General features: G+C 32.0%; 137 protein-coding genes, 3 tRNA genes, 1 other RNA gene and 3 pseudogenes (2 of these 144 running past the window's edge). 82 read left to right on the forward strand and 62 right to left on the reverse strand.

The window, feature by feature from the left end; all coding sequences use genetic code 11:
• The 8 genes and pseudogenes from DFR85_RS24630 to lysS all read left to right on the forward strand — a co-directional run.
• Window positions 1-962 carry the 3' portion of a hypothetical protein gene (locus DFR85_RS24630; protein WP_110270557.1) on the forward strand. It extends 451 nt beyond the left edge of the window, so 962 of the gene's 1,413 nt are visible here — the last part of the coding sequence; its start codon lies off the left edge, out of view; the stop codon is at window positions 960-962.
• Between the two features lie 233 nt (window positions 963-1,195).
• A tRNA-Trp gene (locus DFR85_RS24635) sits at window positions 1,196-1,328 on the forward strand.
• Between the two features lie 354 nt (window positions 1,329-1,682).
• A complete protein-coding gene (locus DFR85_RS24640) occupies window positions 1,683-1,922 on the forward strand; it encodes a hypothetical protein (RefSeq protein WP_110270558.1) in 240 nt (79 codons plus the stop codon).
• A 98-nt stretch (window positions 1,923-2,020) separates the two neighbouring features.
• On the forward strand, window positions 2,021-2,518 hold the full coding sequence (locus tag DFR85_RS24645; RefSeq protein ID WP_162582739.1) for a hypothetical protein: 498 nt from the start codon (window positions 2,021-2,023) through the stop codon (window positions 2,516-2,518).
• 57 nt (window positions 2,519-2,575) lie between these two features.
• Window positions 2,576-2,797: pseudogene (locus DFR85_RS32260) on the forward strand (hypothetical protein); the annotation flags it as partial.
• 35 nt (window positions 2,798-2,832) lie between these two features.
• Window positions 2,833-3,165, forward strand: coding sequence for a type II toxin-antitoxin system RelE family toxin (locus tag DFR85_RS24650; protein ID WP_210433958.1), 333 nt, complete (start codon window positions 2,833-2,835; stop codon window positions 3,163-3,165).
• A gap of 721 nt (window positions 3,166-3,886) precedes the next feature.
• Window positions 3,887-4,285, forward strand: coding sequence for a hypothetical protein (locus DFR85_RS24655; protein ID WP_110270561.1), 399 nt, complete (start codon window positions 3,887-3,889; stop codon window positions 4,283-4,285).
• A gap of 22 nt (window positions 4,286-4,307) precedes the next feature.
• Complete coding sequence (gene lysS / locus DFR85_RS24660; protein WP_110270562.1) at window positions 4,308-5,792, forward strand: lysine--tRNA ligase; 1,485 nt, start codon at window positions 4,308-4,310, stop codon at window positions 5,790-5,792.
• Here lysS and DFR85_RS24665 read toward each other — a convergent pair.
• Window positions 5,776-6,855 (reverse strand): site-2 protease family protein, encoded by a 1,080-nt coding sequence (locus DFR85_RS24665; protein ID WP_210433909.1) that lies wholly within the window; start codon window positions 6,853-6,855, stop codon window positions 5,776-5,778. The genes lysS and DFR85_RS24665 overlap by 17 nt on opposite strands.
• A 36-nt stretch (window positions 6,856-6,891) precedes the next feature.
• Between DFR85_RS24665 and DFR85_RS24670 the strand changes: the two genes are divergently transcribed.
• Genes DFR85_RS24670 through DFR85_RS24680 form a run of 3 tightly spaced genes read left to right on the forward strand, consistent with a single transcriptional unit; the run spans window position 6,892 to window position 9,080 of the window.
• A complete protein-coding gene (locus DFR85_RS24670) occupies window positions 6,892-7,548 on the forward strand; it encodes a nucleotidyltransferase domain-containing protein (protein WP_110270563.1) in 657 nt (218 codons plus the stop codon).
• Window positions 7,541-8,068, forward strand: a complete 528-nt coding sequence (locus tag DFR85_RS24675) for a DUF1122 family protein (protein ID WP_110270564.1) — start codon at window positions 7,541-7,543, stop codon at window positions 8,066-8,068. Before DFR85_RS24670 ends, DFR85_RS24675 begins: the two co-directional genes overlap by 8 nt.
• Window positions 8,049-9,080, forward strand: coding sequence for a radical SAM protein (locus DFR85_RS24680; protein WP_110270565.1), 1,032 nt, complete (start codon window positions 8,049-8,051; stop codon window positions 9,078-9,080). Before DFR85_RS24675 ends, DFR85_RS24680 begins: the two co-directional genes overlap by 20 nt.
• Here DFR85_RS24680 and DFR85_RS24685 read toward each other — a convergent pair.
• Window positions 9,039-10,070, reverse strand: a complete 1,032-nt coding sequence (locus DFR85_RS24685; RefSeq protein ID WP_110270566.1) for an mRNA surveillance protein pelota — start codon at window positions 10,068-10,070, stop codon at window positions 9,039-9,041. The genes DFR85_RS24680 and DFR85_RS24685 overlap by 42 nt on opposite strands.
• Before the next feature lie 24 nt (window positions 10,071-10,094).
• Between DFR85_RS24685 and rimI the strand changes: the two genes are divergently transcribed.
• Both rimI and DFR85_RS24695 read left to right on the forward strand, forming a co-directional pair.
• Entirely contained in the window at window positions 10,095-10,547 is a 453-nt protein-coding gene (rimI, locus tag DFR85_RS24690; protein WP_110270567.1) for a ribosomal protein S18-alanine N-acetyltransferase, read from the forward strand.
• 30 nt (window positions 10,548-10,577) lie between these two features.
• Window positions 10,578-12,920, forward strand: a complete 2,343-nt coding sequence (locus DFR85_RS24695; protein WP_110270568.1) for a DNA-directed DNA polymerase — start codon at window positions 10,578-10,580, stop codon at window positions 12,918-12,920.
• Here the strand turns inward: DFR85_RS24695 and dnaG are convergent.
• From dnaG to DFR85_RS24715, 4 genes are read right to left on the reverse strand one after another with little or no spacing between them, the layout of a single operon-like run.
• Window positions 12,910-14,124 carry a DNA primase DnaG gene (gene dnaG / locus DFR85_RS24700; protein ID WP_110270569.1) on the reverse strand — a complete coding sequence of 405 codons (1,215 nt, stop codon included), beginning with the start codon at window positions 14,122-14,124 and terminating at the stop codon, window positions 12,910-12,912. The genes DFR85_RS24695 and dnaG overlap by 11 nt on opposite strands.
• 6 nt (window positions 14,125-14,130) lie before the next feature.
• Entirely contained in the window at window positions 14,131-15,204 is a 1,074-nt protein-coding gene (locus DFR85_RS24705; protein WP_110270570.1) for a tyrosine--tRNA ligase, read from the reverse strand.
• Window positions 15,205-15,248: 44 nt separating this feature from the next.
• A complete protein-coding gene (locus DFR85_RS24710) occupies window positions 15,249-15,569 on the reverse strand; it encodes a hypothetical protein (RefSeq protein WP_246252857.1) in 321 nt (106 codons plus the stop codon).
• 31 nt (window positions 15,570-15,600) lie between these two features.
• Window positions 15,601-16,005: a secondary thiamine-phosphate synthase enzyme YjbQ gene (locus tag DFR85_RS24715; RefSeq protein ID WP_110270571.1), complete on the reverse strand. Its 405-nt coding sequence runs from the start codon at window positions 16,003-16,005 to the stop codon at window positions 15,601-15,603.
• A gap of 42 nt (window positions 16,006-16,047) precedes the next feature.
• On the opposite strand from DFR85_RS24715, the gene DFR85_RS24720 reads away from it, so the two are divergent.
• The 18 genes from DFR85_RS24720 to DFR85_RS31930 all read left to right on the forward strand — a co-directional run bounded on the left by DFR85_RS24720 (window position 16,048) and on the right by DFR85_RS31930 (window position 28,055).
• Complete coding sequence (locus DFR85_RS24720; protein WP_110270572.1) at window positions 16,048-17,313, forward strand: AIR synthase-related protein; 1,266 nt, start codon at window positions 16,048-16,050, stop codon at window positions 17,311-17,313.
• A gap of 20 nt (window positions 17,314-17,333) precedes the next feature.
• Window positions 17,334-17,855, forward strand: coding sequence for a 30S ribosomal protein S13 (locus DFR85_RS24725; protein ID WP_110270573.1), 522 nt, complete (start codon window positions 17,334-17,336; stop codon window positions 17,853-17,855).
• 10 nt (window positions 17,856-17,865) lie between these two features.
• Window positions 17,866-18,420 carry a 30S ribosomal protein S4 gene (locus DFR85_RS24730; RefSeq protein WP_110270574.1) on the forward strand — a complete coding sequence of 185 codons (555 nt, stop codon included), beginning with the start codon at window positions 17,866-17,868 and terminating at the stop codon, window positions 18,418-18,420.
• Window positions 18,404-18,802, forward strand: coding sequence for a 30S ribosomal protein S11 (locus DFR85_RS24735; protein WP_110270575.1), 399 nt, complete (start codon window positions 18,404-18,406; stop codon window positions 18,800-18,802). Before DFR85_RS24730 ends, DFR85_RS24735 begins: the two co-directional genes overlap by 17 nt.
• Complete coding sequence (locus DFR85_RS24740; RefSeq protein WP_110270576.1) at window positions 18,803-19,591, forward strand: DNA-directed RNA polymerase subunit D; 789 nt, start codon at window positions 18,803-18,805, stop codon at window positions 19,589-19,591. It begins immediately after the preceding gene.
• The gene (locus DFR85_RS24745; RefSeq protein WP_110270577.1) at window positions 19,588-19,941 is read left to right on the forward strand and encodes a 50S ribosomal protein L18e; all 354 of its coding nucleotides are present in this window, start codon (window positions 19,588-19,590) and stop codon (window positions 19,939-19,941) included. The genes DFR85_RS24740 and DFR85_RS24745 overlap by 4 nt, the downstream gene beginning before the upstream one ends.
• The gene (locus DFR85_RS24750) at window positions 19,938-20,399 is read left to right on the forward strand and encodes a 50S ribosomal protein L13 (RefSeq protein WP_110270578.1); all 462 of its coding nucleotides are present in this window, start codon (window positions 19,938-19,940) and stop codon (window positions 20,397-20,399) included. The genes DFR85_RS24745 and DFR85_RS24750 overlap by 4 nt, the downstream gene beginning before the upstream one ends.
• The gene (locus DFR85_RS24755; protein ID WP_110270579.1) at window positions 20,377-20,796 is read left to right on the forward strand and encodes a 30S ribosomal protein S9; all 420 of its coding nucleotides are present in this window, start codon (window positions 20,377-20,379) and stop codon (window positions 20,794-20,796) included. Before DFR85_RS24750 ends, DFR85_RS24755 begins: the two co-directional genes overlap by 23 nt.
• A gap of 6 nt (window positions 20,797-20,802) precedes the next feature.
• Entirely contained in the window at window positions 20,803-21,003 is a 201-nt protein-coding gene (locus DFR85_RS24760) for a DNA-directed RNA polymerase subunit N (protein ID WP_110270580.1), read from the forward strand.
• A gap of 8 nt (window positions 21,004-21,011) precedes the next feature.
• Entirely contained in the window at window positions 21,012-21,695 is a 684-nt protein-coding gene (rpsB, locus tag DFR85_RS24765; RefSeq protein WP_110270581.1) for a 30S ribosomal protein S2, read from the forward strand.
• Window positions 21,692-22,546 (forward strand): AmmeMemoRadiSam system protein B, encoded by an 855-nt coding sequence (gene amrB / locus DFR85_RS24770; protein ID WP_110270582.1) that lies wholly within the window; start codon window positions 21,692-21,694, stop codon window positions 22,544-22,546. Before rpsB ends, amrB begins: the two co-directional genes overlap by 4 nt.
• Window positions 22,524-23,195 (forward strand): hypothetical protein, encoded by a 672-nt coding sequence (locus DFR85_RS24775; protein WP_246252858.1) that lies wholly within the window; start codon window positions 22,524-22,526, stop codon window positions 23,193-23,195. The genes amrB and DFR85_RS24775 overlap by 23 nt, the downstream gene beginning before the upstream one ends.
• Entirely contained in the window at window positions 23,141-23,818 is a 678-nt protein-coding gene (locus DFR85_RS24780) for an isopentenyl phosphate kinase (RefSeq protein WP_110270583.1), read from the forward strand. Before DFR85_RS24775 ends, DFR85_RS24780 begins: the two co-directional genes overlap by 55 nt.
• Window positions 23,815-24,915, forward strand: a complete 1,101-nt coding sequence (fni, locus tag DFR85_RS24785) for a type 2 isopentenyl-diphosphate Delta-isomerase (protein ID WP_432417907.1) — start codon at window positions 23,815-23,817, stop codon at window positions 24,913-24,915. The genes DFR85_RS24780 and fni overlap by 4 nt, the downstream gene beginning before the upstream one ends.
• Window positions 24,915-25,898, forward strand: coding sequence for a geranylgeranyl diphosphate synthase (gds, locus tag DFR85_RS24790; protein ID WP_110270584.1), 984 nt, complete (start codon window positions 24,915-24,917; stop codon window positions 25,896-25,898). The genes fni and gds overlap by 1 nt, the downstream gene beginning before the upstream one ends.
• A 1-nt stretch (window position 25,899) precedes the next feature.
• The gene (locus DFR85_RS24795; protein ID WP_110271849.1) at window positions 25,900-26,853 is read left to right on the forward strand and encodes an MraY family glycosyltransferase; all 954 of its coding nucleotides are present in this window, start codon (window positions 25,900-25,902) and stop codon (window positions 26,851-26,853) included.
• Between the two features lie 277 nt (window positions 26,854-27,130).
• Window positions 27,131-27,463 carry a hypothetical protein gene (locus DFR85_RS31925; protein WP_246252859.1) on the forward strand — a complete coding sequence of 111 codons (333 nt, stop codon included), beginning with the start codon at window positions 27,131-27,133 and terminating at the stop codon, window positions 27,461-27,463.
• A gap of 10 nt (window positions 27,464-27,473) precedes the next feature.
• A complete protein-coding gene (locus DFR85_RS31930; protein ID WP_432417929.1) occupies window positions 27,474-28,055 on the forward strand; it encodes a metallophosphoesterase family protein in 582 nt (193 codons plus the stop codon).
• A gap of 165 nt (window positions 28,056-28,220) precedes the next feature.
• Here the strand turns inward: DFR85_RS31930 and DFR85_RS24805 are convergent.
• Together DFR85_RS24805 and ffs are read right to left on the reverse strand one after the other, a co-directional pair.
• Window positions 28,221-28,296 (reverse strand) — tRNA-Pro (locus DFR85_RS24805).
• 45 nt (window positions 28,297-28,341) lie between these two features.
• Window positions 28,342-28,648: signal recognition particle sRNA (gene ffs / locus DFR85_RS24810), an RNA gene on the reverse strand.
• Window positions 28,649-28,889: 241 nt separating this feature from the next.
• On the opposite strand from ffs, the gene DFR85_RS24815 reads away from it, so the two are divergent.
• The 4 genes from DFR85_RS24815 to DFR85_RS24830 all read left to right on the forward strand — a co-directional run bounded on the left by DFR85_RS24815 (window position 28,890) and on the right by DFR85_RS24830 (window position 32,336).
• Window positions 28,890-28,988, forward strand: a tRNA-Ser gene (locus DFR85_RS24815).
• 282 nt (window positions 28,989-29,270) lie between these two features.
• Window positions 29,271-31,049, forward strand: a complete 1,779-nt coding sequence (locus tag DFR85_RS24820) for a cbb3-type cytochrome c oxidase subunit I (RefSeq protein WP_110270585.1) — start codon at window positions 29,271-29,273, stop codon at window positions 31,047-31,049.
• A gap of 52 nt (window positions 31,050-31,101) precedes the next feature.
• Entirely contained in the window at window positions 31,102-32,139 is a 1,038-nt protein-coding gene (locus tag DFR85_RS24825) for an oxidase (RefSeq protein ID WP_110270586.1), read from the forward strand.
• Window positions 32,140-32,141: 2 nt separating this feature from the next.
• The gene (locus DFR85_RS24830) at window positions 32,142-32,336 is read left to right on the forward strand and encodes a hypothetical protein (RefSeq protein ID WP_110270587.1); all 195 of its coding nucleotides are present in this window, start codon (window positions 32,142-32,144) and stop codon (window positions 32,334-32,336) included.
• On the opposite strand, the gene DFR85_RS24835 is transcribed toward DFR85_RS24830, so the two are convergent.
• Together DFR85_RS24835 and DFR85_RS24840 are read right to left on the reverse strand one after the other, a co-directional pair.
• Window positions 32,333-33,052: a TatD family hydrolase gene (locus DFR85_RS24835; RefSeq protein ID WP_168367151.1), complete on the reverse strand. Its 720-nt coding sequence runs from the start codon at window positions 33,050-33,052 to the stop codon at window positions 32,333-32,335. The genes DFR85_RS24830 and DFR85_RS24835 overlap by 4 nt on opposite strands.
• A 29-nt stretch (window positions 33,053-33,081) precedes the next feature.
• Window positions 33,082-33,246, reverse strand: coding sequence for an AbrB/MazE/SpoVT family DNA-binding domain-containing protein (locus tag DFR85_RS24840; RefSeq protein ID WP_110270589.1), 165 nt, complete (start codon window positions 33,244-33,246; stop codon window positions 33,082-33,084).
• A 244-nt stretch (window positions 33,247-33,490) separates the two neighbouring features.
• Here DFR85_RS24840 and lrs14 point away from each other — a divergent pair, with 244 nt between their 5' ends.
• Genes lrs14 through DFR85_RS24855 form a run of 3 tightly spaced genes read left to right on the forward strand, consistent with a single transcriptional unit; the run spans window position 33,491 to window position 35,888 of the window.
• Window positions 33,491-33,874 carry an Lrs14 family HTH-type transcriptional regulator gene (gene lrs14, locus DFR85_RS24845; RefSeq protein ID WP_168367240.1) on the forward strand — a complete coding sequence of 128 codons (384 nt, stop codon included), beginning with the start codon at window positions 33,491-33,493 and terminating at the stop codon, window positions 33,872-33,874.
• A gap of 60 nt (window positions 33,875-33,934) precedes the next feature.
• Entirely contained in the window at window positions 33,935-35,215 is a 1,281-nt protein-coding gene (locus tag DFR85_RS24850) for a glycosyltransferase family 4 protein (protein ID WP_162582741.1), read from the forward strand.
• 25 nt (window positions 35,216-35,240) lie between these two features.
• Window positions 35,241-35,888: a PIG-L deacetylase family protein gene (locus DFR85_RS24855; protein ID WP_162582743.1), complete on the forward strand. Its 648-nt coding sequence runs from the start codon at window positions 35,241-35,243 to the stop codon at window positions 35,886-35,888.
• Here DFR85_RS24855 and DFR85_RS24860 read toward each other — a convergent pair.
• On the reverse strand, window positions 35,867-36,820 hold the full coding sequence (locus DFR85_RS24860; RefSeq protein ID WP_110270592.1) for a glycosyltransferase family 2 protein: 954 nt from the start codon (window positions 36,818-36,820) through the stop codon (window positions 35,867-35,869). The genes DFR85_RS24855 and DFR85_RS24860 overlap by 22 nt on opposite strands.
• A gap of 38 nt (window positions 36,821-36,858) precedes the next feature.
• Here DFR85_RS24860 and DFR85_RS24865 point away from each other — a divergent pair, with 38 nt between their 5' ends.
• A complete protein-coding gene (locus DFR85_RS24865; protein WP_168367152.1) occupies window positions 36,859-37,770 on the forward strand; it encodes a hypothetical protein in 912 nt (303 codons plus the stop codon).
• On the opposite strand, the gene DFR85_RS24870 is transcribed toward DFR85_RS24865, so the two are convergent.
• Window positions 37,757-38,638, reverse strand: a complete 882-nt coding sequence (locus DFR85_RS24870) for a glycosyltransferase family 2 protein (RefSeq protein WP_110270595.1) — start codon at window positions 38,636-38,638, stop codon at window positions 37,757-37,759. The genes DFR85_RS24865 and DFR85_RS24870 overlap by 14 nt on opposite strands.
• A 12-nt stretch (window positions 38,639-38,650) precedes the next feature.
• Between DFR85_RS24870 and DFR85_RS24875 the strand changes: the two genes are divergently transcribed.
• Entirely contained in the window at window positions 38,651-39,706 is a 1,056-nt protein-coding gene (locus DFR85_RS24875; RefSeq protein ID WP_110270596.1) for a glycosyltransferase, read from the forward strand.
• Here the strand turns inward: DFR85_RS24875 and DFR85_RS24880 are convergent.
• The 5 genes from DFR85_RS24880 to DFR85_RS24900 all read right to left on the reverse strand — a co-directional run bounded on the left by DFR85_RS24880 (window position 39,689) and on the right by DFR85_RS24900 (window position 44,097).
• Window positions 39,689-40,927 carry an amidohydrolase gene (locus DFR85_RS24880; protein ID WP_110270597.1) on the reverse strand — a complete coding sequence of 413 codons (1,239 nt, stop codon included), beginning with the start codon at window positions 40,925-40,927 and terminating at the stop codon, window positions 39,689-39,691. The two genes, DFR85_RS24875 and DFR85_RS24880, sit on opposite strands and share 18 nt — an antisense overlap.
• Window positions 40,897-41,571: a diphthine--ammonia ligase gene (locus tag DFR85_RS24885; protein WP_110270598.1), complete on the reverse strand. Its 675-nt coding sequence runs from the start codon at window positions 41,569-41,571 to the stop codon at window positions 40,897-40,899. Before DFR85_RS24885 ends, DFR85_RS24880 begins: the two co-directional genes overlap by 31 nt.
• Window positions 41,561-42,019, reverse strand: coding sequence for a class I SAM-dependent methyltransferase (locus DFR85_RS24890; RefSeq protein ID WP_168367153.1), 459 nt, complete (start codon window positions 42,017-42,019; stop codon window positions 41,561-41,563). Before DFR85_RS24890 ends, DFR85_RS24885 begins: the two co-directional genes overlap by 11 nt.
• 367 nt (window positions 42,020-42,386) lie before the next feature.
• Window positions 42,387-42,965, reverse strand: a complete 579-nt coding sequence (locus DFR85_RS24895; protein ID WP_246252860.1) for an NTP transferase domain-containing protein — start codon at window positions 42,963-42,965, stop codon at window positions 42,387-42,389.
• Window positions 42,946-44,097 carry a molybdopterin molybdotransferase MoeA gene (locus tag DFR85_RS24900; RefSeq protein ID WP_110270601.1) on the reverse strand — a complete coding sequence of 384 codons (1,152 nt, stop codon included), beginning with the start codon at window positions 44,095-44,097 and terminating at the stop codon, window positions 42,946-42,948. Before DFR85_RS24900 ends, DFR85_RS24895 begins: the two co-directional genes overlap by 20 nt.
• 27 nt (window positions 44,098-44,124) lie before the next feature.
• On the opposite strand from DFR85_RS24900, the gene mobB reads away from it, so the two are divergent.
• From mobB to DFR85_RS24915, 3 genes are read left to right on the forward strand one after another with little or no spacing between them, the layout of a single operon-like run.
• Window positions 44,125-44,613 (forward strand): molybdopterin-guanine dinucleotide biosynthesis protein B, encoded by a 489-nt coding sequence (mobB, locus tag DFR85_RS24905; RefSeq protein ID WP_110270602.1) that lies wholly within the window; start codon window positions 44,125-44,127, stop codon window positions 44,611-44,613.
• Window positions 44,606-45,295 (forward strand): CBS domain-containing protein, encoded by a 690-nt coding sequence (locus DFR85_RS24910; protein ID WP_110270603.1) that lies wholly within the window; start codon window positions 44,606-44,608, stop codon window positions 45,293-45,295. Before mobB ends, DFR85_RS24910 begins: the two co-directional genes overlap by 8 nt.
• On the forward strand, window positions 45,282-46,004 hold the full coding sequence (locus DFR85_RS24915; RefSeq protein ID WP_110270604.1) for a methyltransferase domain-containing protein: 723 nt from the start codon (window positions 45,282-45,284) through the stop codon (window positions 46,002-46,004). Before DFR85_RS24910 ends, DFR85_RS24915 begins: the two co-directional genes overlap by 14 nt.
• On the opposite strand, the gene DFR85_RS24920 is transcribed toward DFR85_RS24915, so the two are convergent.
• Together DFR85_RS24920 and DFR85_RS24925 are read right to left on the reverse strand one after the other, a co-directional pair.
• Window positions 45,990-46,400 (reverse strand): hypothetical protein, encoded by a 411-nt coding sequence (locus tag DFR85_RS24920; protein ID WP_110270605.1) that lies wholly within the window; start codon window positions 46,398-46,400, stop codon window positions 45,990-45,992. The genes DFR85_RS24915 and DFR85_RS24920 overlap by 15 nt on opposite strands.
• A complete protein-coding gene (locus DFR85_RS24925; RefSeq protein ID WP_110270606.1) occupies window positions 46,376-46,798 on the reverse strand; it encodes a hypothetical protein in 423 nt (140 codons plus the stop codon). The genes DFR85_RS24920 and DFR85_RS24925 overlap by 25 nt, the downstream gene beginning before the upstream one ends.
• 103 nt (window positions 46,799-46,901) lie before the next feature.
• Between DFR85_RS24925 and DFR85_RS24930 the strand changes: the two genes are divergently transcribed.
• The 5 genes from DFR85_RS24930 to DFR85_RS24950 are packed head-to-tail and all read left to right on the forward strand — an operon-like array spanning window position 46,902 to window position 50,423.
• A complete protein-coding gene (locus tag DFR85_RS24930; RefSeq protein WP_110271850.1) occupies window positions 46,902-47,150 on the forward strand; it encodes a hypothetical protein in 249 nt (82 codons plus the stop codon).
• Window positions 47,151-47,156: 6 nt separating this feature from the next.
• A complete protein-coding gene (locus DFR85_RS24935) occupies window positions 47,157-47,792 on the forward strand; it encodes a metal-dependent transcriptional regulator (RefSeq protein WP_110270607.1) in 636 nt (211 codons plus the stop codon).
• Entirely contained in the window at window positions 47,779-48,147 is a 369-nt protein-coding gene (locus DFR85_RS24940; RefSeq protein WP_110270608.1) for a hypothetical protein, read from the forward strand. The genes DFR85_RS24935 and DFR85_RS24940 overlap by 14 nt, the downstream gene beginning before the upstream one ends.
• Window positions 48,116-49,303 carry an MFS transporter gene (locus DFR85_RS24945; RefSeq protein WP_110270609.1) on the forward strand — a complete coding sequence of 396 codons (1,188 nt, stop codon included), beginning with the start codon at window positions 48,116-48,118 and terminating at the stop codon, window positions 49,301-49,303. Before DFR85_RS24940 ends, DFR85_RS24945 begins: the two co-directional genes overlap by 32 nt.
• Window positions 49,221-50,423, forward strand: a complete 1,203-nt coding sequence (locus tag DFR85_RS24950; RefSeq protein WP_110270610.1) for a glycerate 2-kinase — start codon at window positions 49,221-49,223, stop codon at window positions 50,421-50,423. The genes DFR85_RS24945 and DFR85_RS24950 overlap by 83 nt, the downstream gene beginning before the upstream one ends.
• Here the strand turns inward: DFR85_RS24950 and DFR85_RS24955 are convergent.
• Window positions 50,402-50,914, reverse strand: a complete 513-nt coding sequence (locus DFR85_RS24955) for an NADH-quinone oxidoreductase subunit B (protein ID WP_110270611.1) — start codon at window positions 50,912-50,914, stop codon at window positions 50,402-50,404. The genes DFR85_RS24950 and DFR85_RS24955 overlap by 22 nt on opposite strands.
• Before the next feature lie 258 nt (window positions 50,915-51,172).
• Between DFR85_RS24955 and DFR85_RS24960 the strand changes: the two genes are divergently transcribed.
• Together DFR85_RS24960 and DFR85_RS24965 are read left to right on the forward strand one after the other, a co-directional pair.
• On the forward strand, window positions 51,173-52,219 hold the full coding sequence (locus tag DFR85_RS24960) for an L-threonylcarbamoyladenylate synthase (protein WP_110270612.1): 1,047 nt from the start codon (window positions 51,173-51,175) through the stop codon (window positions 52,217-52,219).
• On the forward strand, window positions 52,209-52,889 hold the full coding sequence (locus tag DFR85_RS24965) for a biotin--[acetyl-CoA-carboxylase] ligase (protein WP_110270613.1): 681 nt from the start codon (window positions 52,209-52,211) through the stop codon (window positions 52,887-52,889). The genes DFR85_RS24960 and DFR85_RS24965 overlap by 11 nt, the downstream gene beginning before the upstream one ends.
• On the opposite strand, the gene DFR85_RS24970 is transcribed toward DFR85_RS24965, so the two are convergent.
• From DFR85_RS24970 to tldD, 4 genes are read right to left on the reverse strand one after another with little or no spacing between them, the layout of a single operon-like run.
• Window positions 52,869-54,092, reverse strand: coding sequence for an FAD-dependent oxidoreductase (locus DFR85_RS24970; protein ID WP_110270614.1), 1,224 nt, complete (start codon window positions 54,090-54,092; stop codon window positions 52,869-52,871). The genes DFR85_RS24965 and DFR85_RS24970 overlap by 21 nt on opposite strands.
• 36 nt (window positions 54,093-54,128) lie before the next feature.
• The gene (locus DFR85_RS24975) at window positions 54,129-54,554 is read right to left on the reverse strand and encodes a universal stress protein (RefSeq protein ID WP_110270615.1); all 426 of its coding nucleotides are present in this window, start codon (window positions 54,552-54,554) and stop codon (window positions 54,129-54,131) included.
• A gap of 46 nt (window positions 54,555-54,600) precedes the next feature.
• Window positions 54,601-55,836 carry a TldD/PmbA family protein gene (locus tag DFR85_RS24980; protein ID WP_110270616.1) on the reverse strand — a complete coding sequence of 412 codons (1,236 nt, stop codon included), beginning with the start codon at window positions 55,834-55,836 and terminating at the stop codon, window positions 54,601-54,603.
• Entirely contained in the window at window positions 55,829-57,166 is a 1,338-nt protein-coding gene (gene tldD / locus DFR85_RS24985; RefSeq protein WP_110270617.1) for a zinc metalloprotease TldD, read from the reverse strand. Before tldD ends, DFR85_RS24980 begins: the two co-directional genes overlap by 8 nt.
• Before the next feature lie 29 nt (window positions 57,167-57,195).
• Between tldD and DFR85_RS24990 the strand changes: the two genes are divergently transcribed.
• The 4 genes from DFR85_RS24990 to cyoE are packed head-to-tail and all read left to right on the forward strand — an operon-like array spanning window position 57,196 to window position 60,083.
• Entirely contained in the window at window positions 57,196-57,591 is a 396-nt protein-coding gene (locus DFR85_RS24990; RefSeq protein ID WP_110270618.1) for a CopG family ribbon-helix-helix protein, read from the forward strand.
• Entirely contained in the window at window positions 57,588-58,250 is a 663-nt protein-coding gene (locus tag DFR85_RS24995) for a B3/B4 domain-containing protein (RefSeq protein WP_110270619.1), read from the forward strand. The genes DFR85_RS24990 and DFR85_RS24995 overlap by 4 nt, the downstream gene beginning before the upstream one ends.
• Window positions 58,247-59,173 carry a homoserine dehydrogenase gene (locus tag DFR85_RS25000; protein WP_110270620.1) on the forward strand — a complete coding sequence of 309 codons (927 nt, stop codon included), beginning with the start codon at window positions 58,247-58,249 and terminating at the stop codon, window positions 59,171-59,173. The genes DFR85_RS24995 and DFR85_RS25000 overlap by 4 nt, the downstream gene beginning before the upstream one ends.
• Window positions 59,174-59,216: 43 nt before the next feature.
• A complete protein-coding gene (gene cyoE, locus DFR85_RS25005) occupies window positions 59,217-60,083 on the forward strand; it encodes a heme o synthase (RefSeq protein WP_110270621.1) in 867 nt (288 codons plus the stop codon).
• 4 nt (window positions 60,084-60,087) lie between these two features.
• Here cyoE and DFR85_RS25010 read toward each other — a convergent pair whose 3' ends face one another.
• Window positions 60,088-60,651 (reverse strand): hypothetical protein, encoded by a 564-nt coding sequence (locus DFR85_RS25010; RefSeq protein ID WP_110270622.1) that lies wholly within the window; start codon window positions 60,649-60,651, stop codon window positions 60,088-60,090.
• A 65-nt stretch (window positions 60,652-60,716) separates the two neighbouring features.
• On the opposite strand from DFR85_RS25010, the gene DFR85_RS25015 reads away from it, so the two are divergent.
• Entirely contained in the window at window positions 60,717-61,490 is a 774-nt protein-coding gene (locus tag DFR85_RS25015) for an enoyl-CoA hydratase/isomerase family protein (RefSeq protein WP_110270623.1), read from the forward strand.
• A gap of 4 nt (window positions 61,491-61,494) precedes the next feature.
• Here DFR85_RS25015 and amrS read toward each other — a convergent pair whose 3' ends face one another.
• Window positions 61,495-62,550, reverse strand: a complete 1,056-nt coding sequence (amrS, locus tag DFR85_RS25020; RefSeq protein ID WP_110270624.1) for an AmmeMemoRadiSam system radical SAM enzyme — start codon at window positions 62,548-62,550, stop codon at window positions 61,495-61,497.
• 32 nt (window positions 62,551-62,582) lie between these two features.
• On the opposite strand from amrS, the gene DFR85_RS25025 reads away from it, so the two are divergent.
• Window positions 62,583-63,017, forward strand: a complete 435-nt coding sequence (locus tag DFR85_RS25025; protein ID WP_110270625.1) for a DUF309 domain-containing protein — start codon at window positions 62,583-62,585, stop codon at window positions 63,015-63,017.
• Here the strand turns inward: DFR85_RS25025 and DFR85_RS25030 are convergent.
• Entirely contained in the window at window positions 62,946-63,434 is a 489-nt protein-coding gene (locus tag DFR85_RS25030; protein WP_110270626.1) for an adenosine-specific kinase, read from the reverse strand. The genes DFR85_RS25025 and DFR85_RS25030 overlap by 72 nt on opposite strands.
• A 34-nt stretch (window positions 63,435-63,468) precedes the next feature.
• Window positions 63,469-63,855, reverse strand: a complete 387-nt coding sequence (locus DFR85_RS25035; RefSeq protein ID WP_110270627.1) for a carboxypeptidase regulatory-like domain-containing protein — start codon at window positions 63,853-63,855, stop codon at window positions 63,469-63,471.
• Between the two features lie 55 nt (window positions 63,856-63,910).
• Here DFR85_RS25035 and DFR85_RS25040 point away from each other — a divergent pair, with 55 nt between their 5' ends.
• Window positions 63,911-64,459, forward strand: coding sequence for a VIT1/CCC1 transporter family protein (locus DFR85_RS25040; protein ID WP_110270628.1), 549 nt, complete (start codon window positions 63,911-63,913; stop codon window positions 64,457-64,459).
• Window positions 64,460-64,476: 17 nt separating this feature from the next.
• Here the strand turns inward: DFR85_RS25040 and DFR85_RS25045 are convergent, their stop codons facing one another.
• Window positions 64,477-64,662, reverse strand: coding sequence for a hypothetical protein (locus tag DFR85_RS25045; RefSeq protein WP_110270629.1), 186 nt, complete (start codon window positions 64,660-64,662; stop codon window positions 64,477-64,479).
• A 45-nt stretch (window positions 64,663-64,707) separates the two neighbouring features.
• Between DFR85_RS25045 and DFR85_RS25050 the strand changes: the two genes are divergently transcribed.
• Window positions 64,708-65,247 (forward strand): cupin domain-containing protein, encoded by a 540-nt coding sequence (locus DFR85_RS25050; RefSeq protein ID WP_110270630.1) that lies wholly within the window; start codon window positions 64,708-64,710, stop codon window positions 65,245-65,247.
• Window positions 65,248-65,254: 7 nt separating this feature from the next.
• Here the strand turns inward: DFR85_RS25050 and DFR85_RS25055 are convergent, their stop codons facing one another.
• Entirely contained in the window at window positions 65,255-66,202 is a 948-nt protein-coding gene (locus DFR85_RS25055) for a 3-hydroxyacyl-CoA dehydrogenase family protein (protein WP_110270631.1), read from the reverse strand.
• Between the two features lie 80 nt (window positions 66,203-66,282).
• Here DFR85_RS25055 and DFR85_RS25060 point away from each other — a divergent pair, with 80 nt between their 5' ends.
• Window positions 66,283-66,876, forward strand: coding sequence for a translin family protein (locus DFR85_RS25060; protein WP_110270632.1), 594 nt, complete (start codon window positions 66,283-66,285; stop codon window positions 66,874-66,876).
• Here the strand turns inward: DFR85_RS25060 and lysX are convergent.
• The 15 genes and pseudogenes from lysX to DFR85_RS25135 form a co-directional block, all read right to left on the reverse strand.
• Entirely contained in the window at window positions 66,865-67,707 is an 843-nt protein-coding gene (gene lysX, locus DFR85_RS25065) for a lysine biosynthesis protein LysX (RefSeq protein WP_110270633.1), read from the reverse strand. The genes DFR85_RS25060 and lysX overlap by 12 nt on opposite strands.
• Entirely contained in the window at window positions 67,707-70,844 is a 3,138-nt protein-coding gene (gene carB, locus DFR85_RS25070) for a carbamoyl-phosphate synthase (glutamine-hydrolyzing) large subunit (protein WP_168367154.1), read from the reverse strand. Before carB ends, lysX begins: the two co-directional genes overlap by 1 nt.
• A gap of 1 nt (window position 70,845) precedes the next feature.
• Window positions 70,846-71,946, reverse strand: coding sequence for a glutamine-hydrolyzing carbamoyl-phosphate synthase small subunit (gene carA / locus DFR85_RS25075; protein WP_110270634.1), 1,101 nt, complete (start codon window positions 71,944-71,946; stop codon window positions 70,846-70,848).
• Entirely contained in the window at window positions 71,921-73,267 is a 1,347-nt protein-coding gene (gene argH / locus DFR85_RS25080) for an argininosuccinate lyase (protein WP_168367155.1), read from the reverse strand. The genes carA and argH overlap by 26 nt, the downstream gene beginning before the upstream one ends.
• A 2-nt stretch (window positions 73,268-73,269) precedes the next feature.
• Complete coding sequence (locus tag DFR85_RS25085) at window positions 73,270-74,445, reverse strand: argininosuccinate synthase (protein WP_110270636.1); 1,176 nt, start codon at window positions 74,443-74,445, stop codon at window positions 73,270-73,272.
• A gap of 96 nt (window positions 74,446-74,541) precedes the next feature.
• On the reverse strand, window positions 74,542-74,685 hold the full coding sequence (locus DFR85_RS25090; protein ID WP_246252862.1) for a ribbon-helix-helix domain-containing protein: 144 nt from the start codon (window positions 74,683-74,685) through the stop codon (window positions 74,542-74,544).
• A 94-nt stretch (window positions 74,686-74,779) separates the two neighbouring features.
• Complete coding sequence (locus DFR85_RS25095) at window positions 74,780-75,229, reverse strand: hypothetical protein (RefSeq protein WP_110270637.1); 450 nt, start codon at window positions 75,227-75,229, stop codon at window positions 74,780-74,782.
• Between the two features lie 56 nt (window positions 75,230-75,285).
• On the reverse strand, window positions 75,286-76,251 hold the full coding sequence (gene purM / locus DFR85_RS25100) for a phosphoribosylformylglycinamidine cyclo-ligase (RefSeq protein ID WP_110270638.1): 966 nt from the start codon (window positions 76,249-76,251) through the stop codon (window positions 75,286-75,288).
• Window positions 76,245-77,678: a phosphoribosylamine--glycine ligase gene (gene purD, locus DFR85_RS25105; protein ID WP_110270639.1), complete on the reverse strand. Its 1,434-nt coding sequence runs from the start codon at window positions 77,676-77,678 to the stop codon at window positions 76,245-76,247. Before purD ends, purM begins: the two co-directional genes overlap by 7 nt.
• A pseudogene (locus DFR85_RS25110) lies at window positions 77,679-78,880 on the reverse strand (amidophosphoribosyltransferase).
• A gap of 4 nt (window positions 78,881-78,884) precedes the next feature.
• A complete protein-coding gene (purF, locus tag DFR85_RS25115) occupies window positions 78,885-80,225 on the reverse strand; it encodes an amidophosphoribosyltransferase (RefSeq protein WP_110270640.1) in 1,341 nt (446 codons plus the stop codon).
• Window positions 80,222-82,330, reverse strand: coding sequence for a phosphoribosylformylglycinamidine synthase subunit PurL (gene purL, locus DFR85_RS25120; protein WP_168367156.1), 2,109 nt, complete (start codon window positions 82,328-82,330; stop codon window positions 80,222-80,224). Before purL ends, purF begins: the two co-directional genes overlap by 4 nt.
• Window positions 82,324-82,992, reverse strand: a complete 669-nt coding sequence (gene purQ, locus DFR85_RS25125) for a phosphoribosylformylglycinamidine synthase I (RefSeq protein WP_110270642.1) — start codon at window positions 82,990-82,992, stop codon at window positions 82,324-82,326. The genes purL and purQ overlap by 7 nt, the downstream gene beginning before the upstream one ends.
• On the reverse strand, window positions 82,973-83,242 hold the full coding sequence (gene purS, locus DFR85_RS25130; protein ID WP_110270643.1) for a phosphoribosylformylglycinamidine synthase subunit PurS: 270 nt from the start codon (window positions 83,240-83,242) through the stop codon (window positions 82,973-82,975). The genes purQ and purS overlap by 20 nt, the downstream gene beginning before the upstream one ends.
• Entirely contained in the window at window positions 83,239-83,946 is a 708-nt protein-coding gene (locus DFR85_RS25135; RefSeq protein ID WP_110271852.1) for a phosphoribosylaminoimidazolesuccinocarboxamide synthase, read from the reverse strand. Before DFR85_RS25135 ends, purS begins: the two co-directional genes overlap by 4 nt.
• A 90-nt stretch (window positions 83,947-84,036) precedes the next feature.
• Between DFR85_RS25135 and metG the strand changes: the two genes are divergently transcribed.
• Genes metG through DFR85_RS25150 form a run of 3 tightly spaced genes read left to right on the forward strand, consistent with a single transcriptional unit; the run spans window position 84,037 to window position 85,985 of the window.
• Window positions 84,037-84,393, forward strand: a complete 357-nt coding sequence (metG, locus tag DFR85_RS25140; RefSeq protein ID WP_432417908.1) for a methionine--tRNA ligase subunit beta — start codon at window positions 84,037-84,039, stop codon at window positions 84,391-84,393.
• Window positions 84,387-85,352: an NOG1 family protein gene (locus DFR85_RS25145; protein ID WP_110270644.1), complete on the forward strand. Its 966-nt coding sequence runs from the start codon at window positions 84,387-84,389 to the stop codon at window positions 85,350-85,352. The genes metG and DFR85_RS25145 overlap by 7 nt, the downstream gene beginning before the upstream one ends.
• A gap of 3 nt (window positions 85,353-85,355) precedes the next feature.
• Entirely contained in the window at window positions 85,356-85,985 is a 630-nt protein-coding gene (locus DFR85_RS25150) for a 7-carboxy-7-deazaguanine synthase QueE (RefSeq protein ID WP_110270645.1), read from the forward strand.
• Here the strand turns inward: DFR85_RS25150 and DFR85_RS25155 are convergent.
• Window positions 85,908-86,552 (reverse strand): tRNA(Phe) 7-((3-amino-3-carboxypropyl)-4-demethylwyosine(37)-N(4))-methyltransferase, encoded by a 645-nt coding sequence (locus DFR85_RS25155; RefSeq protein WP_110270646.1) that lies wholly within the window; start codon window positions 86,550-86,552, stop codon window positions 85,908-85,910. The two genes, DFR85_RS25150 and DFR85_RS25155, sit on opposite strands and share 78 nt — an antisense overlap.
• A 38-nt stretch (window positions 86,553-86,590) precedes the next feature.
• Between DFR85_RS25155 and DFR85_RS25160 the strand changes: the two genes are divergently transcribed.
• From DFR85_RS25160 to DFR85_RS25180, 5 genes are read left to right on the forward strand one after another with little or no spacing between them, the layout of a single operon-like run.
• Window positions 86,591-86,968, forward strand: a complete 378-nt coding sequence (locus DFR85_RS25160; RefSeq protein ID WP_110270647.1) for a hypothetical protein — start codon at window positions 86,591-86,593, stop codon at window positions 86,966-86,968.
• The gene (lpdA, locus tag DFR85_RS25165) at window positions 86,958-88,310 is read left to right on the forward strand and encodes a dihydrolipoyl dehydrogenase (protein WP_110270648.1); all 1,353 of its coding nucleotides are present in this window, start codon (window positions 86,958-86,960) and stop codon (window positions 88,308-88,310) included. The genes DFR85_RS25160 and lpdA overlap by 11 nt, the downstream gene beginning before the upstream one ends.
• A 24-nt stretch (window positions 88,311-88,334) precedes the next feature.
• Complete coding sequence (locus DFR85_RS25170; RefSeq protein ID WP_110270649.1) at window positions 88,335-88,640, forward strand: winged helix-turn-helix domain-containing protein; 306 nt, start codon at window positions 88,335-88,337, stop codon at window positions 88,638-88,640.
• A gap of 25 nt (window positions 88,641-88,665) precedes the next feature.
• Window positions 88,666-89,157 carry a cell division protein CdvB3 gene (cdvB3, locus tag DFR85_RS25175; protein ID WP_110270650.1) on the forward strand — a complete coding sequence of 164 codons (492 nt, stop codon included), beginning with the start codon at window positions 88,666-88,668 and terminating at the stop codon, window positions 89,155-89,157.
• A gap of 23 nt (window positions 89,158-89,180) precedes the next feature.
• Entirely contained in the window at window positions 89,181-90,191 is a 1,011-nt protein-coding gene (locus DFR85_RS25180; protein ID WP_110270651.1) for a phosphate uptake regulator PhoU, read from the forward strand.
• Window positions 90,192-90,194: 3 nt separating this feature from the next.
• Here DFR85_RS25180 and DFR85_RS31935 read toward each other — a convergent pair whose 3' ends face one another.
• Genes DFR85_RS31935 through pyrE form a run of 3 tightly spaced genes read right to left on the reverse strand, consistent with a single transcriptional unit; the run spans window position 90,195 to window position 92,056 of the window.
• Complete coding sequence (locus tag DFR85_RS31935; protein WP_246252863.1) at window positions 90,195-90,857, reverse strand: hypothetical protein; 663 nt, start codon at window positions 90,855-90,857, stop codon at window positions 90,195-90,197.
• Entirely contained in the window at window positions 90,829-91,485 is a 657-nt protein-coding gene (gene pyrF / locus DFR85_RS25190) for an orotidine-5'-phosphate decarboxylase (RefSeq protein WP_110270652.1), read from the reverse strand. The genes DFR85_RS31935 and pyrF overlap by 29 nt, the downstream gene beginning before the upstream one ends.
• Window positions 91,478-92,056: an orotate phosphoribosyltransferase gene (gene pyrE / locus DFR85_RS25195; protein WP_110270653.1), complete on the reverse strand. Its 579-nt coding sequence runs from the start codon at window positions 92,054-92,056 to the stop codon at window positions 91,478-91,480. The genes pyrF and pyrE overlap by 8 nt, the downstream gene beginning before the upstream one ends.
• A 62-nt stretch (window positions 92,057-92,118) precedes the next feature.
• On the opposite strand from pyrE, the gene pyrB reads away from it, so the two are divergent.
• From pyrB to DFR85_RS25255, 12 genes are all read left to right on the forward strand, one after another.
• Window positions 92,119-93,012 carry an aspartate carbamoyltransferase gene (gene pyrB / locus DFR85_RS25200; RefSeq protein ID WP_110270654.1) on the forward strand — a complete coding sequence of 298 codons (894 nt, stop codon included), beginning with the start codon at window positions 92,119-92,121 and terminating at the stop codon, window positions 93,010-93,012.
• Between the two features lie 2 nt (window positions 93,013-93,014).
• Window positions 93,015-93,482, forward strand: a complete 468-nt coding sequence (gene pyrI, locus DFR85_RS25205) for an aspartate carbamoyltransferase regulatory subunit (protein ID WP_110270655.1) — start codon at window positions 93,015-93,017, stop codon at window positions 93,480-93,482.
• Window positions 93,479-94,054, forward strand: a complete 576-nt coding sequence (locus DFR85_RS25210) for a 2-polyprenylphenol hydroxylase (protein ID WP_110270656.1) — start codon at window positions 93,479-93,481, stop codon at window positions 94,052-94,054. The genes pyrI and DFR85_RS25210 overlap by 4 nt, the downstream gene beginning before the upstream one ends.
• Window positions 94,044-95,201 carry a dihydroorotase gene (gene pyrC / locus DFR85_RS25215; RefSeq protein ID WP_168367157.1) on the forward strand — a complete coding sequence of 386 codons (1,158 nt, stop codon included), beginning with the start codon at window positions 94,044-94,046 and terminating at the stop codon, window positions 95,199-95,201. Before DFR85_RS25210 ends, pyrC begins: the two co-directional genes overlap by 11 nt.
• Window positions 95,179-96,051: a dihydroorotate dehydrogenase PyrD gene (pyrD, locus tag DFR85_RS25220; RefSeq protein ID WP_110270658.1), complete on the forward strand. Its 873-nt coding sequence runs from the start codon at window positions 95,179-95,181 to the stop codon at window positions 96,049-96,051. Before pyrC ends, pyrD begins: the two co-directional genes overlap by 23 nt.
• Window positions 96,048-96,353, forward strand: a complete 306-nt coding sequence (locus tag DFR85_RS25225) for a hypothetical protein (RefSeq protein ID WP_110270659.1) — start codon at window positions 96,048-96,050, stop codon at window positions 96,351-96,353. Before pyrD ends, DFR85_RS25225 begins: the two co-directional genes overlap by 4 nt.
• Window positions 96,325-96,627 carry a hypothetical protein gene (locus DFR85_RS25230; RefSeq protein ID WP_110270660.1) on the forward strand — a complete coding sequence of 101 codons (303 nt, stop codon included), beginning with the start codon at window positions 96,325-96,327 and terminating at the stop codon, window positions 96,625-96,627. Before DFR85_RS25225 ends, DFR85_RS25230 begins: the two co-directional genes overlap by 29 nt.
• A 2-nt stretch (window positions 96,628-96,629) precedes the next feature.
• Window positions 96,630-97,229, forward strand: coding sequence for a MarC family protein (locus DFR85_RS25235; protein WP_110270661.1), 600 nt, complete (start codon window positions 96,630-96,632; stop codon window positions 97,227-97,229).
• Window positions 97,230-97,291: 62 nt separating this feature from the next.
• A complete protein-coding gene (locus tag DFR85_RS25240; protein WP_110270662.1) occupies window positions 97,292-97,759 on the forward strand; it encodes an Lrp/AsnC family transcriptional regulator in 468 nt (155 codons plus the stop codon).
• A gap of 101 nt (window positions 97,760-97,860) precedes the next feature.
• Window positions 97,861-98,166, forward strand: coding sequence for an RPA12/RPB9/RPC11 RNA polymerase family protein (locus tag DFR85_RS25245; RefSeq protein WP_110270663.1), 306 nt, complete (start codon window positions 97,861-97,863; stop codon window positions 98,164-98,166).
• Between the two features lie 40 nt (window positions 98,167-98,206).
• Window positions 98,207-98,446: a hypothetical protein gene (locus DFR85_RS25250; RefSeq protein ID WP_110270664.1), complete on the forward strand. Its 240-nt coding sequence runs from the start codon at window positions 98,207-98,209 to the stop codon at window positions 98,444-98,446.
• Window positions 98,447-98,485: 39 nt separating this feature from the next.
• Complete coding sequence (locus tag DFR85_RS25255; RefSeq protein ID WP_210433910.1) at window positions 98,486-99,997, forward strand: B12-binding domain-containing radical SAM protein; 1,512 nt, start codon at window positions 98,486-98,488, stop codon at window positions 99,995-99,997.
• Between the two features lie 2 nt (window positions 99,998-99,999).
• On the opposite strand, the gene serS is transcribed toward DFR85_RS25255, so the two are convergent.
• The 10 genes from serS to hisC form a co-directional block, all read right to left on the reverse strand.
• Window positions 100,000-101,370, reverse strand: coding sequence for a serine--tRNA ligase (serS, locus tag DFR85_RS25260; RefSeq protein ID WP_110270666.1), 1,371 nt, complete (start codon window positions 101,368-101,370; stop codon window positions 100,000-100,002).
• 138 nt (window positions 101,371-101,508) lie between these two features.
• Complete coding sequence (hisI, locus tag DFR85_RS25265; RefSeq protein ID WP_110270667.1) at window positions 101,509-101,916, reverse strand: phosphoribosyl-AMP cyclohydrolase; 408 nt, start codon at window positions 101,914-101,916, stop codon at window positions 101,509-101,511.
• The gene (hisH, locus tag DFR85_RS25270; protein ID WP_110270668.1) at window positions 101,901-102,488 is read right to left on the reverse strand and encodes an imidazole glycerol phosphate synthase subunit HisH; all 588 of its coding nucleotides are present in this window, start codon (window positions 102,486-102,488) and stop codon (window positions 101,901-101,903) included. Before hisH ends, hisI begins: the two co-directional genes overlap by 16 nt.
• Window positions 102,485-102,766: a phosphoribosyl-ATP diphosphatase gene (gene hisE, locus DFR85_RS25275; protein ID WP_110270669.1), complete on the reverse strand. Its 282-nt coding sequence runs from the start codon at window positions 102,764-102,766 to the stop codon at window positions 102,485-102,487. Before hisE ends, hisH begins: the two co-directional genes overlap by 4 nt.
• Window positions 102,759-103,943, reverse strand: coding sequence for a histidinol dehydrogenase (hisD, locus tag DFR85_RS25280; protein ID WP_110270670.1), 1,185 nt, complete (start codon window positions 103,941-103,943; stop codon window positions 102,759-102,761). The genes hisE and hisD overlap by 8 nt, the downstream gene beginning before the upstream one ends.
• A complete protein-coding gene (gene hisF, locus DFR85_RS25285; RefSeq protein WP_110270671.1) occupies window positions 103,940-104,695 on the reverse strand; it encodes an imidazole glycerol phosphate synthase subunit HisF in 756 nt (251 codons plus the stop codon). Before hisF ends, hisD begins: the two co-directional genes overlap by 4 nt.
• Window positions 104,692-105,273 (reverse strand): imidazoleglycerol-phosphate dehydratase, encoded by a 582-nt coding sequence (hisBd, locus tag DFR85_RS25290; protein ID WP_110270672.1) that lies wholly within the window; start codon window positions 105,271-105,273, stop codon window positions 104,692-104,694. Before hisBd ends, hisF begins: the two co-directional genes overlap by 4 nt.
• Window positions 105,266-105,952, reverse strand: a complete 687-nt coding sequence (hisA, locus tag DFR85_RS25295) for a 1-(5-phosphoribosyl)-5-((5-phosphoribosylamino)methylideneamino)imidazole-4-carboxamide isomerase (protein WP_110270673.1) — start codon at window positions 105,950-105,952, stop codon at window positions 105,266-105,268. Before hisA ends, hisBd begins: the two co-directional genes overlap by 8 nt.
• Complete coding sequence (hisG, locus tag DFR85_RS25300; protein ID WP_110270674.1) at window positions 105,949-106,806, reverse strand: ATP phosphoribosyltransferase; 858 nt, start codon at window positions 106,804-106,806, stop codon at window positions 105,949-105,951. The genes hisA and hisG overlap by 4 nt, the downstream gene beginning before the upstream one ends.
• Window positions 106,784-107,857 carry a histidinol-phosphate transaminase gene (gene hisC / locus DFR85_RS25305; RefSeq protein ID WP_110270675.1) on the reverse strand — a complete coding sequence of 358 codons (1,074 nt, stop codon included), beginning with the start codon at window positions 107,855-107,857 and terminating at the stop codon, window positions 106,784-106,786. The genes hisG and hisC overlap by 23 nt, the downstream gene beginning before the upstream one ends.
• A gap of 11 nt (window positions 107,858-107,868) precedes the next feature.
• On the opposite strand from hisC, the gene DFR85_RS25310 reads away from it, so the two are divergent.
• Window positions 107,869-108,495 carry a hypothetical protein gene (locus tag DFR85_RS25310; RefSeq protein ID WP_110270676.1) on the forward strand — a complete coding sequence of 209 codons (627 nt, stop codon included), beginning with the start codon at window positions 107,869-107,871 and terminating at the stop codon, window positions 108,493-108,495.
• On the opposite strand, the gene leuS is transcribed toward DFR85_RS25310, so the two are convergent.
• The gene (leuS, locus tag DFR85_RS25315; RefSeq protein ID WP_110270677.1) at window positions 108,479-111,319 is read right to left on the reverse strand and encodes a leucine--tRNA ligase; all 2,841 of its coding nucleotides are present in this window, start codon (window positions 111,317-111,319) and stop codon (window positions 108,479-108,481) included. The two genes, DFR85_RS25310 and leuS, sit on opposite strands and share 17 nt — an antisense overlap.
• 46 nt (window positions 111,320-111,365) lie before the next feature.
• Between leuS and DFR85_RS25320 the strand changes: the two genes are divergently transcribed.
• Complete coding sequence (locus DFR85_RS25320; RefSeq protein ID WP_110270678.1) at window positions 111,366-111,890, forward strand: cob(I)yrinic acid a,c-diamide adenosyltransferase; 525 nt, start codon at window positions 111,366-111,368, stop codon at window positions 111,888-111,890.
• On the opposite strand, the gene DFR85_RS25325 is transcribed toward DFR85_RS25320, so the two are convergent.
• Together DFR85_RS25325 and DFR85_RS25330 are read right to left on the reverse strand one after the other, a co-directional pair.
• Window positions 111,866-112,825 (reverse strand): TIGR00269 family protein, encoded by a 960-nt coding sequence (locus tag DFR85_RS25325; protein WP_110270679.1) that lies wholly within the window; start codon window positions 112,823-112,825, stop codon window positions 111,866-111,868. The two genes, DFR85_RS25320 and DFR85_RS25325, sit on opposite strands and share 25 nt — an antisense overlap.
• The gene (locus DFR85_RS25330; protein ID WP_110270680.1) at window positions 112,822-113,103 is read right to left on the reverse strand and encodes a DUF211 domain-containing protein; all 282 of its coding nucleotides are present in this window, start codon (window positions 113,101-113,103) and stop codon (window positions 112,822-112,824) included. The genes DFR85_RS25325 and DFR85_RS25330 overlap by 4 nt, the downstream gene beginning before the upstream one ends.
• A gap of 289 nt (window positions 113,104-113,392) precedes the next feature.
• Here DFR85_RS25330 and DFR85_RS31695 point away from each other — a divergent pair.
• Window positions 113,393-114,421 (forward strand): annotated as a pseudogene (locus tag DFR85_RS31695) (RNA-guided endonuclease InsQ/TnpB family protein) (it continues 168 nt past the right edge of the window).

Raw genomic sequence — 114,421 nt, forward strand, 5'->3', positions numbered from 1 at the left:
ACCCAACAATATTCAACAATTGTAAAGGTACATTCGGATTATTCTGGAACTACCTAGCTGAATTTCAAGTAGGATTTCTACCACTACTGAGCCACGCGCCAGATTTATTAATTCTAGCCGAGGCAAAGCGTATATCAAGTTTTGCTTATACTAGTTCTGGTCATTATTATTTGTCAAGGGGTGCTGAGGATTTGATGCGTACAGCTTCTGATACTTATCCTTACATATATGGTGGTTTGGGTCCTAATCCTGTCATAGCTAAGTCTTATCATTTGGAGGTTTATCCTTATTTTACTTTTGATAGTGCTACTCAGGAGGTTCAATCTATATGCAAAAGTATAATGCCTTCTTCGTCTTGTTCTTTGGCTTTGGATTATATTAAGTTTAATGATATTGATGTTGGTGCTCCTGTTCTTAGCAGTATTCCGTGTGATTCTTCTTGTTCTACTTTTGGTTTGGCTGGTCTTGTTTTGAGTATTTCTCCTTTGAGCATTAAGAATTATCAAGCTATTTATCTTAGGGTTGTTCAGCCCCCTTCTAGTTTTACTTCTTCTGGTATTCTTGAGTGGGTGAAGCTTATGGACTTTGTTGATATTTTTAATTTGTTGTTGGAGGGTAGTAGAAAGTATAAGAAGGCTATAAGTAGTTTGTCTTCTGTTTATCCTGAGTTTATTGCTATTGCTGCTGCTCTTACTGTGGCTTGGGTTGAGTTGTCTTATGATGATGGTTTGAAGCAGGCTGAGAAGAAGGCTAGTGAGTTGAAGGGACTGTACGATAAGTTGGTGGAGGAGCTTGCTGGTAAGGCTCCTCCTATCTCTGATAGGTATTTGTATAAGGAGTGGAGGGATTATAAGGATAAGGTGGAGAATTGTGCTAGGGATGCTATTTTGGATCATCCTGAAGCTACCTACGATGAGTTGAAAGATGATACGTTGGATTGTGCTGGAGCTCCAGATTACTAATGTTAATCGATTTTATAGCTAACTTTCGACTACTATGAAAAATTTATGATGAGTACTAAACTATTAGTTTACGAAAAACTTTTTATTATAATAGAATTCTTTTTAATTGTTTGATTCTCATTAGATTTTAATCTTTAGGAGAGTTTAAGGTAAATCTATAAAATACTCCTAAATGAAAGTCCTAAAACTTTATTAGCTCTTTGAATATATTATTATTTTAGATGATCGGTAATGGGCCCATAGCTCAGCCAGGTTAGAGTGCTGGGCTCCAGATGAAATGCATTGGGTCTAAAGACCCGAAAGGGGATGAGATGCATCTGGAATGGAGAGACCCAGTGGTCCGGGGTCCGAATCCCCGTGGGCCCATTAATTGGAAGGATTTTTAATCCTATATATAAAGGCGTAAATTGAATCAACTAATTTTTATTTGTTGCCTTACTCTGTTTTATGAGTAGTATATATACTCTATGTAGAGAGTTCGAGAGTTAAAATAATATGAGATAGATCAAGCTTATCATGCTGAGTTAGTTTTGAAATTAATTCGCCTTTTAACGATGAGTTATATGAATTGCCTTTCAGATTATGTAAATAGTAAAGTTATAGCGAGAATTGATATGATTACATTAATTAATACACATTCTCTAGTCCCGATAATACAAATAATTTCATAGAAACCGGTGAAAATCTATTTGCATACAAAGGCAACTCGATTCCGGTGAATTGACTTTTTCGAGTGCTAAGACCGAAGTTGTTAAAGCCATTAGTGATGATGCAGACTACCATGGCGGTGAATTAACTAACATAGATTCTATTTCTATTGAGCCAGATAATTATGATATTGATAAGCTTGCTAGCACAATATCCAACGATATTCAATCTATTAATAAAGAGTTCGGTGCTACTTTACCCAGTAAGGTAGAGGTTGATGAAGATACTTTAGAAATTTCAGGGAAACAGTAAGTGTATTTGCGTATTATAGTCCCGATGATGATAGTGAAGATTAAGATATATATTATTTTTTTACTATTTTTTATGTAGGTGTTAAGTTGGGGAAAACGTTGGTAAGTATACCTATTTGGAAAATGACGGAGGAACAGAAGGAAGAGTTTAAGCAAACCAAGGAATACCGCAGGGTTGTACCAAAAATTCTTCATTTCATGAATATTTTTGTAGATAAAAGTAGGACATCGAAGAATCTTCGAGAAGCCTTAACTCTGTCCTATGACGGTGATCTGGATTATATGGGTGAGAAGTCAGTAGAGTGGTTAATGCAGGGTGAAAAAATACGAATAATCTTTCGCTCACGTAAATTAGAAAGGGGAAACAGCGTTTTTAAACACCATTCGTGTTATATCGGTATAATAGAAGAGCCTAGGGAGTTGGCGGGTAAAATAACAATGATAGACTGGGCGAGAATTAGGGATGTAAAGATAAGGGATTTTGTTGAAGAGTACAGAATCCAGAAATCACCGTTTAAAGCGGAATACGAATACGTTATAGGTAAAAGTAGTCCTCTCTCTCAAATAATGGTAGAAGTACCTCGATATGCTATGTAAAATGGCTTAGTCCCTTTTTAAACCCTTTCTTCCTTTTTTCTGTCGTCACCTAATTATTTGTTAGTCGGCCCTTCTCACATGCTTCTTGATGTCTTCACCGAGAGAGGAATATACCATAAAGTGAAAGGAAGGTGGAGGAGGATTGCTTTTGCTCATTTTTCTTATAATAACCCTCTGGCCAATGGTTTAGCAATCCTTTTAGGAATATTAATGTTGTTTGCAGCAATGGAAACGCATAGTTATCATTACTATTACCATTACTACAACTATTATTCCTAATGAGATAATATACGAAAAGGAAAAGATTTTTAAATATATTTTCTATATCTTTTATTGTGGTTTGTGAGAAGTGGGAATTGAGGTTTTCAACGAGGAAAGCTAGGGATTATAGAGAATTTATGGAATATACCGCAGATAATTTTAGTGATAAGTTAGTAATGCTAATTCTTGAAAAATTGGAGCTATTAAGGAGAGATCCATTGAGCTATGCCAGGGAAAAATTAGGTAAGGATAAATACGGCAATCCGATGTTTTCAATAGAAGTTACAGGAAATATAAGGATACTTTATAGCGTTGATTCAAAAAATTGTATAGTTTTCATTTGGGAGGTTGGGTCTCATAAGAAGGTTTATGGACACGACCCTTAGCTTTTTCTCTAGCTATTTTTAACAAATCTTCTTTAAACTTCTCAAAGTCCTCATCAGTTTCGATGACTAGAAATCTTTCTCCGTCTTTGTCTTCGACAATTCTCATATGTATAAACTTCTCACAGAGGTTATTAAAGGTGTAGTCTAGAATAAACTCCCCAGTTTACTGAAGAAAAATTCAAAGTAGTTAATCCTGCCGGGATCCAAAATTTTTTGCTAGAAAGGGCTTGGTAATGCGATAATGAGAAAAGGTTTAACATTTCTTTAGTTCTTGTGGAAAGAGAAGCTAAAACTGATTTCTAAGCCTTGTAATGGGTATTAATTTTTATTTAAACATGACGAGTTTCACTATATTTTTCTTAATTTAGTTCGTATTTTTTCCTAATTGAGATATATATCAAAGTTTATATCTTTCATACGAGATAATTTGTTTAAAAACTATTGATAGTATAGGTTTAATCTTAATGTAACACTAGTATTTCCATGAAGTACTTAGACTAGGATTTACGTGTAAACCCTATTAAATAAAAGCTATAAACTTTCTGAAAGTATTAACGTATTTAGATTATTAGTTTACATAAATTCTCTTTATTTAAACATTTTTATTTTCTTATGTAATAAAATATATTATAAAATGTATAATTATTCTAATTTTTTATTACTAAAATACTAATACCGTTTTTCATTAAGGCGTAAAAATTTGGATAACATAGAATAATTTGTGACTAAGTCAGTAATTAAACAAGGTAACTCAATAATTATAGAGCTTTATAAAGGTGGTATAGAGGCAATTAAGGTTAATGGTGAAATAAAAGTAGGAGAATTTGATGGTGTAGATTTTGTTGAAAAGTCAGTATCTGAGGAGAAATTAAATAAGGCAAGGGATTACGCTAAAAAAATTCTTAATGCTATATCATCATGCCCTTGCATAATTTCTATAGTTTTTTCAGATATGATATATACTAAATTTGTGTATAATGGTCAGGAAGTAGTAGCGTTTATTTCCAATTGTGTTACTTATAATAAGCAAATTTCTATAGATAAAGATACAGAAAATAGGCTTCTGGAATGTAGCAAGAAATTTATGAATTCTCTGGATTTAAAGCAAAAAGAAATATAACTTAAGAAATTGCTTTCTAGGTGTGAAGTGGGACGAAAGGAGATTAAAAATTCTTGATGAACTTAGGGAGAAGGGAATAAATCCGTATCCTCAGAAATATAACATAACTCATAGTATTATTCAGATAAAAGAACTAGTAAAGAACAACAATGATAAGCCTCATGAGCCATTTATTTTTGATATATCTACTGTTGGTAGAATAGCCAATATAAGGAGGCATGGTAAGGCATCATTTGTAGATATATTTGACGAAGGTGAAAAATTACAATTATATTTAAGAATTAACGAGTTAGGTGATAAATATGAGGAATTCTTTAATTATTTTGGTCGTGGCGATATAATTGGTGTTAAAGGGGATTTGTTCTACACTGGCAAGGGTGAGCTCACTCTATTAGTAAAGGATTACACTATGTTATCTAAGGCGTTAATAGAACCGCCAGACTGGTCTAAATTAAGTCCAGAGTTTAGATATGCTCATAGGTATGTTGATTTTCTCTATAATGATAACGCTAGAAGAGCTATGGAGATTAGGTTCAGAACTATAGCAGAAATAAGAAAATTTTTGGCTTCAAAAGGGTTTATGGAAGTAGAGACGCCTATACTACAGCCTGTATACGGTGGAGCTTTAGCTAAACCGTTTAAGACTAAAATAAATTATCTTGATGAAGATTGGTATCTTAGAATATCTTTAGAATTATATTTAAAAAGATTCATAGTAGGTGGTTTTGATAAAGTTTTTGAAATAGGTAAAGTCTTTAGAAACGAAGATATAGATGTAACTCATAACCCAGAATTTACTTTAATGGAGCTATATTGGGCTTATGCAGATTATAATGATATTATGAAGCTTACTCAAGATATCATAGTAGACGTAGCAAAAAACATACTTGGAGAAACTAAAGTAAAATACAAGGTAGGAGATAAAGAGTATGAGATAGATTTATCTCAGTTTAAGGAAATTACTATGTTTGATTCCTTGTCTGAAGTTTTAGGTAAAAACGTTGAAACTATGAGCGATGAAGAACTTAAAGGATTAATGCAAAAATATCAACTTATTCCTAGAGGTAATTCCTATATAAGGGGACTAATGATAGAGAAGTTATTTGACAAGTTAGTATCTCCTAATTTAATACAGCCAACTTTCGTTACAGATTATCCTATAGAAACTACTCCCCTCTGTAAGCCTCATAGATCTAAGAAAGGTCTAGTTGAAAGGTTTGAATTATTTATAGCAGGGATAGAATTTGCTAACGCATATACTGAACTTAATGATCCTGTTCTTCAGGATAAGTTGTTTAGAGAAGAGCAAGAATTAATGAAAAAAGGAGATCAAGAAGCTCATCCATATGATAAGGACTTTATAAGAGCTTTATCTTATGGCATGCCCCCTACTGGAGGATTAGGAATAGGTATTGATAGATTAATAATGTTGCTTACTAATAATCAGAGTATAAAAGAAGTGATTCCGTTTCCAATAATTAGCTATAAGCTTATCGAGGAAGACTAATTGATAGCATTATAGCAAATATGAAAGATAATAATAAGAAGGCTTGTATATAATACGATATTTTTTCTCCATATTTTAAGCTAATCTTCTTTATTATTTCTGTGAATATTTTTCCTCCATCAGTTATGAATAATGGGGCACCATTAAATAGGGCTAGGCTGAAATTCACTATAAACATCCAAACTGCAAATTCTAGGAAAGGAAATATTGACGCTGGGATCGCATATGTTACATAAACTCCTAAGAAATGGTTTTTTGCTATTGCGGTATAATATGATATAGTGCCATTTGGATTCTTAACTTGAATTAGGTAATGGGTTGTACTATAAAGGCTTTGATTTAATTCTGAGAAAGTTCTAATAGGCTGTCCATTAATTTTTTCTATTATTTGACCTGCGTGCATTGATATATTATAAGCTTCACTGTGAGGAATTGTACCTACTATTTGGATTCCTTGGGAAAATAGTGTTGGTCCAAAACTGGCTATTGGGAAGAATATTCCAGCTAGAATTAGATTTACTGCTATTCCTGCAGCTACTATCTTAAGTTTTGATTTAAAGGAAGCTGTTTGGAATTCACTTTCGTCAGGCTCAACAAATGCTCCAGGAAATATTCCTATTAATATAAATCCGCCGCCCTTTACATTAATTTTGTTTGAGGTAGAAGAAACAGCGTGTGAAAGCTCATGTAAAACTACTGATATTCCTATAGCTAAAAGTAAATATGGCACTTCATTTAAACCTATAGTTATTCCAGGTATTATTGGTTCTAATCTAATTGCTGTAGTTGCAGGATGGAATACAAGACCTGAAATTGTATAATAGATTAATACAATTCCTCCAATCATTGAGATTAATCCTAGAGCTATAGCGACTTTTTCAAAAAATCTATATTCCTTAGACGTAGCTAATTTAGGGAACCATTCACTCCTGGTACTTTTTTTCCACATCAAAACAAAAGGATATACTTTGAAACCTCTTGTTTCGAGTTTCTTCTTTAATGCGAAGATTACTAACCAGAATACTAGAAATCCTATTCCAAAAAGCTCTAGTGAAGATATCATACTAAGCATTTAAGTGAGTACTAAAATAAAACGATTGTGGAAATAGAGTATTCAGAAGAGCATTGGAATATTCTTAGACATAAAAGAAAAATTTCCCTGGATTTATTATATAGACTGAAAAATAATGGGTTAATTGGTTACGTTTATGGTTCAGTAGCTAGGGGTGATGTAAGAAAAGATAGTGACATAGATATAATAGTTTTTAATCCTAATATAATTGAATTGGATTTAATTGACTTTGATCATAAGTTCATTATTCAGGCTACTCCTTTTTCTACTCCAAAAGCATATATTTCGTTAGATCCTGAAGAAAGCGAAGTTATATCTTTTCCTTTATCTAGATTGAAGAGAGATGAAGAAGAATTCTATCGTTTTGGTGGAATGCTAGATTATTATGGCATAGAAAAAAATCTACGAGTAGCTGGTATAAATAAAAAAATGGAGATCATAATACCAACAGAAAAGGGTCATAACGAAATATTGTTAAAAGGTAATGAGGATTTAGCATCAAAGACTCTTAAGATATCTATATCTACGATATTAGAGAGAGAAAAATTACTTACTAAAAGAGTAGAAAAAGGAAGAACTGGGGTTTTTCTTCGATATGATTTAAGTAAAGACGAAAGTTTTGAAAGTTCAATTAGAATATTATATAAGAAAAATAAATTCTTTAGGCGTATGATAGATGCTTAAAGGGAAAGTTGGCGATTATAATATTGTAATAAAGAATTTTCGTGGAACTCATATTAGGGAATTATCTTACTTTGAAATGTATCTTGACAATAAATTAGTAGGCAGATGTAGTTACTTCTCTGGTCGCGATTATTATGTTCCATGGATTGAAATAGATTATATTCCATGGCCTAGACAGGAAGGTATTGAAGTAGATTTATTCAAATATTTTTATGATTTACTGACTCCTAACGGAAGACTATTTGTAACTTATGAGAATGATATAGAAACTTCCAATTTAATTTTTAAGGGATATTCTGCTGTAGATACTCCTTTAGGTTTTTCAATGTTAAAGGCAGGATTTACGTGGTTCAAAATATGGTATTTTCCTGAGGGTGGAAATGAAGGTTATCCTAAGATTCAAGGCAATAAACCGTTAAATGAGGAAACTAAGAAGAAGGAACTTTTAGAACTATTAGATGAAGTTAAAAATCCCCAGGTAAAAGAGTGGTTATTAAAAAATGTTGATAGGAAACCCTGAGATAGGCGTATATAATAATTTACCAAAAGGATGTGAATTATGTAGGCTTGGAGGGAAGTTAGTAGTGTTTATATCTGGAGAATGTGGAGATTCTTGCTATTATTGTCCAGTAAGTGAAGAAAGGTTTGACCATGATATGATATATGCTAATGAAAAGAAAGTTGAAAATTTCATGGATTTCGTGTATGAATCATATAAAATGAATGCGTTAGGTGCTGGAATAACTGGCGGAGATCCAATACTTCATTTGGATAGAGTTGTTGAGGTTATTAATATTTTGAAAGATGAGTTTGGAGATGATTTTCACATTCATCTGTATACTTCTGGAAGATATGTAACCTATGATGTACTAAGAGAGCTTCAAAACGCAGGACTAGATGAAATACGTTTTCATCCATTAAATAAAGAATATCTAAAAGCTATAGAAAAAGCGTTGAAATTTGACTTTGACGTAGGCATAGAAGTCCCATCAATACCAGGTAAGGAAAAGGAATTAGAAGAGTTAATACAATGGGCAAAAGAAAAGAAAGTTAAATTCGTTAATATAAATGAGTTAGAAATTACCGAGAGAAATTCACTAAATTTGAATGCGATAGGGTTAAAGATCGATCATGGTTTAGCTGGGGCTTCTAGAAGTGCAGAATTGGCTCTTAATATAGTTAAAAAATATCATGAAGGTAAAATGTCTGTTCATTATTGTAGTTCCATATATAAGGACATAGTGGAAACTAGAACAAGGTTTCTAAGGACATTTAGAGTTTACTCTAAGTCATTTGAACAAAATTCTGGAGAAGGAACTATAATAAGAGCACTAGTAAGAACTAAAGCTAATCTCGAGGATTATGGGGAAAAATATGGGGATGGATATTACGTGTCTCCAGATTTAGTTAACGATATAATTAAAATGTATCCTGTAGACGAAGTTAAAATTATTGAAGAATTGCCGTATGGTTTAGTAGTTTCTGAAAAATTAGTTTATTCTAAATCGCAATATAGCAATAATTCCAGTTAGATTTTTTGCCTCAAAATAGACAGGTGAATCTTCTGGAATAATTCTTACCTTTCCACCTTTTTTTTCTACATCTTCCATAATGTTCTCTATTTCAAGTTTTCTTTCTTCATCACTTGGAGAAATCAAATCATAAGTTATTAACAATGTATCCACTGCTCCGTATTCAGAGGCCTTTTTTACCTCTTCAATTCCATATGCAACTAGACCAGTATTTTTAGATAATAACTCTAGAACTTTTTCCATGTCTTTTACGCTTTGAGAAATCTCATAGTCTCTCATTACTTGATCTATTACATCTCTTCTAAGAATTTCTGATAAGCCTGCTCTAGAGGCTGACGATACACTATCAAGATATATTTTCCTTTTCGTATCTAATTTTTCCTTTACAATTTCTTTAAAAGGTCCAGGTCCAGCTAATATTATTGCATCAGGATTATATTGCTTACTATAATCTCCAATTTCTTTAGCTATTTCATTTGCGTTTTCCTCAATTATATTCTCTTCTTCCTTATTTGGAGTTTGAAGACTTCTTTCTGATAATATTTTAATTCCTTGAACCATAGGTATTGCGATCAAACATTCATCAAAATCTACTAAAGCTATAAGAACTTTACTTCTTTTTTCAGCTTGAGAATATATTCTATCTAATTCATGTTTAGGCCATTTTTCCTTTATAATTATAATTTCATCTCCAATATCCAAGTTAATAGTATGATGAGCCCCCCTTATTCCAAACCTTTCTGGTGCATCGACTATTGTCCCATGTATTCTAAGTCTTGAAGTGAAAGCCTGGAATTCCGTATATTCTACTTTTAGTTGGATTATCATCGATATTCTTCTTCCTTCAGCACCAACACTGATATCTCTAGTAGTCTTAGCTATTACATTGTCCCCCTTATTAAGTATCATATGGAGTGTCCATAAGTCATCCTCATCTTCTATATGCAATTTCATGCTGCCTTTCTTCTCGTCAAATTCCAAAACTTTCATTACTAAGTACTCTTTAAACCTTCTGTGGTAATTATATCTGATGCGTCAGAGGAAGATCTAGAGCAGATATATGAAATAGAGGTAGAAAGTTTTGATAAACCTTATCCTATATCATTACTTAAGGCGTATCTATATCTTTCAAACATTTATATAGTAGCTAAAGAAGATAGTAAGATCTTAGGATATGCTATAGGTATCATACAATTTAAAAAGCGTGGTCATGTGGTTTCTATAGCTACTAGAAAAGAATCTAGAAAAAAAGGTATAGGAACGTTATTATTATCTACATTAGAAAAAACGTTTATAAATAATAACTGTACATATTCCTATTTAGAAGTTATGATTACTAATAGAGAAGCAATAAGATTCTATAGGAACATGAATTATTTAGTAATATACACTAAAAAGAACTATTATGGTAGAGGAAGGCATGCTTATATAATGATGAAATCATTGATTAATAAAAGCCTGGAATAAATTTTAATTATATTAAATGATAACAGTACTATGATTGGAGATTTTTACATATTAGACTTTTCTTACGATGTTGAAGAAGGTAAGCCAGTAATTTACATTTGGGCAATAGATAAAGATAATAATAGAGTTTTAATTTTAGAGAAAAACTTTAGGCCATATTTTTATGCATTACTTGAGGACGATAATGAAAAAATTATTGATGAAATAAGAAAACTGAATAAATCGGAATCTCCCATAACTAAAGTAGACGTATTAGAGAAAAAATATTACGGCAATCCAGTAAAGGCTTTAAGAATAGAAACTGTTATTCCTGCATATGTAAGAACATATAGGGAAGCAGTAGGTAAAATAAGTGGTATAAAGGAAGTCCTAGAAGCTGATATAAGATTCTACATGAGATATTCAATAGATTCTGGATTAAGGCCATTCTTTTGGTTTCAAGCAGAGGTTGAAGAAATAAAGGATAATCGATTCAGAGTATCAAAAGTATATAACTTAACAAAGGTAATAAAAATTTATGAAGATAATCCACCAGAGTTAAGAATACTATCTTTTGATATAGAAGTTTACAATAAGTATGGATTTCCAGATCCTAAAAGGGATCCAGTTATAATTATAGGAGTTTGGAGTAAAGATGGTGGAAAGCAATTCGTTAATGAAACTGGAGATGATTTAAAAACAATAAGAGAATTCTCTAAATTCATATTAGATTATGATCCCGACATAATTTTAGGATATAATTCTAATGGCTTTGATTGGCCATACTTAATTGAGAGGGTAAGAAATAGAAATGTTAAATTAGATATAGGAAGAAAAACAGGTTCTGAACCTAGCCAAGGTACATATGGACATTACTCTATAGTCGGTAGGTTAAATGTAGATCTTATAGGATTTGTTGGAAGTATAGAAGAGGTTAAAGTAAAAAGTCTGGATAATATAGCTGATTATTTAGGCGTAATGCCAAAAAATAAGAGGGTTAATCTTGAGTGGTATCAAATTCCAGAGTATTGGAACGATGATAAGAAAAGACAAATCTTACTTCAATATAATATGGATGATGCAAAATCTACCTATTTATTAAAAGATGCTTTCTTACCTTTTGGAGAGCAAGCTGCAATGATCTCTGGACTTCCATTAGATCAACTTTCTATGGCTAGCGTTGGATACAGAGTGGAATGGCTACTTATGCGGGAAGCTTATCACTTTAATGAATTAATACCAAATAGGGCAGAGAGAGAATATGAAGGATATAAAGGAGGATTGGTAATTTCTCCAAAACAAGGTATCCATGAGGATATTTCTGTATTAGATTTTTCTTCTATGTATCCTTCGATAATGATAAAGTATAACATAGGTCCAGATACTTTAGTTAAAGGAGACTGCGACGATTGTTGGGTAGCTCCAGAAGTTGGTCATAAATTTAGAAAGGCTCCAGAAGGTTTTTACAAAAAGATCTTACAAGAATTAATAAAGGAAAGACGAGACATAAAGGATAAGCTTTCTAAGACAGATAATGAATATGAAAAAAGAAGACTTGATGAAAGACAAAAAGCGTTAAAGATCATGACTAACGCCTTTTATGGCTATATGGGATGGTTAGGAGCTAGATGGTATAGTAGAGAAGGTGCTGAGGCTGTTACGGCATGGGGAAGAGAAATTATTTCCTCTGCAGCAAAAATAGCTGAAAGTGAAGGATTTGAAGTTATTTATGGAGATACTGATTCCATATTTGTTAAAGGAGATAAGAATAAGGTTAATGAGCTAGCTAAAGAGATAAGTGATAAGTTTAGTCTTGATATTAAAGTAGAAAAACAATATAAGAGAATATTTTTCACAGAAAACAAAAAGAGATATGCAGGTTTAACTTTTGATAATAAAATTGATATAGTAGGTTTTGAAGCTGTTAGGGGAGATTGGTGCGATCTTGCTAAGGATCTTCAGAGACAAGTTATCGAAAGAATACTTTTATCTAGCGTAGATGATGCAGTAAGATTAGCAAGAGAAACTATAATGAAATTAAGAAGAAAGGAGTTTAGAATAGAGGATCTAATAATATGGAAATCCTTAGATAAGAGCATAGACGAATATGAGGTTGAAGCCCCACATGTGTCTGCAGCTAAAAAAGCTATGAAGGCAGGATATGCAATATTTAAAGGTGGAAAAATAGGCTATGTTGTAGTTAAGGGAGCTGGTAAAATTTCAGATAGAGCAGAACCATATTTTATGGTTAAAGATCTATCAAGAATAGATGTAGACTATTATGTTGATAAACAACTAGTTCCTGCAGTTATGAGAATCTTAGAATCTTTTGGTATAAAAGAAAGTACCTTAAAAACTGGAGGATTTGATATAATGAATTTTTTTAAGAAGTAATTATATCTGAAAATGTGAGTATTTTAATATTATCTAAGCTTTTAGTTATCCCACCAATTCTTACTCCTACTAACATTTTCACGTTTTTGCTAGCAGCTAATTCTAGCAATCTCTGCGTAATCACTCCATCGAATATTATATATGAGACTTTGTTATCTTGTGAAGCTTCAAGCTTAGGAATTATGTCTCTAACTTGTACTCTTTCTACAGGATTCCAGTTCTCATCAAACATTATACCTTCAAGAGTTCCTGGCAATTTCTTAATCTCTTCCATTGCGGTTTGAGGTATATTTATCTCTATTTGCGGCTTTTCCTCTATTTTTTCAGGCTGTACTACAATTACCGATTGTCCTTGACCTTCCTCTTTAATAGCCGTTTGAACTTCTTGTTGTTTCTTTAAATATTGAGAAATTGATATCATATTTGATAGGGCTTTAGCTATTTCTTTTCCTGTTAATTCTTCTACTTCTCTGCCCTGAGGTGCTCTTGCTATAAAATCAATCTTAACATTGGCATTAATTAATTCCTTTAATATCAGGTCTCCCCCGTGGTCTCCATCAAGGAATGCTATAACAGTCTTTTTCTCTTTAGACAAGTCAACTATATCTTGTGGAATTTTACCGCTAGCACCTTCCACTGCTACAGTATTCCTATAACCGTACCGTAGAAGATTTATTATGTCGGCCCTTCCCTCGACTATTATTAAATTAGGATCAGTTAATACATCTGGACCTGCTGGTAGTCTTTCTATTCCAAACTCTGTAATTTCTCCTGTTTTTACTGCGCTGCTTATTTCATTTAGAACTTCCTTTATATCTAACGCTTTTCCTCTATTCCACGTACCAAGTATGTCTTTTGCTCTTTCTATTATCTTCTTTAATTTTTCTTCTCTTACGTCTTGAATTTCTTTCAATTCAAATTTTGCCTCATAAGGGCCTACTTTTTCTACGCTCTCTACCATTGACGCTATTAGTGCTGTTTCTACTCTATCTAAATTAGACGGAATTTCTATTATCCCTTCAGATTTTCCTGACTTAGTCTTCATATCTACTACTATTCTTCCTAGTCTCCCCTTATCCTGCAATTCTCTTAGATCAAATTCTTCTCCAAATAAATTTTCAGTTTGGCCAAATATAGCCCCTATTACATCAGGCTTGTCAACTATTCCTCCAACTTCGAAACTTAATTTAACTACATATTTCAAGCTTTATCACCTTGTAACATTTTTTGATATACTCATTATCATTTTATCGAATTCTTCATTTTGAACCTTTTTCCTCAAAGGTTCAAGTATTTCATTTAGCTTTTTAGAAGTCGCAGTTTTTAAGTCCATTGGATGAAGCTTTCCTTCTGCAAAAGTCTTTTCTAAGTCTCCGTAATTCCTAAATTCTATGTCTCCGCCATATTTAATGTCTCTCTCTATCTTTAGAACTTGATTAGGTTTAGAAAATATTATATATTTATTTATTTGCAATATGGGATTATTTTCTACAACCCCTTTAGGACAATAAGCTTTTCTTATTTTTTCTTCTATTTCCTCTTGCGAATCATTTATAAATATAGCTGTTTCTGGCTTTGATTTGCTCATTTTTATATCAGCCATTAATTCATCTTCTTCTTTGGTAGTGTCCATTCTTTGTCCTCCTTGAAGACCTACTAATAATGGAGTATGAATAGCTATTACTTTCTTCCTTCCCAGTTTCTCTGAAACGTCTCTTGCAAGCATATGAGCTTTTCTTTGGTCCGTTCCACCTAAGGCGATATCTAGGTCCAAATAAAATATATCGCTTACTTGCATTGCAGGATAAATAAGCTTAGACGTATCTAATTCTGCGTCCTCGGATTTTCTTCCCATTATAGTTAATGCTCTTCTCATTCTTGCAAGACTAGTACTTTTAGCCACTTTAATTACCAGTTCCCAATAATTCTTATCTTTTACAAGATCTTCTGCATCTATTACCCTAAGCTTAGCAAGATCAATTCCGTACGCTCCTAAGATCTCAACAGCATATTTTCCTGCTGTTTTTATTAGTTCCATATCGCCTCCTAACTTATCATTTATCCATGCATGCCATGTAGCCATAAGTACAGACATCTCTACGCCGGCATCCATTAAGTCCTTCACTTTTTGAGCCCAAATTAGCCATCCTATATGGAAAAGTCCACTTGGCTCAAAGCCTATGTAACCTTTTATTTTTTCCTTAGATTCCAGTTTAGATTTTAATTCTTCTATAGTTACAATTTCTTCAGTATTTTTTGTTATAAGTGATAGCCTATCTTCCAAGTAATCTTCCCCAAAAGAAAAGAGTAAGAGAAGTTAAAAAAGACCTATTCCTCCTTTAATTGCTTAAGAAAAACTATCACTGGATGATCTTTACCTAATTTTTCCTCCAAATCCTTTACTACAAGATTAATGTCAATATCTGAATTAAGTAGCCTAGTTATTAAAAATTCAGTAAAAATATACGAATTGGCTATGGTTTTCTCATCTAAATCTTCGTCGTCTTCTGTAAGCTTGAACTGAATTTGCCTCTTTCCTTTTACTAATGAATAGAGATATTCATCAACAACATTTTCTACACATACTTTATCTTCACATTCGCTTAGTTTTTCAAGAAGTGAGAAAGATCCAGGTGGCAATTTTACCATTTAATTTTTTCTAACACTAGTAAAAAAGTTATTATTCTCCCATTACTTTAACATTAACTGTTCTTGTTCTAGGTCCGTCAAATTCTAGCAATATAATTCTTTGCCATGTACCTAAATCCAAATTCCCACTTCTTACAGGAACTGTCCTAGAGTTACCAATAATTGACGATATGATATGAGCATGTCCATTATTATCTATAAGATTATGCTTAAATTCCCCTTCTGGAGGTACTAATTTTTTTGCCCAATCCAAATAATCTTGCATTAAACCCTTTTCGGCCTCGTTAACAATTATTGCGCATGTAGTATGCTTAACAAAAACATATACTACACCTTCATCAATAGATTTTGCGGTCTCTTGAATTCTTTCTGTTATATCTATACTTTCGAATTTGCTTTTAGTCTCTATTTTGAATTCGTGAGAAAATATTTTCATAAAGAACATTGTACTTTTAAATTTTTTAATCTAATGTTCTGTATGGATTTAGAAGGTATAGCTAGGGTACTACCAGAAAGCATAGCCAAACAAAAAATTTTAGAGTGGCTATCCGTATATAAAGGAAATAATCCATTTAATGAAAAAATAGCTAATATAATTATAAACGAAGTTAGAAATTCTGAAAAAGCTCAACACTTTAAGCCTACTCTGTGTGGTGTAAAGGCTGGAAATGCAGGACTAGGTTCAAGAGGTATAGGAGATCATTTAATACATTTAAAACTGTTTGAATTAAGCAAGAGAAAACTATCTACATTTGATGATGCTGGAATTTCAGAAGATACAATAGTTTCAGTAGATGGTATACATTCAAGACTTTCATATTTTCCGTTTTTAGCCGGTTTTCACGCAACTAAAGCTACTCTAAGAGATATAATGGTAAAGGGTGCAAGACCATTAGGTCTAATTATAGACATTCATGTCTCTGACGACACTGATATATCTTATTTGTTTGATTTTGAAGCTGGAGTTTCTACTATAGCCGATGCTCTTGGTATTCCAATACTTGCTGGAAGTACCCTAAGAATAGGAGGAGATATGGTAATAGGAGAAAGAATAAGCGGTGGTATAGGATCTGTAGGAAAAATTGGCAAGAAAATCTTGTTGAGATCTAACATTAAAAAAGGGATGAAAATTCTTATGACAAAAGGTAATGGAGGAGGAACTGTAGCTACTACTGCTATATATAATGGTATGCCAGAAATAATAAATGAGACATTGAAAATAGACGAAATATTAACAGCAAGAAAGATAAATGCAGAATTTATTGACAAAGTAGAGGCAATGACAGATGTCACAAATGGTGGTATAAGAGGAGATGCATTAGAAATCTCAGAAATGTCTAATTTAAGTTTTATAATAGATCAAGAGAAATTTCTCTCATTAATTAATAAAAAAGTTCTTGACATGTTTAACCTATTTCAAATAGATCCTTTAGGGGTCTCTATAGACTCTCTCTTGATTTTTACGGATGATGAGAACTTAGAGAAGGAACTTAGCAAGGAAGGATTAGAAGTAAAAACTATAGGTTACGTAGATGAATATAAAGGGTATCCTATATTGACATTAGAAGGTAAAAAGTTAGAACCTAATTTTAGAGAAAGTCCATATACTCCTATTAAAAAAGTTATAGGAAATTATTCTCCATATACATTAGACGAAATAAAAATATCTCTGGAAAAAGCATACAATAGCGCACTGGCTAAGAAAGAGGAGGTATTGAAAAATTTAAAAGTCACTTCTACATAGCAGATACAGTCGAGATAATAATGTCTGAACAGCAGTTTAGATATATAGTAAGATTATTTGGTCAAGACGTAGACGGTTCTATGAAAGTTCCGTATGCTTTAGCGATGGTAAAAGGGATAGGATACAATACAGCAAGAGGTATTTTATTGAAAATTGGAATAGATAAGGATAAAAGATTAGGCGAATTAAGTGACTCAGAATTGAAAAAGATAGAGGAATCTTTTTCTGATAAGTCTGCTAAACTTATACCTGCATGGATGTATAACAGAAGGAAAGATTTTGATTCGGGTTTAGATTTACATTTAGTAACATCAGACCTTATTTTCTATGTTAGGAACGACATAGAGAGGGAAAAGAAAATAAGAAGTTGGAGAGGAGTTAGACATATATATGGCCTTAAAGTTAGAGGCCAAAGAACAAGGACTACTGGAAGGGCTGGTACTACGGTAGGTGTTAAAAGAGGTAGAGGTGCACAGCCAGGCGCAGCTCCCTCAAGTACACCAGCACCTTCTTCACAGTCAACTACTCAAACCAAAAAGTAAGGTGATTTAAATGGGAGATCCAAAGAAAGGAAAGAAAAAATGGGAAGGTCCAGGTTTACCTTGGATTAGAGAGTTATTAAGATCTGAACAAGAATTAGTAGGCAAATACGGGCTAAGAAATAAAAAAGAAATCTGGTTAGCAAGAACACTGGTAAGACAATTTAGACATATGGCAAGAGGCCTTTTAGCATTACCACCTACTGAAAGGATGGTTAGAGAAAAACAACTTATAACAAAACTATATAGACTGGGACTTTTAAAATCGCAACAAGCCACCGTAGATGATATTTTAGGCTTAAGAGAAGAAGATCTACTTGAAAGAAGATTACAAACCATAGTATTTAAAAAAGGTATGGCAAGAACAATATATCAAGCTAGACAATTAATAACGCACGGACATATAGCAATAGGAGGAACTAAAATAACATCACCAGGATATTTTGTACTTAGAGATGAGGAAGATTTAATAGACTTCTACGCAGTATCTCCATTTAAGGCAAATCCACCTACCGTGGGAGTTCAAACTTCAGAAGAAAAAGGTGAGGAAAATGTCCAGCAGGCGTGAAATTAAGTGGGGTATCGCTCATATATTTGCATCACAAAATAATACGTTAATTTCAATTACAGATATTACCGGAGCAGAGATGATAGCTAGAGCGTCTGGAGGGATGGTAGTTAAAGCAGATAGAGAGAAGCCTTCTCCATACGCTGCTATGTTAGCTGCAAATAAGGCTGCTGCGGAAGCTTTAGACAAAGGTATGATGGCAATACATATTAAAGTAAGAGCTCCAGGAGGAGCAGGTCCTAAGACTCCTGGTCCTGGTGCTCAACCAGCTATAAGATCCTTGGCAAGATCTGGGTTTATAATAGGAAGGATTGAAGATGTTACGCCTATTCCACATGATACGATAAGAAGGCCAGGTGGAAGGAGAGGAAGGAGAGTATAAATGCCAATAAAAGTTTTATCTAATCAAGGTAATTTTCTTTCTTTAGAATTAGATGATTATCCTTTAGAATTTGTGAATGCTATAAGGAGAGCTTCAATATTATATGTACCAGTAATGGCAATTGATGAGGTATATATTATAGAAAACAATAGTCCGTTATATGACGAAGTCTTAGCTCATAGATTAGGTTTAATTCCATTTACTTCTGATGATGCTATAGATTTCTATAGATCACCAGACGAGTGTGCCTCATGTACAGACAATTGTGAAAGATGTTTTACCAAGGTATACATAGACGTTGAAGCAAAGGATTCTGAAAGAATGGTTTACTCAAGGGATATAAAGAGTGACGATCCTAATGTAGTTCCAATAAATGGGGATATACCAATAGTCTTGTTAGGCAAAAATCAAAAGTTGTCATTGGAGGCAAAGTTAAGGTTAGGCTATGGGAAAGAACATATAAAATTTAGTCCAGTATCTATGGCAGTAGCTAGATATTATCCAAAAGTTGAAGTTTTAGGTAATTGTGAAAAAGCAATTGAAGTATGCCCAGAAAAGGTATTTGCTATAAAGGAAGGCAAACTTGAAGTTGTAAATGAAACTGCTTGTACATTATGTGAAGAATGTTTACGATATTGTAATAATATAAAAATCAGTAGTGTAGATAATAAATACATTTTAGAAATAGAGAGTATAGGTAGTTTGAAGACTCAAAGAATTTTAATAGAAGCTAATAAAAGTATAGCTCGTAAACTTGATGAACTTAAAAAGAGGGTTGAATCTTTATGAGTAGAACAGGAAGTACAGACATAATGGTTAGAAAACTTATAAGTAAACTTGAGGCTCAAGAAAAGCCTATATGGAATGCAGTAGCTGAAATGCTCGATGTTCCATCAAGGAAAAGATCTTATGTAAATTTATATAAAATAAATAAATATAGCAAAAAGGATGATGTAGTCCTAATACCTGGAAAAGTATTAGGAATAGGAACTTTGGATCATCCAGTTACAGTAGTAGCACTCGATTTTTCTTCTAACGCTAAAAACAAGATAGAACAGTCTGGTGGAAAGATATTAAGTTTTTATAAGGCAATTGAAGAAATAAAAGATTTTAAAAATGTAAGGTTGATGAAAAAATGACTGAAGAAAATATAATTATAATAAATGCTGAAAATCAAATATTAGGTAGAATGTGTAGCAATATAGTAAATCTATTAAAAGATGGTAAGAAAGTATACATAATTAACTCAGAAAAGGCAGTAGTTAGTGGTCCAAAATATAGAGTTATAAACGGATATAAATTGTTCTTTTCAGTAAGAACTCTTTTTAATCCTTATAAACAGGGAATTAGAAGACCTAGAAGTCCAATAAATATAGTAAAGAGAACAATTAGAGGAATGCTGCCCAAAACTCCTAAAGGTATTAGAATGCTTAAGAACGTAAAAGCATACATAGGGATACCTAAAGAATTTGAAGGAAAAGAGTTTATACGATTTGATAATGCCGATGTAAAAAGACTTAAAGGTAAGTATGTCACATTAGAGGATGTAGCAAAAGAGATGGGGTGGAAAGTATATGTCAAACCAGCAACAAAATAACGTGATTATAACTAGTGCTAAGAGAAAAATGGCTAGCGCTAGATGTTATATTTATCCTGGTAAGGGAAGAGTATTCGTGAATAATGTACCAGTAGAAATAATACCAATAGAGGTAGTTAAATTGAAAATTATGGAACCATTGCTATTAGCCGGTGATGGTATTTTCTCAAAAATAGATGCTAAAATATATACAGAAGGAGGAGGTCTAATGGGGCAAGCAGACGCTGCTAGAATGGCATTAGCTAGAGCTATAATAAAATTCACAGGAAGTAAGGAAGTTGAAGAAATTTATAAAGCCTATGATAGGTCAATGTTAGCTGGAGATCCAAGACAGACAGAATCAGAAAAATGGATGAGATATAGTGCTAGAAGATGGAGACAGAAATCATATAGGTGAAGTATTATGATAGTTCCGATAAGATGTTTTACGTGTGGTTCATTAATTGCAGATAAATGGGAACCTTTTATAACTAGAGTAAGTGCCGGAGAAGACCCAGGTAAAGTTTTAGATGACTTAGGAGTTAGAAGATACTGTTGTAGAAGAATGTTAATCAGCCACGTGGACATTATAAAAGAAGTTATAAACTATACTAGACCGATTTAGGTGATAGTATGTCAGCAGATGAAGAAAATAAAAATACTGAATTATCCGAAGAGGAGAAAGCTGAATTACAAAAATCAGAAAAGGGTGCAGTAATAGAATTATTAGTTCCACTAGAGACTTATTTATCTTCTGGAGTTCATATTGGGACGCATAGCTGTACAAGGTATATGGAAAAATTCATCTATAGAGTAAGGCCAGAAGGTCTATATGTATTAGATGTTAGAAAAATAGATGAAAGGTTAAGAATAGCTGCTAAATTCCTTTCTAGATTTCAAGCATCATCTATCCTTGCAGTAGCTTCTAGACCCTATGCATTTACTCCAGTTCAAAAATTTGCGGAAGTTGTAGGAGGTAAATCCGTCACAGGAAGATTAGTACCAGGGACATTAACTAATCCTTACCTGGAGCACTTTATGGAACCTGAGGTGATATTAATTTCAGATCCTAGAACAGATTTACAAGCCATTAAAGAAGCTGCTGACATGGGAATTCCAGTTGTTGCATTCGCAGATACTGATGCTAAGATAGACTATGTTGACCTTGTGATACCAGCTAACAATAAGGGTAGGAAGTCTCTAGCTTTACTATATTGGATCTTGGCTAGACAAATATTGAGGGAAAGGAAAGAAATTGCTACAGACGCAGATATACCAGTAAAGGTAGAGGAATTTGAGGTGAAACTAGTTCAATGAAAAGAATGCCCGCAGTAGCCGGATCATTCTATGAGTCCGATCCTCAGGAATTAAAAAATAGAATTGAGTGGAGTTTTAATCATCCAGTAGGACCTGGAAAAATACCTGAAATTCCGAAAGATAAAAATAAGAGAGATAACTTGTTTTTTATAGTTCCGCATGCTGGCTATATTTATAGTGGTCCAGTTGCGGCTCATTCTTACTATTATTTAGTATCAGAAGGTAAACCTGATATAGTAATAATATTAGGCCCAAATCATACGGGTTATGGTTCTTATGTTTCAGTATGGCCTGAAGGAGAGTGGGAAACTCCTTTAGGCGATGTAAGAGTAAATAAGGATATTGTAATGGAATTAGTGAAATATTCTCAAGTAGTTGATATAGATGAAAAAGCTCATTTGTATGAGCATTCGATTGAAGTTCAGATACCTTTTCTCCAATATTTTTTTGATTCTAATTTTGAAATAGTACCTATAGTCGTAGGTTTACAAACTCCAGAAATAGCAGAATATTTGGCTAATGGAATTTATAAGATATTAGATAATCATAAGGACAAAGATATTGTAATTCTTTCTAGTAGTGATATGAATCATTATGATCCTTATGATGTAACGTATAAAAAGGATCAAATGGCTATAGATAAGATAGTTCAGTTAGATTATAAAGGACTATATGAGGTAGTTGAAGATAAGGATGTTACTATGTGTGGATATGCTCCAGTAATGGTTTCAATGATTTTGGCTAGAAAATTTAATAAAAAACCTTACATACTTAAGCATGCAACTTCTGGTGATACTTCTGGCAGCAAGGACTCAGTAGTGGGATATCTTGCAGCGAGATTTGGAAATTAATATTCCATTATGTTTTTCTGGCATTCCTACTATAGTTAATAATCCTCTTCTTATAGTTAATATAAAACATAAGATAAGATTAATTGATAGAAAACCTAGGATTGACATTTCAAAAATATTTAAAGAAGCTACTGGGTTTGAGTGCAAATTTAATATTGATATAGAGAACAATCTTCCTTTTTCATCGTATTATGTTATTATTACTAAATTTCTGATAGATCGAGCGATAGGAACATGTGAATTGCCAATAACTTTAGATGAAGAAAATGAAATTATGAGAATGATAGATGATGCGTTATACGATTCTGAATTAATTAGAGCACTTAGAACTGCACAGTTTATGAACTCCTCAATTCTCTATAGAGATAATGAGGATCCAGTAAAAATTTCATTTCCTTCCCTTAAAATAAGGGTGCTATATAGTTTTCCAATACGGATTAGAGACGACTTAGATAATTCTATAATACATACCCTAGGTATGATACCGGTTAAATTTTCTGAAAAATTTTCTCCTGATTTAGTAAATCTAGAGAATGGACTATGGCATTCGCTGTATTCTATTTTTTCTCCTTATACTAATAATTGGAAAATAATATGGGATCTAAATTGGGCTACGTTTATAGAGTTCTCAAACTTGGTGGAAGTTTAATCACTAATAAGAATGTACCTTTTTCGTTTAATGAGGAACTAGTAACTAACGTTGTGAACGTGATAAAGAATTTTAAAGTGATATTAGTTCATGGTGGAGGAAGTTTCGGGCATTATGAAGCTTCGTTAAGTAAAGAAAATACTCAAACTAGGACAGTTATAGCTATGCAGGAATTAAATCTAAAAATATTGAAAATTTTTAATAAAGAAAACATTCCTGTTTTTCCTTTACCAGGAAGATATTTCACAATTAATCAAGTTTTGGAAATATTACAAAATAATCTAATACCAATAATTTATGGTGATATATTGCCAAATGGAAATATTATTTCTGGAGACGATATAACGTTAACTATAGCGAAACACTTTCATACAGAAGCTCTCTTTGCTACTGATGTTGAAGGTATAATAATAAATAATACTGCTGTGAGCTTGTTAAAATCTCTTGATGATTTTAGAGAAATAAGAACATCTCAATTCGATGTTACTGGTGGTATAAGAGAGAAATTAAGGAAAATATTTCAATATAAAGTAAATTCCCTCATTTTTGATGGTAGAAATCCCACAAACATATATTATGCATTGAGTGGAAAAAGAATTGGCACTTTTGTGGAGGCGGAATGATGATAAGTAACAGGAAAATAGAACATGTAGAAATTTGCCTATATGAGGGAGTTGAGGGATTTACTTCAACTCTTTTAGATAATGTTGTTCTGGTTCATAAAGCAATGCCAGAGATTTCATTTAATGATATAATTACAAAAACAAAGTTCTTTAACAAAGACATTTCCGCACCTTTAATGGTAACTGGTATGACTGGAGGTACTGCAGACTTAGGTAAAATAAATGAGACAATAGCTTCAGTAGTAGAAGAGTTGGGATTAGCTATGGGAGTAGGTAGTCAAAGGATAGCTATAGAAAACTCTTCTGCAGAAGAGAGTTTTAAAATAGTTAGAAAAGTAGCACCATCTTCTCCTATTATTGCAAATATAGGAGCTCCGCAACTTACTAAAGGTTACGGTGTTAAAGAATTAGAAAAAGCTGTATCTATGATAGAGGCTGACGCTATAGCCATTCATCTAAATCCTGCTCAAGAAATATTTCAACCCGAAGGTGAACCAGATTATTCTAAAGAAATCTTGGAAAAGTTGAAAGACATTTCAAAATCTTTGAAAGTACCTATAATAATAAAGGAAACAGGAACTGGTATTTCGATGGAAACAGCAATATTGTTTTCAAAATATGGGTTCAAAAATTTTGATGTTTCTGGACAAGGAGGAACTAGTTGGATAGCTGTAGAAATGATAAGAGATAAAAGAAAAGGGAATTGGAAAGAACAAAGTGCATCACTTTTTGCTGATTGGGGAATTCCTACTGCAGCGTCTATAGTAGAAACAAGATATTCCGTTCCTGACTCATTCATAATAGGTAGCGGAGGAATAAGAAATGGTTTAGATGTTGCCAGAGCTATAGCCTTAGGTTCTGATATAGGTGGCATGGCAAGTCCTGTTTTAAAGAGGGCAGTGGAAGGTAAAGATTCTCTCAAATCGTTTTTTAATAAAACTATTTTTGAATTGAAGGCCGCCATGATGCTTACTGGATCTAAGGATATAGAGGAACTTAAGAAGACTAATATAGTAATTTGGAAAGATCTGAAAGATTGGATGGGTTCTCGAGGAATAAGCTTATCTATTTATGATAAATTAAGAAAGAGAGAATAATGAACTTAGAGGAGTACTTTAAGGAAATAACAGATAACGTTAATGAGACTATAAAAAGTTACGTGAAAGGTGATACAAAAGATCTTTATGATGCATCTATGTATCTCTTGAATGCTGGTGGTAAAAGACTTAGGCCATTAATTTTAGTTTCTTCTTCCGACCTTTTAGGAGGAGATAGAGAGAGATCATATAAAGCAGCTGCTGCAGTAGAGGTTTTGCATAATTTTACTCTGATTCACGATGATATTATGGACGAAGATAATCTTAGAAGAGGAATTCCAACAGTTCATGTAGTTTGGGGCATTCCTTTAGCTATATTGGCAGGGGATCTTCTTCATGCAAAAGCTTTTGAGATACTAAACGATTCTCTAAAAGGACTAGATAGCCAAAGATATTATTGGGCTATTTCAATATTTACTAAATCTATTATTATAATTTCTGAAGGTCAGGCTATGGATATGGATTTTGAAAAAAGATCTAATGTATCTGAAGAAGAATATATAGAAATGATAAAGAAAAAAACTGCACAATTATTTTCATGTGCATCTTCTCTAGGAGGTATAATAGCAGGAGCAAATGAAAATACTGTAAATAAACTTTCATCCTACGGTTTAAATCTTGGTATTTCTTTTCAGATAATAGATGATATTTTAGGTCTAACTGCAGATGAAAAAGAGCTTGGAAAACCAATTTATAGTGACATAAGAGAAGGAAAAAAGACAATATTAGTAATTAAGGCTCTAGAAAAAGCTACTGCTAATGAGAGAGATGTGATAATCAAAGGATTAGGTTCTAAAAACCAAGAAGATGTAAAAAAAGCTGCTGAAGTAATTAAATATTTGGCTTTAGAATATGCATATTCTTTAGCAGAAAAATACTTAGATAATGCGCTAAATGATATTTCCTCTATAGAGAGTAAGAACGAAATAGCTGGAAAGGCTTTAAAATACCTTGGTGAGTTTACAGTTAAAAGGCGAAAATAATTTGCTATTAATCCCTGCAATTATAGCATTTTTTATTACTTTTGTAGCTACAGACTGGATTATCAAGATCTCTAAAAGTAGAGGGTTTGTGGGTAAAGATATAAATAAGAAAGATAAACCCTCAATTCCTGTCTTAGGAGGAGTTGGTATAATTGCAGGATTTGTTGGTGGAGCTTTCACATTGTTAGTTACTGATCCAAGCGGAAACGTAATTTCTGCAGTTCTTTTATCCTCGCTTTTAATAGCATTTTTAGGTCTCTTAGATGATGTATTAAATTTGAGGCAGTCAGTAAGGGCTTTTACGCCGGCATTAGCTTCAGTACCTTTAGCCCTTTTTAGCGTGGGACACTCAACAATTTCCATACCTTTTTTAGGTCCAGTTAATTTTGGAGAATTCTATTACATATTCATAATACCTATAGCTTTGACAATATCAGCTAACGCATTTAATATGCTTGAGGGGTTAAACGGCTTAGGAACCGGAATGGGTATAATAATGTCAGCAGCTTTAGCAATAATAGGCTTAAGAAGTATAGGAAGTATATATATTTCAGGAGAATTGGCACTGGTTCTTTTATCTTCACTCCTAGCCTTTCTTTATTATAACAAATATCCTGCGAAGGTATTTTTAGGTAACATAGGTACTTATTTCATTGGTTCCGTAATAGGTTCTATAGGTATTTCTGGGTTTATGTTAACCGCATTAGCTATACTGTATATTCCTTATGTCATAGAATTCTTATTGAAGGCTAGAACTAAATTTAAGGGTATTTCTTTTGGTAAGATTTCTCCTGAAGGTTATCTTTACTGGGATGAAAAACCCAATTCGCTAACTCATATAATAATGAAACTAGGCCATTTCAAAGAGTATCAAGTAGTAGGTATAATATGGAGCATAGAAATAATATTTGCTGTAATTGCAATTATTTTACAGACCACTATTATAAGAATATAATTTTTATTTATAAATGAGATATTAATATCTTGAATTTTTACATGAATACTATTTAGATAGCTCTATCTTAAGAGTTATTCCATTATTGTTATATCTCTATAAATTTCAATTACTTTGAGATTTATTAATAATAGATGTATTATCAGTTATACTAGTATTTATATTCTCAATTCTAGAATAGGCAATTTAAATTGTTTTATTTTATTTCCTATAAAGTAACTATTTTTAAATTATAATGACAAAATTCTTAAATAGTAAGTTTGTAGTTAATTTTCTGATGTTTGGAGAAATTAAACTAATGTTTGTTACGGATTTACATGGATCAGAAACTGCTTATAGAAAGACATTAAATGCGGCAAGGATGTACAATGTCGATTACCTTATTATAGGTGGGGACATAGCATCTAAAAATATAGTATATATAGAAAGAAGAGGAGATAAATATTATTTTGATGGTAATGAAATAGATATAAAAACTGTTTATGAGGATGCCAAGAAGTATGGTTACTATATTTATGTTGCGGATAAAGACGAAATACAGAAAGTTATGGACAATAAGGAATATCTAGAATCTACAAAGAAGGTATTTATAGGAAAAACAAATAGATAACTGGATTAAGATAGCTGAAGAAAAACTAGTTAATACTAATATAAAGGTATTCTGGAGTTATGGCAATGACGATCCATTATATTTAGACGAAATTTTCTCTAAGTATAATATAAGAGATGAAGGAATATTTGAATTAGAAGAAGGCAAGACTAATACTTTATATCTGATTTCATATGGGTATGTAAATCCTACACCTTTTAAAAGCTACAGAGAAAAACCCGACTCTACTATATACATAAAAGGAGAGGATTACTTAAAGAAAATAGATGATCCAGATAAGGTAATATTAAATTTTCATGCTCCGCCATATAATACTAAACTTGATATAGCTATAATCAATGGTAAGGAAAGAGAACATGTTGGATCTAGAGGAGTAAGGGATTTAATTGAAAAATATAGACCTCTACTAGGTTTACATGGTCATATAATAGAGTCTTCTGATACGGATAAGATAAAAAACACAATAATAATTAATCCAGGAAGTCTAGCTAATGAAGGACTGTTAAAATATTCAATAATAATCCTAGAAAGAAAGCTAGAAGGCATAATGGTCAAATATAAAATAAAAGGAACTGCTATCTTATCTGGATGAATTATTTGTAGAGTTTTTTGTTAAAGTAATTCCAATGAGCTAAAGTGATAAGAAATAATTGTTAATGTAGAGAGATAGTGGGATAAACGCAAAGCAATTTTAAATTAACTCATTAAAAAAAGGAGAATTAAAGTGAATATAGAAGAGAATGTAGTTAGATTCCAATGGGGCTGGAGGGATTTGAACCCTCGATCACCAGGGCCCAAGCCTGGCATCCTAGTCCAGGCTAGACTACAGCCCCACAATACTAATGTGTAAAAAACACTTTTAAAAGTTTATTATATATGGGTTGGATCTTCCTCTCCATGGTAGTTAATAGTCTAGGCTTTAACCCAGACTTACCTTAAGCCGGTGACCAATAAGCGCTAACGCCCGGCTACGGCTGCTCCCTTCCGGACCTGACCGATTCACCCGGTAAGTATGGAACATCCTCTCCCTCCGAAGAGGAAGTCCATAGACGTTAGCCCTATTGGGCGGCTTTCATTGTACAGCCTGGACCTAGACTATTACTTGCCATAGGGAGGAAGTTACTGGTGCCCGCTTTACGCCATGCGGGAATAGGAGATGGCGAGTCTCCCCACCCTACCCAACCCATTAATACTTCTGCAATAAGGTTTTTGAAGTTAATGCAAAAACAGTGATGGCTAGATTAGATAAATCAGAAGAAACTTAATATTCAGCTCAAATAATACTGATTTTTAGTAATTTTTATGTATTTTGTTATATTCAAGGCTTATCTGAATCGCTATTAAATAATAACAGTATTAATGTTTGTTTAATATTAGTTGTGTTTTTATGGTAACATTTATAAGCCCCGCTGACAATAAGATTTTTGCCGGGGTCGCCTAGCTCGGTTAGGGCGGCGGCCTGCTAATCGTCAAGCAGGTAGCCGTTGGGGGAAACCCCGCGCGGGTTCAAATCCCGCTCCCGGCGTATAAATATATTGTAATTAATAATTTTTCTGAGCGTGGTAATATCCATAAATAAAGTGTAACGCATTTAGGAATCGAGACTTGATGCAATATGTTAGTGTTTTTCCTCTTCTATAAGACTAAATATCTGAAATTAAGGTATAAATGTCGATTTTTTAAACAATTTATTATATAATAATTAATTTAATTATTTTTCGCTAATTTAACTCTGTTAAAAATGGTTTATTAAAGTTTTACATTGAAAAAAATAAAAATAGGTAAAAATAAATTATCATGACCTTATATGGGACTTAAAAATCTAATTATCGCATTATTCCAACTTGATAAAGATTGGACTACAAGAATAGTAATGGCAATGTTAGTTATGGGTGTAATATGGGGGCTTTTGGGTGTAATAGACTCACTCATGGTCAGGCTTCAGGAAACAACGTGGGGTACTTCTGCACTACTTATAGAGACATCACAAGAATACTATGGCGCTATAACTCTCCACGCTGAGAGGGACTTATTTGGTTTTGCACAACAAGTAGAATTTGCACTATTTATATATTTCACTATAAAATTATTGAATTTACAGCCAAAAGCTAAATGGCTCTTAAATATTTCCTTTATTCTTATTAATATTTCAATGATGTTTATGGAAGGACCTATAGTAGTATATCCTACATTTAATGATAATTACTTTTCAGCTACAGATTGGTATTACCTATCACCAATGGGGATTCCATCTTATTCTCAATATGTAGTTTCTCCATTATTCTTTACAGGATGGTTACTTCTAGATGCATTCACATATTTAGCAGGAATATGGATAATTTACCATTATTATATAGCTGCTAAGACATTAAAGGAAAAGTTACCTATAGGCTTAGTATTTTTCCTTATGGATACATTATTATATACTATAGGATACTCTGGAGTTACTGCTGCAGATATATGGGATGTTCTAGCTTATGCAGGCATAGTAAGATTAGATCCTATAGCTAATCAGATAGCATTTTGGATATTCGGTCATGCTATAGTATATATGGCATGGTTGCCAGCAGTTGGTGCAATGTATTTGCTTATTCCTATTTTGGCTAATAAGCCTCTATATAGTGATAGGATGGGAAGAATTTCAGCACTGCTTTATCTAATATTTTCAAACAACGTTCCAATACATCACTTATATATGGTAAACTTACCAGTAGGAATAAAGATATTGCAAGAAGTATTAACGTATGCAGTAGTAGTACCATCAATGATGACGTTCTTCAACTTATGGGCAACAACAAAAGGAGCACAAGTAAATTGGAATATAATAACAGCGTTTATTTCAGCTTCTTTTGCAGGCGCAATAGCCGCAGGAGTAACTGGAATAGCAAATGCTACTATAGCTTTTGACTCTATAGTACATAATAGTATGTGGGTAGTTGGACACTTCCACGCTATGATACTTTTATCTATAGTTCCAGCTGCTATGGCAGTGCTATATTTTATGATACCTATGATGTCTGGTAGACAATGGTATTCTGCAAAGTTAGCATGGACTCACTTTATAGGCTACATAATAGGTGCTGTAATGTTAATTATAGGAATGGAAATGATAGGATTTTACGGCATAGTAAGAAGAGCAGAAATTTATCCTAGATTCGAGCCTGGATTAGTTTTTGCAGAAAATCTGGCTACTGTAGGAGCTTTAATAGCAGAGTTAGCAACATTAGGATGGTTCTTAAATCTAGTATTAACATTAGTTAAAGGAAGAACTGCAAAGTTAGAGGGACTAGGTGTAGGAGAATTAATAAATACAGTTGCTATGTCCTTAAGTTGGGAAAATGCCAATATGAGTTCATTGATAAAATTTAATAATAATCATAAAATAAGTAGAAGTATGTTAAAGAAAGCATTAGGAATAGATTGGGTATTAGGAATAATTGGGGCATTATTCATAATAGCTAGTGCAATACCACTATCTCTAGGAGGAAATATGTACAATGCTGCACCATGGGCATGGATAGTGCTATTAACAATAGGTATAGTAATGATAGCATATCCAGTCTTAAGAGGATCTAAAAGCATTTAGTTAGTTTTTTTAATATTTAGTCTATAAATTAAGTCTGTTAAAGGTGATTTAGATGGATAAACAAGAAAGATGGGAATTAATTTGGACCTTATTTGTTATTGTTCTATTTGCTATTGTTATTGTTGGTACTCTTCCTCAAGATTTTATAGTCGGAGGAGTACCGAGTACATTAAGTGAATTACCTAATGACCCAAGTAGTATAGTTAATGTTCATATAACCTCTTATCAATATCTCTTTAAGGTTAATGAGAGTGGTCCAGTTAATTCAGAAGAATTAGGTAACCCATTCTACTATAATTTAATAGTAGCTCATCCACATGAATGGTTAAATATATCTATGACATCAGCCGATGTAACATCTAACTTTTATTTCGCTGACTATTCTGATAGAGTAATTACTGATCAAATAGTTCCTGGTTTGGTTGCTTATGATGCGTTACCAGTGCCTAACATAACTGGTGCATATGCGTTCGTTGGTGGAGAATTTAATGGTCCATGGTTTAGTTATCAAACAGGATTACTATTAGATATTCCTGCGTCTGGTTACATTACTCCTAGTAACATGTCTGCATATATTTCTCAAACATCTAAAGCTCAATCTATAGCGCTAGTTGGCGATCCTTATAATCCTCCAATAATATGCCAGACTACTACTTCCACTCCCTCATTCTATCTAACTGGAAGCGATTATGGAATATTCAATAGTACTGTCCCAGGTCCAACATTAGTAGTTAAGGACGGTTCGTCAGTTACAGTAAAAATGTATATGCCTACTCCAGATAATGACCATAACTATCTCTACAACTATTCAGTATCTGGTAAGCCATATGCTGTAACTAACGTTACAGTTGGTATTTATGCCGTATGGTGGAACGGAACTATAACTCCAGTAGTTACAGAACCAATAAGTTATAATTCAACAATGACTTTCCACTTTACTGCTACTGCCCCAGCATATGTATATGGATTAATATATCCAGTATACTATAACTATAATCCAATGGGGCTATCAACTAAAATCGGTCCATTAATAGGTATACAAAAGGGATACGTAATGGGATATTGGGGAACTATGTTGGTGGTGAGCTAAAAATGGTGAGTTTCTTTAAAGTATTAGGCATAGGGTACGTATTGGCAATTGCATTACTAGTATGGGAATTAGCGGATGCTACGCTACATGCGGCAGCAGCGCCTTATACGTTAGTATTTACTATAATGGCATTCATTGGATTTATATCATTCTTCCTATTTGTGTACTTTGCACCCCAAGAAGAAGGTAAAAGTTAAATTATTTTTTTAAAATTTTCTTCTATTTTCTTTTCAATCTCTTTTTCTTCTATTTTCTTTATTTCTGATATTTTCTTGATAGTGAATGACACATTGCAAGGCTCGTTTCTTTGATTTTTTTCATATCCCATAAATGGTGAATCAGTTTCTGTAACTATACTCTCCAATGGTACGCATTTTACTATTTCTTGTCTATTTTTATCTCTTAGGAGTATTGGAGGAATAGATATGTAACCTCCCATATCTATAAATTTCTGAGCATCTTTTGTGCTTCCTTCATAAGCATGTAATACAAATTTTATTTTATATGAAGGTAATAAGTTTATTAAATCCTTATTTCCACCTCTAGAATGAATAATTATAGGTAATTTTCTTTTTTCTCCTTCTTTGAGAAATATCTTAAGTATTTCAATTTCCTTTTTCTTTAAATTCTGATCTTTAATCCAGTAATAATCAAGTCCTACTTCGCTTATTGCTTTAGCTTGATCGAGAAGTTTTAATATTTTTTCTACTTCTTCACTTTTTTCAATATATTCCGGGTGAAAACCTATTGCTGGAAGGATATTTGAATATTTTCTAGATAATTCTAGAACTTTTAAATCCGATTCTAGATCTACTCCTGCTTCAACAATAACTATCTCACATTTGTTTATCACTTTATCTCGATCTAGATCAAAATCTTTTGTATGCAGATGAGCGTGAATATCTGTTAGCACAAAAAAATTAAAAAATTATATTTAAAAAATTATTTCCATGGTTCTTTCATAAGTGTTATTTTTACAGCGTTATCTTTTTCATCAAAAATTACTTTAACTAGATCTCCTTCTTTTATTTGGAATTTTTGTCTTATCTTAGCAGGTATTGTTACCTGATAGTTCCTACTAACTTTGACTATTTCTTCTACTTCCATTTAGATCACTATGTTACCTATATAAGTAGTGGTATATAAATCTTTTTTTAGTTATGAAAAAATATCATTTGATGATATAAGTGAGATAGTTCTTACTATTGGAACATTTCAGATTTATATATTAAGTTGAAAGCAGGAGTATTTTGTATAAAAGCTTAATTCATAGGAAAAGTTGAAATCTAATCCTTATTCTACAATGAAAAAATATATATATGAGAATTTACATTCTTTATATGTGGTTAAAATGGAACAAACTCAGATTAGTGGATCAAGAATAAAGTTACCATCTGGAAAAGATGCTGGATTAGTAGATATATTGTCTTTTTGCTATGGATTGTCTGAAACTGATGTTCAAGTACTTATTGCGTTAATGAAAGGAGATGCTAGGGGTACTGAAGAATTAGAAACTGAATTAAAATTGTCTAAAGCTTCTATAAATAGAAGTTTGAATAAACTTCTTGAAATGGCTTTAGTCATGAGAATTAAGGAACCTGGTAACAAGGCAGGAAGACCAAGATACTTATACAAGGCAAAAGACTACGGAGAATTGAAATCAAAGATATTACAAGACATTAAAGACTGCTCAGAAAAAATGGCTGATTTAGTAAATCAAGAATTTAAGCCATAAAGTCTCCTATAACTTTATTCAATAGATTTTTCTTTTAGCATGTTTTTTAGTTGTTTTGAATTGAGGTTAGGAATAGTTTATGATCAATTAATAGCTCCTATATTTCCAGGAGGAGGAGGGGTACATTCTCTAGAAGTTATAAAGAGGTTAGCTAATGATTTTGAAATTGTTTATTTTCCATCTAGTAGACTATTTTTAAAGTGGGGAGATAGAAAAGATGAAATTTTACACAAAGCAGATTATATTGGAAAAATTGTTGAGATTCCCGAGATCTTTTATGAAATGTTAGATAAATACTCAGAATCTGCTTATAATACATTCTTCTTCGAAAAATTTTCAAAAAATATGTCAAAAATTTATGCTAAATATACTAAAGATATTGAATTCTTATATGAACCTGATCATACGACAGCTGATATTTTTTTCATATCAAAATTTTCTGGGAAAAAGTTCGGAATTACCTTACATACGCCTTTATTTTATAACAATAATTTGGAGTATCTTAAAGAATTAATACGAATTAGATTTAACAGATGTTTAATATATAACAGAAGAGGATTTATAACTAGTTATCTATACAATGCCTTATACCTTAAAAGAGTATATACGAAATTACTAGATTATTCTCCGCCTTCCTTTATAGCCAGCGTAAGTGAAGGACCTCTATTCTATTCTGCACTATATAAATATTCTATTCCTTTAAGAATACTTTCCCCTGGTAATGCTTTTGATAGTGATTTGTTAAAATATCGAAATGTTCTTGATAAGGCAGACTACATGATATATTTTGGAGTTTTAGCTGAACATAAAGGGGTTCTAGAAATTCCTGATATTCTTTATCAAATTAGGAAAAAGGTGAATATCAGCTTAAAGTTATTAGGCAAATTTTCTTCAAGATGTATCGAAAAATTGTTTTGGTTAAAAGCTAAAAATCTTGGTGTAGATAAGAATATAGAATTTCTAGGTTTTATAGATAAGCATAAGGAAAAATCTAAATTTATAGATATTGTTTCAAAGGCGAAACTTCTTCTATATCCTTCTCATATTGATTCGTTTTCTTTAACAATATTAGAGTCATTAGCTCTAGGCCTACCAGTAGTTTCTTATGACATTGTAGGCATACATTCAATATACAAAAATATAGACGCGGTAAGGTTAGTGAATGAATTTCATAAAGATGAATTAGCTCGAGAAGCCGTTAATATTTTACAGCTTGATAGAAATACATATAGCGATTTATTAAATAATAAAAAAATAATCGATTTTCTAAATTTTTATTCATCATGGGATAATGTGGCTTTAGAAGTAAAAAAATATATTTTAGAGTTTGGGAAAAAATAATAACTTGATAAAATATATGGCAGATATGACTACTTTAATATTCTCACCACATGCAGATGATGAAACTTTAGGTTGCGGTGGATCAATAGCTGCCAGAAGAAGCTCTGGTGAGGAAGTTTATATAGTATTTATGACTGATGGTAGATATGGATCTCCTTTACCTGAAGAAAGGGGATCTAAAGAGCTGATAGAAACGCGGAAAAAAGAGGCATTAAATGCTTTAGAAATTTTAGGAATTAAGAAAGATAATATATATTTCTTAGATTTTGAAGATGGCCATTTAAGTAAGAGCAAAAAATTAGCCTTATTAAAAGTCGAAGATATAATTAAAACTGTAAAACCTAATAATATATATTTTACATCTCATATTGATGCTCATACAGATCATAGTACTACTGGAGAAATAGTTAGAAAAGCTATTGGAAATTTGAATATAAATGTTAAACAGTACTCATTCATGATTTGGAAACCGCGATTAATAGCACGAGACTTAAATATATCTATAAAATTTATAAAAAGCTACTTCTATAAACCAAGAATAGAAGTCGTAGATATTTCCAAATATCTGAATATTAAGTTAAAAGCATTAGAAGAATATAAAAGTCAAGTAAAATGGTTTTCAAAAGAGTTTCTATCTAGATTTACTACAAATTATGAGACTTTTTTCATATAACGTTCATATAACTTTTTATATAATAAATTAGGGTTAATTAGAAATAAAAGTGATGCACCAACTAGTTTTATTGATGTAATATCTTTAGCACTATTCATATACTTAATGGCTAACAATAGTGCTTTTAGTCTATTATTTAGTGAAGTACTATCGTATATGGTAAAGTAGAAAGAATCTGCGATATATTCCAAAAAAGCAAGTTTTCCTACAAATGTATTTTTAAAATTTGTTTTTATTCTTTCAGAAATTTTAGATCCAAATTCATAATCTTTCCTGTTTTTCTCTATAAATTCTGACAAAGTATATTTTCTGTTATATACAAAATAGTTTCCACTATGTAGTCTAAATAGTGTTAAAGGTTTTTCGTCTATTATTAGTCTACCTCTTGAATTAAGGCCAAAATAAGCCATTACAACATCAATAGAATATCCTATATATCTTAATTTATCTGTATCAACTATGTCTCGTTTTATGCATTCTGAACTTAAATTAAAAGACATATTCGATAAAAACTTTTTTGCTGTTCTAATGTTTTTATCTGAGTATTCTATTCTATGTTTATTTTCTCTTCCAATTTCCTTGCCTTGTTCATCAATAAAAATCTTCGAATTGTTATAAAACGCAATATCTGCATTAAATTCCATTTTAACTGTTTCTAATTTATTAGATAAAAACATATCATCATCGTCTAAAAAACATAATATTTCGCCATGGCTTTTATCTATTCCAAGAGCTACTTTTTCTCCTGTAGCTTTAGCATCGGTATAATAAGTATAAATCCCGTTTGATTCTAAGTATTGATCAAAATCTGAAAAATTTTTTACTACTAATATTTCATATTCGTTTCTAGGTAATGTTTGATTTAGAACAGAATTAACAGCATCTAGTAAGAAATTCTTTCTATCATGTGCAGTAATTATTACTGATATCATTACCAAACTTTAAATTTTATTTACCTAAAAAGCCTTATATGAAAGAAATAGTACTATCAGAAGATATATTGCCTAATTTATATGATATTTATAAAGAATCTAAGTTCAAGCATCCATTATTGAATCCGTATCAGATATACGCAAGACAAAATATTAGGAAGATCAAATTTTTACTCTTGAAAGAAGGATATACGTATTTTAATGTTAGAAAAAATAGGTATTTAAAAATACTTACTGCAATATTTCCATTAATTACATCGAGAAACTATGAAGATGAGATAAAAGATTTTATTAGGAATTACAAAAATTATTTTGGAATAACAAAAATTCTACACGTATATACTAGAAATGAGTTAGATTATATAAAACTGTTTAATAATATAGAGAAAGAAAATTATTCATATGTGATAAATGACGATTCATGGAAACCAAATAGAAAAATTAATTATTATGTGAAATTAGCCGAAAAGGAAAATATACATATAATCAACGAGTTTAATTTTGATATCTATAAGGAATATTATGAAAACTGTTATTTACAAACTTTAGAATCTAAAGAAAGTACAAAACTTCAAGCAGGTTATAAATTCTTTGAATATCTAGCCAAGAAAGATATGTTAAGATCTGTATTTGGTTTACTAGATAACAAAATTATTTCTGGAGTTTTCATATTATACGATGAGGAAAGTCGTATAGGATATTATATAGACGCAGCTTCTTCACAAGAAGGTAAGAAATTGGGCGCAAATTACTTATTGCTTTATAATCAGATAAATTATTTTAGAGAAAAAGGTTATATATTGGATTTAGGAGGAGCACCTTTAGGAAAACTAAAGAAATGGGATGATATATTCCTATTTAAGAAAAAATGGGGGAAAGTAGTGGACATGCCATTGATTACTTTGAAGAATTTCCTAACTGTTATTTTGTATAAATTTAGGAAATTCTAGACTTTCTCTTTAGTATGGCATAAGTCAAGCCATATGGAAGTGATATTGCTAAGGCTAGTCCAGGTATTAAGTTATAAATAAACTTTCTTGGACCACCATAGTATTTTATTCCGAAGCCTACTAGCGGAATATAACCTAATAGTATTGGATAAAAGAAAAATCCTATAATTCCTATTAAATAATAACTTCCAAAGTAACCGTACCCAGTTAGAAAAGTAAAATTTGTTAAGCCGTCTAAAACTAGCATCATATCATATTTTGATCTCCAAAAGTTTCTTTTTGCCTCAGAAATAGAATCACGGAAATTATTTCTTGAATGGAGTTTATTAAGATGAAGGCATCTTCCTTCAGTAGGGCCTACTCTAAACTTTTCCTTTTGAAATTTGGAATAGACCCAAATATCTTCATCTCTTTCATATCTTTCATCAAACATCCCTATTTTCCTTAGAGAATCCATATCTATTCCTGCACATCCTAAATTAGGATTTTCTTCACCAGGAGAAAGAGGCTTATTCATTTCTTTTTCATCGTAAGCATAATGCATCCACGTCAAAGAAAATCCCTGTCTTAATTTTTCTATCATTTTTTTGACCCCGTCTTGTGGTAGTACTACATCACTATCGAGCATTATTATATATTTTTCTTTCGTTAGAGAAAGCATTTGATTTCTCAATGCAGCCATGTTTACTTTTTTCATTCTATGTACTTTTACATGATATACGTTCATTTCATCTATTAATTTAGTTAAATCTTCTCTCTCTGAATTATTGAAAACAACGACTTTTCCTTGAGTTATTGCGGACGAGATTGATCTTTTGACCCATTCTATATTATCTTTAGGACCGACTGGAATTAATATCTCTGTCACAAAGATCAAATTGTGAGAGAAATAAAAAAAGTCGCAGTGATAGCTCACGGATATGGATATAGAGGTTACAGTGGAGAAGGAAAAGTATATTTAGAAGGAGTTAATGCGCTAAAAGATCATAATTTAGATTATATTTTAGTAACATTTTCTAAGTTAAATATTAATGACAATGAGTATGTAGTTCCATTTAAATTTAGAAGGTTTGATAAATATCAAAGATTACTTGTTTGGTTTGCAGCAAGAAGAATAAAACCTTTATTTTTCCTTAACCTTTCTGGAGTTCCAATTCCGTTGTCCAAAATCTCTCCTCATATAATATATGCAGGAGCCCCAGCAATATCTTCTGCACCCACAAAATATTCCTCTTCTCTATTTTGGAAGGCTTACCTTTTCCCATTTAAAATTATAGCAAAAAAACTTTCGGAGGAGGCTAAAAAATCTTATATTATCGCAAATTCTTTTTATTCATTACGAAAAATTGAAGAAGCGTATAATACAAGGGTTAGAAAAGTTATTTATCCACCAGTGGACGTCGATTTTTACAAGAAAGCTTTTACAGAAAAAAGAAGTGAAATATTTCTCTCTATAGGAAGAATAGAAAAGGGAAAGATGCTAGAAAACTCAATAAAACTCTCAGCTAAATCTGGCATAAAAGGAATAATAATAGGTTCGTTAGGAGATAGAAAATACTTAGAATATCTGTATAGATTAGTTAAAGAGCTTGAAGCTAATATAGAAATATATACTGACCTTGCTTCAGATAAAATCCTCGAAATAATGAAAATAGCCTCAGTATATTTTCATCCCACTATAGGAGAACATTTCGGAATACCAGTAATAGAATCTATGTCTGCCGGTTTAATACCTATTGTTCCACGAGAAAGTGGAAGTTACGAAATAGTTCCAGAATATTCATATAATAATCTTGATGAGGCCTCTTCATTATTAAAAAACGTTATATATACCGATATAAAAACTAGAAAAGAATTATCTGAAAAAGCTGATTTCTTTAATTCCAAAAGATTTAAAGATCAACTTTATGCAGAAATTTCAAATTTTATTAAGTAACTCATTAAGCTTATTTACTAGCTTTTTCTTTTTATCCAATATATAGTCCTTCTTAGTTATTTTCCCATTATTTATAGTACCTACTATAGCTTCGCTAGTAGCAAAATATACTATGTTCGAAATTATTCTATCTTTAAGCAATGGATAAATTGAGCTAGAATCAAATATTGCTAAATCAGCAATATAGCCTTCTTTTATTTTTCCACCTTTTATCCCAAGAAGTTTATAGCCATTTTCTGTAACTGCCTTAAACACATCAAGTGCTTTTACTCTTGTATCCCAGTACGAGTGCCTTTGTAGAAGCACTGCAGTCTTCATTTCTCTAATTATATCTAAAGAATTATTGCTTGCTGCGCCGTCTGTACCTAATGTTACATTTACTCCTTTGGTTAGCATTTCATAGAATGGGTATGCTCCAGCTGTAGCTAGTTTCATGTTTGATGTAGGGCAATGAGTAGCACCCTTAGCTTCCTTTAAATAATCTATTTCCCAGTTTGCTATCCAGCCTAGATGAACTGCATTTACTAATCTAGTTAAACCAAGGTCATGTAAGTATTCAACAGGGAATTTTCCTGTTTTCTTCTTATTATCGAAAATTTCTTTTCTAGTCTCTGAAACATGAATATGTATCCATGTTGACGTCTTTTCAGCAAGTTCTTTTGCTCTAATTAGAGTCTTTTCCTCTACTGAATAAACGCTATGTACGTTAACTATTGGGAAAAAATTCTTACATTTTTTTAATTGATACTGCTTCTCTTCTACTTCTTCTGGTGAGAAAAGAGAATCGAGAAATGTATAGCCGGCTGCTGCCTTAATCTCGTATTTTTCAGTTAGTTTTTCTATATCATCTGGATTAAAATACATATCAACAAAAGCAGTAGTACCAGATGATAGCATCTCTAATACTGAAATTTCACTTCCTAACTTCATTAACTCTCTTTGCATGCTTTTTTCGAATTCCCACATTTTATTTAACCATTCAGTCAATTCAGCATCATCGTAGTAACCTCTTAATGGTATCATAGCAGAATGAACATGCGAATTCACGAAGCCAGGAGTTATTATCCATTTGCTGCAATCTAATTCGTCTCCTTCAATTTCTTTGCCTATACTTTCTATTAACCCATTGTTTATAACTATGTTTGAATTTTCCATTATTTTTTCCGAGTCAACTAGAAATCTGCAATTTCTTAAAGTATATGTTTTATTTTGAATCTCCACTCAAACTCTCCTAATTTAATAGTTTCGCCTATAATTTTTAATTTTCTTTTAAAAAGTGGAGCATATGTCACAAAAGTTTCTGCTTCACCTCCTTCGAATGCTGGATTAAATCCAAATTTCTTTGAAGCCAAGATTATTTTTTCTATATCTTCTCTACTTACTTCTTTGCCTACTAATTCAAATGGAAAACCGTATGCAGAAGCTGACGTTATCACATATTCGAATCCTTCATCTATTAACTCTCTCATATAGTTTTCTTGATTTTTCCTCCATAATGGTGAGAAAGTTTTCAGATTAAGCTTATTTGCGATAAAATTAATATTTAATCTCTGATAATCAGAAAGTAATGCTCCAGATACTATTCCTTCTGCTCCTAATTCCTTTGCCTTAGAGAATGCCAAGAAAAGATCCTCTAACTCTTTTTCTTTCAGACCAGAACTTTCTTGAAAGAATATTGGTATTCCCAACACTTCTGCTTGATATCTCGTAAATTCTACATTAGGATACTGAAACATCCAAGAGTCTTCTCGTTTAGGTAAAATAGTTATAAGGCATATAACATTAAAACCTTTAAATACGGCCCAATGGAGTGCATATGTACTATCTTTTCCTCCAGAATATAATGCACAAAGATTATAATTCATAACAATATATCATGTGTTCTGTCCAACCTAATAATCCCATAGCTTTTACCTTTATTTCCTTTGTTGGTCTTAATTTTTCAAAAGTAAAATCATGACTCGATATCCTTAAGCCTTTTTTACCATATTTCAATATAGTATCTTCTAGGATCTCATTAGCTCGAGTAGATAGATAAAGAGTTAATACGGAGACTTTAGGAATTAGAATACTAGATAGCGTAACCATATCGCCGCATATAACTTCTACATTATCATTTTTTGCTTCTCTGCATAACCTTTTATCTATTTCAACCCCTATGGCTTCTCTCACATAGAATTCTTCTTTGGCTATCTTAATTATTCTACCATCTCCACAACCTAAGTCTAATAATATGTCATCGTTCTTTACTTTGGCGCATCTTAACATTTCTCTTATTACTTCTGGCGGAGAAGGAACAAAAGGTACTAACACACTAAATAAAGATAAAAAATGTTATTAACTTTTTATGAAACACTCTTTTAGTTATTTCTTTTCTTTAGAAGATCCAGACGATTCAGAACTACCGGATTTCTTTTTCTTCGCCACTTTATATCATTTAAGTTTTAAGAATAAATAATAGATAAAGATTATTGATAGAAAAGAGTCTAAATAGTTATTGAAATATCTAATGAAATCTTATAAAAAATATTTATTTCTTATTTACTTATATATTAACATTGACACAATCTATCATTATAACATAATAAAAACTAATTATTTTTCTATATATAGAGAAGATAAAAATTTAAGATAAAAACTATGTACTTACGTAAAATCTCTATTTATAGACCAATTTTATTTATTTAAGTATTATTTTACTCTTTGTAAAAATATTTATTTTTTTAAGTATATCATCTATTCTGTTTATGTTTTTTACTGAATTTAATGTAGGATCAACTAACCTTATTTCTTCTGTTCCAACAAAATAAATATCATTAGCCAAATTAATTAGCTCTATAAAAGAATTTACTTTCTGATAATTAGCTTCTATAAAAGATTTTTTGTAGCATCCTAATAATGGTTGTGGATAGTCTAATAAAGGCAATATAATATCATAGTCTTTATTACAAATTATGTTAATTAACTCTTTTTTTATGAAGGGAAAATCGCATCCGGTTATAAATATCTTATTTTTGGATAGAAATGGAATAGCATACCTAATAGCCTTTATTGGGCCTTCTCTTTTCTCGTCTATTATCAATTTAAATTGATTATTTAGCTTTCTCCTAACATGAGAAATTATTATAGGACAGTCAAAATTTTCGGCGACTCTTTGTAACATTGATTTTCCTGAGATGCAATACTCACATTTATCTGAACCAAATCTTACTGAAAAACCGCCTGCCAATATTATAGTATCATAAAAGTCTTTGCACAATAATTTTCTCACCTTTTCTATATATCTTCCCTCTTTTTAGTATAGTAAACATATTAGCCTTGTTTATTTCATTATATAACCCAACTCCCCATCTTAATGGAAAAACTTTTCCAGATTGCTCAGTCAATAAATAAACAGAATCCATCTTATGTTGGACTTCTATATCTTCTCCTAATTCTGCCTCAGAAAATTTCCTTACTTCTGCATCTAATAATCTAGAAATTAGATGTAATCCGTGTTCATGAAATGATGTTACAGCGGAAACTATCTGACCAGGTAAAATAAGGAAAGGCTTATTTTCTATAACTCCTACTCCACACCGTTTGATTATATTGGTAGACACTCCTTCAAAGAGAAGAGTCCCAAAGTATGATACAATTTTCTTTATGTAATCCTTTTCTCCCATTGACGATCCCCCAATGGAAATTATAAAATCGTATTGTAATGCTTTCTTAACGAATTCCTTTACACTCTCTTCGTTATCTTTTGCAACACCTAGGTAAGAAACTTTTCCAAATGTTTTTAATAAGGAGATAATAATAGGGCTAATTGAATCTGGTATTCCTTCTCCCTCTTCTCCAATAGGTATTATTTCATCACCACTAGCAAAAACTGCAAAATTTATATCAAGAACCTTAAGCTTGATGGTTTTTTGATAAGATAATACGCCCAAATGATACGGTTTTATAATCTCTCCTTTTCTTACAATAATCTCTCCTTTTCTTACATTTTCTCCTTTTTTCATAATATCTTTTCCTTCAAAGACATTTTCCTTAACTTCTATGTATTCGTCTTCAATTTTAGTACCTTCAATTCTAGCTACAGTGTTTGCTCCTTCAGGGATAGGACTTCCTGTAGTAACATAATAAGCTTCTCCTTCCTTTATTCTCGGAATTTCCTTAGATGCAGGATAAAGTTTTCCAGCAATCTTCATTTTTTTACCTAAATCTCTAATATTGAACGCGAAACCATCCATGGCAGATATATCTCTCAAAGGTATCTCTACGTTGCTAAATACATCTTCAGCACTAATTTTTCCTACAGCATCAAATAAATCAACGTATGCTGTTCTTACTTCTGGAAATTTGAGCTCATCTATCTTTTTTCTAGCATCTTCTACAGGGATAAGCATCAATAATAGTTATGATAAGAAATATTTATGGTATGTGTATTTCAAGTGTTCGGGAAAAAAGATTCTGGGAAGACAACTGCAATCGAAATAGCTATTAAAAAACTAGTATCTAATGGGTACTATGTTGCTGCAATAAAACATTCTCACCATATAATCAATTCTGAAAATAAGGATACTATGAAATTTGAGAAAGCTGGAGCTAAAATTGTTATATTTCATAGCAATGACTGTGCTCTTTTCTTTGAATGTAGCAATTACGATTACATTAATCTTATACCAGCAGATGTTATTTTAATAGAAGGATTTAAAAATATCAATATTGGGAAAAAAATTGAGATAAGGAATGTAAATGAAGCAGAATATATAGCTAATCAAATAGTAGAAGACGCTAAAGAATGCAAAAAGGAAGTAAAAATGGAAATAAACGGAAAAATTGCTGAAAGATCTTTCCAAAATTTAGCTATATTTAATTTACTTAGAAGTCTTAAAGTTAAAGAGGTAAAAATTATTGATTGAAGGATCAGATATAATATCTCTTGACTGTAATTCATCAGTTTATGACGCAATATTTTTCATGAAAAGAAGGAATATAAGAAGAGTTGTTATAACATGCGAAAGGAATCCATTAGGTTTATTTACTGTAGATGAAGCACTAAAACAAATTCTGTATTCTACTGAAACTAAACTTAAAGATATAAAATTAAAAGATATAATTAGAGTTAATAGCAAGGACATAAGGGAAATCGTAAACGCTATGATATTAAACAATGTAGACGCAGTAATAATTGATAATAAGATAATAACGGAAAAGGATGTAGTACTTTCTGTAAATTGGGGGAATGATAAAATTTCTAAAATATCAAAAGACGCTATTACAATAGAGAGTTATAGTAGTATGGTTACAGCTATAGAAATTATGTTAAAACATAATATTAGACATCTTCCAGTACTAGAAAAAGAACCTAGAGGTATGTTATCTGCTAGAGATATAGTTTATTATTATTGTGATAATCTTACGTTAGATTCTCCAGTTTCTCAATTGATGACTCCTAATCTAGTGAATGCTGATAATAATCTTACTCTAAGAGATGGAGTAAATCTCATGAAAAAATATGGTATAGGAAGTCTCTTCATAAGGCCCAAAAAAATAGTTACTTTTAAGGATTTTATAGTATATATATTTAATGAAAACCAATAATGGCAAGTTGGAAATTCTTGAGTGTCCTATTGATAGGACGCCATTAAATGAGAATCTAATATGCGAAAAAGGACATAAGTTCTATATGATTGATGGAATATATGACTTTATAGGAAAAGATATTGAAACAGACAAAATATTAGAGACTGTTGCTCCTTTGTATGAGAGTGTTTGGGCGCCATTAGGATTTCTATTAACTGCAGGTAATACATATTCATCAATACTTCGTGATTCAAGTAATTTTATTCAAGGAGATACTCTACTTGATATAGGAACAGGGACAGGCAAGATATTTGATTTTGCTAAATGTAATACATGTATAGGCTTGGATACCTCAATAAAATTTTTAAAAATACTAAAACATAAGAGAAATAATGTAATAGCTATAAGAGGAGACGCACGTTCTTTACCAATAAAATCTGAAAGTATAGACGGAGTGTCTTCAATGTTCGTTTTACATATGTTGGAGAATCCAGCTTTAGGTATAAAGGAAATTTCAAGAGTTTTGAAAAATGAAGGAAAGTGTTCTATTGGAGTCTTAGTGAGAGGAAATACTATTTCTTCAATTCTAAGTAAATGGTGGAAAATAGATCTAAAGTACCAAGACTATTATATTTCAAATTTGAAAGATAGTGGACTTAACATTATTGAATATAAAACCTTAGGACCCTGGAGAATATTTAAATGTAAAAAATTAGGGCATTTTTAATAATGATATTGCAAATAATACATAGCTAACTCCTTCTCCTATTTCTGCTAATTTATCTAATGTTGTAGTTAGTGAGAGTGAATATGCTGCGATATATACTCCTATTACTATTCCGAAGATAAATATTCCTTGAATTATGTATGGTGTCATGTCTCCTTGTCCCATTAGCATATAATAGAATTTCTTGTTTCCACTTATACCATATATTAATCTCTCTAAGCCTAATATGAGCCCAATTGGATAAAAGAAGTAAGGATCAAAATTCATTACCATACCAAATAAATCGCTTATGCTAAAATGAATAGTATATAAAAGATATATTGAACTACTAAACATCAATAATCCTATTAAAGTACTTCCTCCTCTATTTGCTAATAAGCTATCGATGTTGGCCATTCCCAAACACCTACTAATTTTTCACCCATTTCTATATCTGCAAGCTCACCTAAAACTATTCCGCCCAAGAATCCCAATAACATACCAGGTATTCCACCTAATTTAAGTCCTAATCCTGCTCCTAATATACTTCCTACACCTTTCCCAAGATACTTATCATCTACTGAATATATTGTAACGAAATCCTTACCTCCTTTCTTTCCTTCTCTAACTAATAAAAAAGCTAAATCTGTAATGGCTTCTTTTAATTCATTCAGATCATTAGATTTATATAATGCTGTGTAGACTTCCTTTCCATTAATTTTTTTAAAGTATATTGGGATAAATCCAGCTTTTTTTAGCGTTAATGCAGAATTCTGTTGCGAGATGCTATCAATCTTAAAGATAACTTTATACATAATATAAAGTTTCATAATTATAGGTTTAATATTTTTGCTAGTTCGAATTATGAACCTAAATCTTTTTACATTCTACATTAACTAATTGTTTGGAGAACTAGACATGGAAGAAGATAGAAAGAAATTCTATGCAATTGCAAGAGTAGAAAATTTGGAACTACCAGATTATATATCCAAAACAAGTTTGCATGCTCATGTCTCATCTGCAGTAGATGAGGCTATGGATAACGTAAAAGTTTATCTTAAAAATAAAGGTATTAATGGCAAATTTAATACACATATTGACGTGTTTGCTAGAGAAGAATCAGTAACCAGATTAATTGAATCTATTAAAGCTAAGATTAAAGCATAATATAATATGGCAGAACTTTCTGAACCACTTGAAAATTATTTAAAAGAAATTTACGAGCTTGAAAGCGTTAAAGGTTACGCAAAGGTTACAGATCTTATTGTAGCTTTTCAAGTTTCTCCTGGTACAATAAGTAAAGCTATAAGTAAATTAGAGTCTCTAGGTCTAATTTTAAGAAATAATAAAGGCATAAAATTGACAGATGACGGAAGGAAGGTAGCTGAGAGACTAGTAAAATCTCATAGAATTTCAGAAAGGCTTCTTACTGATATAATCGGTCTAGATTGGATAAGAGCACATGAGATTGCACATAGATTAGAACATATATGGCCAGATGATGTATTGGATAAGATAGATGAGGTTTTAGGGTATCCTAAAACTTGTCCTCATGGCCATCCTATTCCAGGCAGAGGAGAAGTAAAGGGAGTACAGTTAGATCAAGTAAAGTCAGGGAAATATATTGTTGTCATGATAATAAAAGAAGAAGAATGGATATTAAGAGAAGTTGAAGAATTGGGTCTTAAGCCTGGAAATATAATTTCTATAAATAGAGAAAATGATAAGATTTTTTTAGATTCTAGTGGTAAAATGATTGAAATCCCTAAAACAATAGCAGAACAGGTCTTAGTAAATGTCAGAGCTTAATGATTTAATGAAAAAAATTTTGATGCATATATACAAGTTTGGTCCGGATAATCCATGGTATATGGCTAGAAGATTGATGGGCGAAAGTGGTTGGGCACCTAAATATAGTGAGGATGAAATAGATAATACTTGTAGAGAATTGGAAAAGATGGGATATCTAATCAGATTTCAGGGCGCTTTAAAAAGATCTGTAACCTCATCAGTTAAGCCATGGCTAAAAGTTAAGGCTAGAGAACTAGATCACAAACCTAAGGGGATTTATTACGATCTATCTAAGGAAGGTAGGAGAATAGCATCTCAATTATATAAGGAGTATAAGAAAAATGAATCTGATAAAAATATTAAGAGAAAATAAGCAGTTCAGATATTATTGGTTATCTACATCTTTTATGCATATTTCTGGATTAATGTATAATATAGCAATAGCTTATTTGCTCTTATCTAGTTCTTTGCCATTATATGTGGAAATTATAGGAATTTCAATGATATTATCCTCAATAATGCCTTTTCCATCTGGATTTTTAGCTGATAAAGTAGATAGGAAAAAATTTCTTATTTTAACTAGAATTAGCCAAGCAATTCTAATATTTGTTTCCTCTTTTAGCATTTACACAGCAGTTATCTCGTTTCTTTTATTAACTACTATAGTTTCTATATCTTCTCCTTTTTCTGCAGGTCTAATTCAATCTATATTAAGAAAGAATGAAGTTATAGGTGCTACGTCTATAAATTCCTTGACTATATCGTTATTTGCTCTAACAGGAGGAATTCTGAGTTTACTATTTCCGATTTTGGGCAAAATAGCCTTCCTATTTTTAGTCTCTATTCTTAGATTTTCTTCTGCTTTTCTTATTAGTAGAATAAATATCTCTAATATACATATTCCTCATAAATATAGCTTAAAAATAAATTTCTATAAGATGCCTATTTTATTTTCGGCAATATCTTTTGCTTTTGTTGGGCTTATTCCTATTATACTAAATAGTTATGTATTTAATATTTTCAAGACTGAAGAATCTATAGCGTTAATATCTACCTTTACTACAGTTGGTAATAGTATTGGTGCATTTGTATCCTCACAAGTTATTAAAAACGAAAGAATTCTAACTTGGATAATAGTGGGAATATTAGGTTTGAGTTTTTCTATAATAGCTATTAGTTTTATAGATACGATTTTTATCTATATCTTGATACTTTTTAGAGGATTATTTACTTCTTTCCAAAACATAAGCTGGAGATCGTGGCTTAGAATAAATATACCAAACGAGATTATGGGTAGAATCTGGGGTACCATATCTACAATTTCCTCAATATTATCTGGTATAATATCTGTTTCATATTCATTTATAGCTGAAAGTATAGAACCAAAATATGTCCTTCTTTCACTTGGATTTTTAATTTTAATATTTAGCATTTATATGATAGGTCTTGGACGAAATAGTAAGCAAAATATTGGATTATTCAGATCCATATCTAGTACTCCAGAAAAAAGTAAAACTGAGCAAAAATGAGGTCATATATAATAATTTTAAGGCCTCATTTAAGAAACCGTTAGTAGTCGCAGTAGGAAAAGCAGCCTATAAAATGGCTAAGTTCTTTCTGGAAAGAATAGATCCAGTTAGAAGCTTAACGATATTACCTAAAGGATCTAACGTTAAATTAAATTCTGAAATAATAGAATCTTCACATCCTCAAGTAACTTTATCCAGCTTAGAAGCAGCAAGAAGAGTAAAAGAAATCTTACAAGAAGAGGATTATGATATATTTTTCTTTTTACTATCTGGTGGTGCATCAGCTTTAATGGAGGATCCTCTCATCCCTATCGAGGAATATTCTCAGCTTAATAATGACATAGTTAAATCAGGCTTATCAATAAATGAAATAAATACAATACGTAAACATTTATCTTCAATAAAAGGAGGTAATCTTGCTCTTTATTCTAAGGCTCCAATAGTTAGTTTCATAGTAAGTGATGTACCTGGAAATGATTTAAGTAGCATAGGAAGCGGACCAACAGCTCCAGATTTTACTACAATAGAAGACGCAAAAGAATCACTCATAAAAGTAGGTCTAGATAAATATGTAAAATATCTTAAAGAGACTCCTAAAGATCTAAAGAATGTTAACAATTTTATAATTTTGGATAATATGGATGTTCTATTAAATTTATCAAAAGATACTAAAAATCCTTTCATATTAACTTCAGAAATTAGAGGAGAAGCAAGAAGTGTAGGTGAACTTATAGCATCAGTATATAATTCTTCATCTTTATATTCTATTCCCTTTTCTAAGAATTACACATTCATAATAGGTGGCGAGCCAGATGTTACAATAAGAGAAAGCGAGAGATATGGAAAAGGAGGAAGAAATAGCGAAGTTGCGTTATCTTTACTAAAATGGATAAGAAAAGGCAAATTCAAATTTTATGCAATAGCAACAGATGGGATAGACGGTAATAGTGAATATGCAGGATGTATTATTGACGATTCACTAACAATTAATTATAAAGATATAGATGAAGCACTTAGAACTCATTCTAGCTATGAATTATTAGAGAAATATGGAGTAGTAGTAAAAACAGGGCTAACATATACTAATGTGAATAATGTTTATTTACTGATAGTACCTTGATTTCTTATTTTTTTCTGTAGCATTAGAATTGCTCTTGCTATAGCTTCTGGTCTCGTTGGACATCCTGGCAAATATATATCAACTGGTATTCCTACATCAGAAGCTAAAACTGTATTATACGAATTCCAGAATATTCCGCCCTCTAAACTACAAGCTCCCATAGCAATTACGAATTTAGGTTCTGGCATTTGCTCATAAACTATTTTTGCTGCCCTTGCCATCTTTCTAGTCATAGTACCTTCTATTACTAACAAATTTGCCTGTCTTGCTGACGAAAATGGTAACACCCCAAATCTTTCAGAATCAAATCTGGCTGCTGCAAATGCGCCGAACTCAGTTCCACAACAACTTGTAGTCAAATGGGGGGGCCATAAGGAGAAAGAAACTCCCCAATCTATAAGATTTTTAATAGGTTTTCTATTAACTAACCATTGTGCGGCCTTTTTAGCAGATTCCCTTACATCTCCAACTAGTATTGTTTCATCAGACATTAGATATCAAGTACACTATTATCTCAAGAGTTAATATATCTTGTTAATATACAGTTTTAATATTTCTATAATGCAATACGAAATGTATAATATTATAACATGATATATTATAAAAAATTTTTATCTCATCATTTATTTCAGAGATCACCTCATCAATCATCTTTCAGTCCAATTTCAGTGTAGAGCGCCCCTGTCACTAATGTCCACTATCCGTTGTTCATCACTAAAAATAAATTCTACATATTAGGTAAAAAGCGTATGATACTAAAAGTTGATCCATTAAACCCAGAAATAGATAAAATAAGAATAGCGGCAGATGTAATCAAGAAAGGGGGAATAGTAGCTTTTCCTACGGAAACAGTATATGGATTAGGAGGAGACGCTTATAATCCAGAGGCTGCAGCTAAGGTCTTTAAGGCAAAAAACAGGCCAATGGATAATCCATTAATAGTGCATATAGCAGATATAGAGCAATTATATGAGGTTGCGGAAGATATACCCGATAGGGTACTAGAAATAGCTCAGATAGTTTGGCCTGGGCCTTTAACTTTTATTTTAAAAAAGAGCAGTAAGGTACCTAAAGTGACTACGGGAGGATTAGATACGGTAGCTGTTAGAATGCCAGCTCATCCAGTAGCCCTTCAACTAATCAGGGAAAGTGGAGTACCTATAGGTGCACCTAGTGCAAACCTTGCAACTAGACCAAGTCCTACAAGAGCAGAAGATGTTTATGCAGATCTAGACGATAAGGTCGATGTGATCTTAGATGGAGGAGAAAGTTTCTTTGGAGTAGAATCGACAATTATAAACTTAACAGTAAGTCCTCCCGTACTATTAAGGCCCGGTCCATTTACTGTAGAAGAATTGAACAAATTATTTGGTGAAATAATAATACCCGATCAAATAAAAGGAAAAGGGGAATTTGGTGTAGCGTTAGCTCCAGGTATGAAGTATAAACATTACGCTCCTTCAAAGAAGATGTTATTAGTAGAGAACATGACTATATTTAAGGATGTTGTAAATAAGTTAAGAGAAAAGCATAAAGTTGCTGTTCTATGTTCTACTGAGAAAGCTGTTCTTTTTGATGAGCCTAAAATTATCTTAGGTAGCGAAAAGAATCTATATGAGATAGCAAGAAATTTATTCGTAGCATTTAGAGAACTTGATAAATTAGATGTCGAATTGGGAATTTTACAGTCTTTCCCAGAAAGCGGAATAGGATTAGCAATAATGAATAGATCTAGGAAAGCCTGCGGGTTTTCAATAATAAATTCTATGGAGGATATTAACAAGTATGCTAATTAAACTAAATAAAGTTACATCTACGCAGGATTTTGCTGAAGCAGTATATTCAATGCTGTATTCTGATTTCGTTGTAATTGCAGGTGAGCAAACTAAAGCTAGAGGTAGATATAGGAGAGAATGGTATTCTCCACAAGGTGGTCTATGGTTTACTTATTGTAAAAGGGGATTTCCAATAGAAGAGATACCAATAGCTACTCTTAAAGTAGCTTTAGCCATACGTTACGTTCTGGAGGAATATGTCGACGCAAAAATAAGATGGCCAAACGACATTGTAGTTAATGGTAAGAAAATCTCTGGAATACTTATAGAAGGAATATTACAAGGAAACGATTCTACAATGTTCATAGGTGCCGGTATTAATACTAATATTAAAAATTTTCCTAGTGAGCTAAATGCTACGTCAGTTCTAATCGAAAAAGGTAAAGAATTGGATAATGATGAACTCTTGAAAAATATAATAAATTCTATTGAAATATATTTAAATAAGGATGACGAATCTACAATAGAGGAAATAAATACATTTCTTTATATAAAAAACAAAAAAGTTAATTTATATGGAAATGATTGGAATAAAACATGTACTGCCATGTTTGTGGATAGACTTGGAAGATTAATAACTGACTGCGGTATATTTGAGGTCGAAGACGTTTTAAGGCTCGAAACGTCTTAAAGCTTCCCATACAGCTTCCAAGTAAGATGGATGTGGTGCAATGAATTCCCTAGCCTCTTCTAGGGTCGATCTCATTAGAACGGAAATCAATGATATTATTTCTTCTGCTCTTTCACTAAAAGCAACTGCGCCAACTATCTTATTATTTTCAAAGCATATTTTAACAAAACCTTCAGTTTCTTTTTCTGCAATAGCTCTCGCTACTTCGGCCATATTTATTTTTACGCATTTTCCATTGGTATTTCCAACATAGGCTATTTGTGGTTCTATATATAGCACTTTAGGCACTCCTATAGGACTATAGACCTTTTTATTACCTATAACATTTAATCCTGCTACTACTCCTTTATTTATGGCTTCGTGGGCAGTAAAACTTCCAGTTATGTCACCGGCAGCATATATATTTCCTACTCCTGTGTACATTCTTTCATCAACTCTGATCCATTTCTCGTGAGGTATTTCCTCAAATCCATCCAATAAGGGCTTTCTGCCAAATGTAAAAAGTATAAGATCAGCACTAAATTCCTCATCAGCAAATCTTACTTTATTCTCACTTATCGTTACATCATGTCCTAAATGTAATTTTATTCCAATTTTCTTAAAGTATTTAGTTACTTCTCTTCTAAGATCTGAATCAAGATATGGTAAAATTTCATTTTGTTTTTCAAAAATATGCACGTCTTTACCTAGCATTTTTATTAACCAACTATATTCTACTCCTCCTACTCCTCCGCCTATTACAGCGACTGAATTAAAATCTTTATTGAGATATGGTATATCATCTGAGGCTATGGTGAAATTAACCTTAGGTTTCTCTGTTCCAGTAGCAATTACTATTCCATCACTTTCTATACTTTCATTACCTACGTTTATCTTTCCCGATCTATAAGTAGCAGTGCCATGAATTACTTCTACTCCTTGACTTTCTAACATATATTCCGCTCCTTTAGAGAGCCTATCTATTGCTTCTTTAGCAAATTTTTGTGCTTCATCAAAAGAAAAATCTATTTTTCTGCCTAGTCTACTAAGTTCATAAGCCAATATACTAGGATGTAGCATCGCTTTTGATGGAATACAACCATAAAGTACACAAGTGCCTCCAAGTCTATCTTGTTTTTCAACTAATTTTACTTTAGCAGTTCTAGCAGCAGAAATAGCAGCGTAAAGACCTGCTGGTCCAGATCCTACTACTGTTATATTCATGATAAAATATATTACAAAGAATACATAAAAAACCTTTTATTTTACAACTATTACGGGTATTTTAGCTTCTTGAACTAATCTAGTAGATACGCTACCTAATAGCATCCTTTTAAAGGTCGATAAACCTCTACTTCCAGTTATTATAAGATCTGCGTTATTTTTTGAGACATAATCTAATATGGCATTCGCGGGATCTCCCTCTAATACCACACCCTCAGCGTTAACTCCTTTTTGGGAAGCTAATTTTTTTGCTTCTTCTATATCTGATTTTGCCTTATTATAGACTGATTCAATTACATCTGCAGGTATTGGGGCTACTCCTGCTCCAGAAAAAACTGTAGAATCAACTACTTCAACTATATCTAATTTAGAAGAATATTTAGATGCTAAATCTATGGCTATATCTAAAGCTCTTTTAGCATGACTTGAACCATCATACGCAATTACTATATGGCTAAACATGAATTTCTTTATAGGGAATTAATTATATAAATTTATTGAATGATTTTTACGTAAGATAAATTCCTTTAACCAAAATGTTACTTGTTAATACGTTATTGTATTGTTTATATTTATGATCTTCAGCCTCTATTCCTTTTAATAGATTAAGAATATTACCAGTTAAGATCATTTCTCTTATTCCCTTTTCCTCTTTGGAGAGCCACGCTACTGAAGCAACTACACTGAAGTCCCCAGTATCAAAATTGCTTGTATGCACTCCTTGAACTTGATCTACTACTACATAATTCTCATCAGCAGATAATTTTTCATTAAAGTCTATTTTTATGTTAGAAGGAGAAATTGAAGGAATTGTAGAATAACTTCTAGATGCTGATGACGTTTCTTGCTTTTTTGCCTTTAGCGACCAATACCAATTATTTAGGAACGTTTTTACTTTACCATCTATTATAACATTCGTTTTAGATTGTTGACCTTCACTATCAAAAGATCTACTATACAACGAATTTGGTATAGTAGGATCATCAATTATTTTTAAGCCGGATTTTATATCCATATTTTCTTTTAAAGGTGTCTTTCCACGATAATTGTTTTCTTCAGTTATTGCGTATGATAATAATGGCACTAAAAGTTCAGATATAGCCTTGGGCGTTAATATTACAGTATCAGTCCTTTTATCAAATTTTTGTCTATTTTTAGTAATATTAATTCTAAATTTTATATCTTCCTTAATTTCATCAATATTAAATGAAGGATCTCTAAATGATCTATACTCATAGATTTCCGGTGATACATTAGCCCCTTCCTTATTATTTGCGACTATACCTACTGTTACTCCGGATCTATTCTCGCTTATGTTGACCCCTTCAGTATTTACTATTCCTACTTCACTTTCATGGGCTTCAGTATATATACTAATTACATTCATAAGTGTTTTAAGTTCATTCAAATTCTCAAATAAACTTATACAAACATCTTTTTTATCGAATTCAGTAAATAGCTGTAATTTATTTACAGTAGAAATTTGAGGAATTTCGTTAGCATCATCTTTCTCCGATATTTTCCATGACTTTATAGCATTATCTAGTAATTCATCATTTAAATTGGTAGAAAAGGCAAATCCTACTTTTTTATCTTTAAAGATTCGTAATCCATATCCTTCTTCCTTGAGGTTTCTGGAATATATTTGTTTTTCTGAATTTATTGAGAATTCATTTCTCTTTATGTAGAAAATTTCTGCTGCAAACCCTAGTGATTTAGCTTTAGAAATTAAATTGTCAAGCAACGCCTCCCACCTTTATCTTGACTTTAATATATGGGCCTCCAGTTCCTACTGGAACACTTTGTCCTCCTTTACCGCAAAATCCAGGCCATACATCAAATTCCTTAGATACAGCAGATATTCTATTTAACGTTTCTAGTGTATATCCTGATATGCCAACATTTCGTAGAGGATACTTTATCTCCCCGTTTTCTATTTTATATCCTTCTTGTATTCCAAACTGGAATGTTCCATCTGGACTGGTTTGCCCACCTAACGGAGAAGAAAGCAAGTATCCGTCTTTTGTATCCTCTATCATTTCATTCAAGTTCCATTCACCAGAAAGCATGTAAGTGTTTCTCATTCTGATTATTACTGGACTTCTAAAATCTTCTGCTCTTGCGTTTCCAGAAGGTTTTTCTCCTAGATATGCGGAATAGTATCTATCTACTAAAAATTCTGATACCACTCCTTTATCTATTATCTTGACTTCTCTTCCTTCGACTCCCTCATCATCATACGGAGTTAAACCTATAGCCATATCAAAACTTAAATTAGGAGAGTCCACAACACTAACATAATCTGGAGCTATCTTCTTTCCTCTTAAAGGTTCTAAAATTCCATTTATTGCAATATCCGCCTCAGCTAAATGGCCTAAAGCCTCATGTGAGAACACTCCCACAACGTCTGGAGCTAAAATAGTATCAAATTCTCCAGCTTTAGTAGCAACGCCTTTGAGTTGATTGTTTATCCGTTTTTTTAACGTAGATATCATTTCATTTACGTCAAAGACCTCTAATGGATATCCTAAATAGGTTGATTTTCCATCGAATGCGGCAGCAACTATATCCCCTTCTCTTGCAACTGTACTTATATAAAGACCAGATAAAGCATATTGAAGTGTTATATCTCTATCCTCAGTACTATGATACTCCTTATAAAAATCGTTTTGATAGTACCTTATATTAACAGATTTAATTCTTTCATCTTTAAGTAGTTCGTTCTTTATTAATTTCAAGTCATTGGCTATCTCATCTGGAGATTTGACAATCATTTTTTTAGGTTTTATATGTACAATATCATGTTTAGGAGGTAGATAAACTATATTAACATTTGCGTTTCCATAAGAGCTTTTAATAGCATTCTCTAGCTCATTATCTTTTGATTTTACAAAACTTGAATATCCCCAATTTCCCTCATAAAGAGTTCTTAGAGAATATCCTTCATCTATACCATTAACAGATACGTATTGACGATCTTCTGTTACTACTATACTGATTTCTTTAGTCTTGTAATAACGTAAATCAGCAAACGATGCGCCCATGTCCTCAGCCTTTGCTATAAGATCATGCATTTTAAAAATATCACCTCTATATACTACTTATGAATGTAGAAAAGATTAGTGTATCATTACCCAAAGATCTCGTACAAGAACTTGAAAACTTTATGAAGAGCAATTTAGCAAGCGATAGATCAAAAATATTTCAAATAGCATTAAGAAATTATTTAGATGAAAATGAACAAGACACAAAAATTGTATATGGAATTATAAATGTAGTCTACGATGAAAGGATGGCTACAGAAGATTTTCTTACTTTACAACATGAAAATTTGGACAAAATAATATCGACTTTGCATATTCATATTAATGAAAGAGACTGTATGGAAGCAATAGCAGTAAGAGGGACTAAGAGTGATCTAGTAACCTTAAATTCTAGGCTTTCACAATTACGTGGAATTAAAAAATCTAGACTCTTAATATCTTATGAAGAAAGATGAATATCAGCGTAGATAATAGCTGCAAATTAATGGGAATTTTCATAGCATATACAGAAGTTTTAGGGATATCCAATGGTAAAAACAATTTAGAAAAGGAAATATTAGAGATTGAGAAAAAATATTCCTCACAGAACCCCGAAGAATTAAAAGACAATCCTATTGTTAGAGCCTATAGGGATTTTTACTGGAAGATAGGAGTAGATCCCACAAAGACTAGACCCAGTGGAGAAGCTCTACGTAGAAGAATAAATAGAAACGGAAAACTCCCTAGAGTTAATGATATAGTAGATTCAGGAAACATAGCTAGTGCAGACACATTGGTACCTATTGGAATATATGATATGTCAAAAATAAGAGGAGACCCATCTTTGATTATTTCGTCTGGTAATGAGATTTTTTATGGAATAGGCAAAAAGGACCCAGAAAAGGTAAACAAAGGCATACCTATTTTGATTGATGAAGAAGGTAAGGTAATGCATATATATCCTCATAGAGACTCCATATTAACCAGTGTAGATCTTAATACTAGAAATGTACTTATAGTAGGTGCAGGCGTACTTAATGTAGATAAGGAGTTAGTTATTCGAGCAGTAAATATTACATGTAACCTTTTATCTAAGTTAGGAGGTAAAATAGTTCACGAGGTAATAATAGCTTGAAACTAATGCTAGTTGGCTATGGTAATGTTGGAAAAGCATTTAGAAGTTTAATTCATGAAAGGAAAATAAATGTCGAAATAGGAGGTATTGTAACCAGTAAAGGAGCTATGTTTAAAGATTCAGAAAAATTTGAAGTAGAAAAGAAGATTATGGCAATAGACGCATTAGAAGAAATAAAACCAGATATCGTAGTAGATATGAGCGTAGCTAACTACAAAGATGGTGAGCCTTCATATTCTTTATATATATCTGCGTTAAGGCAAGGAATACATGTTATTACTACAAATAAGTCTCCATTAGCTCTCAGATTCAAGGAAATTATGGAGACTGCAAAAATGCACAATGCCAAAATAGGCTTTCAAGCTACTGTAATGAGTGGAACTCCTTCAATAAATCTATATAAAATTTTGCCTTGTATGAAAATAATAAAGATAAGAGGAATTTTGAATGGAACAACTAATTATATTTTAACTAGAATGTCTGAAGGTTCAAGCTATAACGAGGCTCTAAAAGAAGCTCAAGAAAAAGGTTATGCTGAGGCTAATCCAGAGTTAGATATTAACGGTTTTGATTCGGCTGCTAAACTAGCTATATTAACTAACGTTTATTTCCAAAAGAATATATCAATAAACGAAGTAAAATTTGAAGGAATAAAGAATATAAATCGTAATACAATAGATGATGCAAAAAAGACTAACTCTAAGATTAAGTTAATAGCATATGCAGACTCTAAAGAAAACTATGTATCACCTATTGCTATAGATCAGAAGGACGAGTTATTTAACGTTGATTATGTCAATAATGCATTGCAAATAGAATCAGATATAGAAAAAATTACTATTATTGGACCAGGTGCTGGTCCAATAAATGCTGCCTATGGTGCGCTTTCAGATCTTATTTTATTAATAAAAGGCGTATTATAAACAAGCTTTTATTTTTATACTCTAAAATTTACACTAGATTAAGATGGCCTTAAGTATACCAAGTAAATTGATATATTACACTAAATTAAGTAAACCTAGAATTATATGGTTATTGGATTTAGCCGCTTTAGGTGGGGCATTTCTTGCATCTAAAATAATCCTTGTAAATTTATTAGCAGTACTAATAGGAGGCACGCTGGCTTCTGGAGGTTCTATGATAATAAATGAAGGAATAGAAATCAATAAAGACAAAGTAATGAAAAGGACATCACATAGGCCTACTGTAATGGGGTATGTAAGTAAAAAAGAAGCTATTGTAGTCGGTACATTTCTCTTAATATTGGGGACTTTAATTGGATTAATTGCGAATCCATTATCTTCAATGTTTATACTTCTAGGCGGATTAATTTATGTCCTAGTATATACAATATGGTTAAAGCCTAGATCTCCTTTAAATATTGTAATTGGCGGATTTGCAGGAAGTGCTGCCGCATGGGCAGGTTTTGCTGCTATGACAGGAAAATTAGATTTAGCAGCCTTTTTATTAGGCTTTTTAATATTTATGTGGACTCCTGGACATTTCTGGTCATTAGCATTAAGGTTCAAAGAAGATTATGATAGGGCTGGAATACCAATGCTTCCAGTAATTATGCCAGAGAATTTCTCTGCTAGAATGATAGCAATTTCGAACGCATTAATGATACCTTTTGCAATTTCACTATATCTTTTTGTTGGTATTCCTTATTTGATAGTTTCAGTAGCAATGTCGATATTATTAATGTATTTTAGTATAAGATTATTGAAAAATCCTACAGGAGAAGAAGCCTGGACATCCTTCAAGGTTTCCGCGCCATATCTAGCGATTATTCTTCTATCAATTATAATAATAAGGCTTATTACTTTTATTTAAAAATTCAATATGATATAGAAACTTTCATATCGGCTACATTTTTATTCGTTAACTCTATTTCTATTATTATATCTCCGCATCTTCTTCTAAGTATCATTTTATTTTCTGATAAGGAAACCTTTAGATTAGAGCACGAATTTAAAGATTTTAATTTATAATAATAGTAAGGATTTTTCATTTTTTTCAAAGCTTTGTTAAATATTTTCTCAAAAATTACATTAGGATCCGTGTTTTCTTCTAGATCAATTGGTACTTCAAGCTTTATTTCAATATAATACTCATTAACATTGATCTGCATATTTTCGTATTTTCTAGAAATTAGATATGCAACTAAAAAGGGAGATATTGCAGCATATATTAGAACTAAATAGAGATAATTACGAAAATATATAAAAGAAAGAATCGAAGAACTTAAAATAAACAATGGGAAACCCATAAATAAATATACTAGAGAATCCTCAAAATCTCTAATTTTTCTCCCTAATAAATATCCAGTTATTGGTCCACCTACTAATGGAATTACTGAAGTCAAAGCTATTAGTATATTACTTCTTTCTAAGCTTTTCATAATAGAAATTACTACAAACTAGAATTAAAGCGTTATTTAAATATCTTTTCATAGAGATATTAGACATGGAAACTCTAGACGTTAAAAAAGAAAATGGAATAGGATGGATTTATTTAAATAGACCAGATAAATTAAACGCTATTAATTTAAAAATGATTAATGAAATCGACTCAATTCTAAAAGATTTTGAGACAGATAATGAAATAAGAGTTGTTATTTTTACAGGAAAAGGAAAAGCTTTTTGCGCTGGAGCTGACATTTCTCAGTTTAAGGAACTTAATACAATGACTGCATGGAATTTTGCTAGGAAAGGCCGTGAATTAATGGATTATATAGAAAGGTTTATGAAACCAACAATAGCAATGATAAATGGTTACGCTTTAGGAGGAGGCTTAGAGCTAGCTATGGCATGTGATTTCAGAATAGCGTCTGAAGACTCTATGCTAGGCCTGCCAGAAATTAATTTAGGTATATATCCAGGATTCGGAGGAACACAAAGATTAGTAAGATTAGTAGGAAAACCTAAAGCTATGGAAATAATGATGACTGGAGATAGAATAAGAGCCGATGAAGGAGAAAGAATAGGTCTCATAAACAAGGTTGTTACTAAGGAAAGCCTAGAGGAAGAAACACTAAAGTTTGCAGCTAAATTACTTGAGAAGTCTCCATTAATATTATCTATTTTAAAGAATATAATACTTTATGGTAATGATTCTCCTATAGTTGATGGACTAAATATGGAGAGTCTAGGTTGGGGATATGTATTCTCTACAGAGGATGAAAAAGAAGGAGTTGATGCGTTCTTAAATAAGAGAAAACCTAATTTTAAAGGAAAATAATTTTTTAGATAAACACTGGTTCGAATCTATCATCAAAGGCGTGCTTAGATAACTTTCCTATTATAGGTAGTTTGTATCCACAATATTCACAATGCATATCTTGAGTTAAATGCCATTCAAGGATAGAAAATCCATATCTTCTTATAACCATTCTACCACAATTTGGACAATATGTATTTTCGTAGGGATGTCCAGGTACATTTCCTATATAAGGAAACTTAAATCCCATTTCTTTAGCTATTTTATAATGGGCTTCTAAAGTAGACACTGGAGTATCAGGCAAATAACTTAGTTTATAGTCTGGATGAAATCTTAAAAAATGAATTGGAACATCTGGTCCAAGAATATCGTAAATTTTCCTTAATAATGCTTTAGCAGCTTCAAGACTATCTCCTATCTGTGGTATAATTAAGTCAGTTATTTCTACATGAATGCCTTTTTTATTTAGCTCCTTTATAGTTTCTATTATAGGTTCTGGTCCATTAGCTCCAGTATACCTTTTCATAAATTTTTCTTCTCCATTGCCTTTGAAATCTACTGTAGCTGCATCTAGAAATTCTTTGACATACTCAACAAGCTCTGGAGTCCAATAGCCATTAGTAACCATAGTATTAAACAATCCTTTCTTTCTCGCTATTACTCCTACGTCATGAGCGAACTCCGCAAATATTGCTGGTTCATTATAAGTATATGTTATTCCTTCACTTTCATAGCTTAATGCCATTTCTACTATTTCTTCTGGTGAGAGTTCTGTACCTTCTGCTCGTCTTCTTTGACTTATATCATAGTTTTGACAATACATGCACATCCAATTACAACCAAATGTCGAAAATGAAAATACTCTAGAACCAGGATAAAAATGAACAAGAGGCTTCTTCTCTATCGGATCAACGTGCGCAGCAGCTACTTTACCATAAACGTCTAAATATAATTTACCGTTCCTAACGGACCTAACTCCGCAAAAACCTATTTGTCCTTCACCGATTAAACATCTTCTTGCACAAGCTAAGCATCTTATCTTATTCTGTTCTTTCTTATACAATACAGCTTCCTTACTCATTATATATAATCTTGTTTTCTGAAAATAAAAGCATGCCTAAGAGGTATATTCTCTTTTATCCGTTAATAGATGTTAAAGATCTAAATGGAGTAAATGTTATTGACATAAGAAAATGCAAATTTACAGAAATAGACATTATTGATTCTCCAGATAAAGTCATAAAACTATTGGGGATTCCTTTATTTATTGTAGATACAGATAATATTCAGGGAGACTTTAAAAAACTTTTTTATGAATGTCGTTTTTGGGAGGCTCATGAAGTACTAGAGCGAGAATGGAAGAAATCTTCTGGAGAATTAAAGAAATATCTACAAGCACTAATTCTAATTTGTGCCGCAATGATAAAATTTTTAAAAAATCAGATTGATATATCAGATAAATTATTACAAAACGCGTTATCGCTTATATCCGAACTTCCTAAGGATCTCTTTCCTTTCTTTTATGTCGATATCGGACTCTACTCCTAATGGAGTATATCCGTCTATCACGCCTATAATTCCTCTTCCTTGATCAGTTTCTGCTACTAATACTTGTAAAGGATTTGAAGTAGCGGCAAATAATCTTACAATTTCGTCTACACTTTTTAATCTATTTAAAATATTTATAGGATATCCATTCTTTATATACAAGATAAACGTATGTCCTGCAGCTATTTTTTTACAATTTTCTATTGCAACATTTATAAGTTCAGTATCGTTTCCATCCCATCTTATCAATCTTTTTCCACTAGCTTCAGAAAAAGCGAATCCAAATTTTAAACTAGGTGAAGACGATGCTAGAGTTTCATATAAGTCTTCTACAGTTTTTATAAAGTGTGACTGGCCTAAAATTACATTAGTACCTTCAGGTATCTCAACCCTTATGACATCTATTTTAACACTCATATAACGAATTAAAAAATTAGAAAATTAAATGTTTTTAGGAGCGTAAATATGCATAGCTTATAGATATCATTTTATCGTTATCCATGCTGACGTGAAGTGTATAATGATTTAGCTGCGTAACTTCCACACTATAATTACCGGGAGGTAAGTAGAATTCTGCAATTCCTTGAGAATTTGTAAAATTTTGATAAAAACTATTTTGGTTCTTTACCCAAACAGTCGCATCTTGTAATGGCGATTTTCCTCCAAATGGTCCATAGTTCATTATAACTTGAACCTTAAGGATATATTTTCCATCAACTTCTTGTGTTGAAAAAGTAGAAATGCTGTAAGATGTCTTGTAACTTGAAGCTAAGTATACTCCAGCGAAAGTTAAGATTAGTATGATTACTCCTAAAGCCAAAAGCACTGTTTTATTCATGGTCGATATCCAGTATAAAAACACTAATATTTAAATCGAATCAATATATGTAAGAGTGTTAGAGAAGATAATTGATGGATTAAAATATTCTATAAAATATGACAAATCTATATTAAGGAGATATTTGATTTTGGGTGCGTTCGACGGTATTCTATTAGCTACTGGAGTTCTTATTTCCGCTGCTGCTAGCAAATTAAGCATACAAGACACTAATCTAGCAGTTTTAAGTGGTATTATTGCAATTGCAATATCTTCTATGTGGAATTCTCTAGTAGTAGAAGCTAAGGAAAGAAAATTGGAATATGAACAGTTGGAAAGACAGATGATGAAACGACTTAAGGGAACTATTTATGACTATGGTATGAAATCAACCATAATTCTCTCTGTAATTTCTCATGGTTTTTCTCCATTTTTAGGTGTATTTGCTGTAATTGTTTACGATTATACCAGGGATATATTTTATGGAATTTTAATATCACTAATTATACTTTTTATTCTAGGTTTATCTTATGAAGGAGACTTAAAGGAAAAGCTTCAGTCTGGAGCAATAATTATAATTGCCGGAATAATAACTGTATTAATAACAATGCTAATTAATCATTAAATTTAAGTATTTTAATATTATAACCACCAGCCGGTAGAGCTCCAGCAACCATATCTATCTAACATTTCTTGGCAAGCCTTTCTATCTCCCTTTACGCAAGATTCGCAAAGATGTCCATAATCTTTTACAGTCTCTGAATCGCATATAACCTTTCCGCATATCATTACACAAATTTGATCACCAGATTTAATATAACATTGCATATACACTATCGCCACCTTTTTAAACTGCTTAAACAATATAAACTTATGGAAACATTAGAAAGAAAAGATAGGCAAAAAGAATTAACTGAAAACATTATACATCTTGTAAATGATATAGAAAACAATGATCTGAAAGTTGTAACTTTCATGGAATACACATCTCCTCCAGATAAAGTAAAACCTAAAGTTGTAAAGTTTTCAAAGATATTAAAATTACTTAAAGCGATAGCAGAGTTAGGTAAAGTAGAAGAGGGAGTAGCCAAAATAATGTTGTATTCACCTTCTACTGGAAGATCTAGGGGTCTGACACCTACTATGATGGCTGGTTTTCAGTTAATTGAAAAAGGGAAAGTTACTAAACCTCATTCACATAACATGGCTTCTATATATCTAGTTGTCAAAGGAAAAGGATATTCTATAGTAGATAATGAAAAACTATTTTGGGAAGAAGGAGATGTTTTTGTAGTACCAGCTAATGCTATTCATAGCCATGTTAATACTGGAGAAAATGACGTTATACTGTTTGACGTTACAGATTCAGGATTACTAGAGAACTTAGGAATTTTAGAATTTAAAGAAAAATAATAAATATCTAATCTTTTCCCCAGACTATTCTATATATTTTAAATAGCTTTTCGTCACGCCACTTAGAAAGTTCTTGAAAGCTTTTTCCCTTTATTGATTCATATTCCTTCATTTGCTGAACCGCTTTTACTACACCAGTATAAGGAAACTTATCGTACTTTGCCAAAGTGCTCATCCATTCATTTGCTCCGTATCCAAAACCTCTGTTAAAGAAGTACTCTAATCCTCCTTCACCTCCGCCAAGATGATATGTTAAAAACGGCCCCATAAATGCCCAGCGTAAACCTATAGCTGCCGTCATAACTTTATCTATATCTTCTACCGTTGCAATTCCTTCATCAACTAGATATACTGCTTCTCTAAATAATGCAAATGCCAGTCTATTACCTAAGAATCCTGGAACTTCTTTCTTTAAAGTTACCACTACCCTATCTAAAGATTCCATAAATTGTTTTGTAGCATTTATTGTTTCTTGAGATGTTTTTTCTCCCGGTACTATCTCTACTAAGGGAAGTAAATGAGGAGGATTCCATGGATGTGCTATGATGCTTCTTTCTGGAGAGTTTTTCATAGCTTTTTGTATTTCAGTTAACAAAAGGCCTGATGTTGAGCTTGCAAGAATTACGTTTTTATCTAATATTTCATCTAAATAACCGAAAATGTTTTTCTTAACATTATAATCCTCAATCACCGCCTCTAGAACAAACTCGGCGTTTTTAATAGCATCGTCCATATTTGTTGTTGTTTTTATATTTTTAAGATATTCAGAAGAATCTTTATTTACTAAATTTAATGATTTCATTACATCAAGATAACTCTTTATCTTGTTTAGACCTTTTTCTAAGGTTTCTTTCTTATCAGTGTACAGAGATACCTCATATCCCTTAGTAGAAAGTAGGGTAGCCCATCCTGATCCTATAAGACCTGCTCCTATTACCGCAACGTGTTTTATCATAGTCACTTTTATTGTATAAGTAATATAAGTATGTTTCTATCGATTGATTTTTTATTCACTTGTCCTTATCTAAACACCATATGCCTATAGAAGAAATAATAGATTACATAAACTCAATAGAATCAAAATTAACTGAAAGATCTGATAATAGAGAAAAATTACTTTTGATGTCAAGAGAGTTAATAAGATTATGTGGAGAAACAATTTCCTTATCTCATAGACATAAAAAAGAGGAAGCAATTAAAAAATACGAGGAAGCAATTAAAAAGGCCAAAGACATAGAAAATATAGTATCTAACTATCCTGAATTACTGTACGGAGACGTAGGAACATCTTTTCAAGAACTAGCAGAAGCGTCTATTATATTATCTTTCTATTTCGATGTTAAATTAAATCTACCAGAAGATTTAGGAATACCTGATACGTATTACATTACAGGAATAGCAGACTCCATAGGAGAAATGAGGAGAAGTGTATTAGAACTATTAAGGAAGGATGGAAATATAACCGAAGCAGATAAGATTCTAGGCTATATGGATAATCTTTATGAAACTCTTTGGAAGTTAGAATATCCAAAGTCTTTAGTACCAGGCCTTCGACAAAAAATAGATCAGTTAAGAAGAATAATAGAAGAAACTAGGCATGATGTATTTTTGGCCAGTTTAAAAATTTGATTTCAAGTAATCAATTAATTTTTGTGGTACATTAATACCAGTGGCTAACATGAATCCCTTAAATTCTGGCACATCATTAAGCTCATTTATTATATAGCCCTTTTTAGGATGTTCTAGAATATCGATTGAAATGAATTCACCTTTTACTATTGCAGAAGCTTTTAGTGCTACCTCCTTAAGCTTATTATCAATTTCAATTTTTGTTGGTGTTCCACCGAGAGCTACGTTTGCTCTCCATTCGTTTGGGGGAATATTCCTAGCATAACATCCCAATAATTCCTTTCCCATAACTATACATCTTATATCTCTATCCTTCTCTTTAACATATTCTTGGACTATATGAACTTTTAATGCAGAATTAGCTAGCATTTCTCTATGTTCTATTATAGTTTTTCCTTCAAAAAGATCTCTAATTAATGAAACCATTCTTCCCCAGCTTCCTATTGGTGGTTTATCTATCAATGGATATCCTATTTGCTCGTAGGCTTTTAAGGTAGCATCAGGAGACATTGCAATGATGGAATCTGGTATTGGTATTCCTTCTTTAAATAATTTTGAATAAGTTAAAATCTTATCTCCAGCAACATTAATAACTTCAGTAGAATTAATAGTATGTACATTTGCGCCTTCAAACACTGCAGCTGCGTATAACGATCTATACATACTAACTGATCTTATTAATGCAACGTCGTATCTACCAAGTGCTTTATTAAACGGTAATGGTTCTTGGCCTACATTTATTACATCATATGCTATTCCTGATTCATTTAGGCTCTTTACTATTAGTTTTTCTTCTTGTCTAACTATATCAACAACTAAAGCTACTCTAATTATGCTTCACCCCTATATTTTTTTAATTCAAAAAACGTAATGGATTTACAAGAAAACGATTTTGATAATTCGTAACCTAATCTACCATTAAGAACTAAAGGAATATTATAGTCAACTGCGGTCCTTCTTACTTCATAGTCAATATTCTTCAAATATCCATTTGTAATAACTATATCTATCTTACCTTGAGTTAACATATTTAAGGCATCCTTATTTCTTATATCTGGGAAATCTGCTAGTTTCTGTTCTGATAGCGTATATACATTCATACCAAATTTAGATAGATTTTCTGCAGATTTCTTTAAATATTCATTATTGCCTTTTCCATAAACTAGGGCAGATTTACCTTTTTCTGGAATTCTATTGGGCATTGCGGATAGCCAGCTCTTTAATAAAGCATCATTAAAATTGACCCCAAAAGATGCCGCTTCTCCAGTACTTCTCATTTCGGGCCCTAAAAATGGATAAGCACCTTTTATTTGAGCCCACGAAAATTGAGGAGATTTCACTGCCCAATACTTGGAAGGAGGCTCATAGAACTCATCTAAAGCTAGACCTCTAACTATTCCATCTACTGCTTTCTCAATTAAATTAAATCCTTTTGCTTTACTTGTAAATGGCATAGATCTGCTTGCTCGCAAATTAAGTTCTATTATATATGGTACATTATCTTTTATGACGAATTGTAAGTTAAATGGACCCTTAATTTCTATTTCTCTTGCTAATCTTAATGCAGCTTCTTTCATAAACTTTGCAGTATTTTCATCTAACTGCCTATATGGTATAGACATAGTAGCGTCTCCGCTATGAGTACCTGCTTCTTCAACATGTTCAAGAATAGTACCTATAACACCTTTTCCATCACTAGCGGCATCTATTTCGGCTTCTATCGCATCTTCCATGAATTTAGAAACAACTACTGGATATTTTGTAGAAATCTTAGCTCTCTTTATAAATTCATAAAGCTCTTCATCATTATATGCTATTCTCATTGACGATCCACTAAGAACGTAACTTGGCCTAACTAGAACTGGATATCCTACACTATCTACAAATTTTTTAACATCATCAAAAGATCTTGCTGATATCCATGCAGGTTGTTTTAAATTCAGCTTATCCAATAATGTAGAAAATTTTTCTCTATCTTCTGCTATATCTACACTTTTTCCGGAAGTTCCGAAAAGATTTATTCCGTTATCTTCCAAGGCTTTTGCTATTGAGTTACCAAGCTGCCCAGCCGCAAAAGTAGCTACGTATCTAAACTTTTCCTTTTGAACTAAATCTATTATTCTCTCCACGGATATTTCGTCAAAATAAAGTTTCTTTGCAATATCCCAGTCCGTAGAAACAGTTTCTGGATTATAGTTAAGTATAGCAACATCATCAAAATATTTTGAAACTGCATCAAGTAAAGATACTACACCCCAGTCAAATTCTACAGATACGCCAATTCTAAAACCTCCTGCTCCCAATATTAACAATTTATTAGCAGAAGGAGAAAACTCTATATCGTCTTCCTGTCCATTATAAGTTAGATATAAATAATTAGTTACAGCAGGCCATTCTCCAGCTAACGTATCTATTTGCTTAATATATGGCAATAAGTTAGCTTCTAATCTTTTTTTAGTTATATCATTAGTCTTTGTTGAGATAGCAGAAGCTATCTGCTCATCGCTAAAACCTAGCTTTTTAGCTTCCAATAATATATCATTGGAAATTATCTTAGAAGTCTTTAAGCCCTCGTAAAAATCTACTATTCTCTTTATTTTTAATAAGAAAAATTTATCAATACCAGTAGAATTATATATTTCGTCTATTGAAGCACCTTGGGTAAACGCCTTGGCAACATATAAAAACCAATAAGGATATTTCTTATCAAGCTTACCAAATATCTCTTCCTTAGTTATAAAACTGTTATATATCTTACCTCCAACTACGCCAGGCTCACCAATATCGAGCATTCTAACGGCTTTTTGCAATGCTTCCTCAAACGATCTTCCTATACTCATTACTTCGCCAATACTTTTCATTTCTGTTGCAAGACTTTCTTCAGCATTTTCAAATTTCTGTAAATCCCATCTTGGAATTTTAATTACTACATAATCAAGACTAGGTTCAAAACAAGCACATGTAGATCCGGAAACTTTGTTTATTATTTCTTCAAGTGTGTAACCTAAGGCTAATTTAGCAGAAACATACGCTAATGGATACCCAGTAGCCTTACTAGCAAGCGCACTTGATCTTGACATTCTAGGATTAGTCTCTATAACGAACCTTGAGTAGCTATTAGGATCTAACGCAAACTGTACATTGCATTCTCCTACCAGGTCTATAGACTTAGCAACTTCTATAGATTCGGTTCTCATATTTTGATATTCATAATTATCCAAAGTTTGACAAGGTGCAATTACAGTAGATTCTCCAGTATGAGTGCCCATTGGATCTAGGTTTTCAATACATGCTATTACAGCAGAATCTCCTTTTTTATCTCTCATAACCTCATATTCAAGTTCTTTCCAATGGTAAAGATATTTTTCAATCAGAACTTCATGAATGTAACTCTGTGATAATGCTCTGCCTATATCTTTTTTAAGCATATCCTCATTCCATGCGACAATGGAACCTCTACCACCAAGATTAAAGCTAACTCGTACCATCACTGGATAGCCTATCTCTTTAGCTTTCTTTAGGGCTTCTTCTTCACTTTGAGCAGAAAGTGAAGGGGGAACTGGAAGACCTACGTCTATCATAGTTTCCCTGAACTTCTCTCTGCTTAATGCTTTCTCTATGCCTTCTATTGGTGTTCCGAGGACTTTTATTCCATATTTTTTTAATACACCATGATTATGTAGATCCACTCCAACATTTAATGCAGTCTGACCTCCAAAACCTATCATTATACCATCTGGTCTTTCCTCTTCAATTACCTTTTCAACAGACCACCATGTTACTGGGACCATATATATTTTATCAGCAAACTTATAGCTAGTTTGTACTGTAGCCACATTTGAATTAACTAAGATAGTTTGTATTCCTTCTTCTCTTACTGCTTTAAGAGCTTGACTTCCGCTGTAATCAAATTCTGCAGCTTCTGCTACTTTTATTGGACCAGACCCAATTATGAGGATTTTTTCCATTTTATATCACCATCTTTTTAAATTTATCAAAAACCCAAGTTACGTCATTTGGTCCGGGCTTTGCTTCTGGATGAAACTGAGTTGTTATAATTGGTAATTTTTCGTGAATTAAACCTTCTATTATCCCATCGTCTGGATTATAGAACCAGACTTTAGAAGAAGGTGGAATATCATTTTTAAAAACTCCATATCCATGATTATGCGTAGTAATATAGCATTTTCCATCCGTTGTATCAATTACGGGTTTATTTATTGCTCTATGTCCATATTTCATTTTCTTTACTCCACCGCCTAATGCTAATGTAGCTACCTGGTGACCTAGACATACACCCAATATGGGAACTCTGTATTCTGTAAGATCTTTAAACGTTTTTACTACGTCTCTTATTAAATTTGGATTTCCTGGTCCATTTCCAAAGACTACTCCTTTAGGCATATAATCCATTATGTTTTCTGCAGAGAAATTACAGGGAACTCTAACTATCGTAAAACCTCTTTTATATAATTCGTATAGTATTCCATGTTTTGTCCCACAGTCTACAACAACTATTATATTATTACCATTTGGATGAATTATTGGGGATTTAGGAGAAGTAAACTTAGTAAAATCTATTTCATCGTATCTTTTTTCGAGGAATTTCCGTGGTTCATCTAACTCATATCCACTAGCTAAAACACCCATCATTGCACCTTTAGATCTTACTCTTTTTACAATCATTCTAGTGTCTACTTCGGAGATCCCTGGTATTCCTTCCTCTTTTAACCAATCATGTAATGACTTAGAAGAATTCCATTTTTTAGGCTCAGTCTCTTCTGCAACAATTAGCCCTTCTATCTGTATTCTTTCTGACTCAAAATTCTTTAATATTCCGTTCTCGATTTCTTTGTTAGGTATGCCATAATTTCCTACCAAAGGATGGGTTATTACAAGAATCTGTCCTTTATATGATGGATCGGTAAGACTTTCTGGATATCCGTTCATTGCTGTAGTAAAAACTACTTCTCCAGCTTTGACTGCTCTAGCTCCAAAGCCGCAACCCTCAAGTAAAGTTCCATCCTCTAAGTATAGATATGCTTTATAACCCCTCCTGCATAATGTCATCTTCTATCACCCGTAATTGGCCCATTTTACTTACTATTAATGATTTATATTCACTTAGAGATAGTTTATCTAAATCTAGTCTTTTTCCTATAAGTTTTAGATCTTCTTCTAGAATCTTAGGGTTTGGAGATCCGCTAACTGACTTAAGTTCTATTGACTCATTCAATGTAATTGTTGGAGAAAAGGATCCGTGCATTACTTTATCTGCTACATCAAAGTAAGCTTGCCTATAAGGTTTTCCCTCATTAGCAATTTTCTCAGCTTCATCAGTAGCCAAAGTAGATTTATCTATTTCCTTATTTAGAATTTCTATTCCTTCAAATAAATCCTTCAAAACTTCTAATGAACTCTTAGCTATTTTTATACAATTCCATAAGTTCTTATTAATTTCTTGTAGATCGAGATCATATCCAGACGGAATTCCTTTATAAATTGACATCACCGAGGTCAATATTCCTATGCACTCACCGCCCTTAGATCTTAGAATTTCCATTGTAACCGCATTTCTTTTTTGAGGCATGAGGCTACTTGTACTAACTTGAGAGTCTGGTATTTTCACATATCCAGTAAACGAAGAAGATAAAAGTATCATATCTTCTGCAATTCTACTCATCGATATCATTAAATTTGTTATTTCTGATACGGAAGAAATTAAATCTGCTCTCGATGCTGTAGCACTGATAGTATTTATTATTATATTGTCAAATCCTAATAGTTCTGCTTCTCTACTCCTATTAATAGCTGTATTGGTGCCTACAACTGCTCCTGAGCCTAATGGTGATCTATTAATATTTTTTAGTACGGAGAATAATATGTTCCATCTAGAACTAAGTTCTTCTTCAATGTATAACATGTAATGAGAAAAAGTAGTAGGTTGTGCTGGCTGAAAATGAGTATATGATGGAAATAATACATTTTTAAACACCTTAGATTTTTCAATTAGTAATTTTCTAAGTTCTATTATACTTTCTAATATCTCTATAATTTCTGCTCTCATTTTTAGTCTGAGAGCTGTAGCTACATGATCGTTTCTTGATCTCGCTAGTCCAATCCAGCCTCCGTCTTCTCCAACGTTTTTTATTATAAAATCCTCTAAAGCCTCATGAATATCTTCATAACCTTCCGGTAACTCATTGAAATTATTTATAGCGTCCAAAATCTTCTTAGATATTTTCTTATCTATTATCTTATCGAGATATAATTCTATTACATGTGCTTTCATTACAAGTTTTACTTCTTGAAATATTTCTTTATCTGAATCTATAGAAGAGGTATACTTAATTACTTCATCGTTCTTTGATCCCCATTTCCTATATAGCATTTTTATCCGTACCTCATCTTTCTAGCTAAAAGAGAATGCATACCCCATATTTCTATAAAACCTTTAGCCATCTCTTCGCTTGGATACCAACCTTTATTGTAACTAGCTATTTTGTCAGAATAAGGAGAATATGGAGAATCCCTACTTACTATTGTAACACCATTACCTTCTATTTCCATCTTCACCTCACCAGATATCCATTTATTCATTTCATTGCCTACATTCTGTAAGGTTTCTCTAAGTGGTTCATACCATAAACCTTCATAAACTAAATCAGACCATTCTTGATCAATATTTTTCTTAAATCTATATTCTAAAGGAGTGTAAATCGTCTTCTCGAGATCTTTATGAGCTTTTATGAGCAATAACGCGGCCGGGGCTTCATATATTTCTCTTGATTTAAAACCGACAATTCTATTTTCTAAGTGTTCCAATCTTCCAAATCCATATTTTCCTATTTCAGAATTCAAAAATCTTATTAGATCAACTAAATTCATTTTTTCTCCATTTATTCTTGTAGGCACTCCATTATCGAATTCAATCGAAATTTTTGTCTTTCCATTCTTTTCTTTTTTTGTCCATTCAAATGCGTCTTCAGGAACTTCCTTAGAAGGATCAGAAATTATATCGCCCTCTATACTCCTTCCCCATAGATTTTCATCTATACTATATTTTGTACTTTCAATTTTAATTGGTATTTTTTTCTCCTTTGCATATTCTACTTCGTCTTCTCTAGTCATTTTCCAAACTCTAGCAGGAGTTATTATAGTAGCATTAGGCATTGTAGCCTTTATAGCTAGATCAAACCTTACTTGATCATTACCCTTAGATGTTGAACCGTGAGCTATATAAGTAGTATTCTCTTTTCTTGCTATCTCAACAGTTTTTTCAGCAATTAATGGCCTAGCTAATGCAGTAGATAAAGGATATACATCTTCGTATAATCCATTCATCTTTATATCATACGCTATGTAATTTTTTGCGAATTCCTCCCTAGCATCTATTGTATAATGTTTAGCAGATCCTGCTGCATATGCTCTTTCTTCCAATTTTTTAAAATCGTCTTCTTGTCCTACATTTACACTTACTGTGATAACATCAGCGTTGAAGGACTCTCTTAACCATCTTATTGAAACTGTGGTATCTAAACCACCAGAGTAAGCTAAGATTATTTTCATCTTACTCAAAACGTATCGACTTTAGTTAAAAATTATGAAGAAAATGATTTTAACGTATTTCTTAATATAGAGAATGTTGAAGGATTTCCTCAAAAATCACATTCTTCGTTTCATATAAAATTCTAGGGCTTTTTTTATGAATTCAGTTCTACTTTCTAAACCCATGTCTTTATACTGTTTATCTATTTCTCTCAAGATATCTTCCTTTAGTCTAACGCTTATTACCTTTCTCATATACATCAATGTAGAAAAGATATTATTAAAATAAAAATGTTTTAGCTTGAAAGACAAAAAGAATAGTTAGATAAAAATATCTGTATTTAAAAAACTTTTATTAACTTGCCGAAGTAAATATTACAGGCTTTTCCTTTTTAGCCCTAATCTCATCAAGTTTCTCTGACATGTTTGTTATGGCTAATGTTAACATATCTTTATGATACTTTCTTACATGTTCTTCTGAATCTTCTTTAGCAACTACTGTATTACATAGCGTACATGTATAAACTCCATTTTCATCACGAACAACAATCGGTTTAACGTCTACTGCCATTTGCTTAAGTATCGGAATAATTTTTTTAGCTCTAATTTCACTTCCGCTCTTTTCAATAATTCTCTGGGCATAACCTCTAAGCTGATGTTTTGATATGTTATATTTATGTGCTACAATAGCAGGTCCTTCACCATTTACTAAGTATTCTTCTAAAGCATCTAATAGATAGTCGCTTCCTCCCAATATTTTTAGAGATACATAATTTATAAGAGACTTTATATCTACGGGTTTCATATTAGTCACTAGAGTCACATTTATAGCTTCAGAGTTTAAAAAGACTTCATTAAATTCTATAGATGGAGAATAACGTTTTTGTATGTTATAATATTTATGCTAGATCCTTCTATCACTTTACCTATCTCAAAAACTTCATCATATTTTTCTAAAAAGTTTTTAACATCTTCCATATATTCTTGTGAAGTGAAAATGATCATTCCTATACCCATATTAAATACCTTATACATTTCATCATGCGGGACTCCTGCTTTTTCTATTTCTTTAAATATTTCTTGAGGTTCTGGTAAATGTAGTTCTAAACCATATTTTGTTATTCTTCTTAATTTAGTAAAAGATCCACCGGTTATATGAGCAGCAGCTTTTATTTTATCTAAAACACCTAGGACCTCCTTAACATATATTCTCGTAGGAGCCATTAGTTCATTTTCCCAATCTTTTAGTGAAAGTTTACCATCATCTATTAGTTTTCTTATTAAAGAATAACCATTAGCATGAATGCCATTACTTCTAAGACCCAATATATAGTCACCAGGCTTTACGTCATTACCTAGTTTAGGCTGATTAACTACGCCAAGTGCACTGCAAGCCATATCAAATCCATTTATTACTCCCGGCATTATGGCAGTTTCTCCACCTACAATTTCAGTTTCAGCTTCCTTCGAGCCTTTTACTAAACCTCTTATTAATTGGTCTAGTTCCTTATCCATAGGTTTTTCCATTGCTATATAATCAACTATAGCCATTGGTTTAGCTCCAACAGATACCAGATCGTTAACATTCATTGCAACACAATCTATACCTATAGTTTCATATTTTCCAGTTCTAGAGGCAAGTAAAGTTTTAGTGCCCACTCCATCTGTGTGTAATGCTATTTTTACTCCATTTATATCTATTATTCCCGAATAATGTCCAGCGCCTACTATTGTATTCTTATATGTAGAAGAGACAATCTTAGAAATATAAGCATGATAATCCTTTAGTTTATTTAGATCTACACCAGAGTCAGAATACTTCACCATAAACCACCATTAGGGGACCAATCTGCCGAAACTCCTAAAATTCCTTTTCTCTCTCTATTTTTATACGAATATCTTACTATCTCTGCTTTTTCTATTTGATCTTCTATAGATCTTCCTATGTCAGTTCTATAGATTAACTTAGACGATGATGAAATAAATGATGTGCATATATCTAGCTTTTTAACTGCCGTTTGATAATCCCCTATTGCAACTAGTTCTAATGCTCTAGATCCAGTAGTAATTAATTGGTTATTTTCTAATGATACTGCTCCAAAAAATACATCACATCCGTTCTCTCTTATTTTATTTATATTTATAGATATTATATTTCCCTTCGCAATATCTTTGTTTAATGGATAACCTAATGGAGCAAATGCTCTTACTACTGCTGGCTCATCCATAACTTCTAGTTTAGCTCTATTTAATCTCTTTTCTGCAGTTAATTCCAATATTTCTCCAAAATCACTAGATATTCTCGGTACTATTGCCGCAGTTTCAGGATCTCCCATTCTAGAGTAAAATTCTATTACAGTTGGGCCCCATAGATCTGTAAGCATCATCTGACCAGAAATAAAACCTATATAATTCTCATCTGTTTCCTTGTTAATTGCCTCAGTACTCTGTTTTACTATTTCGAATGTTTTTTCATATTCTTCCTCTGTAATAAATGGTAAGTATTTTCCAGGGCCGGAGATTGAGCCCATACCACCAGTTTCTGGCCCTATTCCATCTTGGTAAGCGTGTTTGTAATCTTGAGCTAAAGGTAGAGGCAAATATGTATAACCGTCTGTTAGAACATGCAAAGTATATTCTGGCCCATCTACTTTTTCCTCTATAATTATTTTTATTTCATCTTTAACTAAGTTTCCTATTTCTTCTACACTTCTGCTCGCAGCCGATCTCTTATCTTGAGATAGATAAGCCTGCAAATCTGCTACGATTTTCACTCCTTTTCCTCCTACTTGTTCTGAAGGTTTTATAGCTATAGAACCTCCATATTCAGACACGAATTTTGCTGCTGCTTGCATGCTATCAAATGCCTTAAATCTAAGCCTGCCCGGAATCTTATATTTCCACATTAAGTTTCTCATCCAAACTTTTGATTTCTCTATGGTAGATCCCTTACTTGAAGGACCAACAACTGGTATTCCTTCTTCTCTAAATACATCACCGATTCCATTGAATAGAGGATCTTCTGGACCTATTATTCCAAAATCTGGACTTATTTTTCTAATTATGGTTTTTACATAATCTTTAGAATTTATGTCTCCTCTAAAGTACGTTCCTCTAGACTTTTCAACATTTTCTTTTATTCCTGGGTTTATAAAGGAAGATATAGCATATAATGTATAATCGTTAGAGGATTTTGTTATAGCCTTAGCCAATGCATTCTCTCTTGCTCCATCTCCTATTAAAAGAACCTTCATTTATATCACCTTAGGATAATTACCAGTCATACAGCCTACACATATTGATTTAATTCCAATAACATCATACAAACCTTTTAGGCTAAGCCAATAAATCGAATCTGCACCTATTACTTTTGCTATTTCTTCATCATTTAAATTAGCAGCTATTAAATCTGAGGACTTAGGAACATCCACACCGTACGGACAGTAAGATATTAACTTTGGACTTCCAATTAATACATGAACTTCCTTTGCCCCCATTCTTCTTAGACTATTTACTGTATTTTTTAACGTTAATCCAGTTACCATAGAATCATCTATTAATATTACCTTTTTCCATATACTGCGGATTTAATTGTATTAAGTTTTAATTGAACACCTACGACTTTCATGAAGCTATCGTCCGCTAGCATAGTTCTTATTGGACTTCCTGTTCTAGCAAAGCCTAAATCCAGAGGAATACCAGACACTCTAGAATAACCTACTGCAAAAGGTAATGCAGTATCCGGTACGCCAATTATAGTATCACCTTTTAATGGTTTTTCCTTAGCTAATTGCTCACCTATTTTCACTCTTAAAGAATAAATCTCTCTTTCGTTTATTTTGCTATCTATTCTAGATTGATATATATATTCTATTGAACAATATGACTTATTAGATTCCTTTAGTTTTACTGAATCTATATAATATTTGTCAATAATTATCATCTCTCCGGGATTTATTTCTCTTCTAGTCTCGCCACCAATAACATTTATACCAACATTTTCCGAAGATACTATAGCCATATCAAATCCAAAAGCACCAATAGAAAGTGGTTTCAGTCCACTCTCATCTCTATATGCTATAATTTGTCCTTCTTTAGTTAATGCTATGAGAGAAAATGCACCTTTTAACTCTTTTAATGTTGTATCCGGATCTTTATTTACTTTATTTAATAGTTCTTTATTTTTTATTATACCATCTACTACTATAGCTACATCATCAAAAATTATTGGATAATAAGCGCTATTTCCAGTATATCCTATTCCAGCCCAACCATCAAGTGAAAACTTAAGATCTTCTGGAGGTTTTTCTCCTTGTATTTTAGAAAATCCATTATTTAAAGTAACTACTCCACTACGTAGATAGCCTCTGTGTTGTAAACCTATTAGGGAATAATAAAGAAATTTAGATATATTCCAGATTTTATCAAAAGCCATAATTCCTATAATTCCTGCCATTTTTTCACCCATTAAATATTGATTCCAATTTATCTATTGGATACCTATTTCTTAGTGGATAAATTCCAGAAAAACATGCAGTACATAAGGTCTCTCTACCTATAGCCTTTATCATTTCATCAACTGTTAGATATTCTATAGAATTAGCACCCATATATTGTGCTATGTCATTTTCACTTTTAGATGAAGCTATTAGTTCTTTTCTGCTAGGAAAGTCTATTCCCATATAGCATGGAAACTTTATGGGTGGAGATCCTATCCTTATATGAACTTCTTTTGCTCCTGCGTTCCTAATGAAAGAGACAATTCTCTTCATAGTATTACCTCTAACTATAGAATCGTCTATTAGAACTATTCTTTTATCTCTTACTGCGTTTTCTACTACTCCGAATTTTTCTTCTATTACTTCATTACGCTTATCGTTAGTAGGCATTATGAATGATCTTTTTGAAGCTATAGTACGAATTAAGGCTTCTTCAAGTGGAATCTTACCTTTTCTAGAGAAGCCTATAGCTATAGGTCTTGAAGAATCTGGAACTGGAACTACTATGTCTGCATTAGCAGGATGTTTATCATAAAGAACTTCGCCTAATTTTATTCTTGCTTCGTATACCGAAATATTATCAATAGTACTATCAGCTCTTGAAAAATATATATATTCAAACGCACAAGTACTTACCCTGGAATTTTCAATTCTTTCTGATACTATTTCAGAATTTTTCGCCCTAATTATCTCCCCTGGCTTTATGTCCCTTATTACTTTCCCTCCTAATTGCTTTATAGCAGAATCTTCAGAAGAAAATACTAGATTTTGGCCGATTTTACCCATTACCAGTGGCCTGAATCCTTTTGGATCTCTTACTGCAAGTATTTCGCCTTCTTTTGTCATAATCAACATAGAATAGGCTCCATCTGCAATATCCATAAAATGTTTTATAGCTGAAACAATAGATTTTCCCTCTTTTATATCCTTATCTATGAAATCAAGTATAAATTCGGTATCAGTAGAATATTTACCAAATTCGAAGTAATTTGTTATAGTTCCGTTAAACGCTATAGAGATCTTCTCATTACTTAATGGTTGTGCTTCTTTTAGACTAGTCTTACCCGTTGTAGAATATCTTACGTGCCCTATACTTATTTTTGAATCATTGAGAGTAATATTCTCATCTAATGCCTCCTCAACTAACCCTAGACCTTTTTGCGTAATTAGATCATTAGCATTAATATATGAGATACCTGCAGATTCTTGTCCTCTATGCTGTAATAATTTCAAACCTTCATATGTATATTTTATAGAGTTATTACCTATAAATCCAAAAACACCACAGTGTTCTTTAATCATTCTATCTCATCTCTTAAGTAATTATAATAATGATCTATTATGTGAGATATATTGAATTTTAATGAATCTATTTCTAAATAGTTTCCTTTCCTTACTTTACCTATAGTAGATGCTATCATACCTTTTTTCTTAGCTAAATCACTAATTGAAAATGGATCAGATGTAATAAAAACGAATCTACCACTATTTTCTGAAAATAGCTTTGCATATATGTCCTCAGTTCCTATAATTTTGGAAGTGTCTATGGATACAGTATAACCATAAGCTAGTATAGGCATAAGAGAACCTATTATACCTCCCCTACTAACATCCTTTGCAAAATATATTTTGTCATCATTTATGAGATTTAATGTAATTTCACTCGCTAGAAGATCTTCTTGAAGCCTACTTTTAGGTATATTTCCATATTTTCCAAATATCTTTGAAAATAGCGAGCCTCTCATCTCATTTCTAGTATACCCTAAAATTACAATATTGCCTTCTTCTATTCTAGGTTTTAATAGTTTTCCTTCAATTAAACCCGCCATTACAATTAGTGGAGTAGGTTTTATTGGTATGTTATTCTTATTTTCATTATAAAAGGAAACCTTTCCACCAACTATAGGAATAGAAAAGAACCTAGCAGCTTCGCCTATACCTCTTACAGATTCTACAAAATCATTATAGATTTCTGGTCTTTTTGGATCGCCGAATTGAAGATGATCTACTGCCACTATACCTTTAGAACCTACAGATGCCAGGTTCTTGTAAGCTTCTGCAAATATATATTTTCCACACTCATAAGCGTCTTCTTCACATAGGTCCGGATTTGCGTCGCCTTTTATTGCTAATAATTTTCCATTAGGCAATGATATAACAGAAGAATCAGCCATTCCTGGTTTTAACACTGTAGAAGTGCCTACTTCATAGTCGAATTGGGAATATGCCCATTCTTTACTTACTAAATCTGGATTTAACAATATTTTCTCTATTGCTGTCTTTATTTCTATATTAGGTTTTACTTCGTTACTTTCCTTCTTTTCCTCTATAGGCCAAGCATAGAGTGGGGGATATAAAAGAAGGTCAGAAGATAATGACACTATTTCTTTATTATTATAAGTGAATCTTACTACACCATCACCAGTAATTTCTCCTATAACCGAACATGGATAGTCATAATATTCGAATGCCTTACATACGTCTTGCACATTCTCGTCTTTTACAGCATAGAGCATTCTTTCTTGTGTTTCAGAAACTAGTATATCTTCTGGTCTCATATCTTTTACCCTTAGCGGTACTTTATCTAGGCTAACTACTACTCCTAATCCATTAGACATTTCAGTTACAGCTACGGCTAAACCTCCTCCGCCAAGATCTTTTATGGCTTCTACCTTGTCTTGAATTTCAAGTGTAACATCCATTATTATCTTTCCAGCGAAAGGATCTGCTATTTGCACAGCACCTATTTCATCTTCTCCACTCAATTTTCTTGATGCAAATGACGCACCTCCTAGTCCATCTATTCCTGTTAGCCCAGCAATAACTATCTTTAAGCCTTTCCTATTTACTATACTTGGTTTTATTTTGTTTTTATTTACTATACCAACACATGCTATATCAACCAAAGGATTATCTGAATAAGAATTATCAAATGCTAGCTCTCCACCTACAACTGGAACACCTATACTATTACCATAGAATCCTATTCCAGAAATAATATTTTTCAATAACCATTTATTTTTATTATCTGATAGGTTACCTACTCTTATCATATCTAATAAGGCTAATGGTTTTGCACCCTTGCTTATTATATCTCTTATAATTCCTCCTACCCCAGTTGCCGCACCATTAAAAGGATCTATAGCAGAAGGATGATTATGACTTTCTACTTTGATTACTATTGCATAGTTATCTCCTATGTCAACAGCACCTGCGTCTTGCCAATCTTCTATACCCATAATTACTCCTTTTCCTTCGCTTGGAAAACTTCTAAGAAAGATTTTTGATGATTTATATGAGCAATGCTCAGACCATAAAGCATCTATAGTCTTCCATTCCGCTTCATTAGGATCTCTCCCCAATGCCTTTTTAACATAATCTATTTCGTATTGAGTAAGATTTACCATTTCAAACCCCTAAGGAGTAAAAGTCCATCAGTAGATCCGTCAATAGAAGTTAAGTTAAAAGAAGCCCTTTCTGGATGTGGCATGAGACCTATTATATTTCCTTCTTCATTAGCAATTCCAGCAATATTCAATATTGAACCGTTTGGATTATATTTTTCTTCTATGTTTCCTTTCTCATCTGAGTACTGAAAAACCATTAAGTCCTTAGCCTCCTCCTCATTTAGAAAGAACCTACCTTCTGCATGAGCAATAGGCATTCTTAGAACTTTTTTCTGTAATTTTTTTGTTAATAACGTATTATTTCTTACTACCTTAATATTCACCCACTTACTTATAAACTTAAGATTCAGATTAGGTAGTAGTGCACCTTTTAATAAGCCACTTTCTGTTAATATCTGAAAACCATTACATATTCCAAGAACTATTTTTCCATCGTCTGCCATTTCTCTTACTCGTTTCATTGTCTCAGTGTTAGCCGCTATACTACCCGCCCTTAAATAATCACCAAAGCTAAATCCTCCAGGAATAATTACAGAAGAATATTTGTCAGGATCAAAATCCTTGTACCTAACTATTTCAGCATCTATTTTAATTTCATTTAATGCCTTTAACACATCATTGTCACAAGTAGTTCCAGGGAATTTAATTATTGCAGTCTTCAATTTTATTCACTCTTATATCAATTTTATGTACTATAGGATTATACAGTCTATTCTCATTTGCTAATTTATACACAATATCTCTAGCTTCCACCTCGTCATTTGCATTTATATCAAAAAGCAAATATTTACCTACTCTTATGTTCTTTATTTTATCGCTGTTCTTTTTAGCTATATACCTCTGAATAGTTTCTCCTTCTGGATCTCTAATACCTTCCTTATTTAGTATCATTAGCTCTACTTTAAACATTATACCACCTTACTTAATTTATCTAAGAATTCTCTATAAGAAGACGCTACTATATCTAAAGGGTATCCCTTTCTATACAAATCCTTGTCTAGTATTCTTCCATTCTTATCCCTTATTCTCATAGAATCTAACGTTATTTCGTCTCCTATGATTAATTCGTTGTTATTTCTTCCAAATTCTAACTTAAAATCATATAAGACAAAATCCATCCTATTTATAAGATCTAATAGAATTTTGTTTACTTTAAGCATAATACTTTCTATTTTTTCAGCCTCGTTCTTCTTCATCAATTTAAAAAATTCCATATGATAATAATTAAGCATAGGATCATGCCTACTATCGTCTTTTAGGAAAAACTCTATAATTGGAGGTTCAAATACCTCTCCTTCTTTTATAGGCAGTCTTTTCACTATACTGCCAGTAGCAATATTTCTTAAAACGACCTCGACAGGTATCATGGAAAGCTTCTCAGCTATCATTGTCCTTTCATCGTACATACCCACGTAATGAGTCTTGATATTATTTCTCTCTAATACTCTAAAAATAATTGCAGACGTCTGTGCATTAATGACACCCTTATCTTTAAGAATATCAGCCTTGGCTCCATCACCGGCTGTTATACTATCTTTGAACTTTAGAAGTACATGGGACGCATCATAACTATAAACTTCTTTTGTTTTACCTTCCCCGATTTTACGGGTCTCCATACTGGCTATTAACATAACTGGTATAAAAAATCTTCTAAGCCATAATGTAATTATTTACTTGGTAAAGTAAACAAGCATTAAATATCCTTTATGATTGTCCAGAGTGATATGGAAATAACAATAGACGATTTCGCAAAGATAGAAATGAAAGTAGGAATAGTAAAAAAAGCTGAAAGAATTGAAGGAACAAAGTTATTAAGATTAATAATAGATGTAGGAGGAGAAGATAGGCAAATAATTTCTGGAATAGCAGAGTACTATACGCCTGAACAAATGATAAATAAGAAAGTTATAGTTCTCACGAATTTGAAACCAAAAATGATTAGAGGATATGAAAGTCAAGGAATGATACTTGCAGCAGGATGTAAAGAAGACGAAGAAAAAGGGATAAAACCAAGTCTTTTAACACCGGATTCTGAAGTACCATCAGGCACAAGAATATGCTGAATCCTTTTGAGAAAGTAAAATGCCCACCAAAAATAAATGATATGATAAAAATTCAATTAGATAGACTTCCTAAGATAGCTGGAGAAAATATTAAAGATAGAGAAATTAGAAGACTCATTTCATATCGTGACAATTTAAAAAAATACTTGGAGTTTATTAGATCTTTACCTAAAATTGATAAGTTACACCCATTTTATCGTGAGTCTGTAGAAATAATAGCAAAAAAATCATCAAAAGAGATAGATTTTTGTGTTTTAATTGCTATGAGAACCATAAATCTTTCTATAAAAATATTAAATGAATATATTTCCAATATTAAAAGATCTGACCAAAGTCTCAGTAATAGGTTGATGAGGCAAGGTTTTGGCAGAGCATCGTCTGTATTGAGAAAAGACAGATGCATTGACTGGTTAATAGATCTTATAAAAGAATTAAAAAAATTGAAAGCTATAAATCCTGATTTGCCTACAGTAATTGTGGCTGGACCACCGAATGTAGGAAAATCTACTCTTGTATCTAAGATATCTTCTGCCAAGCCAGAAATAGCTAGTTATCCTTTTACAACAAAGGAAATTCATGTAGGGCACATAGATTGGAATTATACTAAAATTCAAGTTATAGATACCCCAGGAATTTTAGATAGACCCAACGAGAAGAGAAATGAGATAGAAAAGAAGGCTCTTAATGCCATTAAAAATTTAAATGGTATAATAGTTTTTTTATTTGATGTATCAAAATATTCAATTTATTCTGCAAAAGAACAATTAGATCTTTATAATGAGATACTTCAATTTAATAAGAAAATTATAGTTGCCATAAACAAAATTGACGATGCTGATAATTCACTTTTAGAAAATATTGTAAAATCATTAGATGTACCTTTTTTAAGAATATCTGCAGAACAAGGATCAGGAATAGAAGATTTAAAAAATAAGATATTCCAGATACTTCAAGAGTAAGAATTGAGATACTGGATAATAGAGATATTTACGTCTATACAAGGAGAAGGAGATGTTATAGGTTATCCGTCTAATTTTATAAGATTAGCAGGTTGCAATTTAAGATGCGTTTGGTGCGATACTAAATACTCATGGATAAGGCATGATGGAAAAGAAATGTCAATAGAAGATATTTTACAAAATATTAATTTAAATATAAAATATACTACAATAACTGGAGGAGAACCTCTTTTACAGAATATAGAGCCGTTAGCCAAGACGTTAAAAGAGTATGAACATTTTATTATAGTAGAAACAAACGGCACAATAAAACCTTCAGAGGAATTAAAAAAACTTGTAGATGTTTTCTCTGTATCTCCGAAACTATCTAATTCAGGATTTAAAATCAACTATAATTTTGAAGATGATTGGGCCTCATACTATAAGTTCGTCATAGATAAAGTGGAAGATTTACTTGAAGTAAAAAGCTTTATTGAAAAACATAATATCAACCCTAAAAAAGTAATAGTACAACCTAATGGTCTTAGCAAAGACTATATAGAAAGTCTAAGAGAATTAGCCGATGCTATAATGAGAATGAACCTTCCTTTCAGAGTTCTCCCCCAGCTTCACAGAATTATTTCCTACAGATAATTCCAAAATATTTTGAAGATTTCTCATCTTTTCTTTGCCGGAAAGGAGAATTTCGTTAGATATTTTAACTAATCGTGACACATCTTCAGAATTGATTTTCTGTTCTTCATTTTCTCTTATTAAATGAACAAACCTTATGCCAGTCCTTAATTCCACTAGAATTCCCTTACTATTTTTAGTTAGTATTCCGCTATGCTTAAAGCCTGCATCTCTTGCAATTTTTATTATTTTCCATGCTTCTTCTTCGTCCTCTGTATAAGCATGAACAATAGGTCCTTGAGTTATTAGCCAAAGTCTATAGAGCTGCCCTTTATTCAGTATGTCAATAACGTCCTCTTCTGTTATACCTAGATGATTTTTAAACACTATAGTAGAGTTTTTCCTAACCCATGGTAAAATTGAGTCAACTATGGTAATTCTTCCGCTACAACTACTATACGTATATGTTTTTTCTCGTTTAAAAAATGCCATTAAAAGATCATAGATGTCAGGATCTAGATATCCAATCTCCTTATCATGATTGATGCGCTCTAAGGCCTTTTTCTTGAAATCTTGCCAACTTGACATTTGATGATTTTTTATATGCCCAAGAATAAAAAAGTAATGTGAAAATAGAAGAGATACTAAAGGATTTTCTCGCAAAGGAGGAAAGAGAGATAGAAGTTAAAGATCAAATTGAAGGTGAATTTAATGAAGAAATACCTTTAGGAACTAAAGTAGTTATAAACTACAATGGACGAAGAAGGATAGTAGATCTAGGGTTTTTATATATTATATCTAAATGTAATAAAAATTTTGTAAAAGATTACTTAGATATGTCATTTTCTCTACGTTATATACATAGAAAATACAAGGTATATACTGAGATAGAATACGCTGCACTGTTTTGTATGGAGTTTATAAACGATCCTGATATAAGAGCTGCATTAGAGAAGCTCAAAACCTATATACTTTCTAGAGAAAATATGGAACATGGACTTTGATGTAGTAGTTATAGGCGGTGGCGTAGGAGGGTTAGCTGCAGCTTTAAGGTCTGCACAACTTGGGAAAGAAGTCGCCTTAATTGAAAAGGATAGAGTAGGAGGAGAATGTATAAATAGAGCATGCATACCTTCTAAGACATTAATAGATGCTGTAAAGATACTATCTAAAACTAAGAATTCCCCTTGGATAGACACTAATGGTAAGATAAATTATGAGAAATTAAACGAATATAAAGGAAAAATAATAAATAGTCTACGAGAGAATTTTATTAAAAATCTTAATAAATTTAATGTAAAGATAATAAACGGAATAGGAAAAATAAAAAGTTCTAATGAAATTCAAGTTAATAATGAGACAATAGTATCGGATAAAATGGTAATAGCTACTGGATCTTCGCCTATTTCATTACCAGATTTTCCTCTTAACGATAGGAACGTTCTAGATCCTTGGTCAGCGATGAATTTACCAGAGTTACCTCAGTCTATAATCATTGTAGGGGGAGGTGTTGCTGGAGTAGAGCTAGCTACTTTATTTAGAGCTTTGGGAAAAGATATAACTATATTAGAACTAATGCCTCAACTATTACCTGGATTTGATAAGGATATTGCTAATGAAACAAAGAAAAGGTTAGAGGAAAAAGGAATAAATATATTTCTTAATGCAAAATCGAAAGTTATTGAAAATAAAGATAAAGTTAGGTTTTCCGTTAATTTACCTACGTCTTCTGAAACGATAGAAGGAGATTTAGCTGTAATTACTATAGGGAGGAAAGCTAATAATGATAATTTAGGATTGAATAACGCTAATGTTGATGTAGACCAAAGAGGATATATTAAAGTAGATAATAGGGCAATGACGTCTAATCATAAAATATATGCTGTTGGAGACTGTGCAGGTATTCCATTATCTGCTACGAAGGCATGGAGACAAGGAATAGTAGCTGGAGATAATATAGGAGGAAAAGATAATTTTATGCCAAAATATATACCAATTTCCATATTCGCAGATTTAGAAATTGGATTAATAGGAAAAACACTGGACGAAGCTAAAAAAACCGGAATTGAAGCTAGAGAAATAAAAGTAGATATGTCATCTATACCAAGAGCGTGGACAGTTAATGAAATTGAAGGATTTTTGAAATTGGTTATTGATAATGACGGTAAAATTTTAGGTGCCCACATGATAGGAGAAGGAGCTACAGAAATAATAAACACTATTGCTCTAGCAATGGAAAACAACCTTACAATGAAAGATATCTACAGAGTGACATTTTCCCATCCTACATTAACCGAAGTACTATCTGAAGCGTCCCAACGCTATTATTATGGAGAGATATATTAATTTGAATGGCAGTAGTAAGGGCGAATGAATGATAAAGAGAGAAAGCAAGTAAAAAAGATGCTAAAATTTCTTTTTTTCTCATCAAAAGGTGGAAAAACTAGATTAAATATTATTAAGCTTTTACAAAATTCCCCTCTCAACGCAAATCAGATTTCAGAAAAATTAAATTTAGATTATAAAACAGTTATTCATCACCTAGAAGTTTTAATAGAGAATAAAATAATTATAAAAGAAGGAGAAAAATATGGAGCTAAATACAAGTTAAGCTCGGAGTACTATATTTTTAAAGACGTTTTTGATGAGTTATTAAAAGAGGCAAAACAGTCTTAAATGTTGCTTCTCAATATTTAGTATTGTGAAAAAGAAAGATCTTGCCGAAGTATTAACAGACGTCAGAATAGCGCGTAATAAGATAAAGTTATGGAATTCGAGAATAGGAAATAAAATATTGCAATATCAGAAACTTTCTACTGCTAATGCTACTAGATACTCTATTTTGGCAGAACAGTACGCGAAAGAATCTGAACAATTGGAAAAAATTACTTCTTACTTAGATAAATTGGATATACTATTAGAAATGTTAGAAATAAAAATAGAGACGATAATTTCTGTAGGCCATATAGTTAATGATGCACCAAAAATAGTGGAAGCGTTAAAAATCTTTAAGAATATAACTCCGTCTCTTAGCTCGGAATTTTCACTCATGATAGATAATATATCTAGTAATTTTTACTCGTCTATAGAGATTCCACAAGACATAAAAATAAAAGCTACACAAGAAGCTCAAGCTATATTGGACGAAGCAGATTCTATCTTAAATCAGAAGAATATAAAGGTAAAAGCTTAAATCTATATATATCTATAGAAGTTATGCAAAACAGACTAGTGCGAAAAATACAACTTACTGGTGGTTCTACTTATATATTATCTTTGCCTAAGAGTTGGATTAGACAATTATCGCTTAAAGCAGGAGACGAAATAGAAATTATTCAGGATAAGAACTTAAGATTAATTTTAACGCCTAATTCTACCCCGCAGAAACAAGAAAAAGCTATAATAAACTGCGAAAATTTGAAAAGCGATCTTGCAACTAGAGAATTTATAGCGTATTACATGGCAGGTTATATTACTGTTACATTATCTTGCAATAGAATGAAGGCTGAAGATAGAGCGGCAATAAAAGAGACTATAAGAAGAAGGCTTTTAGGAGCAGAAGTTGTGGAAGAGGACGCTAATTCTTTAACTGTTCAATTTTTAGTCAACGAAAAAGATTTGCCTATTTCAAAGGCTATAAGTAGAGCATCTACTATATCCCAGAACATGTTAAAAGACGTTTTAATAGCGATGGAAGACTGGGACATAGACATAGCTAATGAAGTTATAGAAAGGGACGATGAGGTAGATAGATTTTATTTCTATATATCAAGGCAGCTAAGTCTGAGTGTTTCTAATTTTGAGATATTAGAAGAAGAAGGCTATAATATTGCCCAAATAGTTGATATTCACTCTACAATAAAATCTATTGAAAGAATTGCTGATCATTCAACTAGAATAGCAAGTTTAGTTCCTCAGCTTCACGGTGTAAAAGATCAAGAATTACTGAATCTTGGAAAAACAGTATTAGAAATGTATAAGAGAGCTACTACAGCGTTTTTGGAGAATAGAAAAGATCTAGCAAATAACATAATAGAGCAAGATTCAGAAATTAATGAGATACATAAGAAGATCTCATCCAAGATATTGTCTTCAGATTCACCATATAAAATTGGGTTACTGATATCAGCTGATTCCTTTAGAAGGATAAGTAGGTATTCCTTAGATATAGCCGAATCAACTATTAATATTATGGCAAAAAGTGGAAATAATATAGATAAAGTATAAAAATTAAATATTTTTATATTCAAAGACTAGATTTTCAGATGAAAATTTCTTATATGCAGAAACTAAACTATCCATAGTTTTGGCTTTTTTAACGGATTTAGCAAGTGATAGTAGATTTTCTCTGTCGTCTAATGTATATGCGCCTTTTCTAAAAATAGAAGAAATGCAATGAGGATTCAATACTGAGTTTATTACGTATCCCTTGATAAATGTATTATCTGCTGTTTCTATATCCTTGTGAGAAAAAAGGCATATCCCTGGATGAGTATGAGCTACTCCAATACCTTCTGGAATTGGTAAAGACACTTTATCCTCATCTCCTTCCAAGATTAGATATTCGCCTGACTTAAGAATTATATTCATAAATTCTATTTCATTGCTCATTGTTCTATTAGCATAAGGTACCATAACATCTTTTAGAAATTCTATATATTCATATGCTATTTGACTGTAAAGTATTTGATATTGAAATTTACCAGATCCAACTCTTACAATTTCATAGTTTTCATCTTCTGGAATATCCTTAACATAAACATATTCTAGATCAGTAGTAGGAGGTACTCCAGTTATTTCATGTAAATCTTCGGATATTGTTAATAATCTATATAGTTTAGCTATATTCAAACTTTTGTTGTTTTTATCTAGTTTCTGCTCTTTTGCACTCATTTAATCTTTCCTCTTGTATTTTTTGAAATTCTAAAATAGTACCTATAGGATCTTTAGAATTATATATACTTCTTCCTATAATTTCATAATTTGCTCCGTTACAGAGAGCATCACCTATTTTTGCTCCTTGAGCTCCTATACCCGGTGAAATTATTATCTTTTCTGGGAAATCTTTCTTAACTGTTTTAAGTATTTTAGGCCTTGTTGCTGGTGCAACTAAGCCATAAGGATTAGTCATCTTAATCACTTCTTTTATATAAGGGTAAAAATTATCATTCCAACCTTTATGGGACATTGATGATACTAAATACATTTTCTTATTTTCCTTGTCAAGAAATTCTTTGAGTTCTCTTATACTTTCGTTATAACCTACAAACGCATGTACAATAAAGGAATCGCCTAAATTTTTTAGATGAGTAGTTATCTTTATCATTGTTGAATCTATATCCGCTAACTTTAAGTCAAAAATAATGTTATTATCGAAATTTTTTAAAATATTTTTTATTCCCTCTAAACCTTGCTCTAATATTAACGGCCAGCCTATTTTTATTCCAGCAACTTGTGAGGAAATATCCTTCAAAATTTTATAATCTAGAGGTTCATCCAACGCTAAAATTATTTTATTCAATATTTTTCACCAAATAATCTTCTATAATTTTTTTCTCGTTTTGAGAAACTCTATTCAAAACGGATTTCAAAATATATTCGATATTATAAAGAGAATAAAGATCTACACCAATTTCTTTTAATCTTTCTTTAGCACCTTCTTTTCTATCAACAATAACAAACGCTCCTACTATTTTTCCTCCATTATTTATTATTTCTTTTGATGCTTTTTCAATAGATCCTCCAGTAGTAGCAACATCATCTATAAGTAAAATTTTTTTGCCTTCTACATCGGCTTCAAGAAGTTTATCTGTTCCATATCCCTTTTTCTCCAGTCTAATATATCCCATAGTTTTTCCTAACTTGCATGCTAAAAATGATGCCAGAGGTATTCCGCCAGTAGCTATTCCTATTATCATATCGTAGTCTAACTTTTCTATAACTTTTATAGAGTCATTTACTATCTGGAAAAATTCAGGATAATTTGGAAGCCTACGTAAATCTAGATAGTATGGACTAGTCTTTCCTGAAGTTAGAATAAAATCTCCTATTAGGAGCAATTTCCTATCTAATAATATATCTCCTATGCTCATCTCAGTAAATTAGAGAAAAGAGTTTAAATACAGTTTTCTTTAATTAAAACCAAGGGCAATTAGTGAAAAATATAATTTCCTCATACGATTTTTCGAGAGAGGATTTTCTAAGTATTTTTGAATTAACTGACGATATAATAACTGGGAAAATTAAGCCTAAATTAAATGATAAAATAATATCAGTAGCATTTTTTGAACCTAGCACAAGAACAGCAACGAGCTTTATTACTGCTGCTTTAAAATTAGACGCTAAAGTAGTAGGATTTACCTCGCCGGAAGGAACTTCCATAGCTAAGGGAGAAAATTTAGCCGATACTGTCAGAATGTTAGAAGGATACTCTGATTGTATAATAATAAGGCATAAATACGATGGTGCGGCAAAATTTGCATCAGAAATTTCTCAAAAGCCAGTAATAAATGCGGGAGACGGAAAACATGAACATCCTACTCAAAGTTTAATTGATTTATACACAGTATATAAAAAATTTGGTGAAGTAGATAATCTAACATATGCGTTATTTGGGGATTTAAGATATGCTAGAACAATAAATAGTATTTTACGAGCTTTAACCAGATTCAAACCAAAAATAGTTTATTTGATATCACCTCCACAACTTAAAGCCAGAAAAGAAATAGTTCAAGAACTTAATTATGAGATAAAAGAGTTAGAAAATCCATTCGATATAATATCTGATATTGATATTTTATATGTTACAAGAATTCAAAAGGAAAGATTTCCAGACGAAGTAGAATATGAAAAAATTAAGGAGAGTTATATTGTAGATCAAAAATTAGTTGAATTCATGAAAAGAGATTCTATAATACTCCATCCATTACCAAGAATAAATGAAATTGATAGAAGAATAGACTCTTTACCTCAAGCTAAATATTTTTATCAAGCCTCTTTAGGAGTTCCAATCAGAATGTCACTACTTTACAAGATTATAGGTGAGTAAATTTGGAGAATGGACTCATTGTAAGTAAAATAAAAAATGGAACAGTAATAGATCATATCCCAGCAGGAAGAGCTTTAGCAGTACTAAAAATACTAGGAATAAAGGGAAATGAAGGGAGTAGAGTAGCATTAGTAATGAATGTAGAAAGTAAAAAAATGAAGACAAAAGATATAGTAAAAATTGAAGAAAGAGAAATTAAAGAAAAAGAGGCAGAATTAATTACATTAATAGCTCCGTCTGCAACTATAAACATTATAAAAAATTATGAAGTGGTAGGAAAAAGAAAAATAGGAATACCAGACAAAGTTAAAGGCTTACTAAGATGTCCTAATCCATCATGTATAACTAATAATGATGTAGAAGCTATTAGTATATTTACTACAATTAGTAAGAATCCTATATTATTAAGATGCGATTATTGTGAAACTCAAATAGGTGAAGAAGAGGTACTGAGGCAAATATTGTCATGAATTACGGCAAAATTTTATCCATAAATAAAATTGGAAATATTAGTCAAATACAAATTGAAATAGAGTTTAAAGTAAAACCAGGACAATTTATATCGTTAGTTCTTCCTAAAATGGAAATACCATTAAGTATAGGCGATTATAAGAATAATATTTTAGAGCTTCATATTTCTTCTGCAAATATTGTAAATATTCTTTCACATAGACGTGAAGTTATAGTTAAAGGACCACTTGGAAAACCCATTGAACTAAAAGGAAAAGTTTTAGGTATAGCAGAAGGTGAACTATATTACGATATTCTTTTCCCTTTGCGTGAGGCGAAAAGAAACGGTCTTGATGTTGCAGTAAATTGCACTGGATGTAATTCTGAGTTTCGAAAACCAGATTCAAATGAAAAATGGGATACTATTCTAGCATCCGTAAAGAACGTGAAAACCTTGCCTAGAGACGCTCTAGTATATTTAAGGTGGATAAAAATGAACTGTATGTTAGGAGTATGCGGAGCTTGTGAAATAAATGGATATTTGCCTTGTATTGAAGGACCCTTCTTAGAAGTGAGTAAAATTGTGGATTAAAGGAAAAGCATTCATAAAAGATAATATTGAAGACTGTTGTATAGAATTTGATAGAAAAATAAAACAGATAAAAAAGGATTGTAAACCAGATATTTCTTTTAATTCTAGCTCATTGATTTTGCCTGGATCTCTAGACATGCATGTACATACTAGAGGTATGTTATTGTCATATAAAGAAGATATAATTACAGCGACTTCTGAAGCAGCGTATGGAGGAGTAACAACTATAGTAGATATGCCAAACACTAAGCCTTACATAAATACCCATGAAAGAGTATTATCTAGACTTAGAGAATTTGAGAATTATTCAAGAACAGATTATGGAATATATTCCGGAGTAACCGATGATAATAGAGTAGACGAAGATCCCATAGCAGGATATAAAATATTCCCTGAAGACCTAGAAAAACCTGAATTAAAATCAATATTATCATCAAAAAGACTCAAAATAATACATCCAGAAATTCCTATCTCTAACAATAGTTTCAGAAATTTGAGGGAAATGTGGCAAGAACTTGCGTCTCTCTATTTTGTACAAGGCAAAATTCATGTTACACATGCTACTAATTATAATACAATAGAATTAGCTAAAAAATTTGGATTTACTGTAGACTTTACCCCACATCACCTTCTAGTTAGTGGAGAAAAAGATTGCTTAAGTAAAGTAAATCCGCCTATACGAGATAAGACAGAACAAAATAAGTTAATAAGAGCGTTGTTTGAGGCCGATACTATAGTAAGTGATCATGCGCCCCATACATCTAAAGAGAAAAATATGCCATATGAAATATGCCCTCCAGGGATTGCTGCAGTCTCTTTCACTACTCCATTTGTTTATACTATGTTTAAGAAAGGAATAATATCTCTTCAGAGAGCTGTTGAGCTAGTTTCTAAAAATCCTGCAAAAATATTGGGAGTTAATCTAGGAGAAATTAAAGAAGATAAAATAGCTAATTTTACAATTATTAGTTTTAACGACTGGAGGTATCATACTAAATTCTCTAAAGTATTGGAGACTCCTTTGGATGAGTTTCCATTAGAAGCTAATATTCTGACAACCATAGTGGAAGGTAAAATAGCTTATGATGGAGAGGAAGTTTATCCTATACGGGGTGTAAATATTTTTGATAAATCTGGGAACACTTAATTTTAATGACCCTATAATAATACCGTCTGGTATTATACCGGATGTAAAAAAAGTCATTCAAGATATATGTACAAAATATAAACCGAGCGCGATAACTACAAAAACACTAACAAAGAATCCTTTAAGTCCTCATAATCCTCCCACAATATTAAAATTTCACGATAATTGCTATATTAATGCTATAGGATTAGGAAATCCTGGAATGACGTTTATTAATGATCTTCATATAGGATGTAAATTGTTTATAAGTATAGGAGGCAAATCTGTTCAAGAAATAAAAGAAGTTGCAGAATTTGCTCAAAATAAAGCCGATCTTCTAGAAATAAATATTAGTAGCCCAAACAGAAAGGGATACGGTGCTTCTTTAGCTAACGATGTTTATAAAATAGTAAAGGATGTTAAAGGAAGTGTATCTAAACCAGTTTTTGTAAAGTTAGGTCCTTGGGATAATATATTGGAAATTGCCGGTAAGGCATTAGAAGCAGGAGCTGATGGATTAACATTAATAAATACTCTTAAGGGACTTCTTATAGACGTTGAATCATTAGAACCTATATTAACATATGAAACTGGAGGAATATCGGGTAAGTGTATATATCCTTTAAGTCTTAGAATAATCTCCGAAGTTTATAAAGAATATGAACCATCAATAATAGGAGTAGGAGGAGTATTCTCATATAAAGAAGTTATAGGGCTAATGAGTGTAGGGGCTAAACTTGTAGGTATTGGAACCGCAATAATAGACAAAGGATATGATATAATAAACGAGATAAGGAGAGATCTTGATCTTTATTTAAATCAAAAGGGATTAAAGTTAGAAGATATAATAGGTAAAGCAGTGAAAAGATGACATCTAGAACGGTTATGAAAGGAAGAGATTTAGAAGGATTAGTTTTCTTAGGTAAAATTGATTCAGTAACTATAGAATTCTGTAGTGATGATAAGAAAAATGCTAAAGTTGTGGCAAAAACTACTGATGGAGAAGAAGTTGAGTCAGAATGTATACCAGTTAGAGCTGCAGGTAAGATAACAACTGTTATGAAACATTACCTAAGAATGGGAATAGGAAAATATATAGTAACAAATGAAAAGGTAACAGGAAGTATAGATACGGAGGGAGAAGATGAAACTCAGGATAGACAAACTTCCTAAGAGTGACGAAGATCTACAAGAAATACAAAGAGAAATAGAGTCTCAGCATCATCATAATGATGAACCAAATATAGAGGAAGTACTAGGAGAACTATATTCTGGAATACAATCTATGGAGGGAAGAATAAATAATATTGAATCAGATAGTAAAAAATGTAAGGAAGAAATAAGTAGAATATATAAAATCTTAGGTAAAATGTTAATAGCATTAGCTACTAATGACCAAAATGAAAAGATTAAAAATCTCAAAGATATTTTAAACCTCCTAGAATAAGAATGGAATTATCTCAAACATTAGTAATTGCCGTTAAGCTTTTTGCAATAATGGATCCATTTTCAATAATACCATATATTCTTGCAATGTTTGAAGAATTTAGTCAAAACGATCCAAAAGTAACTTGGCGGTTTTTAGTCAATAAAGTAGAAATTGCAGTAATAGTACTCTTACTACTTTTTTCAATAATAGGAAAACCTATGCTAGATTTTTTAGGTATAAAACCGGTTTCTCTAGAAATAGGAGGAGGTATTATATTAATTTATCTAGGTATAGACACGATGGGTGGCTTTCAACAGCTAAGGTTTATGTCTAAGAGCATTACAGAAGCTGTAGTAACTCCTATAGCCACTCCACTTATTGTAGGCCCAGGTACAATGACTGCATTAGTCTCTTTGTCAGTAACCTTTAATGTTTTTTATCTCATCATAGGAAGTTTGATATCAGCATTTTTGGTTTATGTAGTATTGATGATGGGACCTCTTTTAATTAAGGCCCTAGGAAGAACTGGTACTGTGGCTGCAGGAAGATTTACCGCAATTATAATTGCTGCTTTTGGTGTTCAGCTAATTCTAGAAGGTATATCTCAAATTAACTTATAATGACAATCCGAAGTTAAAATAAAAATTTTTTAACAAGTTCCACCTACTTTTTTACGAAGTATATGTCTAATAATAAGAAAAAAATAGACATGGATGCGATAGATAGAAGATTACTAATTGAATTGTTAAGAGATGCTAGAACAAGTTTAAGGAGACTCTCTGAAGAAATGAATGTATCACCGGCTACGTTACATAATAGATTAACTAGATTAGTACAAGAAGGAATGATAAGAGGATTCACTGCGCTTGTTGACTATACAAAGTTAGGCTATTCTTTATCCGCAGTAATTATGGCAAAAGTTGATGGAAAACATTTAGTAGAATTTGAAAGAGAAATAGCTAATACTGATAATATAGTAGCAGTATATGATGTAGTAGGAGAATACGATGTAGTACTAATAGCTAAATTCAAAAACGTGGAGGATTTGGATAATTTCTTAAAACAATTACTCAAAAATCCTAAAGTTGAAAGAACTTATACAAGTATAGTTTTAAACACAGTAAAAGAAGATCCTAGAGTTAGAGTTTAAATTCTTTAATTATATTAAGATAAAAAACGTTAATGTATACGTTTGTTTCCAAAAGCCTTAAATATAATACTATTGCTTTAATTTACTATATGGTGATTTGATTGCAGTTCTGTCCTAAGTGTGGAGGAATGATGATACCAGTGAAAAAAGATGGCAAAGAGGTGCTAAGATGTACTAAATGTGGATATGAAAAAGAGATGGATAATAAGGCCAAAAAAGCTTACGAAATTAAAGAAAGTAAAGGAAAATCTAACAAAGTTCTAACTACATCCATAGTTAGTGATAAATCTGGAAGAAAGAGAGACGAAGACGAATGGGAACAAGAAAGAGAAGAATATTATAAAGAAATAGGTTTAGAACTATTAAGAGACGAATTAGAAGGTTCAGAAGAAAACGATGAAGACTAAAGAGATAATATTATAAATTTTTATTGTAAAGTAAAGTGGTATGAAGATAACAGAGGCAACAGAAAAATATTTAGTAAATTTTAATAAAAGAAAATTTTTGTTAGAAGAATTAAAGGATGAGAAAGGAAGAAAGGTATTTTCTATATCTGAGGTAAGAAAATATACGTTACCAAATGGAGAAGAATGGGAAGAGAAAACTGAAGGAATAAAATCTTTTGATTGGTCAAACGCTCCGGACGATATTAAAAAGGTTATTAGAGAAATAATAATACGTTTATAAGATATATTTTTATACTAGGGTACTAATTAGGTGAATTGAATGACGCAGTTTGATTTTATTTTAACTACTGATAGATGTTTAATGACTGATCACCATCATAAGGAGTTTTTAGGATTTTTAGGTACTGGACCTGCTGTTGGATTGCCAGAATCTGTATGGAAATGGTTAGCATGCCCAAAGATGAAAGTGGACGAGCTAGGAAGACCTTTAGAGGCTCCTTATGGCATGAGAAAAATAGAAGCGAAACTTATAGATGAGGGTTTTAATGCAGCAATAATAGATCCAGATTATATAGATAAGTACCTTAATAATGCAAAAGCTCTAATGTTTTCTCACCATGATTATTTTGCTTTTGGTCCACCTTCTTCTACATGGTGGGGAATTACAAAAAAAGAGCCTATAAACTATAAAAGTTTTCAAGCACTTATAAACAAGCCAGAGATCTCGGAAGCTAAGAAAAAAGGCATGAAAATAATAGTAGGTGGACCTTCTACGTGGCAATGGCTATGGAGAGAAGACATGATTGAAAAATTAGGTGTTGATACTTTAGTAGATGGAGAAGGCGAAAAGGTAATAGTAAAACTTGCTCAGTCTATTATAGACGGCGAGCCTTTGCCTAGATATGTATATGTTAGTGGAGATGATGTTCCTGACCTAGAAGATATTCCAGATATAAAAGGCGCAAGTGTTAACGGTTTAGTAGAAATAATGAGAGGATGCGCTAGATCTTGCAGATTTTGTTCGGTAACATTAAGACCAACTAGATATTATCCATTAGATAAAATAGAAAGGGAGCTTCAAGTAAATGTAAAGGCAGGCATTCATAGTGGAGTTATACATAGCGATGATGTGCTATTTTATGGAGCAGTAGGTATATTACCTAGGCCCGAACCATTAATAAAATTACATAAACTAGTTAAGAAATACTATAAGACAATAGCATGGAGTCACGCAAGCTTAGCAGCCATAAGATATTCTCAAGAGAAATATGGGTTAATAAGTAAACTTTCCGAAATAATATACGGAGAAGGTAATCAGAAATATTTGGGAGTAGAAGTAGGTATAGAAACTGGTTCGGTAAAACTAGCTAAGGAAATAATGCCTGCTAAATCGGCCCCATATAAACCAGAAAGTTATCCTGAAACAGTAGAAGAGGCATTTAAGATAATGCATGAAAACCATATAATACCAGCTGGTACTATGATAATTGGACTTCCGGAAGAAACAGAAGAAGATGTATATAAAACAATAGAATTAGTAGATAATTTAAGATCATATAGAAGTATACTAGTTCCTATGTTCTTCGTCCCAATGGGGTACTTTAAGAATAAGGATTGGTTTACTAAAATTAAGTTAAACGATGCCCATATAGAGCTATATAAAAGAGTATTTTGGCATGATGTTTATTGGGCAGAAGACATAATAAATAAGTTCTATATTGAAGGTCCTATATACTACCCAGTAAGAATAGCTTTAAAAATGTTCTTATTTGCTGCTAAAAGAAAAATGAAAAAAGTAGAAGCGTGGCTAGAGACTCAAATGAAGAAATAAAGTCACGGCTTTTTATTTGCGGGTAATATATAATCTTTTGGAGCTGCTTTGAAAGGTTCTAGGTATTTTCGTAATACTTTAGGAATCTCTACACTTCCGTCTGATTTTTGATAATTTTCTAGAATAGCTGTGATCGTTCTAGTACTAGCTACAGCTGTGCTATTTAAAGTATGTACATATCCCTTTTTGCTCTCTTTTCTATCTACATAACGTATTTTCATCCTGTACGCTTGCCAATCAGTACAATTACTACAACTAACCATTTCTCTAAATTTAGCTTGAGCAGGCATCCATACTTCTAGATCATATTTCTTTGCTGCGCAAGCACCCAAATCACCAGATGCTATATTAATAATTCTATATGGCAATTCTAATCCTTGAAAAATTTCTTCAGCATTATTTAATAATTCTTTATGATATTTCCAGCTATCATCTGGAAGGCAATATATAAATTGCTCTACTTTATGAAATTGATGAACTCTAAATATTCCTTTTAGATCTTTATTAGCAGCTCCTGCTTCTTTTCTAAATGCAGGACTTATTCCAGCTAATTTTATAGGTAGTTCTTCCTTGTCTAATTCGTCCTTATAATGAAGAGCTGCTAAAGGATGTTCGGCAGTAGCTATTAAGTACAAATCTTCATTTTCTATTTTGTAAATAGCGTCTTTGAATGTGTCCATATCGATTACTGAATAAATAATTTCTCCACGTAACATATAAGGAGGAAGTACTAAAGTATATCCTTTAGAGGTTAGTGTATCTATCGCATAAAATAATAAAGAGAAATCCAACCATACTATATCGTTAAATAAATAGTAGAATCTAGAACCGGTTACTTCAGATGCCTTAATAGTGTTGCCTAGTTTCAGAACATTTTCTAACATGTCTGCATGCCCTATTGGTTTCCACTGAATAGTTTCATATTCAACGCTGGCGCCATTTAGTTGTTTCTTAAATTCATCAACATCTTTTTCATAAACTCTAAATTTTCCCCAGAATTTTATTGGTACACTATACGTATCGTCTGGGCCTTGCGGTACATCTTCAGTTACAATATTAGGTAAATTTTTAAGAACCTCATCTCTTTCTTGTTCTATTTCCTTAAGTTCTTTTTCTTTTTGTTGTAATTGAGCTAACAGTTCTTTAGCTTCTTTAATTTTCTTTTTTCTCTCTTCAGGTGGCAATCTAGGAATCTGTTGAGTTATAACATTATGCTCATGCCTCAATTTTTCTACTTGTTGAAGGATTTCTCTCCATTTCTTATCTAATTCTACGGCTTTGTTTACTACTGAAGGATCTATATATCTTCTCTTTAGATTTGCTATAAGTTCTTCTGGCTTTGTTCTAATGAGTTCTAATAAACTCCAAGACATAATAGACACAAAAAGCTTAAGCTTTTATGCCTTCTGATTCTAAACTCTGTCTATTTTTGCGATGCCAATAGCTCTGTAGAAAAGACAAGATGCTTGTAACTATATCAACCCAATAATTGGTAACAAAACAAAAATCTTTCAAAATCTCATTAGCATATTATCATTTCTTTCTGTTTTTTGGGTAAATTCCTTATATCCTCTATAGAAGCAAGATCTGTTCCCTGTATGACATACTGGTCCTATTGATGTTACTTTTAGCACTATTGAATCACTATCACAATCTATTCTTATATCCTCGATAATTTGGAAATTTCCACTTGTTTCCCCCTTTAACCATATTTTCTTTCTACTTAATGACCAAAAATGAGCATATCCAGTAGTTAGCGATTTTATTACTGCTTCCTTATTCATATTACCGACCATTAATACTTCGTTTGACTTAGCATCCTGAAGGACAGCTATTATAGTAAAATATTCATGCCTATAATTAAGCATAGAAGCTATCTTTTCTGCTTCTTCATTAGATAACTTTAACGTTTCATCCACCTAGTTAGATTTCTAAAGAATATTCTACCAGTATCGCTACTTTTTTCTGGGTGAAATTGAGTACCTATAGCAAATTCGCTATATACTATTGAAGGATAGTCGATTCCATAATGACTAATCATTAAAACATTATTTTCGTTTGTATATGCTACATAGCTATGAACGAAATATGCATATCTGTTATCCAGGTCTTCAGTTAGTTCAGAAGGATTCTTAATAAGAATTTTTTCCCAACCTATATGAGGTAACTTAACATTAGCATTTATTTTATCTACATAACCCTTAAACCAACCTAAACCCTTATTTTTACCGCCCTCTGTTCCTTCCTCGTACATTATTTGTAAACCTAAACAGACTCCTAGAAATTTTACGCCATTAGATCTTAAATCATTCAATTTATTTTCATTTTCATTAATGTACTTAGAGACTGCAGAAAATGATCCTACCCCAGGAAAAACTATAAGATCGGCGTTCTCTATATTCCCTATTTTAACTTCAAAACCAGTTCTTTTTAATGCAGATGATATACTATATAGATTTCCTACTCCATAGTTAACTACTATAGCTTTCATTTCATTCTCCTCTTTAATTCTTGATACAAATCCTCGGGTTTTATTCCTTCTAAAGCCATCAAAACCCAAAGATGATAAATAAGATCTGCTGACTCGCATAAGAATCTGTTTTTTCCTTCACTTAGTGATGCTACTACAGTTTCTACGGCCTCCTCTCCTACTTTTCTTGCTACATATCCCTTTCCCTTAGATACTATTTCTGCAGTATAACTACCTTTTGGCATCTTATTGATCCTATCTAAAATTATATCATATAAGTCTTGAAGAATCTCACTCATATCTAGCACCTATACTTTTAGAATGAAAATTGAAGCCTTCATAATTAGCCAATATCATAGCAGCTTTAATTAGATTTTTTTCTGGCTTCTCTGAAATAACATAAGATAACGGTTTAAGGAAATCAAAGACTGTTATTCCTCCTTTAAATCTTGCCCAGCCATTTGTGGGTAAAATATGATCTGGACCAGCGCAATAGTCTATTAATGCTGGTGGTGTATTGCCTAGTGTTATTGCTCCAGCATTACTAATTTTACTTAAAAGTTGTAAAGGAGATGAAGTAGCAATTGATAAGTGCTCTGGGGCTATATCATTTGCAATTTGTATAGCCTCATCTATATTGTTCACTTTGATTATATAGAAGTTACCTTCATTAGGTAACATTGATTTAATTCTATTTACCAAAAATTCTGAAGTTGAGATTAAAACTAAAAATGATGTTTTCCCGTGCTCTCCTTGTGCCAGAAGATCTAAAGCTACATTTTCTGGATTAGCAGAATCATCTGCAATAACTACCAATTCTGTTGGCCCTTCTATTCCATCTATACCTACATTCTCACTTACAAGATATTTTGCGGCTTGTACATATATATTGCCTGGACCTACTATTTTATCAACTTTTTTTACGCTTTCAGTTCCGTATGCAAGAGCAGCTATAGCTTGAGCGCCTCCTATCTTATATATGCCCCTAATATTTAATCTAATTGAAATATATGCTATTGCAGGGTCTACTTTTTCTTTAGGAGTAGCAACATATATTTCCTTAACGCCTGCAATCTTGGCAGGAATTCCGGCCATAAGTAAAGTAGAGGGATAAGTCTTTATTCCTCCTGGAACATAAATACCAACTTTTTCTATTGGTTTCCAAACTACTCCAAACTCTATTCCGTTTTTACCTCCCCCAGAATTAGGAGGCATCATACTTTTATGAAAATCTGTTAACTGATCATAAATGATATCTATAGCATTTCTAACATTATCATCCAATAAGGATGCTTGAGATTTGATTTCGTCTTGATTAGCCTTAATATCCGATAATAGATAATTATCGAATTTAGCTGTATAATCAATAATTGCTTTATCTCCCTCTTCTTTAACTTTTGCAATTATGTCCCTTACTTTATCTAATACAGAAATAAACGATATGGGTCTGTCTTTAGGTAATATATACTCTATCATATCCTAACATCAACTCCTTTAGATTTTAAATAAGTCTTAAGCTCTGATATCTTTATTACACCATCATGAAATATACCTGCGGCCAATGCAGCATCAGCATTAGAATAATTAAATACGTCATAGAAATCTTCTAATTTGCCTGCTCCTCCACTAGCTATAACCGGTATATTTACTGAATCTACTATTAATTTAGTAAGATCTAAATCATATCCTTTTCTAGTACCGTCTTGGTCTATGCTTGTAAGTAATATCTCTCCTGCACCTAGTCTTTCTATTTCTTTAGCCCATGTTTGGACATTAATTCCAGTATTGTAGGTACCAGATTTTGTATAAACAAGCCATGAACTATTGATTTTTTTTGCGTCTATTGCCACAACTATGGCTTGCGCACCAAATTCATTAGATCCTTGAGTAATTAGGAGTTTATTTTCAACTGCTGCTGTATTTATACTAACTTTATCTGCACCAGATGATAAAGTTCTTGAGATATCTTCTATTGATCTAATACCGCCACCTACTGTCAATGGTATAGATAACACGCTAGCAGTGTCTCTAACTACTTTCAATAGTGTAGTTCTGCCTTCTATAGTAGCTGAAATATCAAGAAATACTATCTCGTCTGCTCCTTCATCCTCATATCTAGATGCTAACTCTACTGGATCGCCTTTATTCTTTAGATTTAGAAAATTAGTACCTTTTACGACTTTTCCGTTCTTTACATCAAGACAAGCTATGATGCGTTTTGTAGTCATAGTATTCCCTTAGTACTATTTGTTCCACTGTACACAATTCTAGTTGCTTCATATAAAGAAATTCCTAATGCCTTAAATGAAGCTTCTATTATATGGTGATCATTTTCACCTTTAATTTGCATCAAATGCAAAGTAATGCCAGCATTTTGAGCTAAAGAACCAAAGAAATGACTTACATTTTCAGTCGAGAATCCACCTATTTGTTCTCTTTTCAGTTTTAAATCTACATATGATGATCCTCTACTAGAAATGTCTATTGCAATCATTACTAACGCCTCATCCATGGGAATTATGTTACTACTAAATCTCTTTATACCATCCTTATTGCCTAGAGCCTCTTTTACAGCAAGACCTAATGTTATTGCCGTATCTTCTATTACATGGTGATCGTCATAGTTTTGTTTGTCTTCAGCTATTATTTTTCCAGAAGATCGCATGAAAAATAGCAAAGTATTTAACATATGATTAAAGAAAGGAACAGGAGTTTTTATTTCAATGTTGCCAGGATTATCTATATCTAATTCGAGTTCAATTCTAGTCTCCTTCGTTTCTCTTAAAATCCTTGAATATCTAGACATATTTAATACCTCTTAATATGCCAGAATAAAAAGACATACCTACTATTGCAAAATCAAAACCTAATTCTTTAAGGTCTGTTAGATCTTTAATATTGCCTATGCCCCCTGCATAACCTTTCATATTATGAAGGTCTAAAATATATTTGCCTAAAGTCTTATCAATTCCGCTTTTAGTTCCTTCATTGCATATGTTGGTAAATATAGTTCCGTAAGTATCTTTAATTGTATCTATTCCTTCATTTAAAGAAATGGACTTTTCTTTCCATCCTTTTATATAAATTATGTTATTACAATAATCTAAGGATGATATTATTTTATCACGTCCTACTTCCTTTATAATTTGATCAAAAAGAGTCTTATCTGTGAAAATTATAGTAGATACAACTAAAAACGAAATACCATAACTTATAAGCCTTTTAGCTTTATTTAAATCTCTTATTCCTCCACCTACCTCTACATTGTCAAATCCAATTTTCACTATATTTCTTATTATATCCTCATTTGAACCTACGCCTTCTGCAGCGTCTAAATCTACTATATGCACATAATTATATCCATCGCTGTATATCCTATAAGCTATATCTAACGGATTACCTAATATAAGACCAGATCCTCTTTTTCCCCTAATTCTTTTTACGACTTTTCCTTCGCTAATGTCTATGCTAGGTACTACTATCATCTTATCACTTTTTCTATTCCTAATATAACTATATCCTTAGCACCTGCAATCATTGCCTTAGCTACTATTTCTGGCAAACAGTCTTCATTAACCACTGTAATAACTTCCCATGCATCGCTTTTGCTAAGTTTACTTATAGCTGGAGCAAGCATGGCAGGCAAAGACGCAAGGACTTTTTCTAAATCTTTATCCTTAACATTCATGAATATCATTTTTTTACCTCTAGCGCTTAATGCTCCTTTCATCATTGTTAACACTAAGTTAATCTTGTCCGCTTCTTCACTTTTCAGCCAATATCTATTTCCTATAATAGTAGCATATGTTTCCATTACAGTATCAATTTCCTTTAGGCCATGCAATTTTAAGGTAGTACCAGTGCTTACGACGTCTATTATTGCATCAGCGGCACCCAGAGAAGGCATTACTTCTGCCGCACCACTTATTTTCACTATCTTAGCATTAATATTTTTCCTTGTAATATATTCCCTAGCAATATTATAATACTTTGTAGCTATTTTTATCTCTCTTTTTAACTCACTTACATCACTAATGTTCCAGCTAAGTGGGACAGCTAGAGATATTTTCGCCTTACCAAAATCTAATCTTATTAGATCCTCTACATCTGCCCTAGATTCTATAACATAATCCATTCCAGTTATACCTATATCTGCAGCCCCATTTTCAACTAGATTAGGTATATCTTCAGTTCGCATTAGAACTAATTGTACTCCTTCCCAACTAGTAGGAACTATTAGCGATCTTTCGTCAGTAGCTAGTGGTTTGATTCCTACAGAAGATAAAAACTGTAATGAAGGCTGCTGTAATCTACCTTTATTTGGTATTGCTATTTTCAATTATCTCACCCAATTTCTGTGTAAAAATGGTACATTGCTCTAATGTGCCAACAGTAACTCTATAATAACTACTAATTGGCCTTCTAATAGCTATTCCTTTACTTAATAGAGGATGAATAAGATCTCCATCGTATTTAAAGAAAAGAAAGTTAGTTAGTGATTTATAAACCTTCAGACCCAATTTCTTTATAGACTCATAAAGAAAATCTCTATTCTTCTTTATTTCATTTGCTATATTAAATGCATAGCTTGGGTTTTCTAACGCAGAAATACCAGCTACTAATGAAGGTAATGGGATATCAAAAGGTGTAGTAGCCTTAGTTAAGGCTTTTATAACTTCTTTGTCAGCTATTAGATAACCAACTCTAAACGAGGCTAATGAAAACGCCTTACTTAATGTCCTTACAATTGCAACATTCTTATATTTGCTAATAAAATCCTTCACTGTATAGCCAGAGAATTCATAATATGCTTCGTCTATTATTAATAACCCGTTAATCTTTTCGGCTATGTTAGATATTATATCCTCTTTGGCCTTTAACATAGGAGATCCAGTAGGATTATTTGGATCGTCTATTATTACAAGTCTAGCATTTGAAATTTTATTATATAATAAATCTAAATCCTCTTTCCACCAATCGCCGTCCTCTTTAAGATTTATTTTAATAACATTCAAACCTCTAACTGAAGAATATACTGGATACATGCTATACGAAGGAAAGTTGTATACTACCGTATCGCCTGGCTGCGTTAAATTATAGAAAATAGTCCTTAATGCTCCGTCTCCTCCTGGAGTAGGCAGGATATTCTCAGGTTCTACTTTACTATATTCTGCAGCTAATTCTCTTAATCGAGCTATTAGGTCAGGATGTTGATATCTATTGCCTTTTGTTAAATATTTTTCTACATTTTCTATAATAAAGTCTGGAGGAGAATATGGCGATTCATTTAAGTGTAATCTTAAACCTTCTTTTATGTCGTCGTAATTATATTCTCCTGCATTTTCTAACCATGTATATAATATTTTTCTTAAATCGGTTGGTGCAATAATGAACCCTCAATATGAAAAGATGGCTAACTTTAAAAGCTTTTATTATAGGAAAATTCGTGTTTTTAGAGCGATTGCTAGATCTTAAAAGCATTATTATCTCTTATTATTATTCTATAAATCTAACAATAATTATGAATGTAGCTTCCTTATTAAGTAAACAGAGTAAAGATGTGTGTATTATAAACTATGATAAGATAAAGTGGGATTTTTATCCATACAATATAGATTTTTCACTAAACTGTAGTCCAAAGTCGGAAATAATAGTATTTGAAGCTGAAAATGAAAGAGAAATTCCTAAAAATTTTAGATTAGTAACTACATATAAGAATTTAAAAATAGATGGTACTAAAATAAAAATAGATAAGGTAGATATAAATTTATATAAATCTAGAATTGATGATGAAGAATATCTTTTTAGAGTAATAAATGGAAAGATAGAAGATTATGAAATAAGAGACATTGATAAAGAAATATTGAATATAATAACTAGTTTAGGGAATCCATGCAATTTAACAGATGTAATAAACATTTCACAGAAAAAACTTAATTTACCAAGAGACAAAATTAGAGAAGAATTACAATTCCTTATTCAGATAGGTAAAATAAAAATACATAATAAAATTATTGAATTAATATAGCAGGTCTTAATGGTAATGCGTCTTTATTATATTTTTGTCTTATTTCGTCGTTAAATTTCTCTATATTTATCTTCAATCCTATCTTATATTCTAGATATGGCAGAGCATCTTTTATAATATCGAATTCAGAGAAATCATATTGTAATAATCTTTTCATATTTTCTTGCATATTATTTGCATATTGGAAAATTTTTTGTAAATTCTTTGCATCATCTTTATTTTTTGGTCTATATATTTCCATTAGATTTTTTAATGAACCGCCTTGGGAAATTATTTCTATTGATTTCCTTAATTTATCTAGGCTTTCTTGATCAGAAGTGTAGATAGTAATAGAGCTTGGTTTTCCTTTGTAAATGTTTAATATAGATCTTATGTCCTCTATTAATTCTTCATGATATTCATGTTCTAACTCTATGAAAGTATCTATTTTTGTCTCATCATAAGTAGGCCATTTCTCTATAGAGACAAATGAATTATTACCCATAATATTCCATACTTCTTCTGCAAGATGTGGTGCAAACGGCGTTAAGAGCTTCGTCCATTTTAATGCTATTTCTTTAACAATGCTAGCGTTAGGTTCTCTACCTTCTGCTTTTACCATCTCAAAGTATTCATTGAATGTCGAAATCATTTCAAAAAGTACTTTATTTAATGAATCTCTAAGTATTAGCTGATCCATTAAAGAAGTAACGTCTTTAATTAGAACATTAAATTTTGATAACAACCATTTTTCTGGCTTTCCTAAAACATTTCCGTTATATGTTGTGGTACATATATCATAGTATCTTCTCAACGCATCTGAAATAGATCTAGCTCCAGCGTCAGTAAAATTAGCGTCTGATCCCATATCTACAGTACAGGATAAGGCAATCCTAATAACATCTGCACCATACATCCTTATAGCTTTCCTTAATGGCAATATATTCCTCAGAGACTTGCTCATTTTCTTTCCTTCATATAATATAAATCCATTTATTGCAACTCCTCTTGGCCATAATTCCTCAGGAAATATCGCAGCGTGATTAAATAGAAAGAAAGATAGGTGATTTGGTATCAAATCTGGTCCGCTATGTCTTATGTCTAATGGATACCAATAGCTGAATTCACTTCGTAAGTCTTCTATTATTTTTCTATCTATTCCAGTTTCTTTTGAAATTAGATCTACGTCTCCTTTTCCTAACATTACATAATCCCAAAACTCTTTAGTTAACTGAGAAGCATGAAGCTTATTTAACCTGATTTTATGAGATATAGTATAATATGCCATATATATTGTAGAATCAGATAGACTTTCGATTATCCATTTCTTGTCCCATGGCAATGGAGTACCTAAACCTCTTGTTCTGGCGCACGCTCTTTTTTCTAACCAATCAATAGAATATTCGAAATCCTTTCTTACCTCTGGTGGAATCACTCTCATTCTACTTAAGAGTTTTTTAGTTTTATTTTTCCATTCTGGGTTTCCGTAATCTAAAAACCATTGATCTTTTAGGATTTTTACTACTACTTCATTGCCGCATCTACAGTAAACGGGTTTATTCATTATTTCATAAATATATCTTCCAAATCCTTTCTGTATTATGAAGTTAGTTATTATTTTTCTAGCTTCAGGGACACTAGCACCTATTATATTCTTTAACTCTTCTCTAAATTCTGGTTTTATTAAATTAATTACATCGTCTCTAATTTTTCCCTTGTTATATTCAGTTCTATATACCATTTCGGTTACTTTCTTTAAATCTGAATCATTTTTCGGTTTTTCTTTATCTATGAAATCCTTGGCTGGAATATCAGAATATCCGTCTACTTTTACTACTGGAATAGGTTCTATATCAGATTTTATTTTTCTTAAGTAAAAATAATCAAAAGGAGCATGAGCTGGAACACTCATTACTACACCAGTTGCTAATGATGGATCTACAAAATCTGCTGCTAATATAGGAACTTCTTTTCCGTTTATAGGATTTATAGCTTTTAGTTTCTGTAAGTCTTCTGCAGATATCTTATCCTCTTCTTTCAGATCTAATTGAAATGATAGCTTAAAAGCTGCTTTTTTCGACACTATCAATTTTTTCTCATTAATATCCACAATAGAATAATCCTCTTTTGGATTTATCCAGATAGCTACTACGCCAAAGATAGTCTCTGGTCTTAACGTAGCTACTGGTAAATATCCTTTAGGTGTTTCAAAGTAAATTAAAACATATTGTCCTATGTCCGGTTCCATGTCCCCTTTAGTATCGTGCATACCTACTGGTAAATTGTGTACTGGACACCAACCTACTGGATGCGTATCTTTAACAATATATCCCATTGATTGTAATTTTCCGAATTGCCATACAATAAATGAGGAAAATTCTGGATCAATAGTAGTAAATTCTCTTCTCCAATCTATACTTAAGCCTAGCTCTTTCATAGATTTTTTAATCTCTTCTTTAAAATAATTCGCCATAAATAAGGGATCAGATAATTTTGGTATAACTTCAGAAGGAATTTCATAAATATTCTTGAAAATATCTAATAATTCCTTATCCCCTTTAGCCACATCGTCTGCCATAGTAATTATTGGTGTCCCTGTATAGTGAAAACCCATAGGGAAAAGTACATTATATCCTTTCATTCTCATATATCTAGCATAAATATCGCAAGTAGTATACGTTCGTCCATGACCTAAATGAAAAGGACTATTAGGATAAGGAAACGCTACTGTGCTATAAAATTTTGATCTATTATCTGGATTAGATTCAAATATTTTACTCTCTTCCCATTTTTTTTGCCATTTTTCAGATACCTTATTAAGCAAAACTACAAAGTCTTGAGACATAAGCACACCAAAATTTATTTAAGTGTGACATTTTTAAGCTTATTAAATGTTTACAAAGACTGGAGATAAAGGAGAAACTAACGTAATAAATAAACGCGTAGGGAAAGATTCCCCGTTAGTTAATTTTCTAGGAGATTTAGACGAAGCTAACTCATTCATAGGGTTGGCAATAAGTAAAATACCATGGGATGATATGAAAAAAGACCTTTTAAGAGTCCAACATGATCTTTTTGTCCTTGGAGAAGATGCCTCAACTAATAATGGAAAAGTAACACAAGATTTTGTTAAATGGTTAGAAGAAAGAACCGTATATTATAGAAAAGAAAGCGGCCCGATAAAATTATTCGTAATTCCAGGAGGATCTGAGGAAGCATCTCATATCCATGTAGCAAGGTCAGTTGTGAGAAGGATAGAAAGAAATTCTGTTAAATACTCAAAGGAATTAGAATTTAATAAATGGATCATAGTATACTTAAATAGGCTTTCTTCTCTTTTATTTTCCATGGCAGTAGTAGCTAATAAACGAAAGGAAGTAAAGGAAGAGAATTACGACATAGGCAAATATTGGTGATTCAGTAATCCAGATTTTATTAATAATTCACAATTTTTACACACATCTCTACCATAACTTGTTGGTTCTCCACATATTTTACACTTAGGAAGATCTTTTAACTCACTATTTCTCTTGTATTCTTCAGATATTTTGTCAAATTCCTCAACTATGGTTAGTAAACTACCAGGCTTTTTTGACTCTAATGAGTATAATAAATCTCTAACCTTTGCTCTTAATGTAGGTTTCATAGAAATATAAGGACATTCCACTTCCTGAAATTCAAATCCTTTATAATATGCATACATAGTAGTCTCCCATTCATATATTTTCCTTAAAGGCTTAACTCTTAATACAAATTTATCACTTAATTTTACCGGTATTTCTCCTAATCTTATTAATCTTTTTATATCTCCTCTTAATAAATTTATTACAATTGTCTGAGCTTCATCGTCTAGATTATGACCAGTGGCCACTAAATCAGCTTTTACTTCCCTTCCTGCAGCATTTATTAGTTTCCTTCTAAAACCACCACAAAAAGTGCATGCAGAAATATTTAGACCTTTATCATGAGAAGATCTTACCATATCGTCTAATGTGAAGCCTACTTCCTTTTTAAAAGACGTAGAGATTAGTTCTATACCTAGGTCATCTAGGTATTTTTTGAGTTTTTTTGCTTGATCCGATCTGTTATATCCTCCTATACCTTCTACAATATTAAACGATATAAGCTTCTTAGGATCTATAAAAGAAGCCAAAGTATCTGCTAACGTCAGACTATCTTTACCTCCGGAAACTGCTAATAGAATCTTATTAGCTTTAGTAAGACCTTCCTTTTCTGCCTCCTTTTTTACTCTATTCCGAATATCGTCTATAAAACAATCCTTGCATAATCTTCTGCCAGTATGAGGCTGTAATATTACAGCGTCTTTAGATTTACATACGTCGCATTTCACTTTACTCTTCTCCCCTCTACTATTTTGTTTCCTCCTGCAACCTCATCGATACTATGTATCGCGCAACCCTCCTCTTCCAATACTTTTCTTATTTCGTCAAAGTCAATATTATCTCCTTCAACAACTACACTTAATCCCATAGTTTCTACATCCATATCAGTAACCGTTATATTAACTCCATCTATGCCCTTAATAATAGTTAGTTTATCTGCTAGATCTATAATGGTAGAACCTTTAATCGGTTTAAGAACGTCAAGAACTACACGTCTAATTCCCAAATTACATCAGATCTAATTATTACTTATAACGTTAAAAACTTAATTTTATGCCAGGTCGTAAAGCTATTATCCGTGAACTACTGACCCTTATTTTAGTAGTTATAAAGAATTTTGAATCTAACTACTAAACATAAAAATTTTCTAGAAAATACTAGAATTTAGGCTAAAACTAATAATTGCAACTTTTATCAGATTTAGGGATTCAAAGGGGGCGGAAGACTCCATCCGTGGAGATAGATAGGCCCCTCTGTAATTAGGCTTATATACGTATTTTTCAAATACCCTATTAATGTCCGACGTAGGGTTACGCTTTAGAGCATACACTGACGAAGGAACATTGAGGGCGTTAAAAGCCCAGTTGAGGTTATCATGTGAAGCATATAATACCATACGCTGGACAGATGCGTATTTTCATGAGAGAGATGGAAAAGGACTCACTAAGACGGAGTTGAGGCAACTAGCTCTCGATCTGAGAAAACAGGATGAACAGTATCAACAGCTATATTCCCAAACACTGCAACAGATCGCAGACAGATTCTACGACGCTAGACAGAGGTTCTTTGAAGGGATAGCACGTTACCCAAAAGAAAGCACATAAGTGGTACTCCCTAGTGTATCCCCAGTCAAGTTGGAAAATCATGAAAGTGAAGGAGATCAGGACGAAAAGCAAGAAGAACAAGAAGAAGGTAATAACGCTTCAGCTGTCAAACCTAGGGATCTTCAACGTTATTGTTCATAGGGACTTCCCGCTGGAAAAAGTAAAGAGGGTAGTAATCAAGTTAACACCATCAGGGAGATTGTACATCATCTTCGTTGTGGATCAAGAGTATCCTCAACTCCTTAAGACAAACAAAGTAGTTGCTGTGGACGTTGGTGTAGAGAAACTTCTCACTACCTCTGACGGGGAATATGTCCCCAACCAGAGACCTTACGAGAAGGCGCTCAATAAGACAAGGAGACTTCATAAAGCTCTTTCAAGGAAGAAGTTCTTGTCACGCAACTGGTTTAAGGCAAAGATTCGTCTAGCGAGGGCTTATGAGCACTTGAAGAATCTTAGGAAGGACATGTACATGAAACTCGGGAAGTATTTTGCTGAGCATTATGACGTCTTGGTCATGGAGGATATTCATGTTAAGCAAATTGTTGGTAAGTCTCTTCGAAGGCTGAGGATGAGGCTTCAAGATGTCGCTTTTCATGAGCTTAGGAGTATCATGGAGTATCAACTTGGGAAGTACGGTAAGAAACTCACTCTAGTGAATCCTGATTTTACTTCAATGACTTGTGCTAGGTGTGGACATGTTAGGAGGGATTTGACTTT

Source organism: Acidianus brierleyi, from assembly GCF_003201835.2.
Classification (GTDB): domain Archaea; phylum Thermoproteota; class Thermoprotei_A; order Sulfolobales; family Sulfolobaceae; genus Aramenus; species Aramenus brierleyi.

Excerpts from the sequence above, each read along its gene's own strand:
- DFR85_RS24665 (WP_210433909.1), bottom strand. The coding sequence starts at position 6,855 with ATGATATCTTCACTAGAGCTTTTTGGAATAGGATTTCTAGTATTCTGG.
- DFR85_RS24675 (WP_110270564.1), top strand. The coding sequence starts at position 7,541 with ATGCTTAAAGGGAAAGTTGGCGATTATAATATTGTAATAAAGAATTTT.
- DFR85_RS24680 (WP_110270565.1), top strand. The coding sequence starts at position 8,049 with ATGTTGATAGGAAACCCTGAGATAGGCGTATATAATAATTTACCAAAA.
- DFR85_RS24685 (WP_110270566.1), bottom strand. The coding sequence starts at position 10,070 with ATGAAAGTTTTGGAATTTGACGAGAAGAAAGGCAGCATGAAATTGCAT.
- DFR85_RS24695 (WP_110270568.1), top strand. The coding sequence starts at position 10,578 with ATGATTGGAGATTTTTACATATTAGACTTTTCTTACGATGTTGAAGAA.
- DFR85_RS24710 (WP_246252857.1), bottom strand. The coding sequence starts at position 15,569 with ATGGTAAAATTGCCACCTGGATCTTTCTCACTTCTTGAAAAACTAAGC.
- DFR85_RS24715 (WP_110270571.1), bottom strand. The coding sequence starts at position 16,005 with ATGAAAATATTTTCTCACGAATTCAAAATAGAGACTAAAAGCAAATTC.
- DFR85_RS24720 (WP_110270572.1), top strand. The coding sequence starts at position 16,048 with ATGGATTTAGAAGGTATAGCTAGGGTACTACCAGAAAGCATAGCCAAA.
- DFR85_RS24725 (WP_110270573.1), top strand. The coding sequence starts at position 17,334 with ATGTCTGAACAGCAGTTTAGATATATAGTAAGATTATTTGGTCAAGAC.
- DFR85_RS24730 (WP_110270574.1), top strand. The coding sequence starts at position 17,866 with ATGGGAGATCCAAAGAAAGGAAAGAAAAAATGGGAAGGTCCAGGTTTA.
- DFR85_RS24735 (WP_110270575.1), top strand. The coding sequence starts at position 18,404 with ATGTCCAGCAGGCGTGAAATTAAGTGGGGTATCGCTCATATATTTGCA.
- DFR85_RS24740 (WP_110270576.1), top strand. The coding sequence starts at position 18,803 with ATGCCAATAAAAGTTTTATCTAATCAAGGTAATTTTCTTTCTTTAGAA.
- DFR85_RS24745 (WP_110270577.1), top strand. The coding sequence starts at position 19,588 with ATGAGTAGAACAGGAAGTACAGACATAATGGTTAGAAAACTTATAAGT.
- DFR85_RS24750 (WP_110270578.1), top strand. The coding sequence starts at position 19,938 with ATGACTGAAGAAAATATAATTATAATAAATGCTGAAAATCAAATATTA.
- DFR85_RS24755 (WP_110270579.1), top strand. The coding sequence starts at position 20,377 with ATGTCAAACCAGCAACAAAATAACGTGATTATAACTAGTGCTAAGAGA.
- DFR85_RS24760 (WP_110270580.1), top strand. The coding sequence starts at position 20,803 with ATGATAGTTCCGATAAGATGTTTTACGTGTGGTTCATTAATTGCAGAT.
- rpsB (WP_110270581.1), top strand. The coding sequence starts at position 21,012 with ATGTCAGCAGATGAAGAAAATAAAAATACTGAATTATCCGAAGAGGAG.
- amrB (WP_110270582.1), top strand. The coding sequence starts at position 21,692 with ATGAAAAGAATGCCCGCAGTAGCCGGATCATTCTATGAGTCCGATCCT.
- DFR85_RS24780 (WP_110270583.1), top strand. The coding sequence starts at position 23,141 with ATGGGATCTAAATTGGGCTACGTTTATAGAGTTCTCAAACTTGGTGGA.
- fni (WP_432417907.1), top strand. The coding sequence starts at position 23,815 with ATGATGATAAGTAACAGGAAAATAGAACATGTAGAAATTTGCCTATAT.
- gds (WP_110270584.1), top strand. The coding sequence starts at position 24,915 with ATGAACTTAGAGGAGTACTTTAAGGAAATAACAGATAACGTTAATGAG.
- DFR85_RS31925 (WP_246252859.1), top strand. The coding sequence starts at position 27,131 with ATGTTTGGAGAAATTAAACTAATGTTTGTTACGGATTTACATGGATCA.
- DFR85_RS24820 (WP_110270585.1), top strand. The coding sequence starts at position 29,271 with ATGGGACTTAAAAATCTAATTATCGCATTATTCCAACTTGATAAAGAT.
- DFR85_RS24825 (WP_110270586.1), top strand. The coding sequence starts at position 31,102 with ATGGATAAACAAGAAAGATGGGAATTAATTTGGACCTTATTTGTTATT.
- DFR85_RS24830 (WP_110270587.1), top strand. The coding sequence starts at position 32,142 with ATGGTGAGTTTCTTTAAAGTATTAGGCATAGGGTACGTATTGGCAATT.
- DFR85_RS24840 (WP_110270589.1), bottom strand. The coding sequence starts at position 33,246 with ATGGAAGTAGAAGAAATAGTCAAAGTTAGTAGGAACTATCAGGTAACA.
- lrs14 (WP_168367240.1), top strand. The coding sequence starts at position 33,491 with ATGGAACAAACTCAGATTAGTGGATCAAGAATAAAGTTACCATCTGGA.
- DFR85_RS24855 (WP_162582743.1), top strand. The coding sequence starts at position 35,241 with ATGACTACTTTAATATTCTCACCACATGCAGATGATGAAACTTTAGGT.
- DFR85_RS24860 (WP_110270592.1), bottom strand. The coding sequence starts at position 36,820 with ATGATATCAGTAATAATTACTGCACATGATAGAAAGAATTTCTTACTA.
- DFR85_RS24865 (WP_168367152.1), top strand. The coding sequence starts at position 36,859 with ATGAAAGAAATAGTACTATCAGAAGATATATTGCCTAATTTATATGAT.
- DFR85_RS24885 (WP_110270598.1), bottom strand. The coding sequence starts at position 41,571 with ATGAATTATAATCTTTGTGCATTATATTCTGGAGGAAAAGATAGTACA.
- DFR85_RS24900 (WP_110270601.1), bottom strand. The coding sequence starts at position 44,097 with ATGCTTATCCCTGTAGAAGATGCTAGAAAAAAGATAGATGAGCTCAAA.
- mobB (WP_110270602.1), top strand. The coding sequence starts at position 44,125 with ATGGTATGTGTATTTCAAGTGTTCGGGAAAAAAGATTCTGGGAAGACA.
- DFR85_RS24915 (WP_110270604.1), top strand. The coding sequence starts at position 45,282 with ATGAAAACCAATAATGGCAAGTTGGAAATTCTTGAGTGTCCTATTGAT.
- DFR85_RS24920 (WP_110270605.1), bottom strand. The coding sequence starts at position 46,400 with ATGGCCAACATCGATAGCTTATTAGCAAATAGAGGAGGAAGTACTTTA.
- DFR85_RS24925 (WP_110270606.1), bottom strand. The coding sequence starts at position 46,798 with ATGTATAAAGTTATCTTTAAGATTGATAGCATCTCGCAACAGAATTCT.
- DFR85_RS24930 (WP_110271850.1), top strand. The coding sequence starts at position 46,902 with ATGGAAGAAGATAGAAAGAAATTCTATGCAATTGCAAGAGTAGAAAAT.
- DFR85_RS24935 (WP_110270607.1), top strand. The coding sequence starts at position 47,157 with ATGGCAGAACTTTCTGAACCACTTGAAAATTATTTAAAAGAAATTTAC.
- DFR85_RS24940 (WP_110270608.1), top strand. The coding sequence starts at position 47,779 with ATGTCAGAGCTTAATGATTTAATGAAAAAAATTTTGATGCATATATAC.
- DFR85_RS24945 (WP_110270609.1), top strand. The coding sequence starts at position 48,116 with ATGAATCTGATAAAAATATTAAGAGAAAATAAGCAGTTCAGATATTAT.
- DFR85_RS24955 (WP_110270611.1), bottom strand. The coding sequence starts at position 50,914 with ATGTCTGATGAAACAATACTAGTTGGAGATGTAAGGGAATCTGCTAAA.
- DFR85_RS24960 (WP_110270612.1), top strand. The coding sequence starts at position 51,173 with ATGATACTAAAAGTTGATCCATTAAACCCAGAAATAGATAAAATAAGA.
- DFR85_RS24965 (WP_110270613.1), top strand. The coding sequence starts at position 52,209 with ATGCTAATTAAACTAAATAAAGTTACATCTACGCAGGATTTTGCTGAA.
- DFR85_RS24970 (WP_110270614.1), bottom strand. The coding sequence starts at position 54,092 with ATGAATATAACAGTAGTAGGATCTGGACCAGCAGGTCTTTACGCTGCT.
- DFR85_RS24975 (WP_110270615.1), bottom strand. The coding sequence starts at position 54,554 with ATGTTTAGCCATATAGTAATTGCGTATGATGGTTCAAGTCATGCTAAA.
- tldD (WP_110270617.1), bottom strand. The coding sequence starts at position 57,166 with ATGCATGATCTTATAGCAAAGGCTGAGGACATGGGCGCATCGTTTGCT.
- DFR85_RS24990 (WP_110270618.1), top strand. The coding sequence starts at position 57,196 with ATGAATGTAGAAAAGATTAGTGTATCATTACCCAAAGATCTCGTACAA.
- DFR85_RS24995 (WP_110270619.1), top strand. The coding sequence starts at position 57,588 with ATGAATATCAGCGTAGATAATAGCTGCAAATTAATGGGAATTTTCATA.
- cyoE (WP_110270621.1), top strand. The coding sequence starts at position 59,217 with ATGGCCTTAAGTATACCAAGTAAATTGATATATTACACTAAATTAAGT.
- DFR85_RS25010 (WP_110270622.1), bottom strand. The coding sequence starts at position 60,651 with ATGAAAAGCTTAGAAAGAAGTAATATACTAATAGCTTTGACTTCAGTA.
- DFR85_RS25015 (WP_110270623.1), top strand. The coding sequence starts at position 60,717 with ATGGAAACTCTAGACGTTAAAAAAGAAAATGGAATAGGATGGATTTAT.
- amrS (WP_110270624.1), bottom strand. The coding sequence starts at position 62,550 with ATGAGTAAGGAAGCTGTATTGTATAAGAAAGAACAGAATAAGATAAGA.
- DFR85_RS25025 (WP_110270625.1), top strand. The coding sequence starts at position 62,583 with ATGCCTAAGAGGTATATTCTCTTTTATCCGTTAATAGATGTTAAAGAT.
- DFR85_RS25030 (WP_110270626.1), bottom strand. The coding sequence starts at position 63,434 with ATGAGTGTTAAAATAGATGTCATAAGGGTTGAGATACCTGAAGGTACT.
- DFR85_RS25035 (WP_110270627.1), bottom strand. The coding sequence starts at position 63,855 with ATGAATAAAACAGTGCTTTTGGCTTTAGGAGTAATCATACTAATCTTA.
- DFR85_RS25045 (WP_110270629.1), bottom strand. The coding sequence starts at position 64,662 with ATGCAATGTTATATTAAATCTGGTGATCAAATTTGTGTAATGATATGC.
- DFR85_RS25050 (WP_110270630.1), top strand. The coding sequence starts at position 64,708 with ATGGAAACATTAGAAAGAAAAGATAGGCAAAAAGAATTAACTGAAAAC.
- DFR85_RS25055 (WP_110270631.1), bottom strand. The coding sequence starts at position 66,202 with ATGATAAAACACGTTGCGGTAATAGGAGCAGGTCTTATAGGATCAGGA.
- DFR85_RS25060 (WP_110270632.1), top strand. The coding sequence starts at position 66,283 with ATGCCTATAGAAGAAATAATAGATTACATAAACTCAATAGAATCAAAA.
- carB (WP_168367154.1), bottom strand. The coding sequence starts at position 70,844 with ATGGAAAAAATCCTCATAATTGGGTCTGGTCCAATAAAAGTAGCAGAA.
- carA (WP_110270634.1), bottom strand. The coding sequence starts at position 71,946 with ATGACATTATGCAGGAGGGGTTATAAAGCATATCTATACTTAGAGGAT.
- argH (WP_168367155.1), bottom strand. The coding sequence starts at position 73,267 with ATGCTATATAGGAAATGGGGATCAAAGAACGATGAAGTAATTAAGTAT.
- DFR85_RS25085 (WP_110270636.1), bottom strand. The coding sequence starts at position 74,445 with ATGAAAATAATCTTAGCTTACTCTGGTGGTTTAGATACCACAGTTTCA.
- DFR85_RS25090 (WP_246252862.1), bottom strand. The coding sequence starts at position 74,685 with ATGTATATGAGAAAGGTAATAAGCGTTAGACTAAAGGAAGATATCTTG.
- DFR85_RS25095 (WP_110270637.1), bottom strand. The coding sequence starts at position 75,229 with ATGAAACCCGTAGATATAAAGTCTCTTATAAATTATGTATCTCTAAAA.
- purM (WP_110270638.1), bottom strand. The coding sequence starts at position 76,251 with ATGGTGAAGTATTCTGACTCTGGTGTAGATCTAAATAAACTAAAGGAT.
- purD (WP_110270639.1), bottom strand. The coding sequence starts at position 77,678 with ATGAAGGTTCTTTTAATAGGAGATGGAGCAAGAGAGAATGCATTGGCT.
- purF (WP_110270640.1), bottom strand. The coding sequence starts at position 80,225 with ATGATTAAAGAACACTGTGGTGTTTTTGGATTTATAGGTAATAACTCT.
- purL (WP_168367156.1), bottom strand. The coding sequence starts at position 82,330 with ATGGTAAATCTTACTCAATACGAAATAGATTATGTTAAAAAGGCATTG.
- DFR85_RS25135 (WP_110271852.1), bottom strand. The coding sequence starts at position 83,946 with ATGGAGACCCGTAAAATCGGGGAAGGTAAAACAAAAGAAGTTTATAGT.
- metG (WP_432417908.1), top strand. The coding sequence starts at position 84,037 with ATGATTGTCCAGAGTGATATGGAAATAACAATAGACGATTTCGCAAAG.
- DFR85_RS25145 (WP_110270644.1), top strand. The coding sequence starts at position 84,387 with ATGCTGAATCCTTTTGAGAAAGTAAAATGCCCACCAAAAATAAATGAT.
- DFR85_RS25155 (WP_110270646.1), bottom strand. The coding sequence starts at position 86,552 with ATGTCAAGTTGGCAAGATTTCAAGAAAAAGGCCTTAGAGCGCATCAAT.
- lpdA (WP_110270648.1), top strand. The coding sequence starts at position 86,958 with ATGGACTTTGATGTAGTAGTTATAGGCGGTGGCGTAGGAGGGTTAGCT.
- DFR85_RS25170 (WP_110270649.1), top strand. The coding sequence starts at position 88,335 with ATGAATGATAAAGAGAGAAAGCAAGTAAAAAAGATGCTAAAATTTCTT.
- DFR85_RS25180 (WP_110270651.1), top strand. The coding sequence starts at position 89,181 with ATGCAAAACAGACTAGTGCGAAAAATACAACTTACTGGTGGTTCTACT.
- DFR85_RS31935 (WP_246252863.1), bottom strand. The coding sequence starts at position 90,857 with ATGAGTGCAAAAGAGCAGAAACTAGATAAAAACAACAAAAGTTTGAAT.
- pyrE (WP_110270653.1), bottom strand. The coding sequence starts at position 92,056 with ATGAGCATAGGAGATATATTATTAGATAGGAAATTGCTCCTAATAGGA.
- DFR85_RS25210 (WP_110270656.1), top strand. The coding sequence starts at position 93,479 with ATGAATTACGGCAAAATTTTATCCATAAATAAAATTGGAAATATTAGT.
- DFR85_RS25225 (WP_110270659.1), top strand. The coding sequence starts at position 96,048 with ATGACATCTAGAACGGTTATGAAAGGAAGAGATTTAGAAGGATTAGTT.
- DFR85_RS25230 (WP_110270660.1), top strand. The coding sequence starts at position 96,325 with ATGAAACTCAGGATAGACAAACTTCCTAAGAGTGACGAAGATCTACAA.
- DFR85_RS25235 (WP_110270661.1), top strand. The coding sequence starts at position 96,630 with ATGGAATTATCTCAAACATTAGTAATTGCCGTTAAGCTTTTTGCAATA.
- DFR85_RS25240 (WP_110270662.1), top strand. The coding sequence starts at position 97,292 with ATGTCTAATAATAAGAAAAAAATAGACATGGATGCGATAGATAGAAGA.
- DFR85_RS25250 (WP_110270664.1), top strand. The coding sequence starts at position 98,207 with ATGAAGATAACAGAGGCAACAGAAAAATATTTAGTAAATTTTAATAAA.
- DFR85_RS25255 (WP_210433910.1), top strand. The coding sequence starts at position 98,486 with ATGACGCAGTTTGATTTTATTTTAACTACTGATAGATGTTTAATGACT.
- serS (WP_110270666.1), bottom strand. The coding sequence starts at position 101,370 with ATGTCTTGGAGTTTATTAGAACTCATTAGAACAAAGCCAGAAGAACTT.
- hisH (WP_110270668.1), bottom strand. The coding sequence starts at position 102,488 with ATGAAAGCTATAGTAGTTAACTATGGAGTAGGAAATCTATATAGTATA.
- hisE (WP_110270669.1), bottom strand. The coding sequence starts at position 102,766 with ATGAGTGAGATTCTTCAAGACTTATATGATATAATTTTAGATAGGATC.
- hisD (WP_110270670.1), bottom strand. The coding sequence starts at position 103,943 with ATGATAGAGTATATATTACCTAAAGACAGACCCATATCGTTTATTTCT.
- hisF (WP_110270671.1), bottom strand. The coding sequence starts at position 104,695 with ATGACTACAAAACGCATCATAGCTTGTCTTGATGTAAAGAACGGAAAA.
- hisBd (WP_110270672.1), bottom strand. The coding sequence starts at position 105,273 with ATGTCTAGATATTCAAGGATTTTAAGAGAAACGAAGGAGACTAGAATT.
- hisA (WP_110270673.1), bottom strand. The coding sequence starts at position 105,952 with ATGATAGTAGTACCTAGCATAGACATTAGCGAAGGAAAAGTCGTAAAA.
- DFR85_RS25310 (WP_110270676.1), top strand. The coding sequence starts at position 107,869 with ATGAAAAGATGGCTAACTTTAAAAGCTTTTATTATAGGAAAATTCGTG.
- leuS (WP_110270677.1), bottom strand. The coding sequence starts at position 111,319 with ATGTCTCAAGACTTTGTAGTTTTGCTTAATAAGGTATCTGAAAAATGG.
- DFR85_RS25320 (WP_110270678.1), top strand. The coding sequence starts at position 111,366 with ATGTTTACAAAGACTGGAGATAAAGGAGAAACTAACGTAATAAATAAA.